Raw genomic sequence first — 108,873 nt, 5'->3', positions numbered from 1 at the left:
CCGATTCGCTGGCCGACCGCCTTGGCATCGCTCTGCCCGAAGATCGCGACTTCGCCACCGTCGCCGGTTTCGTGCTCCACGTCCTGCGCAAGGTCCCGCGCGAAGGTGAGCATTTCACCGAGCAGGGCTGGCGTGTTGAAGTCATCGACATGGATGGCCTCAAGATCGACAAGCTTCTGGTAAGCACCGCTGCCGACGCCATCGAGGATGACGGAGTAAGCGGCGACGGCTGATCCGCCGTCACCTCCATCTGAAACGAAAAAGGCCGGACTTTCGCCCGGCCTTTTTTATGTCATGTCGACCAAAGTTCAGCCGCCAACGGCGGTCTGCGCATCGCGGCCGTCGCCTTCCGGAGCGGCAAGGATCGCGCGGGTAAGCTGGCCCTTGGCGACCGTGTAGGTCTGCGGATCACCAACGGTCGAACGGATCGACGGATCGGCGGTTCCAGCCATGCTCAGCGCCGACTTTTCCACTTCACTGCGGGCCTGCGGGCCACCGAACAGCGCATCCAGCGTCTGCTGCTGCATCGAATCGTCAGCCGGGCGAGGCTGACCCTGCTTCGGCGGGCTCAGCGAAAAATCGGGCGGGACCACCAGCGGGGTCTGCCGCTGAACGGCGAACTCGTCAGGGCGGGCCCGGTTGAACAGACCCGTGCTGCCGCAAGCGGACAGCATGACGGCGCCAGTCGCGACGAGGACAAGGGCACCGGTTTTCTTCATGCGCATCAAATCGAACTCGCGTTTATTCGGCAGTAGGGGCGGGTTGAGCCGCTGCATCGGGCTTTTCGCGCGAAAACAGGGATCGGGCAAGGATAATCAGGACACCGATGGTGATCGCCGCATCGGCAAGGTTGAAGATCAGGAAGGGCCGCCACCCTCCGAAGTGCAGGTCTGCATAGTCGATCACATAGCCGACCGCAAAGCGATCGCGGATGTTGCCAAGCGCACCGCCCAGCACCATGCCCAGCGCCGCGATCTCGGCCAGCTTGCGTTCACGCAGCAGCCAGACGAACACGAAGGCCGCGATCGCGCCGGTCATCGCCACCAGCGCCCAGCGCCCTTCCGGCGACCCGGCCGTGAACAGGCCCAGCGAAACGCCGAAGTTCTGCGTCCACGTCAGGTTGAAGAACGGCAGGACATAGACCTGGCCGATCCGGTTCAGCTCGATGCCATCGACGACCCAACCCTTGATGCCCTGATCGATCGCATAGACGATCACGGCCACAACAAGGCCGATCAGGCGCTTCATCCAGGGATTCATTCAGCCGGCTCCACGACGTCGTCGCAGCGATCGCACAGGGCGCCGTCCTCGGTCACTTCCGGGAGATGGCGCCAGCAACGGCCGCACTTGTTGTCGGTGGATGGGGTGACGGTCACGTCCCCGCCCTGCCCGCGCGTGACTGTCCCGGTGATGAACAGCTCGGCCAGATCGGCATCCGGCGCGGCTGCTGGCACGGTGACCACGGCGGCAAGACTGGAGCCGATGATCTTTTCACGGCGCAGCGGCTCAATCGCTTCGGTCACGGTCGCGCGCAGGGCACGAAGTTCGGCCCACTTGGCCGCATCCGCCTCTGCCGCCGGAACTTCCGGCCATTCCAGAAGGTGGACGCTGCCGCCATCGGGATAGCGCGAGCCCCAGGTTTCTTCCGCCGTGAACACGATCACCGGCGCCGCATAGCGGATCAGCGCGTGGAACAGGATATCCAGCACGGTCCGATAGGCGCGGCGCTTCGGGTCCGTGGGCGCATCGCAGTAGAGGCAGTCCTTGCGGATATCGAAGAAGAACGCCGACAGATCCTCGTTGCAGAAATCGAGCAGCGCACGGACGTAAGTGTTGAAGTCGAAGGCATCGACAGCCTCGCGCAGCGTCTTGTCGAGCTGGCCCAGCAGCGAGAGCACGTAGCGCTCCAGTTCGGGCATCTCGGTGACGTTGTGTACCCGTTCGGTGTCGCTGAAGCCATCCAGCGCGCCCAGCAGGTAGCGTAGGGTATTGCGCAGCTTGCGGTACTGGTCGGCCACGCCCTTGAGGATCTCATCGCCGATGCGGTGGTCTTCGGTGAAGTCCACCGAGAGCGCCCAGAGGCGGATGATATCGGCGCCGTTGGTCTCCATCACCTTCAGCGGGCTGATCGTGTTGCCCAGCGACTTGGACATCTTCATGCCCTTGGCATCCATCGTGAAGCCGTGAGTCAGCACCGCCTTGTACGGCGCATGGCCACGCGTGGCGCAGGCTTCCAGAAGGGATGACTGGAACCAGCCGCGATGCTGGTCCGACCCTTCCAGATAGAGGTCCGCCTTGGGGCCGGTGTAACCTTCGGGGCGCAGCAGGTCCGGCCAGCGGCCCGATTCGAGCACGAAAGCATGGGTCGAACCGGAATCGAACCACACGTCGAGAATGTCGGCGACGCGCTCGTAATCCTCGGCCTTGTAGTCGTTGCCGAGCAGTTCCTGCGCGGCCTCGTCCGACCAGCCATCGACGCCCTTCGCGCGGATCGCGTTGCGGATGCGGTCGTTCACCGCTTCATCGACCAAGTATTCGCCGGTCTTGCGATCGACGAACAGCGTGATCGGCACGCCCCACGCGCGCTGGCGCGAAAGCACCCAGTCGGGACGCCCCTCGACCATCGCGCCGATGCGGTTGCGGCCCTTGTCGGGCACGAAGCGGGTATCGGCAATCGCCTGCAGCGCCGCGGCGCGCAGCGTCGGCGCGTCCATCAGGTTTTCTTCGCTGGGATCAATCGCGCCGCCCTCGTTCTCCCAGCGCTTGTCGGCCGGGGACTTGGGCGAGATATGCGTCATCACCTTGTCCATCGGCACGAACCACTGCGGCGTGCAGCGGTAGATCACCTTGGCCTTGGAGCGCCACGAGTGGGGGTAGCTGTGCTTGTAGTCCGCAGAAGCGGCCAGCAGCGCGCCTGCTTCGCGCAGGTCCGAGCAGATCGGACCGTCGGCCGCATTGAACTTGGGGTTGATGACAGAGCCTTGCCCCGCCAGCCACAGCCAGTCCTCGCGGTACTTGCCGTCGGCTTCGACCACGAACTTCGGGTTGATGCCATGGGCCTTGCACAGCGCGAAGTCGTCCTCGCCATGGTCAGGCGCCATGTGGACGAGGCCGGTGCCGCTCTCGGTGGTGACGAAATCACCGGCGAGCAGCGGACGCGGCTCGGCGAAGAAGCCGCCGAGCGCGTGCATCGGGTGACGCGCGATGGTGCCTTCGAGGTCGGAGCCGGTGAACCAGTTGGCGCGATCAGTTACGGTGATCCCGCTGCGCTTGATGAAGTCTTCAGCAAGCTGCTCTGCGACGATATAAGTCCGATCCGCTACAAGCGCGACGTACTTGACGTCGGGGCCGTATGCGAGCGCTTGGTTGACCGGGATGGTCCAAGGTGTGGTCGTCCAGATTACAACGTAAGCGCCAACCAAGCCCGGCAGCTTCGGCGATTCTGTGATCTCGAACGCCACGTCGATCTGGGTCGAGGTGATGTCCTCGTACTCCACCTCGGCTTCGGCCAGCGCGGTCTTTTCCACCGGCGACCACATCACCGGCTTGGCGCCGCGATAGAGCATGCCGTTCTCGGCAAACTTCAGGAGTTCGCCGACGATGGTGGCTTCTGCTTGAAAGTCCATCGTCAGGTAGGGGTTGTCCCAGTCACCATTGATGCCGAGGCGCTTGAGCTGTTCGCGCTGCACATTCACCCAGTTCTGGGCATAGGCGCGGCATTCGGCGCGGAATTCCTCCGCCGGAACTTCGTCCTTGTTTTTCTTCTTCTTGCGGTACTCTTCCTCGACCTTCCACTCGATCGGCAGGCCATGGCAGTCCCAGCCGGGCACATAGGGCGCGTCCTTGCCCAGCAGGGTCTGGGTGCGCACGACCATGTCCTTGAGGATGTGGTTCAGCGCGTGGCCGATGTGCATGTCGCCGTTCGCATAAGGCGGGCCATCATGCAGCACGAACTTTTCGCGGCCGCGGCGCACGTCGCGCGTCTTCTCGTAAATCTTTTCGGCCTGCCAGCGCGCAAGAATACCCGGCTCCTTCTGCGGGAGCCCGGCCTTCATGGGGAAATCGGTCTTCGGAAGGAAGACGGTGCTACGATAGTCGCGCTGTTCGGTCATAAGGCCTGCGCACTAGAACAATTGCGGCACCGTTGGAAGTGCGAGGATTCGCCCCGGCTGTAAGACGCTAGAGGCCCGCCAGCAGTTCGCGCGCCTTCACGCAATCGCGGTCCATCTGTTCGATCAGGGCATCCAGCGATGCGAACTTCGCTTCGGGCCGCAGGAAGTGGTGGAACGCCACCTCGATCTCCTGCCCATAAAGGTCGCCCGCGAAATCGAAGAAGTGCGGCTCAAGCAGTTCCTTGGGCGGATCGAAGGTCGGGCGGATGCCGATGTTCGCCGCGCCATGAACCACGCGGCCGTCCGGCATGCGCCCCGTCACCGCGTAGATGCCGTAAAGCGGGCGCAGATAGTTCGCCATGTCGAGGTTGGCGGTGGGAAAACCTATGGTGCGGCCCAGCTTGTCGCCATGCTGCACCCGGCCACGGATCGAAAACGGACGCGTCAGCAGCCGCGCGGCAAGCTGGCAATCGCCGGACTTCAGTGCCTCGCGGATACGGCTGGACGATACGGTGCCGCCCGCATCGCTGACCGGGCCGACCGTGCGCCCTTCAAGCCCGTGCGCGGCGCCGATATCGCGCAGCACCTGCGGATTGCCGCCCTTGGCACGGCCAAACGTGAAATCCTCGCCCGTCACCACGCCGACCGCGCCCATGTGGCGCACCAGCATGTCCTCGACCCACTGCGTTGCGGGCATGGCCGCCATCGCGGAATCGAAATGCAGCACCAGCATCGCGTCGGCCCCGGCCGCGGCGAACAATTCCTGCCGCTGGTCCAGCGTGGTCAGGCGGAACGGTTCCGCATCGGGCTTGAAGTGGCGGACGGGATGCGGATCGAACGTGGCAACGATGGCCGGGCGATCCTGCGCCTTCGCCCAGCGGATCGCCTCTCCGACCACGGCCTGATGGCCCTGATGGAACCCGTCGAAGTTGCCCAGCGCCAGCACGGCACCGCGCAAGGATTCGGGAACGGGTTGGCGGTTGTCGAGGCGAATCATGGGCGTTCCGCGCTATAGGCCGCGCACGAGAGTGACGAAAGCATGGGCAGGATATGCGCCCTGCGCCGGATGTTCCTCGCGCATGGTCTCGCGCCATTCGGGGCCGGGCGCGGGCATCACCGTATCGCCTTCATGGTCGCCCGCAACTTGCGTCAGTTCGATCCGGGTGGCCAGCGGGAGGAACAGCGCGTTGATCTCTGCCCCGCCGATCACGGCCACTTCACCCTCTCCGGCAAGCGCCAGCGCCGCTTCCACCGAATGCACGACTTCGGCGCCCTCGGCCTGCCAGCCGCTGTCGCGCGTCAGTACGATGTGGCGGCGGCCCGGAAGCGGCGAAGGGAAGCTTTCGAAGGTCTTGCGGCCCATCACCATCGGCTTGCCCATGGTCAGCGCCTTGAACCGCCTGAGGTCGGCCGGAAGCCGCCAGGGCAGCGCGCCATCGCGGCCGATCACGCCATTGTCCGCGCGGGCATAGATAAGGAAGATATCCTGAGCCATCAGTCCAGAATCAGCCGCGTCACGTGGCCCATCTTGCGACCGGGCCGCGCCGCCGCCTTGCCGTAAAGGTGCAGGTGATTGGCGGGATCGGCCAGGATCGTCGCCCAGTCATGCGCATCGTCACCGATGAGATTGCGCATTTCCACGCCCTTCGCGGCAAGCCCGGTGCCGCCCAACGGCAGCCCGCAGATCGCACGCACGTGATTCTCGAACTGGCTGGTGACCGCGCCCTCTGTGGTCCAGTGGCCCGAATTGTGGACGCGCGGCGCCATTTCGTTGAACACCGGGCCATCCTTCGTCGCGAAGAATTCCAGCGTCAGTACGCCGACATAGTCCAGCGCCTCGGCCACCTTGGCGGCAAGTTCGCGCGCAGCAGGCACTTGCGCCAGCAGATCGGCGGGCGCAGGCACGGTGCTGAGCGCCAGGATGCCGCCTTCGTGGACGTTGTGGGCACTGTCGAAAAAGCGAATATCGCCGTCAGCGCCGCGGCACAGGATCACCGAGAATTCGGCGAAGAAGGTGACGAAGCCTTCATAGATCAGCGGCGTTGCAGGAAGGTCCAGCGCAGCGGCGTCCTCGGCTGTCATGATCCGCCACTGGCCCTTGCCGTCGTAGCCATCGCGGCGTGTCTTGAGGATGCCGGGCGCGCCGATGGTGGCGATGGCATTTGCCAGGTCTTCGGCGCTGTCCACCGGGGCGAAGGGAGCGGGAGTGCCGCCCAGCTGCGTGACGAAGCGCTTCTCGTTCAGGCGATCCTGCGCCGTTTCCAGTGCGCGGGCATGGGCAAGCAGCGGGGTGTCACCCAGAGCGGCGAGCGGACCCACGGGCACGTTCTCGAATTCGTAGGTCACCACCGCGCAGTCGGCTGCAAAGCGGGCCATCGCTTCCGCATCGTCCCAGGGGGCGCAAGTGAAGGCGGCGCAGACGTCGGCGGCGATCGAATCCGCCTCCGGCGCATAGACGTGGCAGCGGTAGCCGAGCTGCGCCGCCGCCATGGCGATCATCCGCCCAAGCTGGCCGCCGCCAAGGATGCCGATGGTTTCGCCGGGAGGAATCATGTCAACCTTGTCGTCTTGAAGTTGTCAGGCAGGCCGTTCGGCCACGCTTGCGGTCTGTGCGGCGCGGAAATCCTTGAGCCGTTCCGCCAGTGCATCATCCGAAGTGGCCAGGATCGCGGCGGCCAGCAGGCCCGCGTTGGCCGCCCCGGCCTCTCCGATCGCCAGCGTGCCCACCGGAATTCCTGCGGGCATCTGCACGATCGAGAGCAGGCTGTCCTGCCCCGACAGCGCCCGGCTCTGCACCGGCACGCCCAGCACCGGCAGGTGAGTCATCGAAGCGACCATGCCGGGCAGGTGAGCAGCGCCCCCTGCCCCGGCAACGATCACCTTGAAGCCCTCGCCTTCCGCACCCTTGGCGAATTCCACCAGCCGCTCGGGCGTGCGGTGGGCAGAGACGATGCGGGCGTCATAGGCGACGCCCAGCTTGTCGAGCATTTCGGCGGCCTTGCTCATGGTCGGCCAGTCGGACTGGCTGCCCATGACGATTGCGACCAAAGGGGCAACAGGTGCGCTCACGCTCTCAACGCTCCGACAGGTAATAGCGGTCAAGCACCTTGAGGTCGGCGTCCAGTTCGTAGACGATCGGCTGACCGGTCGGGATCTCAAGGCCGGTGATCTCTTCGTCGGAAATGCCCGAGAGGTGCTTTTCCAGCGCCCGCAGCGAATTGCCATGGGCGGCGACCAGCACGGTCGAACCGGCATGGAGATGCGGCACGATCGAGCCTTCGTAATACGGCAGGACGCGCGCGATGGTGTCCTTGAGGCTTTCGGTCATCGGCACGTCGATCCCGGCGTAGCGCGGGTCGCCCGACAGGTCGAACTCGGTGCCCTTGTCCATGACGGGGGGCGGAATGTCGAAGCTGCGACGCCAGATCTTGACCTGGTCGTCGCCGTGTTTGGCAGCCGTCTCTGCCTTGTCGAGCCCGGTCAGGCCGCCATAGTGACGCTCGTTCAGGCGCCAGTCCTTGGTTTCGGGAATCCACAGGATGCCGGCCGCTTCAAGCGCGAAGTGCAGCGTCTTGATCGCGCGGGTCTGCAGCGATGTGAAGGCGACGTCGGGCAGCACGCCCTTGTCCTTGAGCAAAGCCCCCGCAGCGCGGGCTTCAGCCTCGCCCTTTTCGGTGACATCCACGTCCCACCAGCCGGTGAAGCGGTTTTCAAGGTTCCACTGGCTCTGGCCGTGGCGAAGCAGGATCAGGCGAGGCAACGTAAGCTCCCTATCTTGTCAGGACCGGCGCGGGTCTTGCCGCCGGTTCGTGATTGAGGCCCCTAGCTTTCCGGGGGCGATTTGGCCAGTGGCGGTTTGCTGCCGGACGATTCGCCATCACGATCGGGAAGCGCTGCGGACGAAACCGCCTGCGATACGGCGCGCGCCTGCGCTTTTCTGCGCCGCAGATTCTCCCGCAGCTTCGCGGCCAGCCGCTCTTCACGCGTCAGCTTTTCCGCGCTTTCGCGCCCGCTTCGTTCATCGCTCATGGCATTGGGCAATGCCGTTCACAAAAAGAAAGCGCAAGCGGCGCTTGACATTCGATCGCGCCGAGGACAATAGCGCGCCCCTGCCCTGGGTCGACACGCTCGATACGCCGGGGCCCTGGAACGGCGCTGCTGTAGCTCAGTGGTAGAGCGCACCCTTGGTAAGGGTGAGGTCGGGAGTTCAATCCTCCCTAGCAGCACCATTCCCCTTTCCCCTTTTTCACATCGAAGATCCGGTGCGCACGCCCGCGTGGTCTGCTGCCTGCGCTGCGCGGCGGCAACTGTCATCAAACTGTCTTCGCTGTATCACGTGAGCGTCATGAAACGCGACTAGGGGCCGCCCTCAAGGACACACAACGTCACTTCAGGGAACCTTTCCAGCTATGAATCGCTCGCTCCAGCTCGTCGCCGGGCTGCTCGCCTCGGCATCGTTCGCAACCATGGCGCATGCAGGTGAAGTTGCCGGCCACGTCAACGACGCCACCGGCACCCGCGCGCTTCAGTCGGCCACCGTGCGCATCGTCGAGCTCAACCGTCAGGTCGAGACGGACCGCGCCGGCGCCTATGTCTTCGGTGACGTTCCGGCCGGCACCTACACCCTCGAAGCGCGCTATGTCGGCGCGGAAGTGACGACGAAGAGCGTCACCGTTCCCGCATCGGGCCGCATCGACGGCAGCTTCGACCTGCCCGCGATCGGCGGCGGTGACATCCTCGTCACCGGCATGACCGCGAACCTGACCAGCGCCCTGTCGCGCCAGAAGGCCGCCGACGGCGTTGAATCGGTGCTGACCCGCGACGCGGTGGGCCAGTTCCCCGACCAGAACGTGGCGGAATCGCTGCGCCGCCTGCCCGGCGTCAACATCCTCAACGACCAGGGCGAAGGCCGCTTCGTGGCCGTGCGCGGCCTTGACCCCAACCTCAACTCCACCTCGCTCAACGGCGTGCGCGTGCCCGCACCCGAATCGGACGTGCGCCAGGTCGCGCTCGACGTGATTTCGGCGGACACGATCGAATCGATCGAGGTCAAGAAGTCGTTCACTCCCGACATGGACGGCGACTTCGTCGGCGCCTCGATCGAGATCAACACCACCAGCGCCTTTGATTCGAAGAAGAACCGCTACAACATCAGCGCCGAAGGCAGCTGGAACGACTATTCGGGCAAGGTAACCCCGAAGGGCTCGCTCGACTTCACCCAGAAGCTGGGCGAAGACTTCGGCGTGGCCGGGTCGGTCAGCTACTACAAGCGCAAGTTCGAGACCGACAACGTCGAGATGGCCGACTGGACCGAGAACGACAACGGCGCGGTCTATGGTGAGAGCCTTGAATATCGCGATTACGACGTGGAGCGCACCCGCATCAACGCGGCGCTCTCGTTCGACTGGCGCGTCTCGGATACGACCAAGGCCTACGTGCGCGGCAACTGGTCGCAGTTTGACGACCATGAATACCGCCGCCGCACGACCTTCGATTTCGGCGACTTCGGCGATGTCGCCACCGCCGACGGTTCGACGGTCACCTTCGACACCGCAGACCTTGCCGACGGCGACAAGCTGACCATCGAGCGCGACCACAAGGACCGCTTCGAACGCCAGCGTATCCGCACCGTGGCGATCGGCAGCGACACCGACACCGGCACCTGGAAGTTCAACTGGCAGGCCAGCTACGCCAAGTCGACCGAGAAGGAGACGTTCTCGCTCGACCCGATGCGCTTCGCCGCCGATTTCGAGAATGATTCAAGCGCTCTCGTTTCGGTCGATTACGCCGGCCGGTACTTCCCGACCTATTCGTCCAGCGGCATCAACGATGCGAGCGACTACAAGTTCGATCGCCTTGAGCTGACCACCCTGTCGGACAGCCAGGACGAGGAATGGGCCGCCAAGGCCGACCTCGCACGCACTTTCGCGGGTGCCACCGGCGACTTCACCGTGCAGGCCGGTGCCAAGGCCCGCTGGCGTACCAAGTCCTACGACTTCAACATGAGCCGTTTCGACGACTACGACGGCGACTTCACCCTTGCCGACGTGCTGGGCAAGCAGACCTACCGACTGCTCGACATGGGGCCGGTCGCCAACAAGACCGGTTCGGCCGACTTCTACCTCGCCAACAGCGCCGGTTTTGAACTGAACCCCGAAGACAGCCTGATCGACAGCTCCACCAGCGACTACAAGGTCAAGGAAGATGTCACCGCCGCCTACCTGCTTGGCCGCTGGGATTCCGCGACGCTGCGCGTAATCGGCGGCGTGCGCATGGAGCGCACTCACAACGAGATGAACGGCAATCTCGTCGCCGTTTCGGAAAACGACGATGGCGATACCGTGATCGACGTTTCGCCGGTCACCTACAAGCGCAACTACACCAACTGGCTGCCCAGCCTGACCGTGCGCTACAGCCCGCAGCAGAACCTCGTCGCGCGTTTCGCCGGGTACAAGACCGTCGTGCGTCCCAACCTTGGCGACATGGCGCCGCGCTACACGATCAACGAGGACGGCGAGGCAGAGTTCGGCAACCCCGCGCTCAAGCCCTACCAGTCGTGGAACTTCGATGCCGGCTTCGAATACTATTTCGCCAACAACGGCGCGCTGACGTTCGGTGCCTTCTACAAGTCGATCAAGGACTACATCTACGATCAGGCATCGACCGCCAGCGGCACCTTCAACGGCGTCGAGTACACCGAACTGCGGCAGGCCGTGAACGGCGACAAGGCCGAGATCGCCGGCATCGAACTGGGCTACAGCCAGGCTTTCACGATGCTGCCCGCACCGTTCGACGGCCTGCTCACGCAGATCAACTATACCTACACGTACGCCCGCGGCTCGGTGTTCTACGAGAACGACGAGGGTGATCAGATCGCCCGCCGCATCAACCTGCCGCAGTCGTCGAAGAACACCTTCAACGTCGTGCTGGGTTACGAGAAGGGTCCGATCTCGCTGCGCGCGGCGGGCACTTTCCGCGACAAGTACCTCGACGAAGTGGGTGATGCGGCCGATCAGGATCGTATCGTCAACCAGCACTTCCAGCTGGACCTTTCGGCGAAGTACAAGCTTACCGACAACATCCGCCTCTTCGCGGACTGGGTGAACGTGAACAACGCCAAGTACTATGCCTACCAGAACTACGCCGGTGCCGAGCGTCTCCTCCAGTACGAGGAATACGGCTCGACCGTGAAGTTCGGCGCAAGGATGTCGTTCTGATGAAGCGTAACCTCACGAACATCGCCGATGCCGTGAAGCTGGGGTCGGGAGCTTTGCTCCCGGCCCTCCTGCTTGGTGCCTGCGCGACCACCGGCACCCCAGCGGCGCCGCGTCCCCACTATCCCGCCATCGACATTCCGGCCGAGGGCGAAACCACGCCCGTGGGCACCGGCAATGCCGATGCGGCAGACGATCCGGCGATCTGGCGCAATCCGGCGAACCCCGCCGCCAGCCTGATCCTGGGCACCGACAAGAAGGCGGGGCTCTACGTCTACGGCCTTGACGGCACGGTGAAGGATTTCTCGCCCGCAGGTGCGCTCAACAACGCGGACCTGCGCGAAGTGCGCATGGCGGACGGATCGAGCCGCATCCTCGTCGGCGCCAGCGACCGCACCGACCGCGCCGAACCGCGCATCGCCCTGTTCGGGCTCGACGGAGCAACCGGCAAGCTGACCGTGCTTGGCACCGAGACGTTCCTGCCCGCCGGCCATGCTCCGGCGGAGGCTTACGGCTTCTGCATGGGCGCCCCGCTCGCCTCGGGCGAGCTGGCGCGTGCCTATGTCGTGCTCAAGGACGGCACCGTCGCCGAAAGCCGCCTTGTGGAGAAGGCCGGCAAGGTTGCGGCCGAACATCTGCGCAACGTCAAGTTCGCGACCCAGTCCGAAGGCTGCGTCGTCGATGACGTGACCAGGACGCTCTACGTCGCCGAAGAAGACGTGGCGATCTGGAAGGTGCCGCTGGCGCCCGCGACGCTGACCGCCAGTTCCTATGCCCGCGTCGGCGAAACGGACGGACTGGTCGACGATATCGAGGGCCTTGCCATCGCTCGCAACGCCGAAGGCCGCGCATGGCTCGTCGCATCCAGCCAAGGCGACAACGCCTACGCCCTGTTCGACCTTGCCACGGACAAGCCCGCAGGCCGCTTCCGCATCAGTGGTGGCGCGCTGGGCGGCACCAGCGACACGGATGGCATCGAAGTCATCCTTGGTGATTTCGGACCGCAGTACCCGGAAGGGCTGTTCATGGCGCAGGACGGCGACAACGCCCCGAAGGCGCAGAACTTCAAGCTGCTGTCCTGGCGCTCCATCCGCACCGCGCTGGGCCTGCGGTAAGGCATCGATAGCCCCTGCCGCATCCGCGTGTGACTCGATCCTGCGGATGCGGTAGGACTCCCGGCGATGGTGAGGGAAACGAATCGATGAAACGGGCAGATGCGCTTGGCGTGCTGGTTGCCGTTTCCTGTGCAGCCATTCCCGGCATGGCCCATGCCGACGTGCTGCAGATCGGTGCAAGCGGCGCTGAATGGGTCGCCGGAGGTCCGGCCTCCCTGCCCCCGCCATCCGACCTTGCCCAGATAGACCCGTCTTCCGGCGTCGGCTTCATCGGCAGCACCGTCGCCAAGGCCCCGGAAGAAGTCGAATCGACACCGCTTGAGGTCGATTCCCAGCTTCATCCCCAATCCATCACCGATGCGCTCGATGCCGCAGGCCCTACCCGCTGGCGCGAACGCGTGGCGCAGCTTGCCGCCAAGTACGATATCAGCCCGACCCTGCTCGAAGCCGTTGTCTGGCAGGAAAGCCGGTGGAACGAACTGGCACTTTCGCCCGTGGGGGCGCGCGGACTGGCGCAGCTCATGCCCGGAACCGCCGCACAGATGGGCGTCGATCCCGGCGACCCGATCGCCAACCTCGAAGGCGGCGCGCGGTATCTGCGTATGCAACTGGATGCATTCGGGGGCGATATCGAAAAGGCGCTGGCCGCCTACAACGCCGGCCCCGCGCGCGTGCTCAAGGCCGGCGGCGTTCCGAACATCCGCGAAACCAGGGCCTACGTCGCCTCGATCATGGCGCGGCTCACCGCTCCCGTGCGGCAGTAAGACATCAAAGTCCGCCGCTGAAACACACAAAAAAGCGCGCCACCTTGCGGTAGCGCGCCTTTTCACCGCCTTGCGGCGCCATGCGTCAGCCCAGAAGCTTCTGCGCGATGGCGCGCACGTCGTCGCGCATGTCGGGACGGTCGAGCGCGATCGCCAGCGTGGCCTCGACGAAGCCGACCTTCGAACCGCAGTCGAAACGGCGGCCATTGAAGGTGACTGCGTGGAACGGCTGCTGACCGATCAGCTTGGCCATGGAATCGGTCAGCTGGATTTCGCCGCCCGCCCCCTTGCCCTGCGTTTCCAGCAGACCCATGACTTCGGGTTGCAGGATGTAGCGGCCCGAAACGATCTTGTTCGAAGGCGCCTCTTCCACCTTGGGTTTTTCCACCAGGCCCTTGACCTCGGTGAGATTCCCGCGGCTTTCGCCCGGCGCGATCACGCCATAGCTCGACACTTCCTCATGCGGCACTTCCAGCACCGAAACGAGGTTGCCGCCCACTTCGTTGTAGGCCTCGATCATCTGCCCCATGCAGCCCGGCGAGCCGTACATCAGTTCATCAGGCAGGAAGATCGCGAAGGGCTCGTCCCCCACGACCGCGCGGGCGCACCACACCGCATGGCCCAGACCCATCGGCACCTGCTGACGCACGGTGACGAGGTTGCCGGGCTGGATGCGCGTGGGCTCAAGCGGGTCGAGCGACTTGCCGCGCCCGGTCATGGTCGCTTCAAGTTCATAGGCGGTATCGAAATGCTCGACGATGGCGGTCTTTCCACGGCCGGTCACGAAGACGAATTCCTCGATTCCCGCTTCACGCGCCTCGTCCACGGCGTACTGGATCAGCGGCCGATCGACGACGGGAAGAAGCTCCTTCGGAATTGCCTTGGTGGCGGGAAGGAAACGGGTGCCGAGACCGGCAACGGGAAAGACGGCTTTTCGGACCGGCTTACGGAAGTTCTTGTCACTCATGGGTCTGGATAATGCCTCGCTCATGTTGCGGTTGCGTTTAAAGCCCGGAAATAGTTTCAGCGCAACAATCGCATTGCTGCATCGCACCCAACTTTTAATCCGCCGCGAATTTGCATGCCCTCCCGTTGAAGCCCGCGCGCAAGACGCTAAAGGACTTGGCATGGACAAGATCATCATCGAGGGCGGCAAGCGCCTTACCGGCACCATTCCCGTCTCCGGCGCGAAGAACGCCGCGCTTACGCTGCTGCCTTGCGCGCTGCTGACCGAAGAACCGCTGACGCTGCGCAACCTGCCGCGCCTTGCGGACATCGACGGTTTCCAGCACCTGATGAACCAGTTCGGCGTCTCCACCGCGATCGCCGGCAGCCGCCCGGAAGACTTCGGCCGCGTCATGACCCTGCAGGGCACGCGCATCACCAGTTCGGTCGCGCCTTACGATCTGGTGCGCAAGATGCGCGCCTCGATCCTGGTTCTCGGCCCGATGCTGGCCCGCATGGGCGAGGCGACCGTGTCGCTGCCCGGCGGCTGCGCCATCGGCAACCGCCCGATCGACCTTCATCTCAAGGCGCTTGAAGCACTGGGCGCGAAAATCGAGATGGCGGCGGGCTACGTAAAGGCGATCGCGCCGGACGGCGGCCTGCCGGGCGGGCGCTATTCGTTCCCGGTCGTCTCCGTCGGCGCCACCGAAAACGCACTGATGGCCGCGGTGCTGTGCAAGGGCAAGTCCACCCTGCACAATGCCGCGCGCGAACCGGAAATCGTCGACTTGTGCAACCTGCTTGTCGCGATGGGCGCTCAGATCGAAGGGATCGGCACCAGCGACCTTACCATCCACGGCGTCGATCGCCTGCACGGCGCGACCTACATGGTCATGCCCGACCGTATCGAGGCCGGTTCCTACGCCTGCGCCGCGGCCATCACCGGCGGTGAAGTGCTGCTCAAGGGTGCGAAGATCGAAGACATGGAAGCCACCGTGCAGGCGCTGCGCGACGCGGGCGTCCACGTCGAGCCCAGGGCAGACGGCCTCCACGTCGCTTCCGACGGCAAGCTGCGCCCGGTGACAATTTCCACCGCCCCCTACCCCGGCTTCGCCACCGACATGCAGGCCCAGCTGATGGCGCTGCTGTGCATGGCCGAAGGGTCCAGCGTGCTGACCGAGACGATCTTCGAGAACCGCTACATGCACGTTCCCGAACTCAACCGCATGGGCGCTCGGATCGAGACCAAGGGCCGCACGGCTATCGTCCACGGTGTTGCCGGGCTGACCGGCGCCGATGTGATGGCTACCGATCTGCGCGCCTCGATGAGCCTGGTCATCGCCGGTCTTGCCGCAAAGGGCCAGACGCAGGTTCACCGCCTCTACCACCTCGATCGCGGTTATGAGCGGCTTGAGGAGAAGCTCGCACTGGTCGGCGCGCAGATCGAACGTGTCGGCGGCGACTGAGGCAACAGTCCGGAAACAAGTCAGGCCCATCGCGCGTTGCCCCGGTTGAATTGCCGAGAGGAGAGACGACATGGGCCTGATCAAGTTGGCGGCCGCCGGTGCGGTCGGCTACGCCCTCTACAAATATGCCACTGAAAAGAAGCAGGAAGCCCAGTTTGCAGGCGGTGTTCGCGATTCCGGTCCGGAACACATGACCACACCGCCGCGCAGCTGGGACAAGACTGACGAGGCCGTCGATGAAAGCTTCCCTGCAAGCGATCCGCCCTCGACTTACTGAATACCGATGTGGTCGCATCAAGGGCGGGAGAAGCACAGCTTCCCTGCCCTTTTTGCTGCCTGTCGCAAACGGCCGCGCTTCGACCGATTCCCCTTAGGGACGGGGGAACGATTTGTTCACCTAAGCCGTTGAAACCCTTGTCGGAGCGCCGGGATGGCCGCCTCCGGAACGGGAAGAAGACGATGGCGATCCACTTTGTCGCGGACCTGAACTTCAACGGCGACAGCGCCCTTCACGCGATTCCCTACGGCTTTCCCGACAATACCGAAATGGCCCGCCGCATCTGCGAGGTCTGGCGCGCTCGTGTTGCTGCTGACGACATCGTGTGGATCCTTGGCAACGTCGGCAATCCCGTCCACCTCGGCGGCCTGCCTGGAGTCAAGCATCTGGTGCGCGCTTCCGGCGATCCCCTGCCGTGGAACTGCCTGGCTACAGGCCGCTATGCCAGCGTTTGCGACGTGCGGCGCCTCGATACGGCTCATGGCACCATCACGCTCATCAACGACCCCACGAAGGCGCCGGAGGGCGATACGCGGGTACTGCACGGCCACACCCGGCACCCTTGGCAGCGCAAGGGCCACACCTGCGTCGCCATACATGAGATCGGCTGGGGTCCGGTCAGCCTTGATATGCTGATGCTCGGCGCGGGTGAAGCAAGGCTCAGCCGGGCCGCGTGATCGCCATCCCGTGATCACCGTCCCGTGATCGCCGGGCCAGCGCCGAAGTTGCCAGCCACACCCTGACCGCCCCCGCCAGCCCCGGCGGTGTTTCGGCTTCCAGTCGTTCCGCGTCAATGCGCGCCACAAGCGCGTTCACCGGCACACCTTCACGCGTGGCGGCCTGCTTGAGCAGTTCCCAGAACACGGGTTCCAGGCTGATCGAGGTCTTGTGACCGGCAATTTCGACCGAGCGCTTGACCGGAGGATGATAGGGCGTGGGCATCTCGGCTCAATTTAGCTGCCCTTCCCCCCGCCGAAAACCCCTGAAATCCGCCGAAGTTCATTAGCCGATACCATTCTATAGCAAGGTATCTTGCCTTGACCTGTATTTTTCCATGCACGGTATCTTGCAACACACAGTAGCTGGCTATACACAATGGACATCCGCAGGAGATGATTCGATGTCCGAAATCGAAATCCAGTTGAAGAAAGGGGTGCTGGGCCTTTGCGTCCTGGCCCTGCTCTCGCGGGGGGATAGCTACGCCTACGAGATCGCAAGCCGCATGGCCGACGCGGTCGATATGGGCGAAGGCACGATCTACCCGCTGATGCGCCGCATGCAGTCCGAAGGTCTGGTGAAGACTTATCTTGAGGAATCGCCCTCCGGCCCGCCGCGCAAGTATTACAGCCTTACCGAAACCGGCCGCTCGCGCCTTGCCGAGCAAGTCGCCGAATGGCGCGGCTTCACCAAGGCCGTCGACACACTGATCGACGACTCCACCACCGAAGTGGCAGCAGTTCAGGAAGGCCCAGTTCAGGAAGGAGAGCCCGGCCATGATGCGTAATGAATTCATCAAGCGCCTGAAGGCGGGCCTCAAGGGCATGCCCCAGGACGCCATCGACGATATCGTCGCCGACTACGAAGAACACTTCGCAGCCGGACTCGCCGAGGGCCGCAGCGAAGAGGAGGTCGCCGCGGCCCTCGGAAACCCAAGCCGTCTGGCCCGCGAACTGCGCTTCGAAACCGGCTTCCGCAACTGGAAGAGCGAACGCACGCCCGGCGCGGCCTGGAGCGCGATCATCGCCTTCATGGGGCTGGCCACGATCGACATCCTGATCCTGCTGCCGATCGTGCTGCCGGTGCTAGGGGTGCTGTTCGGGCTGTTCGTGGCGGTTCTGGCGATCTTCATCGCCGGCGGCTTCGTGCTGATCGTCGGGCCGTTCAGCGGCTTTCCCGGCGGTATCCTCGTCGCCCTGCTCTGCGGCCTTGGCATGATGAGCGCATCGGTCGCCATCGGCGCCCTGCTCACGCTGGTCGGGGTCTGGATCGTCAATGCCCTGATGTGGTTCGGCCGCCTGCACTACCGCGTGCTCGAACCCGCAATCCACTCCGAAGACTGACGCGAAAGATAGGAAGGACCAAGAGATGCTCAGGAAACTGCTCATCGTATTCGCCAGCGGCCTGATCCTGTCGATCGCCGCCTTCGCCCTCGCCTGGACCATCGGCGGCGAGAAAATGAGACAGGAGTTCCAGACCAACGGCTGGTACTTCAACGACGATGACTCCGGCCACCACGATCAGGGGCCCCGCAAGACCCGCGTGTTCGCCATCCAGTCGGGCAGCCAGCTGGCCATGGAAGTCCCGGTCGACCTCGAATTCATCCGTGGCGACAAGGCCGAGATGACCGTGGAAGGCCCTGCCGGCGTCGTCGACCGGCTGGTCTGGGAAAACGGGCGCCTTTCGATCGATGGCTCCGCCCGGATCCATCGCGGCCTCAAGGTGCGGATCACCGCCCCCGAGATCGCCGGGCTTGACCTTGACGCACCGGGCGACGTTAACCTGCACGGGCTCGATCAGGAAGCCCTGCGCATCAACGCCCGCGGCGCCATCGACCTTGAAGCTTCGGGCAAGGTCGCGCGGACCTTCGTCACCTCCGACGGCGCTGGCAGCCTCGATCTGGGCAAGGTCGAAGGCCGCGACGCCACGATCCGCATCAACGGCGTGGGCGACGTGACCATCGGCGCGACCGGCGTGGTCGATGTGGAAATCAACGGCGCGGGCAACGTCACCCTCGTCCGCAAGCCGGCAACGCTGCGCAGCCGGATGAACGGCATCGGCGATATCGACCACGATTACTAAGAAACGTTCCACGTGGAACAACGAAGGCCCGCGCCGTCATTGACGGCGCGGGCTTTTCATATCAGGCCGCCGCGCGCCGCAATCTGTCGTTGATGGCCGCGCCGATATCTCCTTCCGGGATCGGGGCAACGGCGATACGCGGCTGAGGCGCGCTCGCTCCGGCATGAAGCAGCGCATAAAGGCGCGATGCCGCCTCGATCAGATCGCCCGTGGCCGACAGGGACACATCCCCGCGCACACTGCCGAACCCGATATGAAACTCATCTGCCTCAGCCTCGACAGCATCGAGCCGCACCGGCTTGCCCGGCGCATAGTGGCTTGCCAGTTGCCCCGGCGCCTCGATCGCCTGCAAGGTCACAGGCTCGCTTGCGCCGCCAAGCACAGCCGCGATGCGATCCTCGGCGATGGGACCGGGGCGCAGCACTTGCCAGCGTCCCCCTTCCCGCAGCGCGACGATCGTGGATTCAAGCCCGGCCTCGCACGCCCCGCCATCGATCACGGCATCCACGTTCGCACCAAGCGAGGCTACCACATGCGCCGCCTCGGTCGGGCTCACACCACCGCTGCGATTGGCGGACGGCGCCGCGATGGGCAGACCGGTCGCTGCGATCACCGCGCGCATCACCGGATGGGCCGGACAGCGCAGCGCGATCGTCGGCAGCCCGGCAGTGACGGCCGCCGCAACCGGAGCCCCTTCGCGAAGGGGCAACACCATGGTCAAGGCACCGGGCCAGAATGCCTCAGCCAGCGCCAATGCCCGCGCATCGAACTCGGCCAGCTTCCGCGCAGAGCCAAGGTCTTCCACGTGGACGATCAGCGGATTGAAGCTCGGCCGTCCCTTGGCCCGATAGATCGCCGCAACGGACTGGTCCCGGTCGGCCCTTGCGGACAGGCCGTAGACGGTCTCAGTCGGCACCGCGACAAGGCCCCCTTCCCGCAACAGCCGCGCGGCGACGGCAATCCCGGCGGGGCCTGCTTCAAGCATCTCGGGTTGGGTGGCGTGGTCCATACCCCGCCGCTATAGCCCCACGGCGACGAATGCCAAGGACATGCACAAGATGACGATCCAGCCTGCCGAGCATACTCAGGTTCTCACCCGCATCGCGCAAGCGCTGGAACGCCTCGTTCCGCCCGCACCGGCGGTCACCGACTGGCTGGCACACCCCGCCTATGTATGGACCGGAAACGCGGCGCGTCCGGTGGAACGCCTCGATGCCCCGGCACTCACCCTCCTGCGCGGGATCGACGGCCAGAAGGACCGCGTCGTCACCAATGTGGAGCGCCTTGCCGCCGGTCATGCCGCGCACGACATGCTGCTGTGGGGATCGCGCGGCATGGGCAAGTCCGCCCTGCTGCGCGCCGCCGTCAAATCCGCCGACGCCGCACACCCCGGCCGCATCGCGCTGGTTCAGGTGGCGCAGGAAGCACTTTCCGGCGTGACTGACCTGTTCGCCGCCTTGGGCAAGGTGAACCGCAGCTTCCTCGTCTTCATCGACGATCTCGGCTTCGAGGAAGGCGATGGTGCCGGCCCGCGCATCCTGCGCTCATGGCTGGAAGGCGGCGTAGAGGCACGCCCCGCCAACGTGCGCCTTGCCGTTACGTCGAACCGCCGCGCGATCGTCGGCCGCTCGATGGCGGAACAGGACGATCCCATAAACGCGCGCGACGCGGTGGACGAAAAGCTGGCGCTGGCCGACCGCTTCGGCCTGTCGATCGGCTTCCACAACTGCGATCAGGATTCCTACCTTGCCATCATCGGCGGCTATGCCGGTGAATTCGGGCTGGAGTGGGAGCCTGCCGATGCGCTGGAATGGTCGCGGCGGCGTGGGGCGCGCTCGGGGCGCGTGGCCTGGCAGTATGTCAACGAACTGGCAGGACGGGCAGGAAAGACGATTTAACGCAGGGGCTAATACCCACCCCTGCACCCCGAAACTGTCGTCGTCGTGCGCGTAGCCACTGTGATGCAGGCTCGACGACGACAGCTTCGTCTTTCTGCTTACTGCGGCAGCAGCCTGTCATCTTCCTTGCGGAAACCACCCATCAGCTTCGCCGCCTCTTCCGGAGAAGTCGGGTCCTTGATGTCCTCACGCGGTTTCATGTGCTCGGTGACGACCGGCTTGATCTCCGGCGAAGGCTGCGCCCCCGGCGATACCACGCGCCAGATGATCCCGGCGGTATCGTCGCTGACGAGCAACGCACCGCCCTTGTCCCACGTGACCCAGGTGGGACGACCGTGCGTATCGCCATTGTCCTTGAGGAACCCGGTCAGCACCGGCTGCGGCTTGACGTCCTTCGGGTTGCCATTGGCGTCGAAGGGGATGAACACCACGTCGTAGCCCGCCGAGGGGCGGCGATTCCACGAACCGTGACGGGCGATGAAGACACCGTTCTCGAAGCCTTGGCCCATGCGGTTGCCACCATTGGCAAAGGTCAGCCCCAGCGCCGAAACATGTGCGCCCAGCGCATATTCGGGCTTGCGGGTATATTCGATCATGTAGGTCTGCATCGGCCACTGCACGCGTTCATCGAACGTGTCCTTCCAGTAGACCCACGGCCAGCCGTACTGCGCGCCCACGGGCACGTTGGTCAGGTAATCCGGCACGAGATCGGGGCCGAGCATGTCGCGCTCCTGCACCGTGGCCCACATCTCGCCTGTGGAGGGGTTCCAGCCCAGGCCGTTGGGATTGCGCATGCCCACGGCAAACTGGCGGCGACGCGCGGTCTGCACATCGACCTCCCAGATCATCGCGCGGCCGGTTTCGGCCTCCGTGCCTTCATCGGCGATGTTGGTCTTGGAGCCCACCGCGACGTAAAGGTGCTTGCCGTCCGGGCTCAGCAGAAGATTGCGCATCCAGTGCCCGCCGCCCGGCATGTCCATCATCTTGCGCAGCGGCTTGCCGGGCAGCGATGTATCGCCCGGCGTGAAGGCATATTCATAGACCGCGTCGTGATTGGCGATGTACAGCTTGCCGTCGCGATAGGCCATGCCTGAGGGCGATTGCAGACCTTCGCTGCGCAAGGTGTAGCGCCCTTCGGCCTTGCCGTCACCATCGGCGTCGCGCAGCAGGACGATGCGGTTGGGCGAAGGATCGCCCGCGCCGACCCGGCCCATGATCACGTTCTTGACGAAGGCGGTAAAGCCCGGCGCACCTTCACGCGGGGGCGCGTTCGTTTCGGCGACAAGGATATCGCCATTAGGCAGCGTCAGCATCGTGCGCGGGTGATCCAGCCCTTCGGCAAAGCGCGAAACCGTCAACCCGGCCGCAGCCTTGGGCGTTTCACCGGCCGCCCAGCCCACCGGCTTGGCCAGCTTGATGCTGGGGATCCACTGCGGCTTGGGTTCGACCAGCTGCGGGTTCTTGCCCATGGTCGCATCGCTCGGCAGCTCCGAGGTGTTGGAATGGACGCCCCAGTACACGAACCCGGCGGCAGCCAGGACGATCACGGCAGAGGCGATGGCGGTCTTCTTGACGATCGGATTCATGCACCAAGAGATAGAACCGCTCTGGCTGGCCGACAACAGAGAGTTGCGCTAATGCGCCCTCATGTACGACTTTGCCGCAGACGCCGACCTTCCCAAGCCCGAACTCTACAGCGCCCTTGCCCGCGCCGCCGATGCGCTGGTTCAGGGAGAACCCGATGCCATCGCCAATATGGCGAACCTGGCTGCGGTGATCTGGCAGTTCGTGCCCGACCTCAACTGGGCCGGCTTCTACCGCACGGTAGCGGATGAACTGGTGCTCGGCCCGTTCATGGGCAAGCCCGCCTGCATCCGCATCCCGTTCGGCCGCGGCGTGTGCGGCACCGCTGCGGCGCTTGGCACCACGCAGGTCGTGCCGGACGTCCACGCCTTCCCCGGCCATATCGCCTGCGATGCGGACAGCCGCTCCGAACTGGTCGTGCCGGTCCTGCGCGACGGCAAGGTCATCGCCGTGATCGACCTCGACAGCCCCACTCCCGGCCGCTTCGATGATGAAGACGCCGCCGGAATGCAGCTTCTGGCGCAAGTCGTCGCGCTGGCGATCTGAACCGCGTCAAAACGGGACATTACCCCCACCTTCTCGCAAGATGCTTGGTTTTGCGGGGATCACGATGCTAAATTTCGCGTTAACTGACGGGGCTGATTTTTCGCGCCCTGTCGTTTTCGCGAAAGGGTGCCATCGATGCGTCTTCCCCTGCATTCCGTCGTCCTTGCGACGCTGTCGTTCACCGCATCCCCGGCGCTTGCGCATGATTGGCCTGAGCCCCCGGCTTATGGTTACAACCACGACAGCGGCTACGACCCGCGCGAAGCATGGCTCGCCGATTGCCGCCAGCGCCTTTCCTCTCGCGATTCCGGGGTTGGCGGCGCTGTCATCGGCGGTGTCGTCGGAGGGCTTGCCGGCAACCGGATCGCCGGGCGCGGAAATCGCACGGTGGGCACCGTAGCTGGCGCTGCCGTTGGTGCCGTCGCCGGAGCCGCGATCGACAAGGCCGAGGATCGCGGCCGCAACCGTGACGAGTGCGAAGCCTATCTCGACGATTACTACGCCCGCTACCAGACCGGGGGCGGTTATCCGGGCTATGGGCCGGGCTATGGTCAAGGTTACGGGTCGAGCTATGCCTCCGGCTATGGTGCACCGCAGGGCTACTACCCGGCTTATGGCTACCCCCAGCAGGGTTGCTGCATGACGCAGCCCATGATGATAGTCCCGGTCGCCCAGCCCAAGCCGAACTGCACCGAGACCATCGAATACGTCTATGAAGACGTGCCGGTCCGCCCTGCCCGTCGCGCCATCCCGCGCCGGACCAAAGTGGTCCCGGACAAGCGGGTGAAGATCGTTCCCGATAAGCGGGTGCCGATCAGGTAAGCGTCAGATGGCGCCGCCGGTCAGCCGCTGGCAGATCAGATCCAGCTGATCGAGCGTCGCATAGCGGATCGTTACGGTGCCGGTCGAAGGATCGGCATCAGCGCTGATCTTCACCGGCAGGCCGAGGAATTCCTCAAGGTGGTTCTGCACCGCAGCGATATCCGCGTCTTCGGACGCATTGCGCGCTGCGCGGGCAGAGCGACGGGGCGCCGCATCGCCGCGCTGCTTCTTACGGACCAGCTTTTCCACGTCGCGCACCGACATCTGCTTGGAGACGGCGGCCTCTGCAATGTCCTCTGCATCGTCGCAGCCGATCAGCGCGCGGGCATGGCCCATCGACAGATCGCCCTTCTCGACCAACCCGATCACGCCATCCGGCAGCGCCAGCAGGCGCTGGAAGTTGGCGACATGGCTGCGGCTCTTGTCGACCATCCGGGCGATCTCGGCCTGGGTCATGCCTTCCAATTCGGCAAGGCGGTTGTAAGCGCGCGCTTCTTCGATCGGGTTGAGATCTTCGCGTTGAAGGTTCTCGATCAGCGCCAGCGCCATGACCTCACGGTCCGACAGCTCGCGAACGAGAGCCGGAATCTCGTGAAGCTGCGCCTTCTGCGCCGCGCGCCAGCGACGTTCGCCGGCCACCAGCTGATAGCGGCCATTGTCGAGCGGACGCACGATGATGGGCTGGATCACCCCGCGCTGCGCGATCGACGCGGCCAGTTCTTCCAGCGCCGATTCCTCGAAATAGCGGCGCGGCTGATGCGGATCGGGCTTGATGTCCGAGATCGACAGCACCGCCAGACCGCCACGTGAAGGGGCTACCGTGCCACCCTCGCCCGTCGCCGCCACCGGCTCCTCGCGCCGGGTTTCGCCCAGCAGCGCGCCAAGGCCACGGCCAAGACCCTTGGGCTTCTGCCCGGCCGCCTTGGGCTGGGGTACGCTGAAGCGCACGATGGAATCGTCGTTCATGCCGCTTTCCTCTTTTCGGGCAGTCGCGTGATCAGCTCACGGGCAAGCGCCATATAGGCGCGGCTGCCGGCGCAAGCGTGATCGTAGATGAGCGCCGGAACCCCATGGCTCGGCGCTTCGGAGAGCCGCACGTTGCGCGGAATGACGGTTTCGAACACCAGCTTGCCCAGCACCGATCGCACGTCGTCGGAAACCTGTTCCGTCAGGCGATTGCGGCGATCGTACATGGTCAGCGCGATGCCGATGATGCCAAGGTCCGGGTTGAAGCGCTGCTGCACCCGCTCCACCGTCTGCAGCAGCTGGCTGAGCCCTTCGAGCGCAAAGAACTCACACTGCAAAGGCACCAGCAGCGTGTCCGCAGCATTGAGCGCGTTCAGCGTCAGCAAGCCCAGCGAAGGCGGGCAGTCGATCAGGCAGACATCGTAGCCAAGTTCAGGCGTCAGCGTGCGTTGCAGGCGATGCGCGCGATCATCGGCGCTGACCAGTTCGACTTCGGCCCCGGACAAGTCCACCGTTGCGGGAAGCAGATCAAGATTGGGTATCCGCGTCGGCATGACGCACTGCGATACCGGCACCTTGTCGACAAGAACGTCATAGGATGACGCCTCACGTTCGGAAGCCCCTACTCCGATGCCGGTGGAGGCATTGCCCTGCGGGTCAAGATCGATCAGCAGGGTCTTCCAGCCGGTGGCCGCCAGCGCAGTTGCGACGTTGATCGCCGTCGTCGTCTTTCCGACGCCGCCTTTCTGGTTGGCGATGGCAATGCGAATCACCCGTTCTTACCCTTCCCGCCGGCGAGCGTGCCGACAATGATGCCTGCCTGCGGGTCCGTCAGGGACTGTTCCACGTGGAACACATGCCGCCACTTGCGAAGGTCTTCCAATTCTTGACCGGCAGACCGCCCTTTGGGCAACAGGAACACGGTGTCACTTGTGGAAAATCGGGCGGATAACGTCAGCAATTTTTCAAGAGGCGCAAAAGCACGCGCCGAGATGACTGCCGCCTGACGCGTTTCGACAAGTTCAAGCCGTTGCCCGACCACAGATGCACAATCCAGTCCCATCGCGATTCGCGCGCGATCGAGCCACTCGATTCGCCGCGCGCGCGACTCGACCATGATCACCTCGCACTCCGGCCGAAGCGCCGCGATCACGAGGCCGGGGAATCCTGCCCCGGTTCCCAGATCCATCCACGGCGTCGATGTTTCACGTGGAACATACGACAGCAGTTGCGCGCTATCGACGATGTGCCGCAGCCAGACCTGATCGAGACTGGCCGCAGATACAAGGTTCTGGCGCTGGTTCTCTTCGGCCAGCATGGCAACCAGAAGTTCCAGCCGTTCCATCGCCGCAGCATCGCATTCGGGCAGCGCGCGCAACCATTCGCGCGCTTCGTCTTCAGTGGTGATCACGCAGCCTCCCTGCGGGCGTGGACAAGCAGCGCCGCCAGCGCCGCCGGAGTAATTCCCGGAATGCGCCCTGCCGCTGCAAGGGTTGCCGGGCGGGCACGGGTGAGCCGCTCGACCATCTCGCGCGAAAGGCCGGCAATCCGGTCATACGGAAAATCGTCACCAAGCGTCAGCGCCTCACTGGCGCGCAAGTCGCGCAGTTCACGCTCCTGCCGTTCAAGATAGGGCGCGTAAGCTGCGTCCTCGGCCATCTCTTCAAGCAGGTCGGCATCGGCCCGCAAGGCAGGATCGATCCATGGCGAAAGTCCCGCGATATCGACGCCGCCGAAGCGCAGCCATTCGCGCAGCGGCAAACGCCCTGCGTCGGACCGCACCGGCAGTCCTGCCGCCGCCAGCTCGGTCGACGCCAGCGGAGCGTCGAAGGCAGCGCCCAGTGCCGCCCTCGCCTCTTCGCGGCGGCGGAACCATTCGCGGCGTGCGGCGCCAGCTGCGCCGACCGCGATTGCCAGCGGAGTGAGCCGCGTTGTCGTGTTGTTGGCGCGCAGACGCAAACGATACTCCGCGCGCGCGGTCAGCATTCGGTACGGCTCACTGACGCCGTGCAGCGTCAGATCGTCCACCATCACCGCCATGTAGCTGTTCGCCCGATCAAGCGCAGGTCCATCACGGCCCAAAACCGCCGCCGCCGCATGCAGTCCTGCGACCAGACCTTGCGCAGCGGCCTCCTCGTAGCCGGTAGTCCCATTGATCTGCCCCGCACAATAGAGGCCGGGAATTTCGCGCAGTTCAAGGCTGGTGCGCAAGGCGCGCGGATCGATATGATCGTACTCCACGGCATAGCCCGGAACCACCATCTCCACCGTTTCAAGCCCGTCCATGGTGCGCAGCATTTCCAGCTGCACATCGGCGGGCAAGGACGTGCTGATGCCGTTGGGATAGACCAGATGCGTGGTAAGCCCCTCCGGCTCCAGGAAAATCTGGTGCCCATCGCGATCGGCGAAGCGATGAATCTTGTCCTCGATCGAAGGGCAATAGCGTGGCCCCTGTGCCCCGATCGCACCCGAAAACAGGGGCGAACGATGAAGGTTCGCGCGGATCACGTCATGGCTGCGCGCATTGGTGCGGGTGATCGCGCAGAACACCTGCGGCACCGTGCGCCGCTGCTCCATCGCCGACATGGTCCAGCTTTCGCCGTCGGAGGGCTGCTCATCAAGGCGGGACCAGTCGATCGTGCGACCATCGAGCCTGGGCGGCGTGCCGGTCTTGAGGCGGGCCATCGGCAGCGCGGCCTCACGCATCTGGGCGGCAAGCCGCTGCGCCGATGCCTCGCCGATACGGCCGCCAACCAGACGCTCTTCGCCTCGGAACAGCGTGCCGCCAAGGAAGGTGCCGGTACACAGGATCGTTGCGGGCGCGGTCAGCCGGGTGCCGTCCGCCAGTTCGATGCCGACCGCCCGACCACCTTGGAGCACCAGCGCGGCGGCCTCTCCGGCAACCAGCGTCAGATCGCCCTGCTCTTTCAGCAGCCGCTGAATCGCCGCCTTGAACAATACGCGGTCCGCCTGAACCCGTGGCCCCTGAACGGCGCTGCCTTTCGACCGGTTGAGCATGCGGTAGTGGATCGCAGCTGCATCGGCTGCACGGGCGATCAACCCATCGAAGGCATCAACCTCGCGGACAAGGTGCCCCTTCCCCAGCCCGCCGATAGCGGGGTTGCAGCTCATCGCCCCGACCGCATCGAGGTCAAAGCTGACAAGCGCAACGCGCGCGCCCATGCGTGCGGCCACGGCCGCCGCCTCGCAGCCGGCATGGCCGCCGCCGATCACGATCACGTCGAAGGAGTGCATGAAGCGGCCTTTACCGCGTCGCGGATTTCACGTCAAAGCACCTCGGCATGTTCCACGTGGAACATCGCTTATTTTCCGATGCAGAACCGCCCGAAAAGCGCATCGAGCATGTCTTCCGTGGTCGTGCGGCCCACCAGCCCGTCGAACGCCACGCGCGCGCGCCTAAGGCATTCGGCAACAAGCAGCGGATCACGTTCGTGCCGCGCTGACCGCAATGCCACCTCCGCATCAGCCAGGAAGGCATGCTGCCGGGCGTTCAGCGCGGCATCACCGGGACGCGGCATCGTGCTTCGCGCTGTCTCCACCAGATCGCCGCGAAGCGAATCCAGGCCCTCTCCAGTCACCGCCGAAATCGCGTGACGCGCGGCGGGATTGGATGGCGCCGTTGCGGTATCGATCTGCGGGGTAACTTCCCACGCGTCCGCCGGGCCCTCCCCCGGCGCGCCAAGCCAGAGCACAAGATCCGCCCGATCGAGCGCGGCGCGGGCGCGGTCGATGCCGATCGCTTCGATCACGTCGTCCGTCTCGTCACGCAGGCCTGCAGTATCGGCGAATACGAAAGGAACCCCGCCAATCGCCACCGCGCGCGTCAGAACATCGCGTGTCGTTCCGGCAAGCGGCGCGGTGATCGCCGCCTCATCCTCAACCAGCGCATTGAACAGCGTGCTCTTGCCCGCGTTGGGCGGACCCGCCAGCACCACGCGAAACCCTTCGCGCAGAGTCTCTGCACGGGGACGCGAAAGCCAGTCGGCTACCTCGGCCGCGAGATGATCGATGCGTGTAAGGAAGTCTGCGGGGAGGTCTGCAACGTCATCCTCATCCCCGAAATCGAGAACGGCCTCAACCGCAGCCGATGCCGTGAGAACCCGCATGCGCCAGTCGTCAACCTGCCGGGACAAGGCACCACCCGCCATGGCCACCGCGCTGCGCCGCTGCAATTCGGTTTCCGCCGAAAGCAGGTCGGCCAGCCCTTCGGCTTCGGCAAGGTCGATGCGCCCATTGGCAAATGCACGCCGGGTGAATTCGCCTGCGACCGCCCGCCGCAGACCGGGAAGTTCGGTCAGCGCAGACTCTACCGCAGCAACCACGGCCTTTCCGCCATGCAGGTGCAGTTCGGCAAGATCTTCGCCCGTTGCGGTATTGGGGCCGGGAAACCAGAGCACCAGAGCATGATCGAGCACTGTTTCACGTGAAACACTCAAGGCACGATAGCTGGCCCGGCGAGGCTGCGGAATGCTCCCGGAAAGGCGCGTGAGCGCCTCTCCCGCGCAAGGCCCGCTGATGCGGACCACTGCGATGGCGGCAGGCGGCGAGCCGCTGGAAAGTGCGAAGATGGTATCGTCCATTCCGGCGCTGCCTAGCAGGGAGCCGGACGCAGCGCTACTCGCCCTTCTTGGGCTTGGTTCCGGTTCCGCTCATGGCCATGGCCACGCCATTTTCCAGGAATTGCTGGAACAGCTTGAGACCCATCTGGCCCATCGGCGCGACCTGTTTGGTCAGTTCGTTCAACTGGTCGAAATTGGTCGTGCCCTGCATCGCATTCGTCAGCGCATCCACGTAGGCTTCGTTGGCCCGCGTCACGTCCGGCAGCCCCAGAAATCGGCGTGCCTCTTCAGGAGAGCATTCGACCTCGACATTGACCTTCATCGCGCGGCTCCTGCTCAATTATCGCAGTATGACTGACACATGCGCTTGGCAAAGTCCATTGCAAGTGCCTTACTCGCCGCAAAGCGAACAGGAGAACAGACATGGCCACAAACACCGCGATTCCTACTTTGGACGGTGGCGGCACGATCCCCGCATATGTCGCTGAACCCGAAGGAACGCCGCGCGGCGCGATCATCGTGCAGCAGGAGATCTTCGGCGTGGACGAAGGAATCCGCCACAAGGCCGATCAGTGGGCCGCCAAGGGCTACCTCGCCGTTGCGCCCGACACGTTCTGGCGCCAGCAGCCGGGTATAGAGCTAAGCCCTTATATCGAAGCGGAAATGCAGGCCGCTCTGGACCATATGGCAGCCCATGACTTCGACCTTGGCATGCAGGACATCGAAGCCGTGATCCACTGGATTCGCCGCGAAAAGCAGGTCGCCAAGGTCGGCTTCGTCGGCTTCTGCATGGGCGGTAAAATCGCCTACATGGCCGCAGCGCGCACCGATATCGACGCCTCTGTGGGCTACTATGGCGTCATGATCGACCAAATGCTCGGCGAAAAGCACGCCATCGCAAAGCCGCTGATGCTGCACATTCCCACCGCCAACCATTTCGTCGACGCCGCCGCTCGGCAAGCGATGCACGATGGTCTGGACGATCATCCCAAGGTCACACTGCACGACTACGAAGGGCTGGACCACGGCTTTGCCGCAGAGATCGGCGCGCGCCGCGATGAAGCGGGTGCGCAGCTGGCGGATGGCCGCACCGAAGCCTTCTTTGCTCAGCACATAGGATAATCGCGATGACTGACGCATATCGCATGGTCGTGCGCTCGCACGGCGGGCCCGAAGTGATCGAGCGCGAGGATTTCGCCGTCCCCTCCCCCGCTGCGGGCGAAGTGGTGATCGAGACGGAGGCCGTCGGCCTCAACTTCATCGATACGTACTATCGCAAGGGGCTATACCCCGATGCCTTGCCGATCGCGCTGGGATCGGAAAGCGTCGGGCGGATCATCGCGCTGGGCGAAGGGGTGGAGCGCTTCACCATCGGCGAGCGCGTGGGCACCACGCAGAACGGCGGCGCCTATGCCACTCACCGGGCGATCCCGGCAGACAAGGCGATCCGCATCCCCGAAGAAATCGCGCCCGAGGTTGCCGCCGCCGTGATGCTGAAAGGTCTGACCGCCTGTTATCTGGCGGAAGAGACCTTCCCGGCGGAAGAAGGCGATATCGCCCTTGTCCACTCGGCCGCAGGCGGCGTCGGCTCGCTGCTGGTGCCCTGGCTGATCGACAACGGCGTGACCGTGATCGCGCATGTCGGATCGCCGGAGAAAGCCGCCGGAGTACCGGGACCGCACGTGCTCACCTGCTCGTTCGAGGAACTGCCGGACGCCGTGCGCGAAATCACCGGGGGCCAGATGTGCAGCGTCGTCTATGATGGCGTAGGCGCGGCCAGCTGGGATGCCTCGCTTGCCTGTCTTGCCCCGCTGGGCCTTATGGTAAGCTACGGCAATGCCTCGGGCGCGGTGCCGCCGATCTCGATCCTCGACCTCATGCGCGGCGGATCGCTGTTCCTGACGCGCCCGACGCTGGCGCACTACGTCGCTACGCCCGAGGCGCTGGAGGAAAGCGCGGACGAACTCTTCGCGCGGATCGCCGAAGGCGTGCTGGAGGTGAAAATCGGCCAGACTTTCGCACTGTCCGACGCGGCAGAAGCGCACCGCGCGCTGGAAAGCCGGGCGACCACGGGCTCTACGGTGCTGCTGCCCTGATTCCCTGATCGGCAACGGATAAAGAGAAAGGGCCCGGATCGCTCCGGGCCCTTTCGTTTTTCTCAGAACAGCGAGACGATGCCGAGCGCCGGGTCCACCCAGCCTTCGTAGATCATCTTCACCGCCACATAGAGGATGACGGCAAGACCGACCCATCCGATCCACTTGTAACGATCGATATAGCGGGCGATGAAATTGGCCGCGAGGCCCATCATGGCGACCGCGACGATGAGGCCCACGATCAGGATGCCCGGATGCTCACGCGCGGCACCGCCCACGCCCAGCACGTTGTCGATCGACATCGAAACGTCGGCCACCGCCACCGATATCGCGGCCGAGGCAAAGCTCTTGGGCGATTTGAGACCGGAAGTCTCATCCCCTTCGATCTCGGGCGAACCTGTCGAATGCTCTGCCGGGCTGTGTTTCAGTTCGCGGGACATCTTCCAGGCGACCCACAGCAGCAGCAGCCCGCCCGCGAAGATCAGGCCGACGATGCCCAGCAGCCAGGTCACGACGAGCGCGAAGCCGATGCGCAGCACCAGCGCGGCGATGACGCCGATGGCGATCACCTTCCGGCGCTGGTCCGAGGGCAACCCCGCCGCCAGCGCGCCGACGACGATGGCGTTGTCGCCCGCCAGCACGACATCGATCATCAGCACCTGCAGGAACGCCGAAAGCGCCGCCGGAGTGCCGATATTCGAGAAGTCGTTGACGATGTGCTGCCAGATCACCGCAGGGCCCTGAATCTCGGGCACTGCGGCGGCAAGCAGGGAGAGGATGCTCACGATCGCTGCTCCCCGCCCGGCTTACTGGTTCATCGTCGAGAAGAAGTCCTCGTTGGTCTTGGAGTCCTTCATCTTGTCGAGCAGGAACTCCATCGCGTCGACGGTGCCCATCTGCATGAGGATGCGGCGCAGCACCCACATCTTGGTGAGCTGGTCCTTGGGCACCAGCAGTTCTTCCTTGCGGGTGCCGGACTTGCCGACGTCCAGCGCAGGGAAGATGCGCTTGTCCGCAACCTTGCGATCAAGGACGATTTCGGAGTTACCCGTGCCCTTGAATTCTTCGAAGATGACTTCGTCCATACGGCTGCCGGTATCGATCAGCGCGGTTGCGATGATGGAGAGCGAACCGCCCTCCTCGATGTTGCGCGCGGCGCCGAAGAAGCGCTTGGGACGCTGCAGGGCGTTGGCATCGACACCGCCGGTCAGCACCTTGCCCGACGAAGGCACCACGGTGTTGTAGGCACGGCCCAGACGCGTGATCGAGTCCAGCAGGATGACCACGTCGCGCTTATGCTCGACCAGGCGCTTGGCCTTTTCGATCACCATTTCGGCGACCTGGACGTGGCGCTGCGCGGGTTCGTCGAAGGTGGAGGAGATGACCTCGCCCTTCACGCTGCGCTGCATGTCGGTGACTTCCTCGGGACGCTCGTCGACGAGCAGGACGAGGAGGAACACCTCGGGATGGTTGTCGGTGATGGCCTTGGCCATGTTCTGCAGCAGCACGGTCTTACCGGTGCGCGGCGGCGCGACGATCAGGGCGCGCTGGCCCTTGCCCTGCGGGCTTACGAGGTCGATCACGCGGGCCGACTTGTCTTTGACCGTCGGGTCCAGGGTGTCGAGGCGCAGGCGCTCGTTCGGGTAGAGCGGCGTCAGGTTGTCGAAGTTGACGCGGTGGCGCACGGCGTCAGGATCGTCGAAGTTGACGCTCTGCAGCTTGGTGATGGCGAAGTAGCGCTCGCCCTCCTTGGGGGCGCGGATTTCGCCTTCGACGGTGTCGCCGGTGCGCAGGCCCCATTTGCGGACCTGATTGGGCGAGACGTAAATGTCGTCCGGCCCGGCAAGATAGTTCGCCTCGGCATTGCGCAGGAAGCCGAAACCGTCCGGCAGCACTTCGATGGTGCCCTGCCCGATGATTTCTTCGCCGTCTTCAGCCACTTCCTTGAGGATGGCGAAGATCAGATCCTGACGGCGCAGCGTAGAGGCGCTTTCAACGCCCAGTTCCTCTGCCATTTCGACCAGCTCGGCCGATGACTTTTTCTTGAGTTCTTTGAGATGCATTTTTGGTGAATTCCAGATGGATTTGTAGTGTCGGCCAGATGGTTCGTCGCGGCGGGATCAATGGGCTTGGGGAAAGCGGATCCGGGCAGGAGAAAAGGCTCTCGCCCCATTGCCGGAACGCGGTTCAGATAAGCGTTCGCGCTCGCCCGGTCAACGAGTCAATCCGCAGAGCGGCAGGACGATGGGGTGAATCGAAATCCCTGCCGCCGTACAGTGCCACACGGCAGGAATTACGGCGCGGTCGTCAGAACGGCTTCACGACCACCAGAATGACGATCACCACGGCGGCAAGGCCCGGTATCTCGTTCAACATCCGCAGTTTCTTGCCGGTCAGCGGTCGTTCGCCGCGCGCCAGCTTCCTGGCATAGCCGGCCAGCCAGCCGTGATAGCCCGAAAGCGCCACCACGAAGAGCAGCTTGGCATGAAGCCACCCTTCGCTGAACGCACCCAGCGCAAGCGCTGTAAGCACGCCCAGAACCCACGTGAGGATCATCGAGGGAGTCAGGATGATCTTGCGCAGCTTCGCTTCACGATCGACCCAGCGCGCCTCTTCCGCCGAGCCGGGATCGCTTTCCTGATGATAGACGAAATAGCGCGGCAGCATGAACAGCCCCGCCATCCAGAAGATCACGAAGATGACGTGCCCGGCCTTCAGCCAGGGGTAGAGACTTGCGAGAATTGCCATGGTGCCTGCCCTTTAGCGCGTCGCAGCGCTTCCCTCAACGCTCCCAGTTGCGAACGATGGCGAGCAGTTGCTCGACATTCGCGATCGGGGTGTGCTGGCCGATGCCGTGGCCCAGATTGAAGACGTGGGGACGGTCCGCGAAGGCGTCAAGCACCGCGCGGGCCTGCTGGTCCAGCTCATCGCCGCCTGCAAGCAGCAGCAGCGGATCGAGATTGCCCTGCACCGGCAGCCCTTCGGGCAATTCGCGCGCGGCCCAGATCGGGTCGATGGTTTCATCGATTCCGACCGCGTCGACTCCCGTTTCGCGGGCATAGGCCGGAAGCTTTTCGCCCGAACCCTTGGGGAAGCCGATGATCGGAATCTCTGGATGGCGCGCCTTCACGGCAGCCGTGATCGCGGCATTGGGGGCGATCACCCAGCGTTCGAACTGCGCAGGCGAAAGACTGCCCGCCCATGAATCGAACAGCTGCACGGCCTCTGCGCCCGCCTCGATCTGGCCGCACAGGTATTCCACGGTCACCTGAATCACCGCATCGATGATCGCACCGAAGGCCTGAGGGTCACGATAGGCCATCGCGCGGGTGTCATGCTGATCCCGGCTTCCCTCGCCGGCGACCATATATGTCGCGACGGTCCAGGGCGAACCCGCGAAACCCAGCATCGTCTTGTCCACAGCCAGTTCGGCGCGAACCTTCCGCACCGTTTCGTAGATTGGGGACAGTCGTTCGGGCACCTGAGTCAGCCCCGAAAGCGCGTGATCCACAAGGCGCGGAGTCAGCTTCGGGCCTTCGCCGGCAAGGAACTGAAGATCCTGGCCCATTGCGTAAGGCACGATGAGAATGTCGGAAAACAGGATCGCACCGTCGAAACCGAAGCGGCGGATCGGCTGCAAGGTGATTTCAGCGGCGGCGTCGGTATCATAGACCAGCGCCAGAAAACCGCCCTTCTCGGCGCGTAGTTCGCGGTATTCCGGGAGGTATCGGCCCGCCTGCCGCATGAGCCAAAGCGGTCGCCTGCGCGCGTTGTTTCCGCGCAAAGTGTCGAGGAGAATTCCGGGCATCGCGTCACGTCCAAACAAAAAATAGAAATTTTATAAAAGGATGATGGAGTCTGTTGGCCCTGTGGATATCGGGGATTGGCCCGCCTTGCCCGATTTACCCCCGGATGAACAGGTCGAAGAGTCAGATGCGACTCTTGGCCCCGGTTGAGTCAACGAAAGGTTGTTCGCCTTGTCCACAGGGTGTGGGAAGAGTCAGTCGCCCTGTACAGAAACTGACTCGGTGAATCCCCATAGCGGGCAGGAAAAGCCCGACCCGAGTTGTCACCGGGCTCCTCCCATGGTTTATGCCGCCACATATCCACACCCCCTGCCCTTTGGAGGCCCTGAGCCGGCATGGCGCGTTTCCACCTTCATCTGCTGTCAGATTCCACCGGCGAAACGCTGGAGATGATCGCCAAGGCGGCGCTGGCGCAGTTCGACGACGACGGCGAAGTGCTCCGGCATTTCTGGCCGATGGTCCGTTCGCAGCAGCACCTCGACCGCATCATGGGCGAAATCGCGGCCAATCCCGGCCTCGTCTTCTTCACCCTGGTGAACGAGGAAACGCGCGGGCGGCTTGAGGAAAAGTGCCAGCAGCTTGGTCTGCCCGCGATCGCGGTGCTCGATGGCGTGACCGATGCGCTAGAGGCATTGCTGGGCCAGGAAGCCAAGGGTCGGCCCGGCCGCCAGCACCGGCTCGACGATGCCTATTTCGCGCGCGTCGATGCGATCCAGTTCACCATTGCTCATGATGACGGCGTCCTGTGGGAAGAGTGGGAAGAGGCCGACATCGTTCTGGCCGGGGTATCGCGCACCAGCAAGACGCCGACTTCGATCTATCTGGCCAATCGCGGGTACAAGGTTGCGAATATCCCGATCGTTGTGGAAAGCCCGCCGCCGCCGATGCTGTTCGGCCTGCGCCATCCGTTGGTGGTCGGGCTGACGACGGCGCCGGATCGCCTCATCCAGATCCGCCGCAACCGCCTGCTTTCGCTCAGCCAGTCGCCGGATACCGATTATGTCGCGACCGATGCGGTGGAAAGCGAACTTAAATATGCGCGCCGGATGTTCGCCGACAATTCATGGCCGGTGATCGACGTCACCCGCCGCTCGATCGAGGAAACCGCCGCGGCGGTGATCAACCTTTTCAACGAACGCAAGGCTGCGGGTCAAACCGGCCAGGTCGGCCCCAAGCCCATCTGACGAAAGACTATCATGATCGTTCTCGCATCCCAGAGCGGCTCGCGCCGCGCCATGCTCGAAGCGGCGGGCATCGCCTTTCACGCGCAGCCTGCGCATGTCGATGAACGCGGCATCGAAGCGGCGCTGGGTGACGCTCCGGCGGCCGAAGTCGCGCTGGAACTGGCCAGGGCCAAGGCCCACGATGTTTCACGTGAAACATCGGGGGCGGTTGTGCTTGGCAGCGATTCCCTTGTGTTCTGCGGCGGGCGACGCTTCGACAAGCCGACGAGCAGGGAGAACGCGGCCGAACATCTGCGCTTCTTTTCGGGCAAAGTGATGGAGCTGCACAGCGCGGCTGCTCTGGTGCGGGACGGCGAAGTGCTCTGGGCCGAAAACGCGGTGGCGCAGCTTCACGTAGCGGACTTGTCCGATGCCTTCATCGAAAGCTACCTCGATGAGGAATGGCCCGAAGTTGCCGCCTGCGTTGGCGTGTTCCGTATCGAGGGGCGCGGCGTTCAGCTTTTCGAGAAGATCGAAGGCGATTATTTCACGATTCTGGGCATGCCGCTTCTCAAAGTGCAGGCGGCGCTGCGCCGGTTGGGAGTGCTGACGCGATGACACGCTATGCCGAAGTGATCGGCGATCCGATCGCGCAGTCCAAATCGCCCGCGATCCACAACTTCTGGCTCTCCGAACTGGGGATCGAGGGGCGATACGATCACTGCCTCGTCAAGCTGGAAGACCTTGGCGACTATCTGGCCAGGCGTCGCGCCGATCCCGACTGGCGCGGGTGCAATGTGACTATGCCGCACAAGCTGTCCATCCTGAAGCTGATGGACCGGCTGGACCCCCTCGCCGCGCAGATTGGTGCGGTGAATACCGTGGTGCGGGAAGCTGACGGTACGCTGACGGGTTACAACACCGATGCACCGGGCTTTCTGGAGCCGGTGCGCGAAGAACTGGGCAAGACTCACCTGTTCCGCATGGCCCGCATTCTGGGCACTGGCGGTGCTGCGCGGGCGATCATCGCTGCATTGGCCAAGGAACACTTCGTCATCGTCCTTGCGGGGCGCGATCCGGCCAAGGCCCGCTCCATGCTCGATGAACTCGCCCCCGGCGGTGAGCATCATGCCATCGGTCTGGATCACTTCGCCGATGCCACCGATTTCGCCTTCGACGATCGCGAACAGTGCTTCGACCTTGTCATCAACGCCAGTCCGCTGGGCATGACCGGGCAACCGCCGCTGTCCTTCGACTTCAGCCATGCGCCGCCGCGCAGCGTCGTCTACGATATCGTCACCAGCCCGCTCGACACCCGGTTCCTGCAGGATGCGCGCGCCGCGGGGTTTGCGACGGTAGACGGTCTTTCCATGCTGATCGGGCAAGCGGACGCGGCGTTCACGCACTTCTTCGGAGCACGCCCTCCCCGCGATCGCGATGGCGCCTTGCGCCAGCTGATCCTGTCATGATGATGCGTTCATGAAAGTTCGCTCATGAAAGTTCGCTCATGAAAATTCTGGGCCTCACCGGATCGATCGGCATGGGCAAGTCAACGGTTGCGCAGATGCTGCGCGATCTGGACGTGCCGGTATTCGATGCCGATGCGGCGGTCCATGAACTGGAGGGGCCGCGCGGCGCGCTGGTGCCGCTGATCGAAGCCGCCTTTCCCGGCACAACCAATGAGTCAGGTGTCGTCAGACCCCTGCTGGGTGCGGTCGTGTTCCAGGACAAGGACAAGCTGGCGACGCTGGAGCGAATCGTCCACCCGGCCGTGGCAGCGATGCGCGGGGACTTCCTGCGCGACAATGCAGAGACGCCGCTGGTCGTTTTCGACATTCCGCTGCTTTATGAAAAGGGCAGTGAAAAGGGCCTCGATGCGGTGGCGGTAGTCTCTGCCCCGGCGGAGGAACAACGCCGTCGCGTGCTTTCACGGCCCGGCATGACGGTGGAGAAATTCGAACAGATTCTGGCACTTCAGGTGCCCGATGCGGAAAAATGCGCCCGCGCCGACTTCATCATCGACACGGGCCTGACGCTGGATGCGACGCGCGAACAGGTGGCTGGCATCGTGCGGGCGTTGAGACGAGCCGAATAATCCTCTCCAGCCCCTTGCACATGGGGGCGCACAGGCAGATATGGAGAGGGATGAGAGAGATCATCTTCGACACCGAAACGACCGGCTTCGACCCGAAAAACGGGGACCGCATGGTGGAAATCGGCTGCATCGAAATGGTCAACCGGGTGCTGACCGGCCGGACCTATCACGCCTACTTCAATCCCGAACGCTCTATGCCCGCAGAGGCGGAAGCCGTTCATGGCCTGTCCGATGCATTCCTGGCCGACAAGCCGCTGTTTTCGGCCTGTGCGCAGGAATTCCTCGCCTTCATCGAAGACAGCCCGATGGTGGCGCATAACGCCAACTTCGACTTCAACTTCATCAATGCCGAACTGGCGCTTTGCGGCCTGCCGACGGTGGCGATGACGCGCATGGTCGATACCGTGGCGCTGGCCAAGGTGCGCCATCCGGGCGCCAAGCTGTCGCTCGATGCGCTCTGCACCCGCTACGGGATCGATCGCAGCCACCGTACCAAGCACGGCGCGCTGCTGGACTCCGAACTGCTTGCCCAAGTTTACGTGGAACTGCGCGGAGGCCGCCAGATCGGCCTCGAACTTTCCGCAGAATCCGCTGAGATCGTGACGGAAATCAAGGTTCTCAACAAGAAGGACCGTATCTTTCGTCAGCCGCGTCCCCACGCGGCTACCGAGGAGGAACTCGTTGCCCACGCAGCGTTTCTTGAATCGGTCGATACCCCGCTCTGGGGTGCCTGAACTCTAAGTCTAAGGAGAAACGCCCATGGATATTCGCGTCTCTGGTCACCAGGTCGAAACCGGCGAGGCCCTGCAGGTCCACGCCAACGACAAGCTCACGGCGATCATCGAGAAGTATTTCAACCGGGCGCTGTCGTCTCACGTCACTTTCGGCCGAGCGCCGGCCGGGGCGTTCAAGTGCGACATCATCATGCACGTGATGCAGAACCTTGTGCTCAAGGGCAGCGGCATGGCGCAGGATGCGCATGTCGCCTGCGATCAGGCGGCCGAAAAGATCGACAAGCAGCTGCGCCGCTACAAGCGCCGGCTCAAGGACCGCTCCGAGCAGACCGCCCATGCGAATGCGGCGGAAGAAGCGGCCTACACCATCTTCGAAGAGAACGTGGCCGATAACGACACCGATGACGTCGAAACCGATGCTCCGGTGGTCATTGCCGAAACCCGCGTCGATATTCCCGAAGCCACCGTTTCCGACGCAGTCATGATGCTCGACCTGCGTAATACCACGGCGCTTTTCTTCAAAAACGCTGGCACCGGGCGGCATAATATGGTCTACCGCCGCGGTGACGGGTCGATCGGCTGGGTCGAACCGCACTGACGCTTTTCGCGCACAGCTTCTGATCGCAATGAGAGGAAGAAACGAACCCCCGGTTTCACGCCGGGGGTTTCGGAGTATGCAATGTTGGCAACCGGTCTAGTATCAGAAACACAATGAGTGGGCTTTTTTCGCTGTCGCCAGAGGCGGTCATCACGCTCGACGCAGACAGCAAGGACATCATCCTTGACCGCCTCGCGGGTCAGTTCGCCAAAGTCTATGGTCTTGACCATCAGGCCGTGCTGGCGCGCGTGACGGAGCGTGAGCAACTGGGCAGCACCGGTTTCGGCCGACGCATCGCGATACCCCATGCGCGCATGGCCGGACTGACGCGACCCGTCGCCGTCTTCATGCGTCTGGCATCGCCAGTGGAATTCGAATCCGCAGACGGCATGCCGATCGATCTCGTGTTCGGCCTGCTTTCTCCCGAAGGTGCGGGTGCCACTCACCTTCATGCGCTGGCGGCGATCTCGCGCATGATGCGCGACGAACGCATGCACGAAGCGCTGCTGGCCGCTCCTGGCACCGAAGCGCTCTACAGCCTGCTGAGCAACGTCATCGACCGCGATGCCGCCTGAAGACACCGGCGAAGGTTTCCAGGGCGGCGCAGGGCTTCACTGGCGCGCGCTGGAGGGGTTGTACGCCTCGGCCCCGATCAATCAGATGTTCCGCTCCAAGCTGGAAATCGTCGGGGACGGGCATTCGCGCATCACTTTCATGGTCGAACCGGACTGCTTTCATGCAGCCGGCGCGGCGCATGGCACCATCTATTTCAAGATGCTGGACGATGCCGCCTTCTACGCCGCCAATACGCATGTCACGGATCGCTTCCTGCTGACCACCTCGTTCAACCTCCACTTGTCCAAGCCGATCAAGGGCGGGCGCATCGTGGCCGAAGGGCGCTGGGTAAGCGGCCGTCGTCGCGTGATGGTGGCGGAATCCTGGCTCACGGACGAAGATGGTGAAGAGTGCGGGCGCGGCACCGGCACGTTCATGCGTTCGCGCATCGCGCTGTCCAGCCTCCCCGGCTATTCTCTGCCGCAGGGCTGATGGATTCCCGCCTTCCCGCTCACCTTGAAGTTGCCGGGCTGATCCGCCGCGTAAATGCGGATGGGGGATTCGCAACCGTGCTGGCCAAGGGCGAACAAGACGCCGGTACGATTCTTGTCGTACTATCGCACAACGGCAAAGACGTGCGCCTGTATGAGCGAATGCCCGAACTTGACGGCACCCGGCCCTGGCGATGTTCCAGAATGCAGGCTCCTGAAAACCCTTTCGAATTTCAGGAATACCTGGATCGAAGAAAGCGTCAGGATCCCGATGTATGGATCGTCGAACTCGACGGCGCAGAGGCTGAACGCTTCATCCTGCCCTGATCTGGTGCGGGTTGACTTACCCGACACACAGCCTAAAGGCCCCCTTCACTGACGCGAAAGCGGCGTGGGCAGCACTTCGGTTGCCCTGCTAGCACGCAGACGGGGGATCGTCGGCAGGCTCGACGGATACTGAACGCCATAACCTGGCATTCCGTTCCAGCCTGTGTCGGACCGGTTCACCGCCTTTGACCAAGTATGAATGCGAAAGAAAGTTGAGTGGGCAAGCGCGATCGCGCTGGCCGCGACGGTTCTCACCGCTCTTCTAGGCGCCTCGGGTTCGGGCGCAGCCGCATCGGATTTCATTCCGACGCTGGTAGAAACGAAACCCGCCCCGCAGTTCGTTTCCGAACCGGTCGTGCAGGCGCTTCCCGCCACAGAGACCGAGGCCGAGGAAACCGACACCCCCGATGCGGATTCCCTTCAGCAGCTGGTGTCTCAGCAGGAGACGCCGGATGCGATGTCGCGCGATATGCGCTGCCTTGCCGGCGCGATCTACTTCGAGGCGCGCGGTGAATCGCTGGAAGGCCAGCTTGCCGTTGGCCGCGTGATCGTCAACCGCACCAAGTCCGGCCGGTTCCCGACCAGCTACTGCGGCGTGGTGTACCAGCCCTCGCAGTTCTCGTTCGTGCGCGGCCGCTCCATGCCCGCCGTCCGCGAAAGCTCGGCCAGCTGGCAGGAAGCCGTGGCCATCGCCCAGATCGCCGAGGACGGCGTCTGGAAGAGCAAGGCCAAGGGTGCGCTGTTCTTCCACGCCAAGCGCGTCTCGCCGCGCTGGAGCAAGCTGACGAAGCTGGCTCAGGTGGACAACCACATCTTCTATCGGTGAAGGTTTAGGGGAAGTTCCGGGGCAATTGCCCCGGAACCCTATACTGCCGTCGTCACGCCCTGCAGCCGCCTTTGCGCTGCGGGGCGATTTTGTGTGAGATGACAGCGCTGCAGGGATTTGAATTGCGGCCATGAATGCGCGCACAGGCATGCTGCGCGCGCAAGGCCGACAGTAGGGGGTCTGGGGCGATGGCCCCAGGTTCCTTTTTCGCTTAAGCCGCCTTCAGCTCTACCCACACAGGCGCGTGATCGCTGGCCTTTTCCCGCCCGCGATGAACCTTGTCGACGCCGCAGGCCACCAGCCGGTCCGCCAGTTCGGGCGACAGCAGCGAGTGGTCGATGCGGAAACCGTGGTCGCGCTGCCAGGCGCCGGCCTGATAGTCCCAATAGGTCCACACGCCGCCGCGCGGATTGTGGGTGGCCAGCGCGTCGGTCCAGCCGTCTCCGAGCAGGCGGAAGTAGGCGTCGCGCGATTCCGGCTGCATCAGGGCGTCTGCGGCCATTGCCGAGGGCGCCCAGACATCGCGGTCGGTAGGGATGACGTTGTAGTCGCCGGTGACGATCGCAGGGACTTCCTCTGCCTTGATCGCGTCCATGCGGCGGCGCAGGCGTTCCATCCAGCGCAGCTTGTAATCGAACTTGGGGCCGGGCACCGGGTTGCCGTTGGGCAGGTAGATGCACACTACCCGCACCCCGAAGACCTGCGCTTCAAGATAGCGCGAATGTTCGTCCTCGGGCTCTCCATCAAGGCCGCGCTGCACTTCGACGGGCATTTCGCCGTCTGCCAGGATGGCAACGCCGTTGAAGCCCTTCTGGCCGTGCCAGATGCCCTTGTAGCCCAGCTTCTCGAACTCTGCGATCGGGAAGCCTTCGTCCTGCGTCTTGATTTCCTGCAGGCAGGCGACCGCGGGGCGGGTTTCCTCCAGCCATTCGAGCAGACGGGGCAGGCGCGCCTTCACGCCGTTGATGTTGAAGGTGGAGATCTTCATACCGAGAAGCTGGACCCGCAGCCGCAGCCTGCCGCTGCATTCGGGTTTTCCACCCGGAAGGCGGCGCCGCCCAGCGATTCCACGAAGTCCACCACGCAGCCCTGCACCAGATCGAGGCTGACGGAGTCTACGAGGAGCTTCACCCCGTCCGTCTCGGCGACGCTGTCGTCCGCTTCGGGGGCGTCGGCCAGACCGAACTTGTACTGGAAGCCCGAGCAGCCCCCGCCTTCGACGGCAAGCCGCAGGATTGCGGGCTTGCCCTGCTTGCTCGCGATCGCGGCAACGCGCGCGGCGGCCGATGGGCTGAGGGTTACGGTCTGCTGTTCCATGGCCCCGATGTAGGCGCGGCGCGACCCTTCCACAAGCTACAGGGTGAGCGGAGCCGGCGCAGCCCTTCCCCGCTCAGGTCGAGGCAGTCGAAACCCTTACGCCGTCTGTATATAATCGCGCATGGCGGCGGCTTCGTTCTCGATCTTGTCGATCCGGTATTTCACGAGGTCACCGATCGACACGAATCCCACCATCCGGCCGTCCTTCACGACGGGCAGGTGGCGGATGCGGCGGCGGGTCATCAGTGACAGCGCGGCCATGACCGAGGTTTCCGGCTCGGTCGTCACCGGAAGCGCGGTCATGATGTGGCCCAGCGGCATGTCGAGCACCGCGGGGCCGATCTCGCGGAGTTTGTAGATAACGTCGCGCTCGGAAAAGATTCCCGCGATTTCATCGTTTTCCATCACCGGCACCGCGCCGATGCGGCGTTCGGCAAGGATGGCGGCGGCATCGCGCACGGACATGGCGACGTCGCAGGTGATCACGGCGTCGCGGCCTTCGATAATGCGACCAATGGTCATCGTCAGCTCTCCCTGTGGTTGAAAGGAGCCTCTGTTCCCGCAGTTTGCCCCCGTAGCGCAGCGTATCACAGCCGCGCACCGCTCGTCACGTGATGCTTGCGATGCGGCGTCATCAGGGCCAGATAGGGCGCGATGATACCGGCTTCTCCCCTCGACGATCCGCACAAGGCGGCCCATGCCTGGGCTCGCTATCTGCGCATCATGCGCTGGATGATGACGATCACGGTGGGGCTGGTGATCGGATCGGTGATCCTGCTTTATCGGTCGAACGGGATGGTCTCGATCCATTTCTACATCGCGACGGCGCTGGGGATTGGCTTTACGATGCTGCTGGCATCGGCGCTGATGGGGCTTGCCTTCCTGTCGAGCGGGACGGGGCACGACGAGGCGATCGTCGACCCGCTTGAGGACGATAATCCCTACAAATAGGCGCGCTTATCCGCGCGGGGCGTGAAGCCGGAATTCTTCCACCGGTTCGCCGCCGATGAGATGGCGCTGGATGATCTGTTCCAGCACGTCTTCATTGCAGGAATGATACCAGACGCCATCGGGCCAGACGACCGCGACCGGCCCGGCGTGGCAGATGCGCAGGCAATCCGCCTTGGTCCGCGCAACTCCGCCTTTTCCGTCGAGTCCGAGCTGTTTCAGCCGCTTCTTGAGGAATTTCCACGCGGCCTGCCCCTTTTCGGGAGAGCAGCATTCGCCTTTCTGCGGTTCGGCGCAGATGAAGATGTGGCGCTGGATCAGGTCGCTGCCGGTCTTGGCGAAAGCTTCTTCGGCTTTGGCGATGGCGTGGTGGCTCATGGGCGCAGTTTCCATTGTTCTGCCTGTTGGGCAAAAGTTGCGGGCATCGGCGCGGGGCCATCCGGCCCTACCGTCACCATGGTCGAGCGGGCGAAGGCGACGATCCTGTCGTCCTGAGTCATCAGCTGGACAAGACCGTGGCTGGTCCGCCCGACATGCTCGATCGCGGTGTGGATGGTCAGCGCATCGGGATAGTGACCTTCGCCCAGATATTCGATGGCAAGGCTGACGATCATCGACGACAAGCCACCCAGCCCGTCGCGATAGCGGCTGGCGCGGTGAAAGCGCACGCGGCCGTCCTCAAGGAATCCGGCCATCGCCACATTGTTGATGTGCATGTTGACGTCGAGATCGCCGAAGCGCGGCTCGATGCGGCAGGAAAAGGGATAGCGCGCCGGGTCGATCAGCGCGGGATCAGGTTTTGGCATACCCGCTGAAAGTAGGAAGCGCAGGGGGCAAGGTCCAGCCCACGCGGGCGATGGATCAGCCCTTCTTGCCCACGATCCGCGCGATTTCGGCGGCGACGAGGCGTTCCACCATCGGGGGCAGGTTGCGGTCCAGCCATTCCGTCAGCGCGGGGCGCAGCAATTCGCGAGTCAGCGCTTCGAGCGATGTTTCGCCGGAGCGGACGATCTGCGGCTGCGCGCCCGGTTCGGACAGCATGGCCAGCGCCGCCAGCGATTCGCGCATCGAATCGCGGGCGTGATCGTGCATCAGCGGAGCATCCTCCGAGGTTTCCGCCACAGGAATTTGCGCCGCTTCCTGAAGTTCGAGGATGTCGTCCTCATCCTCGTCGGTATAGGTCGGTTCCGGTTCGCGCATCAGGCGTTCCGTCCGGCTGGTGCGGGTTTCGAGGCGGGAATCGCGCGCGATGACCTGCTTGATCGACTGGAGGATCTCCTCCACCGAAGGTTCACCGTTCTGACGCATCTGCCGCGAGTCCCTGTTATCCAGCGCATCCGATATTCAGCGCATTCAGGCCCTTATCCTTAAACGGGATCAGGGCTCCTGCGAAGCGGGAATCTTGCCGTCCTGCACCGGCGTGTCAACGGTGCGCGTGGAACGGGCCACGGGCGCATCGTCATCATCCCAGTCGAAGAACTTGCCGCGCACCCGTTCATAATTGACGTTGGGGTCGTAAAGCGTCCCGCCATCAAGGTTGAGATCGCGCGCTTCGGCCTTGCCCATCGCGGCCAGCAGGGTGAACCCGGCGACGTAGGCATTGCGCCGCGCCGTCACCAGAGTCACCTGCGCGTTCAGCAGTTCGCGTTCCGCATCGAGGATATCCAGCACGGTGCGGCGGCCGACCGTGTTTTCCGCGCGCACGCCTTCAAGGCTGAGCGCGGCGGCGTCCACTGCCACTTGCGAGGAACGGATCAGGTCGTTCGACGCGGTGTAGGACGTGAAGGCGGAACGGACCTGCGCGATCACGTCACGCTCGGTCGCGATTTCCTGTTCCAGCGTGGCCGATGCCGTGGCGGTCGCCTGACGGCGCTGCGCGGCGGGAAGGCCGCCCTGGAAGATCGGGATCGACAGCTGCGCCCCGGCCTGCGCCGAGGAATCGCTTTGCGCGATGTTTGCGTTCACCGCGCCGCGCGCCAGCGTGTTGAAGTAGTTGTTGTAGGTGCCCTGCCCGAACAGCCGCAGCGTGGGCAGACGGCTTGCGCCCGCGACGTCGATATCCTTGTCCGCCGCCTTGCTGCGTTCGCGCGCGGCGATGATGTCCGGGTTAGCATCGAGCGCGATCATCGCCGCTTCGCTGGCATCGGCGGGAAGGTTCGGCAGCGGCGGCGGCGCGTCAAGCGCTTCGGGCGCATGGCCAACGAACCGGATGTAGGTTTCGCGCGCCGCGGCAAGATTGGCTTCGGCCGTCAGCAGATCGCTCTGCGCCGTGGCCAGGCGTGACTGCGATTGCGCAACGTCGGTGCGCGTGAGGTTGCCGATCTGGAACCGGTCGTTGGTGGCATCGAGGTTGGTCTGCAGGACGGCCACGTTCTTGCGGTTTAGCCCGGCGATCGCTTCGGTACGGATCACGTCCATATAGGCCGCGACGACCTGCGAGAACACGGAGGCTTCGGTCGCGCGCAGATCGGCTTGCCCGGCGCCGACGCGGAACTTGGCGGCCTTGATGCGGTTCTTGACCGCGCCGCCCGAATAGATGGGCACGCCCAGCTGTGCATCCGCCGTGAAGATCTTGGACGGCGCCGTAAGCGAGTTTTCGCTCTGCTTCAGGTTCTTGACGTAAGTTTCGGTCGTGGTGAGGCTGGGAAGTCCTGCAGCCTTCGCGATCGGCACGCCTTCGTCCGTCGCGCGCTGCTGGGCGCGCGCGGCCTCAAGCGTAGGGTTGGTCTGATAGGCGGAAACGAGCGCGTCGCGCAGGGTGTCGGCCCGCGCAGGCGCGCCGGCCGACAGTATCAGACATCCCCCCGCGAGCAGCCCGGAACGCCACGCGATCCGGGCCATGCTCAGAAGCTCCAGCGTTTGGGAGCGGCAAATTCGGGAAGCACGGGAATCCCCAGCTCCGCCAGCGGCAGCAGCGAGGTCACGCCACCGGCCTTGGTGCCGGCGGCAAGACGGGTCACGCCGCGCTCGGTCACGCCGGTTACCACGCGGCCGCCTTCGGCAAGGCGCGCGGACAGGGCATCGGGAAGCACTTCGATGGCACCGTCGACGACGATGAGATCATATTCACCAGTAGCGGCTTCGGCAGCAGCGGCAGGCGCCACGGCGTCGAGCGAGCCGACCAGCGGGCGCAGCAGGGTGGCAAGGTAGCCTTCGCCATCACCCACGATCAGCGCCTTGTCGGTCTTGGCCGGGGCAGCTTCCTGCAGCATCTTGCCCTGTACCAGCGGTGCGCCCAGGAACTTGCCATCGCCCAGCGGCACGGCGCGATCGATATAGGCGGCATCGCGCATTTCGGCAGGCACGAAGTTTTCACGTGGAACACCCGCCATCGCTTCCAGCACCCACGGTTCGTTCACGCCGCTGGTGCGCAGCTGGCTGACGATCATGGCGCGACGGGCTTCGGAAAAGTTGGTGGCAGGAGCCGACCGGTCCTCGGTCAAGGTCATTCGTGTATTCCCTCACTCGCTCGCGGGGTTTGCGGCAGATAGCTGCAATCGCGAAGACGACACTATGCGGCCGCTTCTATGCGAACCGGCCTCTCAGGCCAAGCCCCATGAAACAACGCCCGTCGATCCGATCAAGCACTTTGACGATCACCGCCGCTCGTCCTATGGACCGGCGCAAATCCGACGTAATCCGCCAGATCGGGCCAAAAGACCGGAGCAAAAATTCCATGACAGAAATGGTGACCATCCGCGAAGAGGACCTCATCGAGTCCGTCGCAGACGCATTGCAGTACATCAGCTACTACCATCCGATGGATTACATCCGCGCGCTGGGCGATGCCTACGAAGCGGAACAGGGCCCGGCCGCGAAGGACGCGATCGCCCAGATCCTGACCAACAGCCGCATGTGCGCCGAAGGTCACCGCCCGATCTGCCAGGACACCGGCATCGTCAACGTCTTCATCGAATGGGGCCAGAACTGCCGCCTCGAATCCGACCGCAGCTTGCAGGAAGTGGTCGATGACGGCGTGCGCCGCGCCTACAACCACCCCGAGAACAAGCTGCGCGCCTCGGTGCTGGCCGACCCGGCCTTCACCCGCCGCAACACCAAGGACAACACCCCCTGCGTGCTGTCGGTGGAAATGGTGCCGGGCTCGAAGATCTCGGTCGACGTTGCGGCCAAGGGCGGCGGCTCGGAAAACAAGTCCAAGTTCAAGATGATGAATCCCAGCGATTCCATCGTCGACTGGGTGATCGAGATGCTGCCCCAGATGGGCGCCGGCTGGTGCCCGCCGGGCATGCTGGGCATCGGCATCGGCGGCACGGCGGAGCACTGCGTCAAGCTGGCGAAGCAGAGCCTGATGGAACCGATCGACATGGCGCAGCTCAAGCAGCGCGGCCCCCAGAACGACATCGAGGCGCTGCGGATCGAGATATTCGACAAGGTCAACGCGCTGGGCATCGGTGCGCAGGGCCTCGGCGGCCTGGCCACCATCCTTGACGTCAAGATCCTTGACTGGCCGTGCCACGCGGCGGGCAAGCCCGTGGCGATGATCCCCAACTGCGCCGCCACCCGCCACGCGCACTTCACGCTCGACGGCTCCGGCCCCAGCTTCCTTGAAACCCCGAACCTCGACGAATGGCCCGAGGTGGAATGGAAGCCGAGCAAGGAAGCGAAGAAGGTCAACCTCGATACGCTGACCGCCGAAGAGGTGCAGAGCTGGAAGCAGGGCGATCGCCTGCTGCTCAACGGCAAGATGCTGACCGGCCGCGACGCCGCGCACAAGCGCATCGCCGACATGCTGGCCAAGGGCGAGGAACTGCCCGTCGATTTCAAGGGCCGCGTGATCTACTACGTCGGCCCCGTCGATCCGGTGCGCGAGGAAGTCGTCGGCCCGGCCGGCCCGACCACCGCGACGCGCATGGACAAGTTCTCCGACACCATGCTCGACCTTGGCCTGCTTGCCAGCATCGGCAAGTCCGAGCGCGGCCCGGCAGCCACCGAATCCATCGCCAAGCACAAGTCGGCCTACCTGATGGCGGTAGGCGGCGCGGCCTACCTTGTCGCACGCGCGATCAAGGAGGCGAAGGTCGTCGGCTTCGAGGATCTGGGCATGGAGGCGATCTACGAATTCACCGTGCAGGACATGCCGGTGACCGTCGCGGTCGATTCCGAAGGCAAGAATGTCCACACGCTGGCCCCGCCGGTGTGGAAGACCAAGATCGCCGAAGAACACCTTCTGGCATAACCCGATCGCCCCCTTCTCCATGGGAGGAGGGGGCTTCGACAAGTTCAGGCCGACCCTGTGCTTGTCGAAGCCCCTTCGACCAACGACAATCCCCGTCCGATGGATGGCGTGGTGCGATGAACCGTTTTCGCGCTAGACCGGGTGGTAATGTCGCAAGCAGCATCCCCTCCGCGCGTTCCGGCGCGACTCGTCCTCTTGTCGCTGGCGGCTTTGTGGGCCTGCTATTTCATCGTTGCGTCGCTGCGCGGGCTGGTCATGGGGTTCGACCTCGACTGGTCGTTCCTGTCGCGGCGGCTGACGATCTGCATCGTATCGATGCTGGTGATGGCGGCGGTGTGGCCCCTGTTGCAGCTGCTGGATCGCAAGTCCGGCGGTGCCCGCTTTGCCATCGTGCTGCTGGGCGCATTGCCGCTGTCGCTGGTGCTGAGCATCGTCAACGACGTCATCTTCTCCGACATAGAACGCCCGGCCGCCTACGGCAGCGAGGAAGACGCGGCGGCGGTCGCGGCGGGCAACGTGCGGATTTCGCAGGACGAAGCGGGCAATATCCTTGTCGATCTGCCAAAGGTGCTGGCGCCGCCCGTGCCCCCTGCCCCGCCTGTACCGGGATCGAGCGATGCGCCGGATGAGCCGTCCGAAGCGCGGAGCGAGGAACGCCGCAGCGATGAGGAACACCATTCCTCAGCCATCACCATAAAGACCGGATCGATGCTGGGCGGCGGCCTGGGGCGCTGGGCCAGCATCGCCGACACCGCGTTCGGCCGCTATTTCCTGGTGCTGGCCTGGGTGGCGCTCTATTTCGCGCTGGCCAAGGCAGAAGAGGCTCGGGCCGCCGAACGCCGCGAGGGCGAATATCGCCGCGCTGCGGAACAGGCGGAACTGCGTTCGCTGCGCTATCAGGTCAATCCGCACTTCCTGTTCAATACGCTCAACTCGCTGTCGGCACTGGTCATGGTGGGGCGCCAGGACGATGCCGAAGAAATGATCCAGACGCTGTCGACGTTCTATCGTCGCACCTTGTCGGGCGATCCCACCAACGATCTTCCGCTGGTTGACGAGATAGAATTGCAGCGCCTTTACTTCGCGATCGAAGCCGTGCGCTTCCCCAATCGATTGCTGACGCATATCGATATTGACGAAGCCGTTCTCGATGCGAAAGTTCCGGGCATGATATTGCAGCCGCTTGTCGAGAACTCCGTGAAGTATGCCGTCGCCGCAACCCAGCGGCCGGTGACGATCGCCATCGAGGCGCGGCGCGAAGGCGGCCAGCTGGTAATCGCCGTGCACGACGACGGACCCGGCGAAAAGGGCGGTGAGCTTGCCCTGAAGACCGAAGGCTGCGGGATCGGCCTGAACAACGTGCGCGATCGCCTGCGCGCCCGCTATGGCGAGGCTGCGAAGATCACGTATGGCAAGCGTCCCGATGGCGGCTTCGCCACGATCCTGCGCATGCCGCTGGAGGCCGAAAATGGCTGAGCCCGAAGGCATGGCACCCGCCGCTCCGCTGCGTACCCTTATCGTCGACGACGAACCGCTGGCGGTGGAGCGCATGCAGGTCATCTGCGCGCGCATCGACGGGATTTCGGTGATCGGCACGGCCAGCGACGGTCAGGCCGCGCTGCGCCTGATCGATGCGCTCTCGCCCGATCTGGTGCTGCTGGACCTGACGATGCCGGAGACGGACGGGTTGACGGTGGCGCGCACGCTGGGCGGCCGGACGGCTGCCCCGGCGGTAATCTTCGTCACCGCGCACGATGAATTCGCGGTCGAGGCGTTCGATCTCGATGCGGTGGATTATGTGCTCAAGCCCGTGGCACCCGATCGCCTGCAGCGCGCGGTGACCCGCGTGGTATCGCGGAGGGGTGAGCGGGCGCAGGCGCCGGCGGCCAGCCAGTGGCTTGAGGAATTCTGGGTGCCGCACCGCTCCGAACTGGTGCGCGTAGCCGCCGCAGAAGTTCAGCGCATCGATGCGGAGCGCGACTATGTGCGCCTGCACGTGGGCACGCAAAGCTATCTGCTGCTCCAGACCATCACCAGCCTTGAGGACCGTCTGGACCCCGAACGTTTCATCCGCATTCACCGCAGCTGCATCCTGCAGCGCAGCCACGTTTCCGGCCTGCGGCATGAAGGGCTTGGCGTCTGGTCGGCCGAAACCGCAGACGGAGAGGCGCTGCGGATCGGCCGGACCTATCTTCCCGGCGTAAAGAAAATGGCGGGCCGCTAAGCCCGCCATCAGGTTTTTTCCGGGTCTTTTCTCTTTTGGGACCTGGATAAATGGGGTGGGGAGCGGCTCAGCCGCCGAGGCGGGTATCGTCAGCCTTGTCGATCGCTGCAGCCACCTGCTCGCTCACGTTGGTGCGCGCCTGGCGGTAGCAGTCGGCATCGACGTTACCGCGGATGTGGGTGCCGGTCGTGGCTTGATCGACACGGCAGACATCGCGGGCGGCCTTGTCGATGCGCTTCTTCAGGAGGCCCTGCCCTTCGACAGTGCCGAGATCGAGATCCTTGTAGTGGACTTCGACGCTCTTGGCGAAAGCGGCGGGGGTGGAGAACAGGCCGACGGTGCAAAGGGCGGCAGCAGCGAGCATGGTGGTCTTGAACATGGTATTTTCCTCCTCACGGTGTGAGCCGTGGGGAAGAACTGTGTTCCGTCCGGCTCGATGAGTGTGATGTGCCGCACTCCCCCGGCGCGATCACGCGAAGGTCGATTGTGAGCCGAAGGCGGTCGACGAAAGCGCAGTCGGGCGGACCAACGACATTTGTAATCGACAAACGACATGCAAGATCATGATGCTCGGTGCGACTCATGCGTTCGAATCGTGCGCAAGACGGTGGCGCTGCTGCGCTCTGCTCGATAGACTGGCACTACATGGCGCCGCTGATCCTCGTCTTCTGCTTTGGAATCGTCAATTTCGCCGCGCACAAGGCGCTGCTGGAAAGCAACCATCCCATGCTGGCCCAGGTGCCCTGGTTCTTTCAGGCGCTGGGCGGGCGGCTCAGCCTTGTCGTCGAATTCGTGATGCTGCTGGGGGTGATGATCGTGGCGGCGGCGGGATCGACCGGATGGGCGCTGCTCTATGCATTATATACCGCGCTGAACGGCGTTTCCGCTTGGCTGATCTTCAGCGGCCGCGTTTGACGGGGAACCCTCGCGCGGTTCGGGCGCTTGTGCGGGCATGACTGAAAGCGGCACATCTTCGGTAAAAGTATGGCTCGTCTGCAACGCGGCCAGCGGCAGCAACAACGATGCGGCGGTCGATGAACTGCTCGGCGCGTTCAAGGACGCCGGGCTTGCTCCCGATCGCGTCCTGCGCTTTCCCGACGATCCGGCGCCTGCGCCTGCCGATCTCGATGCGGCGGGGGTGGATATGCTGGCGGTGTTCGGCGGCGATGGAACCACGCACTCGGTCGTCATGGCGGCCTATGGCTGGGGCGGGGCGGTGCTGGTCCTGCCGGGCGGTACCATGAACATGCTGGCCAAGCGTATGCACGGCGATGTGCCCGCGCCCGAAATCGTGGCGCGGCTTTCCGGCGGCCCGATCCGCAAGACCCGCCCGCCGGTTATCGTTTCGCGCCATGGCGTGGGTCTGACCGGGGCGCTGGCCGGGCCGGGCACGGTCTGGAACGAGGTGCGCGAAGCGATGCGGGCGATGAACGTCATCGATTTCGTGGCTTCTACCCGCGATGCGATCGTCCATTCCGCAAATGGTCCCAAGGTCGTCTGCGCCGCGGACGACGGTACGGTCGACGGGGGCCGCGAGGAAGGCTATGCGGCGATCACGGTAGTTCCCAAGGACGACGGGCTGCGCGCGAACGGCTATTATGCCGAATCGCTGGCGGACTATGCCGGTCAGGGGATCGCCCTGCTCAACCGCGACTTTCGTGATGGTCCGCACGATGAACTGGGCCGTCATCCGAAGCTGCGGCTGGTCTGCCCCACGGGCGAGCCGATGGGTCTGCTGATAGACGGCGAGCCGTTCGATGGCGCCGCCGAGGAAATTTTCGATTCAGGCACCTGCGAGGTGGACCTGGTGACGACGAAGGAGTTCGACGGATAATGCACGGCAAGACGGCCTCGATGCACAATGGTCCGTTGCGGCTGTTCCACCTGAGCGACATCCATTTCGGTCTTGTGGACGAACAGGCGATCGCCTGGGCCAAGACCTGTATCGAGCGCGAACAGCCGCATGCCGTCGCCATCACCGGCGACCTGACGATGCGCGCGCGCCACCCCGAATTCCAGGCCGCGTGCGAATGGATTCAGGGGCTCGACGTGCCGGTGACGGTGGAAGTCGGCAACCACGACATCCCCTATTTCAACCTCTACCAGCGTTTTTTCGACCCCTATCGCCGGTTCAAGGCGATCGAGCGGATGGTGGAGACGCGGCTGGATCTTCCCAATCTGGCGATCGTGCCGCTGCGCACCACCACACGCGCGCAGTACCAGCGCTTTCCCTGGTCGAACGGCTGGGTGACCGACAAGGCGCTGGCGCAGACACTGGCACAGATCGACGCCCTGCCCGAAGGCACCCGCGTGCTGATCGCCTGCCACCACCCCCTGCCTGAACGGCGCGCGGACGGAAAGCTGCTGACGATCAATGGCACGCGCACCATGGAAGTGCTGGCCGGGCGCAAGGTCATGGCGGTGCTTTCGGGCCATGTCCACGATCCGTTCGACCTTGTCGAAGAGACGCCGGCGGGCCCGCTGCGGATGATCGGTGCCGGCACCTTGTCGAAGCGTATCCGCTCCACCCCACCCAGCTTCAACGAGATCGTGATCGACGGGAACGAGATCCACGTCACCGCCCGCAATCTGGAACGCGTACCGACCCCGGCGATGCAGATCGACGATGTACCTGAGAACGCCCTCCCCCCGCGTGAACCCGGTGAGCCGGTTTCGCCCGTGGCCAAAGTGCCGCCGGTCGATCCGCCGGTTCACTGAGAACCGCGGCCTTCAACGCGATCAGATCGCCTTTTCGCGCAAGTCCTGCATCGCGGCGTAATCGTTGCGCGCGCGATCGCAGGCGGCATCAGAGCCGCGCTGACAGTCGCGCAGGTTCTTTTCATAGCTGCGATTGAGCTTGCCCAGTTCCTCATCCCGCTTGCGCAGGGCGCGGCCGCGTTTTTCGTCGGCTTCGGACTGGCTGGTGGTGGTCCAGTCTACCGCCTTGCCTGCCACCCTTACGGGCGCGGTGACGATGCTGGCGGCCGTACGCACGCATCCTGACAGCATCGGCGCTGCAAGCAAGGCGGCCAGAAGAAGAAGGACGGGGCGCTTCATTTCGTCAGTCTCACACGCACCGGATGACAGCGCAATGAACGAGCGAAAGAACGAGCGTGGCGCGGGCGCAAACGAAAGGGGCCGCTTCCTTGCGGAAGCAGCCCCTGTTGGTTCCACGTGGAACGCCTGGAGGATCAGGCAGTCTCGGCCGTGTCGTAATACTTGGGTGCGTGCTCGTTGAGGATCGCGAGAATCTTCTTGAGCGCGGCGGGTTCGTCGGTCTTTTCCATCGCCGCGAGTTCGCGGGCGAGGCGCGACGAGGCCGCTTCGAAGATCTGACGTTCCGAATAGCTCTGTTCGGGCTGGTCATCAGCGCGGAACAGGTCGCGGGTCACTTCGGCGATCGACACGAGGTCGCCCGAATTGATCTTCGCTTCGTATTCCTGGGCGCGGCGCGACCACATGGTCCGCTTGACCTTGGGCTTGCCCTTGAGGGTATCGAGCGCTTCGCGCAGGGTCTTGTCCGAAGACAGCTTGCGCATGCCGATCGATTCGACCTTGTTTACGGGGACCCGCAGGGTCATGCGCTCTTTTTCGAACCGCAGCACGTAAAGCTCGAGCTGCATTCCGGCGATTTCCTGCTTTTGCAGTTCAATAACCCGACCAACACCGTGCTTCGGGTAAACGACGTAATCTCCAACATCGAATGCATCGATCCTGGTTGCCATGTATCGTCCTTTCACCTGCAGGGTTCCAGTTTGTTCGAATCGGGAGAAAACCGGGGTGCGACAAGGAGGCGATGTGCCTCCACGCCCGGTAAGATCACTCTCCCAACCGTCTGCTTTCGAACCCTGCCTCGCATTGAAAATGCCTGCCAAACGAGCAGAAGGCCCGTGCAGTTGAACGATTATATAGCAGCAATATGCCAAAAAAGCCAGAGGCGCGAAAACGTTTCCGTTTCGCGCCTCATGGGTCTTCCGTGGTTCTGTTGCACAAAGCGCAAACCACGGGAATCTGCGGATTTTGATCGGCGAGCCTCAGGCCCGCCGTGGCAGGATCAGTCGCCTTCGCCGGGTTCGGGCGAGAAATACTTTTCGAACTTGCCTTCTTCCGCCTTCATCGCATCGGCATCGTCCGGCGCGTCCTTGCGGGTGGTGAGGTTGGGCCATTCCGCCGAATACTTGGCGTTGATCTCCATCCACTGTTCCAGCCCGCTTTCGGTATCGGGCAGGATGGCTTCGGCGGGGCATTCAGGTTCGCACACGCCGCAGTCGATGCATTCGCTGGGGTTGATGACCAGCATGTTTTCGCCTTCGTAGAAGCAGTCCACGGGGCAGACTTCCACGCAGTCCGTGTACTTGCACCTGATGCAGGCGTCGGTGACGACATACGTCATGAGTGCGGTATCCTTCCTTCAGGCGTCATTCGATTCGGGCGCAGCTATGGGATCGACGGGCCTGCCGTCAAGCACTCTGTAGCAACTGGACGCTTCGCTATAGGGTCCGCGCCGTTCGGGCAAGGATAGGACTTCTATCACCCGCACACCCCCAGCTATCGAAAGCGTGATCACATCGCCCACGGCGATCTTCTGGTGGGCGCGGTCTATGCGGCGGCCGTTGAGGCGCATGTGCCCCTCTTCGGCCAGCGCCTGCGCCACCGGGCGAGTGCGGGCAAGGCGCAGGAACCACAGCAGCTTGTCGACGCGCATACCTGTGGCCATCCGACCTCCCTAGCGCACCATATCCGCCAGCGCGGCGAAGGCGCCGCCGGCGCGCACGGGGGCCGCACGTTCGGGTTCTGCCTGACGGCGGGGCGGACGCCAGCGCCAGCGCACCGGGGCGGGCGGGCCATGCGCGCCTTCGGCCAATGGGCGCGGCATCAGCGGCTGGAACCCGCCCAGCCGCAGCAGCCGCGCGTAGCTGGAGGTGGTCAGCCCGGTGGATACCGCGCGCGCCGGATCGAGCGCGAAGCTGCCGCGCTTTTCCGCGCCGCGCGCTTCGTGCGCTTCACGCAGAAGCTTTTCGGCCATGTCGAGGCGCAGCAGCTGCTTGCCCAGCACGCGGTATCCGGGGGGTGGGCGGTGGTTTCCGGCGGGCAGCACCGGCGGCATGTCGGGTGCGGGAGCGCCGCCTTGCGGCTTGCCCGATACTTTCGCCAGCTGGCGCCACAGTGCGATCACGGGGCTGCGCAGCATGGCAGGCACGAAGAGGTCAAGCGCCCCCACCCGGACCCCCAGCCGCGCCAGCATCGTGCGGCGCTGCTTGTCGAGCTTGTCGATCCCCGAATCTTCGCGCGCGGTCATGCCGCCGCGTTCGACCAGCGTGATCAGCAGCGCGCGCAAGTCCGGCCCGGCATCCGTCGCGCGGCTTGCATCATCGAGTTTGACCAGCGCAGCCAGCGGCTTGAGCGCGGTGTCCAGCCAGCCTTCCAGCGCCGCAACAAGCGCCTTGCGGGCGCCATCGGGCACGGCATCAAGCGCGCGATCGGGCACCATGACCGGCGCCAGCAGCGATCGGCCGGGGGCAAGGCTAGCCACCTTCTGCCCGTCCCACAGCAACGCGCCGTCAGCCAGCGAGATCGCGGCGGTGCCATCGTGAATGCCGGCCACCAGCGCATCGGCGCGGGTGCCGAGCAGGGTGGAGAGGTGCTTTTCCGCCGCCGCCAGCAGCAGCTTGCGGTCAGACAGGCGCGCGCCGGGATCGACCTGGAAGGTGAAGCCGCGCAAGGATCCGATGTGCTCGCCCTCGACCAGCACTTCCTCGTCTTCCAGCCGGACCGAGAGCAGTCCGGTATCCGGTCCCAGTTTCTTCATCAGAACGGCTGTCCTGCGGTTGATGAATCGTTCCGTCAGCTTTCCGTGAAGTGCGTCCGAAAGTCGAGCCTCAACCGCGCGGGCGCGGGCGGCCATTTCATCGCGGGCGAGCACCCAGTCGGGCCGCTGGGCTATGTAAGCCCATGAACGGATGGCGGCGATGCGCCCCTGCAGCGTGTCGATATCGCCCCCGGTGCGGTCAAGCTGGGCGATCTGCGCGGCGACGAAATCGGCGCCAAGTTCGCCGCTGCGCAAGTCCTGCCACAGCCGCGCGACGAAGCGGGAATGCGTTTCCACGCCCTGCTGGCGAAAGTCGGGAAGGCGGCAGACGTCCCAGAAGCGGCGCACCTGCCCAAAGCCCCGCACAGTGTCCGCCACGGCACCCTCGTCCGCAAGACGCTTGAGCACGGCAAGGTCGATGGCTTCGGGCGCGGGGGCAAGTTCGGGGCGCTGCGGGGGCGTTTCAAGGTCCGCGATCAGCGTGGCGATGCTGTCGAAGCGGGGCTCGGGCTCACGCCAGAACAGCCTGGTCAGGGGCGCGAAGCGGTGTTCCTCGATCGCGTAGATTTCTTCGGGGTCGAATTCGGAATCGTGGCCGCCCCCATTCCCACTGGCGGTCCCGGTGAGCGTGCCGAAGCTGCCGTCCTTCTGGTGGCGCCCTGCCCGGCCCGCGATCTGCGCCATTTCCGGCGGGGTCAGGCGGCGGTGGCGGCGGCCATCGTACTTGGAAAGGCCCGCGAAGGCGACATGTTCGACATCGAGGTTGAGCCCCATGCCGATCGCGTCGGTGGCGACAAGATAGTCCACCTCCCCCGACTGATAGAGCGCGACCTGCGCATTGCGTGTCTGCGGCGAAAGCGCGCCCATCACCACCGCCGCGCCGCCCCGGAAGCGGCGCAGCATTTCGGCGATGGCGTAGACCTGTTCGGTCGAGAAGGCGACGATGGCGCTGCGGGGCGGCACCCGGCTGAGCTTCTTCGCGCCCGCATGCGTCAGTGTGGAAAAGCGCGGGCGGGTGACGATCTCCGCCTCGGGCACCAGCGCCCTTACCAGCGGCTCCACCGTGGAGGAGCCCAGGATCATCGTTTCTTCCCGCCCCCGCGCGTGCAGCAGACGATCGGTGAAGACGTGGCCGCGTTCGCGGTCTGCGGCCAGCTGCGCTTCGTCGATGGCGACGAAGGCCATCGAGCGTTCGGAGACAGGCATCGCCTCGGCCGTGCAGAGCAGATAGCGCGCGTTCTTCGGCTCTATCCGTTCTTCCCCGGTGATCAGGGCGACGCTGCCCTCCCCCTTGATCTTGACCACGCGGTCGTAGACTTCGCGCGCCAGCAGACGCAGCGGGAAGCCGATCATGCCGCTGGAGTGGGCGCACATCCGCTCTATCGCGAGGTGGGTCTTGCCGGTGTTGGTAGGGCCAAGCACCGCCTTCACCGCGCCGGGAGCATCCTTGAGTGTCGGGCCGTTCCGGTGCTGAACCATTATGCCGGTGAATGTGGCACCGCAGCCCGCCGCTCGCAAGACTCGGGGCGTCCCGTAGTACCCCATGAATCCACAGTCTTAGGATGTTCGTAACCTTGTTCGGGCAGGGAAATTGCGCGAGGCCGCATGTTGCGGGCCGAAGGGTTGCAACAAGGGAACCGCGCGAAGGTGTTCAAGCCGCAGCAGCGCGATCGCGATGATCGCGCCGAGACAGACGACAGCCAGCGGGCGGTTTTTGCCGCCGGCGCGCCTGTCGATGCGGCCGACGAACCCGTCATCCTTGCCTTCCCCGCTGCCGGGGAAGCCAGGGTTGGGGAAGCCGGGGGCAGGGATGCAGGGGCCGGGGAAGCCAGGACTGCAGCGCCCCGCCCTTCCCTGCGCGATGCGATCGAGAACTGGTGCCACCGGGTAGAACTGGCGCCCGATCTTGCCGCCGACATCGGCAGCCGCAAGTGGCTGCGCGGGCTTGCAACGATGCTGGGTCTGAGCGGCGCGGCGCTGGCGCTGCTTCCCGGTTTCAGCGCCGTGGAGGCGGCGGCGACGATGCCGCTGGGCGCCGCGCAACAGGACGAATTTCGCAGCCAGTCGATCGCTCCGCTGGCGCTGGGCGCTGACACCGGCCGCCACATGGGCGCAACGCCGCTGGTCAGCCCGCTGACCGGGGTGCCCGAGCGCCCGACCGTGCAGCTGACCTCCACGCTGGGCCGGGGAGACACCCTGCCCCGCCTGCTCGAACGTGCCGGGCTTGGCTCTGCCGACGTGGCGCAAGTGACGCAGTTGGTGGGCGGCATCGTGCCGGCCGGGGACATGGCATCGGGCACCCAGTTCGACATCACGCTGGGCCGCCGCCCTGCAGAGGGCGCGGCGCGCGCGCTCGATTCGCTGACGTTCCGGGCGCGTTTCGATCTGGACGTGTCGGTCGAGCGGGGGCCGGGCGGCCTCATGGCGGTGCGCCATCCGATCCGGGTGGACGAAACCCCCTTGCGCATTCGCGGCACCGTGGGCTCCAGCCTCTACCGTTCGGCGCGCAATGCCGGGGCGCCGGTGGGGGCGATCCAGTCCTACCTGCGCGCGGTGGACAAGTACCTCAGCCTGGATGGCGATCTGCGTTCGGGCGACGAATTCGACATGATCCTGGCCTACAAACGCTCTGCCAAGGGGGAGCGCGAAGTGGGCGACCTGCTTTACGCAGGCGTCGCGCGCGGCGGGAAGCCGAAGCTGCAGCTGATGCGCTGGGGTGATGGGGGGGGTAATGCGGGGGGCAAGGAAGGCGAGATGTTCCCCGCTTCTTCCATCGGCCAGCCCCGCGCCGTGCCGATCGGCCAGCCGGTGGCCAGCACGCGCATCACATCGCCTTACGGCGGGCGGCGCCATCCGATCCTTGGCTATGTGCGTTTCCATGCCGGGATAGATTTCGGATCGCCCTACGGCGCGCCGATCTATGCGGTGGCCGATGGCGTGGTGACCTTTGCCGGGCGGCATGGCGGCCACGGCAACTACGTGCGGCTGCAGCATGGCGGCGGCCTTGGCACGGGCTATGGCCATATGAGCCGCATCGCCGTCAGGAACGGCACCCGCGTGCGCGCCGGGCAAGTGATCGGCTATGTCGGCTCCACCGGGCTTTCCACCGGGCCGCACCTGCATTTCGAGGCGTACCGGGGTGGCCGCACCATCAACCCGGCTGGCATCGCGGTTATCCAGCGCCCGCAGATCGACGGGCGGGAACGCGATGCCTTCAAGGCGCGGCTCAATAGGCTGCTTGGAGTGACGCCGGGCGCCGCGCTGGGATCGATCGAGCCCGCCGCCAGCGACCCTGTCGATGCCGAGCGCGAGATCGACAAGCTGGGGCGGTAGCCCTCTCAGCGCATCCCCGCCCGCGCAAATCGCAACGTGCGCCCGATTGCCCCCGTCCGGCTTTTGCGGCAATCACCCTGCCATGACCGGCACTTATCCCCACACCCGCCTTCGCCGTACCCGCGCCACCGCATGGAGCCGTGCGCTTCATCGCGAAACGGTGCTGACCCCGGCGGACCTCATCTGGCCTCTCTTCATCACCGAGGGTGAAGGGGTGGAGCAGCCCATCGCCGCGCTGCCGGGCGTGTCGCGCTGGTCGGTGGATCTGATCGTCGAACGCGCGAAGGAAGCGGTGGACCTGGGCATCCCGGTCTTGGCCCTGTTCCCGCATACCCAGCCCGAACGCCGCAGCGAGGACGGAGCCGAAGCGCTCAACCCGGACAACCTGATGTGCCGCGCGATCCGCGCGATCAAGGCGGAACTGGGCGACAGGATCGGCCTGCTGACCGACGTGGCGCTTGATCCCTATACCAGCCACGGGCAGGACGGCCTGATCGACGATGCGGGCTACGTCCTCAACGACAAGACGGTGGAGGCGCTGGTCGGGCAGTCGCTCAATCAGGCGAATGCGGGGGCGGATATCATCGCCCCGTCCGACATGATGGACGGCCGCATCGCCGCGATCCGCGATGCGCTGGAGGATGCAGGCCACATCAACGTCCAGATCATGAGCTATGCCGCCAAGTACGCCTCGGCATTCTACGGCCCGTTCCGCGATGCGGTGGGATCGCGCGGGCTGCTGAAGGGGGACAAGAAGACCTACCAGATGGACCCGGCCAATACCGAGGAAGCGCTGCGCGAAGTCGAGATGGATCTGGCCGAAGGCGCTGACACCGTGATGGTAAAGCCCGGCCTGCCCTACCTCGACATCATCCGCCGGGTGAAGGACACCTTCGAAGTGCCCGTCTTCGCCTATCAGGTATCGGGCGAGTACGCGATGATCGAACATGCCGTTGCCGCAGGCGCGGCGGACCGCGATGCCATGGTGCTGGAAACGCTGACCGCGTTCAAGCGCGCGGGCGCATCGGGCGTGCTCACCTATCACGCGCCTCACGCCGCGCGGCTGCTGCGTGGTTAGGATCGAGACTGACCGCCTGATCCTGCGCGACTGGGCACAAGGCGATATCACCCGATTTGCCGCGGGCACCAACACGCCTGCCGTCATGCGCCATCTTGGCGGGGTGATGGATGCCGAAAAGGTCGCGCTGTTCGAGGAACGGGTGCTGGGTTTCCAGCACCGCCTTGGCCACACGTTCTGGATCGTCGAGCGCAAGCTGGACGGCGAAGTGCTGGGCTTCTGCGGGCTCAAGGTGATCGACGCGCCGGGCGCCTCGTTCCCCGGCGAGATGGAGATCGGCTGGCGACTGCGCGAGGATGCCTGGGGGCAGGGCTATGCGAAGGAAGCGGCCGGCGCTTCGCTCGATGCCGGGTTCGGCCGGTTCGGGGCGACGGAGATCTTCGCCATCACCAATATCGGGAATACCGCCAGCTGGGGCTTGATGCTGCGCCTTGGCATGGTGCGGCGCAAGGAGCTGGACTTCGTGGATTCCCGGTTCACGCCGCCGGTGGGCGATACCATCGTCCATTCGATCACCGCCGGGGCATGGCACGGGCCGCCTCCGGCCTGACCGCAAGGACCCCGTTCTCTTCCGCACTATCCTTCATGGCGGCAGCCAAGTAGCTGTAACGGCGCCATGAAGGATATTGCCGCGCCCTCCGCCCAGCCCTCCGCCCAGCCCTCCGCCCAGCCCGGCCTGCCCGCCCGTCGGGGCCTGTTCGTCGCCACGATCCTAGTCGGAAGCTTCCTGCTGTTCCTGGTCCAGCCGATGGTGGCGCGCATGGCGCTGCCCCGGCTTGGCGGCGCGCCCAACGTGTGGAACAGCGCGATGCTGGTCTATCAGGCGCTGCTCCTGGCGGGTTACGCCTATGCGCACTGGCTGGGCCGCTTCGCGCTGCGGCGGCAGGTGGTCATTCACGTGGGGCTGCTGCTGGTCGCCGCGCTGACATTGCCGGTGGGGCTGATCGACCTGCCGCGCATCGCCGGGCTGCCCGAAGCGGCATGGGTGCCGCTTCTGCTGGGGGCAAGCATCGGGCCGGTGTTCTTCGTCGTTTCCGCGCAGGCCCCGCTGATGCAGCGCTGGTTTGCCGCCGCGCCGGGGGCCGGCGCGCCCTGGGCACTCTATGCCGCGTCGAACCTTGGCAGTTTCACCGGCCTGATCGCCTATCCGCTGCTGGCCGAGCCGCTGCTGAGCGTGCGCTGGCAAAGCCTGGCGTGGTCGGGCGGCTTTGCAGCGCTGGTGCTGCTGGTGGCGCTGGCCGGATATAGCCGCCGCCATGCTCCGACCTGCACCACCGTCCGGACTGACGCGCTAGAAGATACCCCCGCGCGCACCCCCGGTCGCACCCCTGCCCGCACTGTCGCCCTGTGGCTGGCGCTGGCGGCCGTGCCTTCGGGCCTGATGCTGTCCACCACCACGCACCTGACCACCGATATCTTCGCGATGCCGCTGCTCTGGGTGATCCCGCTGGGCATCTACCTGCTGAGCTTCGTCATCGCCTTTTCCGACCGTCGCGCAGCGGCCGGCGCGATCACCCGCGCGGCGCCGATCGTGCTGCTGCTGATGGGTGGATACGCCATGCTGTCGAACGGTGCGGGCAGCCTGTGGGCGGTGGCGGGCACGTGCGCGCTGCTGCTGTGCGTGGCAACCGCGCTCCACGCCCGGCTTTACGACCTGCGCCCTGCGGAATCGCAGCTGACGCGCTTCTACCTCGTCATGTCGGCGGGCGGGGCGCTGGGCGGCGTGTTCACCGCGCTGATCGCGCCGCTGGTGTTCGACTGGGCGTGGGAGCATCCGCTGCTGGTCCTTGCCGCCGCGCTGCTGATGCCGCTGCACCCGCTGCTCAACTGGCGCGACAATGCCGACATGGAACCGGGCATGGCCCGCATCGCGCTTGGCGTGCTGCTGGCCTTCGCCGGGTTCCTCGGCTGGGAACTGCTGCAGACCCTGCTTGAGCCTGAGGAGGTGCTGTTCACGATGATGCTGACGGTGTTCCTCGTCTGCATCGGGGTGATGGTCATGGCATGGCGCGGCGCCTTTGCCATGGTGCTGCTGATCGCGATGATCGGGCAGGGCGGCTTCTGGACCATCCGGGCGACCATGGAAGGGCAGCGCACCCGCAGCTACTTCGGCATCTATACCCTGCGCGATGACGACGACGGCAGGTTCCGCACGCTGGCGCACGGCACCACGCTGCACGGCATGCAGTCGCTCGACCCCGCGCAGGCCCACGATGCGCTGACCTATTACGGCCCCGGATCGGGCGTGGCACTGGCGCTGGCCGCGGTGCCCGCGATCGAGGGGCCACGGGCACGCGTGGGCGTTGTCGGGCTGGGCACCGGCTCGCTCGCCTGCCGTTCGCAGCCGGGGCAGGCCTGGACCTTCTTCGAGATCGACCCGCAGGTCCTGCGCTTTTCGACGGAGCGCAAGTTCACCTTCCTGTCGGATTGCACGCCCAGGGCCCGCGTCGTCATCGGCGATGCGCGGCTGGAACTGGCGCAGGTTCCGCCCCACAGTTTCGACGTGCTGGTGATCGATGCGTTCTCCTCCGACGCGATCCCCATGCACCTGCTGACGACAGAGGCGCTGGCCGTCTACCGCCGCGCGCTGACGCCAAGGGGCCTGCTGATCCTCCACATCTCCAACCGCTATATCGATCTTGCCCCCGTGGTCGGCGCGAATGCGCGGGCCGGCGGGCTGCAGGCGCTTTCGCGGCTGGACCTGCCCGAAGACGAAGTGCGCTATACCCCGTCGCGCTGGATCGCGCTTTCGGCAGACCGGGGCGTGCTTGACGGCCTTGCGCGGCAGCGGCCCGATGCCCCATGGAAGCGGCTTGAAGAACGGGCGCCGGAACCCTGGACGGACGATCATGCATCCATCCTGCCGTATGTCCGCTGGAGCAGGCTGACGGGAAATCCATGACCGAACATAGCACGACGAACAGGGCCGACATCACCATCGCCGCTTTCAACGGCAAGGCGCCGCGCATCCATTCCAGCGCCTTCATCGCGCCCGGTTGCCGCATCATCGGCGATGTGGAGATCGGGCCGGACGCCAGCATCTGGTACAACTGCGTGATCCGCGCCGACGTAAACCGCGTGGTCATCGGCGCGCGCACCAATATCCAGGACGGCACCGTCGTCCATTGCGACAGCCCCAAGCCGCAGCGCCCGGAAGGCTTCGCCACGATCATCGGGTAAGATGTGCTGATCGGCCATATGGCGATGCTGCACGGCTGCACGCTGGAAGATCGCGCCTTCGTGGGCCTTGGCGCGATCGTGATGGATGGCAGCTACATCGAATCGGACGGCATGCTGGCGGCGGGCGCGCAGCTGACCGGCAAGCGCATCGGCGCGCGCCAGCTATGGATGGGCCGCCCGGCAAAGTACCTGCGCGATCTGGACGACGCGGCGGTGGCAGCGAACCAGGCGGGCGTGCAGGGTTATGTGATCAATGCCCGGATGCACGCCGAGGCGCTTGGACTGCAAGACTGATGGCGCGGCCCAGACCCGCACTTCCCGATGCCGCCGCACTGCGGGCGCTGGTCGACGGGGAAGGGCGGCTGGCCCTGCGCGTCACACCCGGCGCGAAAGTGGAAGCGCTTGAGATCGCGGCAGGCCGCCTCAGCGTGAAGGTTCGCGCCAAGCCGGAAGACGGCAAGGCCAACGATGCGGTGCGCGATCTTCTGGCGCAGGCGCTGGGCGTGGCCCCTTCGCGGCTGGAACTGCTGCGCGGTGCGACATCGCGCGAAAAGCAGTTCCGGGTGGACTGATCCCATTCCTCCCCAGCTTGCCTCGGCGAAAACCTAACCCCTGCGACCCATGCCGCGCGCCATGCGGCCCAGAACCTCGCGCATCGATGCGGCGATTTCGGCGGGCTGGGGGGCAACGTCGTCGATCGCGCGCTCCATCGCTTCGGCCCACTGGTTCGCCGTCAGCGGCTCTATGGTGAAGGGGGCGTGCAGGCTCATCATGCAGCGGCCGGGGTTCTGTTCGAACCAGTCGCGCGGGCCGCCTGCCCAGGCGATCAGGAACCGGGGCAGCGATGCGCGGATAGGCGTCAGGTCCGGGGCATGCATGGCGCGCAGTTCGGCATAGGCCGGATCGCTGTCCATCAGGTCGTAGAAGCGGTTCGCGATCGCCTCGAACACCGGCGGGCCGCCAAGGCGGTAATACGGCGTATTGGTATCGACAGAGGGCTGTTCCATTCTCCCCCCATAGCGCATTGGCTGCATCCGCGCATTGATCGCGGTCAATCGCGGATGAGGGCGCGCAGCGTCTCGATCCGGTCGGCTTCATGCGCGGGCTTGTCGGCGCGGATGCGGCTGATGCGGGGAAAGCGCATGGCAAGGCCGGACTTGTGCCGCTTGCTGGCGTGGACCGAATCGAACGCCACCTCGAACACCAGCGACTTGTCCACTTCGCGCACGGGGCCGAAGCGGTTCACGGTATGGTTGCGGACATGGCGGTCCAGCCACTTCAGCTCCTCGTCGGTGAAGCCGAAATAGGCCTTGCCCACGGGCAGCAGTTCCGCGCCCTGATCGGGATCGCCGTCCCAGCAGCCGAAGGTATAGTCCGAATAGAAGGAACTGCGCTTGCCCGATCCGCGCTGGGCATACATCAGCACGCAGTCGATCAGCAGCGGATCGCGCTTCCACTTGTACCACAGCCCGGTCTTGCGGCCCGCCACATAGGGACTGTCACGCCGCTTGAGCATCACCCCCTCGATCGCATCGTCGCGCGCGCGTTCGCGGATGGCGGCAAGCTCGGCGAAATCGGCGGCGGGGATCACGGTGGAGATATCGAAATGGTCGGCGGGAAGGCGCGGCACCAGTGATTCCAGCGCGGCGCGGCGTTCGCTCCAGGGCAGGGGGCGCAAGTCCTGCCCCTCCAGGATCAGCACATCGTAAAGACGCACGAAGGCGGGATATTCGCCGCGCATCTTCTTCGACACGGTCTTGCGGCCAAGGCGCTGCTGCAGCGCGTTGAAACTGGCCGCGCCGCCCTGTGTGCGGTCATTGGCTTCGCCGCCCTGATGCGCGCCGCGCACCAGCAGTTCGCCGTCCAGCACCGCGTCGATATGCAAAGCCTCGGCCACCTCGGGGAAAGTGGCGGAAATATCGTCGCCCGATCGGGAATAGACGCGGGTTTCTCCGCCCCCATTCTCCCCTTTGGCTCTCACCACCTGCACGCGGATGCCGTCCCACTTCCATTCGGCGGCATAGTCGGCCAGATCGACCTGCGCTTCCTCCAGCCCGTGCGCCAGCATGAAGGGGCGGAACAGCGGCAGGTCGTCGGAGTTGGGCGGCTCGGCCCCATGCGCGGCCCAGTCGAACAGCGGGGTGTAAGGCGGGGTCTGGCCGTGCCAGTGCTCCTCCACATCCTCAACCGCCACGCCGAAAGCCAGCGCGAAGGCGGTCTTGGCCAGCCGCGCCGAAATGCCGATCCGCATCGCCCCGGTCGCCAGCTTGAGCAGGGCATAGCGGCCGTTGGCGTCCAGCCGGTCGAGCAACCGGGGCAGCTCCACCATGACATTGGCGCGCGTCATGCGGGACAGCGCATCGACCGCCTCGGACACCGTCGGCGGAGAGGGCGCTTCTGCGGGTTCGGGCCAGAGCAGGCTGGCAGTCTCCGCCGAATCGCCCACGTATTCGCGGCTCAGCGTCCAGAGCACCGGGTCGATCCGTTCGGTCAGCAGATTGCGGATGGTGGAGCTCTTTACCGCCGGAAAATCCAGCCCGTCCGTCAGCGCGGCAAGTGCCCAGCCGCGATCGGGGTCGGGCGTTTCGCGCAGGTAATCCGCCAGAAGCTTGAGCTTCGCATTGCGGCTGCGGGTGTAGACCAGCGCATCGAGAAGGGCGGCGAACGCTTCCATTCAGCTAAGCGAAGTCCTGGGGGCCCGGCGCTTATCTTCAATCATCTTCATCCTCATACCCCACCAGCGCCAGCGCCCGCGCCTTCCTCTGGTTCAGCTCGCACCAACGCAGCATGGCTTCTTCGCGGCCGTGAGTGATCCATGTTTCGGCGGGGTTCACGTCCTTCACGGTCTGCGTCAGTTCGTCCCAGTCGGCGTGGTCCGAGATCACCAGCGGCAGTTCGACCATGCGCTGGCGCGCGCGCTGGCGCACCTGCATCCAGCCCGATGCCATCGCCGTGATCGGATCGGGCAGGCGGCGGCTCCAGCGGTCGTTGAGGGCGGACGGCGGGGCAAGCACCACGCTGCCTGCCAGCTGCTCCTTGCCGGTGTCCGACACCAGCTTCAGATCGCCCAGATCGACGCCGAGGTCTTCGTAGAGGCGGCACATGCGCTCCATCGCGCCATGGAGCCAGATCGTGTCATGGTGCCCGGCGCGGCGCAGTTCGGCGATCAGCCGCTGCGCCTTGCCCAGTGCATAGGCGCCCACCAGCACGCAGCGATCGGGGTTGGCGGCCAGGGTAGAGAGCACCTTGGCGATTTCCTGTTCCACCGGGGGATGGCGAAATACGGGCAGGCCGAATGTCGCCTCGGTGATCAGCACGTCGCAGGGGGTGACTTCGAAAGGCGGGCAGGTGGGATCGGCGCGCCGCTTGAAATCGCCGGTCACGACGATCCGCTCGCCCGCGTGTTCGAGGAGGATCTGCGCCGAGCCAAGGACGTGCCCGGCCGGAACCCACGTGGCGTGGACGTCACCGGGCAGGGCCATCCGTTCGCCATAAGGGACGGGCACCGCGCCTTCTTCCGTGGCGTAGCGCAGCTTCATGATGGCAAGGGTTTCGGGCGTGGCGAAGGTGGCGCCGTGACCTCCGCGCGCGTGGTCGGCATGGCCATGCGTCACCAGCGCGCGGTCCACGGGGCGCGAAGGGTCGATCCAGCAATCGGCGGGGACGACGTGGATTCCCCAGGGTTCAGGTCTGATCCAGGAGAAATCGCGGGTCATGTTACGAAAATGGGGCGGGAACCCAAGTGGTTCCCGCCCCATGTTTTCAATCCGGTGAAGGATCAGTCGTCGGCGTTGGTGTCCGCCTGCGGGCCGGGCTTGCGGGCCTTCTTCGCGGGGGCCTTCTTGGCCTTCGACACCTTGGGCGCCGAGGGGGTCAGTTCGAAGTTGAGTGTATTCTCCTTGACCGAGACGTGCACTTCGCCGCCGTGGGCCAGCTTGCCGAACAGCAGTTCTTCCGCCAGCGGCTGCTTGACCTTCTCCTGGATCACGCGGCCCATCGGGCGCGCACCGTAGAGCTTGTCGTAGCCGCGATCGCCCAGCCATGCGCGGGCGTCCGAATCGAACTGGATGTGGACGTTCTGGTCGGCCAGCTGCAGTTCCAGCTGGAGGATGAACTTGTCCACGACCCGGCTGATGGTATCCTTGGCAAGATAGGCGAAGGGCACGATCGCATCGAGGCGGTTGCGGAATTCCGGCGTGAACATCTGCTTCACGGCCTCGTCCCCGGCGTCTGCCTTCGACGTATCACCAAAGCCGATGCCCTGCTTGGCCATGTCAGACGCGCCCGCATTGGTGGTCATGATCAGGACCACGTTGCGGAAATCCACGGTCTTGCCGTGGTGATCGGTCAGGCGGCCGTTGTCCATCACCTGCAGCAGGATGTTGAACAGGTCGGGATGCGCCTTCTCGATCTCGTCGAGCAGGAGGACGCAGTGCGGGTTCTGGTCGATCGCGTCGGTCAGAAGGCCGCCCTGATCGAAGCCGACATAGCCCGGAGGAGCACCGATCAGACGGCTGACCGAGTGACGCTCCATGTATTCGGACATGTCGAAGCGCTTCAGTTCGATGCCCATGATGCTGGCCAGCTGGCGCGCCACTTCGGTCTTGCCGACGCCGGTGGGACCGCTGAACAGGAACGAGCCGATCGGCTTGTCCGGATCGCGAAGCCCTGCGCGGGAGAGCTTCATCGCCGTGGAGAGCACGCCGATCGCCTTGTCCTGCCCGAAGACCACGCGCTTCAGGTCGCGCTCAAGGTTTTCCAGCGCCTTCTTGTCGTCGGAAGAGACGGACTTGGGCGGGATGCGGGCCATCGTTGCGATGACCTGCTCGATCTCGCGCGCGGTGATGGTCTTCTTGCGGCGGCTGGGCGGCAGCAACATCTGCATCGCGCCCACTTCGTCGATCACGTCGATCGCCTTGTCGGGCAGCTTGCGGTCATTGATGTAGCGGGCCGAAAGCTCCACCGCGGTCTTGATCGCATCGGGCGTGTACTTGACCCGGTGGTGATCCTCGAACGCGGTGCGCAGACCTTTCAGGATCTTGATCGTGTCCTCGATCGTCGGTTCGTTCACGTCGATCTTCTGGAACCGGCGCAGCAGGGCGCGGTCCTTTTCGAAGTGGTTGCGGAATTCCTTGTACGTGGTCGAACCGATGCAGCGGATCGTGCCGCCCGACAGCGCGGGCTTGAGCAGGTTGGACGCATCCATCGCGCCGCCGCTGGTGGCACCGGCACCGATAACGGTATGGATTTCATCGATGAACAGGACCGCGTGCGGCATCTTCTCCAGTTCGGAGACGACCTGCTTCAGACGTTCTTCAAAGTCGCCGCGATAGCGGGTGCCCGCCAGCAGGCTGCCCATGTCGAGCGAGTAGATGACCGCTTCGGCCAGCACTTCGGGCACTTCGCCCTCGACGATCTTGCGGGCAAGACCTTCGGCGATGGCGGTCTTGCCCACGCCCGGATCGCCCACGTAGAGCGGGTTGTTCTTGGACCGGCGGCACAGGATCTGGATCGTGCGGTCCACTTCGGGGCCGCGGCCGATCAGCGGGTCGACCTTGCCGTTCAGCGCCTTCTCGTTGAGGTTGACGGTGAACTGGTCGAGCGCGGAATCCTTCTTGCCCGCCGAACCCTTGGCCTCGGCCTTGTCTTCGGGGGTGGGCGGGGTTTCTTCCGATGCGCCCTTGGGGCTGCGGTCTTCCACGCGCTTGCCGCCCTTGCCGATGCCGTGGCTGATGTAGCTGACGGCGTCGAGGCGGCTCATGTCCTGCTGCTGCAGGAAGTAGACGGCGTAAGAATCGCGTTCGGAGAACAGCGCGACCAGCACGTTGGCGCCGGTCACGGTATCCTTGCCGCTGGACTGGACGTGCAGGATCGCGCGCTGGATCACGCGCTGGAAACCGGCGGTCGGGGCGGGATCGCCCTTTTCCTCGGTCTTGAGCGACTGGTATTCCTGATCGAGATACTGGCGCACCACGTCGCCCAGATCGCCAAGGTCCACGCCGCAGGCCTGCATGACCTGCGCGGCGTCCGTATCGTCGATCAGCGCGAGGAGGAGATGCTCCAGCGTCGCATACTCGTGGCTCCGTTCGGACGCGTGAGACAGAGCCGAGTGCAGGGTCTTTTCAAGGCTTTGGGCGAAACTTGGCATTTAAGCGACCTTCATTTCGAGGGACGACTCTCCTGATGGGGGAGCTTGCTTGGTCGGGGTTACCACTTTGATATAGGGACGTTCAGGTGGGTTGCGAGCCCGTTGATTTTTCATGCGCCCGCCAAACGGAACCGGCAGGCATGATGGCGAGGCTGCGCGCCTCAAGATGATCTTGGCCTGAATAATGCCTCCGCCGCGAGACGGTGGGCCGACGATGCATTCCGGTGCGCGCGGATGCGGGCGATCTCGGTTTCGAGAAGGGCAACCCGCGCGTCCAGTTCGTCCAGCGAATAGCGATCCAGGCTTTCACCGGCGAGGCGGCTGGCGGCTCCGAAGTCGCCTTCGGATGACCGCCGCAGAGGTCGGTCTTCTTCGTCCATTGCGATGCAGCATCGGACTGGAAGGCGGGGCTGTCAATGGCACGTTTGCCGCGTGCGGGATGAGCGGGGGATATCGGTCCGGTCGGATGAGGATGGTTTTTGCATTTACCCTTCCGGTTTTCCTGTGGCACAGGGAGCGTCATGTTAGCTGACCTTCCTGTCACGATGACCGCCGTGGGTTACGATGCGCCCGGCGGCCCCGAAGTCCTGGGGCCCGAAACGGTCGCGGTGCCCCGGCCCGGTCCCGGCGAAGTGCTGGTCAAGGTGGCCTTCGCGGGGGTGAACCGGCCCGACGTGGTGCAGCGCATGGGCAACTATCCGCCGCCGCCGGGCGCCTCGCCGATTCCGGGGCTGGAGATTTCCGGCACCGTGGCCGCGCTGGGCGAAGGGGTCAGCCACCTGATACCGGGGCAGCAGGTATGCGCGCTCGTTTCCGGTGGAGGCTATGCGCAATATTGCATCGCGCGCGCCGCGCACTGCCTGCCCGTGCCCGATGGCCTGTCGCTGGAAGAAGCGGCGGCGCTGCCCGAAACGGTCTTCACCGTCTGGCATAACGTGTTCGAGCGCGGCCTTGCCCGCGAAGGCGAATGGCTGCTGGTCCACGGCGGCACCAGCGGCATCGGCACGATGGCGGCGATGCTGGGGCGCCATTTCGGCCTGACCGTGATCGTCACTTGCGGATCGCCCGAAAAGTGCGCCGCGGCGCTGAAGATCGGCGCCCATCACGCGATCGACTACAAGGCGAGCGACTTTGTGGAGGAAGTGGCCCGGATCACCGGCGGGCGCGGCGTGGACGTTGTGCTCGACATGGTGGCCGGCAGCTATGTTGCGCGTAACCTCAAGTGCCTTGCCCCCGATGGCCGCCACGTCACCATCGCGGTGCAGGGCGGCGCCAAGGCGGAAATCAACATGGCCGTGGTGATGACCCGCCGCTACGTGCTGACCGGATCGACGCTGCGCCCGCGCTCGGACGACTTCAAGGCGGCCGTCGCCGGAGAAATCCTCGATTGCGTCTGGCCATTGGTGGCCGAGGGCCTGCTGCGGCCGGTGATGGACACCCGCTTTGCCCTTGCCGATGCCGCCGCCGCCCACGCGCGAATGGAAGCCGGCGACCACGTCGGCAAGATCGTGCTGGAGGTGTGAGGGCAGGGCGGGGGGAGCGTCTCGGCGGCGTTGTGTACCCGTTGAGTGCTGTTAAAACATGCCCGAAACAGCGTTCCACGTGAAACGCATCGTCGGGCCGCCGCAATTTTCGGCCCCTTTTGCTTGCTCCTTCGGCAAAAAACCCCTAAATCGACCCGGTGAGGCCGCTCCGCGAAGGGGCGGCCCTTATTGTTTCCGCCGGAGATAGAGACATGAGCCAGCCCACTCCGCTGATGCCGCACGCGACCGCCTCGTGGCTGGTCGACACGACCGCGCTGACTTTCGAGCAGATCGCAGAATTCTGCGGCCTGCACATGCTGGAAGTCCAGGCGATGGCCGACGATCTGGCGTCCAGCAAGTACACCGGTCGCGATCCCGTTCGCTCGGGCGAGCTGACCATGGAAGAAATCGAGAAGGGGCAGGCCAACCCCGACTACAAGCTGCGCATGCACAAGATTCCGCTTGCGCAGAACCGTACCAAGGGCCCGCGCTACACCCCGGTGTCGAAGCGTCAGGACAAGCCGGACGGCATCGCCTGGATCCTGCGCAACCATCCCGAGGTGTCGGACGCGCAGATCGGCAAGCTGATCGGCACCACGCGCAACACGATCGCGGCGATCCGCGACCGTTCGCACTGGAACATCGCCAACATCACCCCCAAGGATCCGGTCACGCTGGGCCTGTGCTCGCAGCGCGAACTGGACGCCCTTGTCGCCAAGGCCGCGAAGAAGGCGGGCATCCAGGATACCGGTGAAGGTGATGAGCGTCTGGTCGACGATCGTCAGGCCCTGATCGACGAACTGCGCGCAGAGCGTCAGGCGCAGGCCCAGGCCGCGTCGGAAGCCGCGCAGGAAGCCGAAGTCGCCGCATGGCTCGAAGCCAAGCGCGCTGCGGAAGCCGCCGAGGCTCGGGGCGAGTAACTTCGCCGCCGGGTAAAGCAGCCGGTGCATAGAAAAGGGGACATGGGATCGGCTCCCATGTCCCCTTTTTCGTGTGTGCTTTTTAAAGCCCTTACTCCGCCGCTGCCGAAATCTCTTCGTCTTCCTCGGCGATGACCTCGATCGGGGCCGAAGAGGGGGCAGAAGTCGGCGCCGAAGCAGGCAGGCGCGCGATGGCGGGGGGCATCTGGCCGCCATTGGGGGAAAGCCGCCCTTCAAGGCGCGCACCCTGTTCGATGGTCAGCGTGTCGTAGGACACGTCGCCCTCGATCCGCGCGGTCTTGAGGATCACGACCTCACGCGCCGAAACCGATCCGCGCACAAGGCCCGCGATGCGGACCGATTCGGCCCTGACGGCGCCGGTGATCTCGCTGCCTTCGCCCTGAATCAGCGCTTTGCAGGAAATGTCGCCGTTGACGCTGCCGTCGACGTGAAGGTCGGCGCTGGCGGAAATATCTCCGCTGATGACGGTGTCCCCGCCCAGCATCGAGAAGCTGGTGCTATTGATGCTCGTACGCGAGCTGATGAAGGCCTTGGCCATGTCAGTGGTTCTCCTCCTGGCCCCCGTTGCTACGCTTTTCAGCCCCCTGAAGACGTGCCGCTTCGAGGAACGGGCGCGGGTTGACCGGACGGTCGTTCACGCGGACCTCGAAGTGAAGATGCGGGCCGGTGGACCGGCCGGTGCTGCCCATTGCACCGATCAGCGCCCCGGCATCGACTTCCTGACCCACGCGGGTGCGGAAGCCCGAAAGGTGGCCGTAGCGGGTCATCAGCCCGTTGCCGTGCGTCACCTCGATGCAGTTGCCGTAGCCGGACCTGGTGCCCACGAAAGTCACGCGGCCCTTGGCGGCGGCATAGATGGGGGAGCCCATCGGCCCCGGAAAATCGAGCCCTGCGTGGAATGCCGCACCGCCGGTGAACGGGTCGGAGCGGTAGCCGTAGCTGGACGAGACATAGGCGACATGCGCCGGGCTCACCTGCGGGATGGAGGCAAGGCCGTTTTCCAGCGCGTTCATGCGGGCAAGGCTCTTGCCCATCTCCACGAAGCGCGGATCGACGCTGCCGTCGGCGCCGGTCGCCAGCTTCACCAGCGGGCCACCTTCAGCCGTGCGGGCAGCCATGCGGGCGCGGGAAATCATCGTGTTGGGGTTGAGGCCCAGCTTGCGGATCGAAGCCATCGCGGCGTCGGAGCGCGTGTCGGCATAGCGGGTAAGGCGGTCGACGAGGGCCAGCTGCCTGGCCTCGATATCGGCAAGCGCGCCCGCGGCGGGAACGGCGGCGCTGATCTTCTTCGCGGTGGCTGCGGTTTCGGCGTTGGACTGCGCATCACCCGAACCCTCGGGGAGTTCCTCGACATGCGCATCGACCACCTGTTCGATGAACTGCTGGCGACGGGCAAGGTCGGATGCGACCGAATCGACGTCATGGCGGTACTTCGCGACGTTCTTCTCAGCCTTGGCGACAGTGGCCGCGCGCGCGGCAAGGGCTGCGCTTTCGCTGCCTGCGGACGCCTGCGAAAGCGCCAGCGCGCCCACCGAAGCGGCCCAGGTGCCGAGCACGCCGATGGCCGCTCCCGCGGCGATCTTCTGTGCCCGCGACGAAACGCGGATGAAACGGACCTGTCCCTGCGACCGCATGATGAACTCACGGTCGGGGAACGCAGTCCTGAGGCGCTGGATGAACGCCCCGGCTGACTTCGAAAGCAAAACGACCCCGCTTATATTAGTCTTCGATCCCGGAACCCGCCGGTATAGTGGGCCGGTAGCAGGGGCCGGTTACCAAGGCGAATCGACTCGCCCCGGCGCTCTGCGGAATCGAGGCGAATCGAAAACCGCAAGCGGCGAGCCGAGGAACCTGACCTTTTCCCGACAGCGCGATGACATGCGAATCGATTTCATCGCGCCGCGTGATACCTCGCAATCCGGTGACAACTGCACGCTTCGGTGATAGTCCGCGCGCATGACCTTGCAGAGCACCCTGACCGCACAGCCCGCAGCGCTCTCTCCCGAGGCGCTGGTCGAACAGCTTGCCCGCGAAGGCCGCGCCGCGCAGCGCGTGCTGGCGAAGCTGACCGACGCCGACAAGGCCGCAGCCCTTCGCGCCGCCGCCACGGCGCTGCGCGAGGCGCAAGGCGATATCCTTGAAGCCAATGCAAAGGACATTGCGGCGGGCGAGGCCAAGGGGCTTTCGGGGGCGATGCTTGACCGGCTGCGTCTTGATGCGACGCGGCTGGCGGGAATTGCCGATGCGGTCGATCAGGTCGCCGGCCTGCCCGATCCGGTGGGCGAAGTGATCGCCGCCAGCGAGCGTCCCAACGGCCTCAGGCTGTCGCGCGTGCGCATTCCCATCGGGCTGATCGGCATCATCTACGAAAGCCGTCCCAACGTCACTGCCGATGCCGCCGCGCTGTGCCTGCGCTCGGGCAACGCGGTTCTGCTGCGCGGCGGCAGCGAGGCGATCCATTCCAACCACGCGATCCGCGCGGCCTTTGCCAAGGGCCTTGCCACCGTGGGCCTGCCCGAAGCGGCGATCCAGCTGGTGCCGACGCAGGACCGTGCGGTCGTTGGCGCGATGCTGACCGCGGCGGGGTTGATCGACATGATCGTGCCGCGCGGCGGCAAGAGCCTTGTCGCACGGGTGCAGGCCGATGCGCGGGTGCCCGTGCTCGCCCACCTTGACGGCATCTGCCACACGTATGTCCATGCCTCGGCCGATGCGGAGATGGCGCGAAAGCTGACGCTCAACGCCAAGATGCGCCGCACCGGGATCTGCGGTGCGATGGAGACGCTGCTGCTCGACACCCAGTTCCCCGAGAGCGAATCGGTCGTCGCCGGCCTGCTCGATGCGGGCTGCGAACTGCGCGGCGATGCCCGTGCGCAGGCGCTTGATCCGCGCGTGATGCCCGCCAGCGATGAGGACTGGGACACCGAATACCTCGACGCGGTGCTGGCCGTGGCGGTGGTGGACGGCATCGAACCCGCGCTGGAACACATCGCCGCGCATTCCTCGCACCATACCGACGCCATCGTCACCGAGGACGCCGAATCGGCCGAGCGTTTCCTGGCCGAAGTCGACAGCGCGATCGTGATGGTCAACGCCTCCAGCCAGTTCGCGGACGGCGGGGAATTCGGCCTCGGCGCGGAAATCGGCATTGCCACCGGCCGCCTGCATGCACGCGGCCCCGTCGCTCTGGAGGGGCTGACGACCTACAAGTGGCAGGTGCGCGGAACCGGACAGGCGCGGCCCTGACGGTCCGCCGGAACCGCCCCGGTCCGGTTACGGGCCTGCTGGGCGGCAGCTTCAATCCGGCCCACGGCGGGCACCGGCGCGTCACTGTGTTCACCATCGATGCGCTGGCGCTGGACGAGGTGTGGTGGCTGGTTTCTCCCGGCAATCCGCTCAAGCCAAAGGCGGGGATGGCGCCGCTTGCCGCGCGGATGAAATCTGCGATCAGGCAGGCGCGCGGGGCAAGGATCAGGCCCACCGCGATAGAGCGCGATCTCGGCACCCGCTTCACCGTCGATACCCTGCGCGCGCTGCTTCGCCGCTATCCGAAACGGCGCTTCGTATGGCTGATGGGGGCGGACAACCTCGCCCAGTTGCACCGCTGGAAGGACTGGCGGACCCTTGCCCGACTCATGCCGATTGCGGTGATCGCGCGTCCGGGGTATGATGGCGCCGCCCTCGCGAGCCCCGCGATGGCCTGGCTGGGGAAATTCCGGAAACCCCTGACCAGTCTTCGCGGTCCGGAAAAGTGGAGCGCACCCGCGCTGGTGACATTGCGATTCGACCCCGATACGCGGTCGGCAACGGCGATCCGCCAGGCCGATCCGGACTGGGCACGAAGGTTTTCGGATAAGCCTTCGCGTGACGCAGTCACGTTCAAGTCCATACTTGGCCACTTAATCCCCGGAACGGCGGAATGATCGGCTTTCAGGCCATCTTCCCGCATACCCGGCTTACACGGCAGACGATCGAACGCGGCAGGATGGCCTCCATCCTGCCCGGTCGGTTTTGAAAGGAGCAGAACCCAACCAAGATGCCACAGGCAGAACTACAGCCGGAATCAACCGGCGCCACCCCGCTTCCGGTCACGATCGAAAGCGATGATCCGTTGCTGAACCTCGTGCTGAAGTCGCTCGACGACGATCAGGCGCAGGAACTGGTGACGATCGACCTCGACGGCAAATCGAGCATCGCCGACTTCATGGTGATCGCTTCGGGCCGTTCGACCCGCCAGGTTGCGTCGATGGCGCAGAAACTGGGCGAGCGCATGAAGGAAAACGGCTTCGGCCACCCGCGTATCGAAGGCCTTCCGGCCGCCGACTGGGTGCTGGTCGATGCGGGCAGCGTGGTCGTCCACCTGTTCCGTCCCGAAGTGCGCAGCTTCTACAACCTCGAGCGGATGTGGGGCTTCGATGGCCCGTCCGGGGCTGCCTGACCGCAGCCTGAGAGGATGATCCTCCGGTCGCGACGGTGACCGGAAAATCGAAAGGAAATCACGCGGGGGTCCTGCTCCGTCCCCGCGTTTCGTCTTATGCTGCTGCACATCATCGCGCGTGGAAAGATCGCCCGCTCTCCCGAAGGTGAGCTGCTGGACCGCTACGCGAAGCGCATCACCTGGCCGTTCCGGCACAGCGAACTGCCCGATGTGGGCGGCAAGGTGCCTCCCCCCGTCCATACTCCGGTCCGCGAAGTCCTGCTGGACGAGCGGGGCAAGCTGATGAGTTCGGAAGAATTCGCCGCGCTGCTGGGCCGCTGGCGTGATGAGGGCGTGCGCGAATGCCGCTTCCTTATCGGCGCGGCCGACGGCCATGGCGACGAGGCACGGGCGCAGGCCGATCACCTGCTGTGCTTCGGCCGCATGACCTGGCCCCACCTGATGGTCCGCTCGATGCTGGCCGAACAGCTGTGGCGCGCCACCGCGATCCTGGCGGGGCACCCCTACCACCGATCGGGCTGATGAAGCGGCTCAAGGTGTTTTTCGACGGCGGCTGCCGCCCGAACCCCGGCCCCATCGAAGTGGCCGTGGTGGTGCGCGGGCAGGCGCATATCTTCGAAGACTGCGGACACGGCACCAACAGCGACGCCGAATGGCTGGCGCTGATCCACGCGCTGGAACTCTGCCGCGATCAGGGGCTGGAAGGCGTGGAACTGATCGGTGATGCGGTCGAGGTGGTGCGGCAGGCCAACCGCGCTCTTCAGGACGGGCGCGGGGTAGAGCCTTATGCTTCGCGTTTCCTTGCACTGGCAGCGCAGGTTTCTCCCGCGCGGGTGCGGTGGATCAAACGCGAACAGAACCTCGCCGGGATAGCACTGGCAGCACGGCATCCAAGGTGAAGGGGGCTTCCTTTCCCTTCGGCCAGACTTGATAACAATCATCATTCCGCACAAAGCGCTTCACCATCAATACCTTAGGATGTGTGAATGCAGAAGCTGCTGAAAGTCCTGATCGTCTTCGTCGTGGCTGGTACCGTGATGTTCGGCACTCGCTGGTACATGTATGTCGCTCAGGGCGAGAGCCCTTACGATGAGGTCGGCATCGCGCTGAACGGCTACGCACCGGGGCCTCTGCGCAGCTGGGGCTGCCACAAGATGCAGTCGCGGTTCCCAGGCCAATTGCCGCCTTACGGGTGCGCCACGCCCGATGGCCGCGACTGGCTTTAAGACGTTTCGGCCTATTCCACTCTTCCCGCTTGCCTGACCCTGCCCTAACACCGCGCGCGTGAAGCCAGTTCATCGCAACCTCCTGATCCTTGCCGCGCTGGGCGGTGGCGCGTTTGCCACGCAGGCGCTGACGCAGCAGGGCGGGTTTGCGGTGCTCGATCCGGCCGTGGATGCGCGGCAGGCGCAGGCGGACATGCTGGCCGCGCGGCGTGAGGGCGCGGCGGCGGGCAGGCGGGCGCTCAAGCTTGAGGCGCGCGCTCGCGAAGTCACCCAGCAGGCCGAAAGCACCGCGCGTGAGGCTGCCGCGCTGGCGGCGCGCATTCAGGAAACCGATGCGCAGATCGCCGTGCAGCGCGCGCAGATCCGGCTCATCGCCTCGCAGCGTGAAGGGTTGCGGGCGCAGCTGGCGGTCAAGCAGGGGCCTCTGGCGCGGCTGACGGGATCGTTGCAGCGCCTGTCGCGGCGGCCTCCGCTGCTGGCGCTGTTGCGCCCAGGCTCGGTGCGCGATGCGGTCTACATGCGCGCGCTGCTCGACACGATGCTGCCCGAGGTTGAGGCGCGCACGCGTTCGTTGCGCGCCGACATAGAGCGCGGGCGGGCGCTGGAGCAGCAGGCCAAGGCGGCCGCCGCCGGGCTGTCGCAGGCGCAGGCGCAGATGCGGGAACGGCGCGGGCAACTCGCCGCTGTGGAATCGCGCCAGCGGCTGGCCGGGCGCGCGGCCAGCGGCATCGCTGCGCGCGAAAGCGAGCGGGCGCTGGCACTGGCGGAAAAGGCCCGCGATCTGAGCGATCTGGTGGTGCAGGTGGGCAGGCAGGGCGAATTGCGCGCGCAACTGGCGGCGCTGCCCGGCCCGATCATGCGGCCCGCCCGGCCCGAGGATGCACAGGTCATCGGCACCGGCCAGTTCACGCCGCTGCCCGAAGGTCTGTCCAGCTACATGCTGCCGGTGACCGGGCGGCTGGTGACCGGCTTTGGCGAGGATGCGCCGGGTCAGGCGCGTTCGAACGGGCTGGTGATGGCGCCGCGCGCGCATGCGCAGGCTGTGTCTCCGGCGGCGGGGCGGGTGGCTTTTGCCGGGCCCTATCGCGGTTTCCAGAGCATCGTCATCGTCGAGCATGAGGGCGGCTGGACATCGCTGGTCACCGGCCTTGCGCGGCTGGACGTGGCGGTGGGGGACCAGCTGGTTGCCGGATCGCCGATCGGAACGGCCGGGCCGGGCGCGCCGCGCGTGATGGTGGAACTGCGCCGCAACGGCGCGCCGGTCAATCCGCTGCAGTATATCCGCGCGCTGTAAGGCTTTTTCGGGAAATTGCGCCGGTGCTGCCTATATGCACCAAATCCTGCCGTTCCGCTGGCGTTCACGGTCATCGGACGATAGGATGACGGTCATGACCCCCGCCGGTGCCCCTTGCGCCGGATCGAAGCATTGAAGAGGCATCACGCCCGATGAAGATTGTCCCGTTCCTGCGCGCAACTCTGCTGGTTTCCGCGGTGGCCGTGCTGCCCGTCGCAACCTCGGGCCTGTCGGCGGTGGACACGCGCACCAGCCACGAATTCGACAAGCTTTTTACAATCTACCAGATCGTGAAGGACAATTACGTCGATCAGGTGGATGACGACAAGCTGCTCAAGGGCGCGATCGACGGGATGCTGGGCAGCCTTGACCCGCATTCGAACTACCTTGACGGCCAGTCGCTGCAGCGGCTGGAGACGATGATCGACGGCAAGTACACCGGCCTTGGCCTGTCCGTGGTCGAAGATGACGGCGCGGTGAAGATCGTCTCGCCGTTCAAGGGCAGCCCGGCGGAAAAGGCGGGGCTCAAGGCTGGCGACTACATCACCCACCTTGACGGCGTGCTCTATTACGAACGCGATCTGGACGAGGCGGTATCGAAGATGCGCGGCGCGTCCGGCACGTCGATCCGGCTGACGATCTTCCGCCCCGGCCGCGACGAACCTTTCGACGTGACCGTGACGCGCGGCGTGATCGAGCTTGAGCCGGTGACCTGGGAATACAAGGACAACGTCGGCGTGATCTCGGTGAACGAGTTCTCGCGCGATGTCGGCAACGACGTGAACAGCGCCATCGCCGATCTGCGCAAGCAGGCGGCGGTCAAGGGCGGCGGCAAGCTGGCGGGCATCGTGCTGGACTTGCGCTCCAACCCCGGCGGTTCGCTGGACGAGGCGGTGGCGCTGTCCGACCTGTTCCTCGACCATGGCGATATCGTGTCGCAGCGCGGCCGCAACGCCAACGAGAACCAGTTCTACCGGGCCGAAACCGTGTTCAAGGGCGATGTCGTGAAGGGCATGCCGGTGGTGGTGCTGGTGGACGCAGGCTCTGCCTCTGCCTCCGAAATCGTCGCGGGGGCGCTGCAGGACCAGCATCGCGCGGTGATCATGGGCGAACGCACGTTCGGCAAGGGCTCGGTCCAGTCGTTCCTGCCGCTGGACCAGAACAGCGCGATCAAGATCACCACCGCGCGCTATTATACGCCGTCGGGCCATTCGGTGCAGGAAGGCGGCATCACGCCCGATATCAAGGTGCCGCAGCTGTCCGACCCGGATGCCCGCGCCCGCGCCGAACGGGCGGTGCGCGAATCCGACCTGCGCGGCCACCTCATCAACGAGGCGGCGCTCAAGGACAAGGATCTGGAAACCGACAAGCAGGACGATCCGCGCTTCAAGGTGAGCGCGGCCGACCTGGAAAAGCAGGGCATCAAGGACTTCCAGCTGCACTACGCGATTTCCACGCTGCAGCGCACGGCGGGCAAGCCGGCGCTGGCCGCCGCCGCCAAGAACTGACGGCAAGGGGGCAGGCACATCATGGCCGTTTCCGTGGCACCCGGCGTGCGCGCCGCCCGCGTCCTGGCGCTGGGCATCCCCGTAGTGGCGCTTGGCGGTGCGCTGGTGAGCCAGTACGTCTTCGGGCTCAACCCTTGCGAGATGTGCTGGTGGCAACGCTATCCGCACATGCTGGCCATCGTTTTCGCGCTGCTGGCGTTCTTCTGGCGCCCGGTTCGTCCGCTGGTGGCCGTGGCGGCGCTGGCGGTGCTGGTGTCCGGGCTGATCGGCGGATTCCATGCGGGCGTCGAATATCACTGGTGGGAAGGCGTTACCGCCTGCACCGCCAGCCCCTTTGCCGCGGGCGGCGATCCGCTTGATGCGATCATGAAGGCCCCGGTGATCCGCTGCGACGTGGCGCCGTGGAGCCTCTTCGGCATTTCGCTGGCGGGCTTCAATTTCCTGTTCTCGACGCTGGGCGCGCTGGCGGTTTTCGCCCTGATCGCCCGCAGCGACCGAAAGGCCTGATATGAATGCGATGACCAAAAGCGCGATGAGCCGGCGCAGCGAACGCATGTTGCGGGTGGATCAGGCGGGCGAATTCGGCGCCACGCGCATTTATGCCGGACAGCTGGCGGTGATGGGAAATCGTGGCCCCAACTCCACCGAGATCGTCGGCATGGCCGCGCAGGAGGAAGAGCACAAGGCGAAGTTCGACGCCATGATCGCGCAGCGCGGCGTGCGTCCCACGGCGCTGCAGCCGGTGTGGTCGGTGGCGGGCTTCGCGCTGGGCGCGGCGACGGCGCTGATGGGCCCCAAGGCGGCGATGGCCTGCACCGCCGCGATCGAAACCGAGATCGACCGCCACTACACCCAGCAGCTTGACGAACTGGGCGAGGATGACCCCGAACTGGGCGCCGCGATCGAGAAGTTCCGCGACGAGGAACGCGAACACCGCGATGCCGCGCTGGCGGCCGGGGCAGAGGAGACGCCGGGATATCCGCTGCTGTTCCACGCCATCCGCATGGGCTGCCGCGTGGCCATCAAGCTTTCGGAACGCATCTGACGTCTTGCGGGTTGTGTGCTTAAGCTGTCATTCAACCCATCATATCCTTATATCGGGTGTCACCCCGATCATGACGCCTTCGGGCCATATCGACTGCTGGAGCCACCGATGAACCGCCTGCTCGTTTCCGCTGCCGTTGCCGTCCTTTCGCTGGCTGCCGCACCCGCTTTCGCGCAGGATTCGGACCTTTCCGATCCCGGCGGTGAGAAGGTGAACCAGTTGATCGTCTACGGCGACGATCCCTGTCCGGAGGCGTCGTCGGGAGAGATCACGGTCTGCGCCCGCAAGCCCGAGGAAGAACGCTATCGCATCCCGACGCCGTTGCGCGGTATCGATCAGCCGCAGTCCGAAGCCTGGGCCAACAAGGTGCAGGCTTACGAGACGGTGGGCCGCTTCGGCACGCTCAGCTGTTCACCGGCGGGCGCGGGCGGTTCGCTGGGCTGCACGCAGCAGCTGATCAATCAGGCTTATGCGGAAAAGGAAAACGGTTCGGAAGTGCGCTTCAGCGAACTGATCCAGGCAGAGCGTGAAAAGCGCCTCTCCACCATCGATGCCGATGCCGCCGCAGAACAGGCGCGGGTCGAGGAAGCGGAAAAGGCATATTTCGAACAGCGCAAGCGTCAGGCTGCGGAGCAGGATGCGGCGGAAGACGCTGCGGCGGCGGCAGCAGCGCAGAAGAAGTAACGTTCTTTCCCCGCGCGCCGTCGGAATAACGGCGCACAAGCCTCTCTTGCCCCCCTGAAACCCTAAATCCGCTTGTCTTGCGCGGGCAAACCGGCTGGAACGGCGCCCGACAAGATAAAGCCAGGCAAGGATACGGGTACGCGATGGGCGTGACGGGCACGATTGATTTCTTCCATGCGATTGCCGGGCTGCTGGTAGGTCTGCTGGTGGGGCTGACCGGCGTGGGCGGCGGTTCGCTGATGACACCGCTGCTGGTGCTGCTGTTCGGCGTCAGCGCCAAGACTGCCGTGGGCACCGACCTGCTCTTCGCCGCCGTCACCAAGATCGCCGGTTCCGCCGTTCACGGATCGCGCGAAAGCGTGGAATGGAAGATCGTGTGGCGCATGGCGCTGGGCAGCGTTCCCGCGGCGGTGCTGACCCTGCTGGTCATGGCCCGGCTGGGCTCGGTCGGAAAGTCCACGGAACACGTCATCCTTGCATCGCTCGCCTGCCTGCTGGCGCTGACGTCGCTGGCGGTGATCGGGCGCAAGTGGCTGTTCCGCCATGCCCATGACGGCGCGGCGGCACGTTCGCCCAGAGTCGAAGTGGGCGGCACGATCGCGCTGGGCGCGCTGATCGGGGTGGCCGTATCGGTGTCCTCGGTCGGGGCCGGGGCGATCGGCGTGACGGTGCTGTTCCTGCTTTACCCGCGCCTGCCGGTGGCACGCATCGTGGGCTCGGACATCGCCCATGCCGTGCCGCTGACGCTGATCGCGGGGACCGGGCACTGGATCATGGGCGATGTCAACGGGACGCTGCTGACCAACCTGCTGATCGGCTCCATCCCCGGCGTCGTGGTGGGCAGCTACTTGTCCTCGCGCGCGCCGGACAAGGTATTGCAGCCGCTGCTGGCGGCAGTGCTGGCGGTGTCTTCCTGGCAGCTTTTCGTGAAGGCCAGCACGCCGGAAAAGGTGAAGATCGAAGCGATTCCGGCAGCCAAGGCGGCGCAGGTCCGCTGAGCGGCATAACGAAAAGGCCGGAGGGATAACCTCCGGCCTTTCGTGTTTCAGCCCTCAGGCTGCGCGTATCAGGCGAGCGCGATATCCGGCGCGTCTTCCTGCTTCATGCCGACCAGGTGATAGCCCGAATCGACGTGATGCGTTTCGCCGGTCACGCCCGAAGACAGGTCCGACAGGAAGTAGAGGCCCGAACCGCCCACATCCTCGATCGTGGTGTTGCGGCGCAGCGGCGAGTTCAGCTCGTTCCACTTGAGGATGTAGCGGAAGTCGCCGATGCCGCTGGCGGCCAGCGTCTTGATCGGGCCGGCAGAGATCGCGTTGACGCGGATGTTCTGCGGGCCAAGGTCGTTGGCCAGATACTTCACCGAGGCTTCAAGCGCCGCCTTGGCAACGCCCATGACGTTGTAGTGCGGCACGACCTTTTCGGCGCCGTAGTAGGTCAGCGTCAGGATCGAGCCGCCGTTCGGCATCATCGCCATCGCGCGCTTGGTGACGGCGACGAGCGAATAGGCCGAGATGTTCATCGTCATCAGGAAGTTGTCGAGGCTGGTGTCGACATACTTGCCGCGCAGTTCGTTCTTGTCCGAGAAGCCGATGGCGTGAACGACGAAGTCGATCGTGTCCCAGCGTTCGCGGATCGTGTCGAACGCCGCGTCGATCGCGTCCATGTTCGACACGTCGCAGTCTATGAGGAAATCGGAGCCAAGGCTTTCCGCCAGCGGCCTGACCCGCTTGGCCAGCGCTTCGCCCTGATAGGCGAAGGCAAGTTCTGCGCCCTGTTCGTGCAGCTTCTTCGCGATACCCCAGGCCAGCGACTTGTCGTTGGCGAGGCCCATGATAAGCCCCCTCTTGCCGTGCATCAGACCGGTCATTCGTTTCTTCCTGTAACCACTTTAATCGTTGGGCCCGCTCATCGGGCCGGATTCTGCGCTGAATTCCACAGGGACACCTGTACCCTCGTTCGCCTGCGCAAGCGCCGCGTTCAGTTCCGCGCCTATGACCATCCCTAAGCCTACAAGCCAGAAAAAGAAAAGCGCGATCATCACTCCGGCAAGGCTTCCGTAGGTAAGATCGTACATGAGGAAAGTCTGCAACACTTTCGGCAAGGCCCAGGCGACCAGCAGCCACCATAGCGTGACGAACGCCGCGCCGGGCCACTTTGCATAGCGTCGGGTCTGGTACGCGTGGGGCGTAAGCAGGTAGAACAGCAGGTAGATCGAGACGAAAATCCCGCCGCCGCTCATCGCCGTGCTGAGCGCCATTTGTTCGGACAGGCCGTCCAGCCGCGGAAACAGCGTCGAGATCACCGTCTCCGCCGTGGACAGCAGCACCTGCGAGGACAGCGAGACCAGCAGCAGCAGCACCGAACCGAAGATCACCGCGCTCGACACCAGCCGCGATCGCCAGAAGCGGTGGCGCTTCTTGGAATCGTAGGCGCGGTGCAGGATGTCGCGGATCGTCTCTATCAGAGAGCCGGAAGTCCACAGGCCCAGCAGCCCGCCCGCCCACAGCAGCCAGCCATGGCGCGCGGCGGCGACATCGTGCGCGACGGGGCGCAGCACGTCGCCCACGCGCGGGGGCAGGGCGCGCAGGATCGTGTCGATCGAGGCGCCCATCTGGTCCTGTTCGCCCAGCATCGAAAGGATCGCGGCCAGCGCGATGAAGAAGGGGAACAGCGACAGCAGGCTCATGTAGGCAAGGTTGCCCGCGTGGATGAAGCCATCGTCCCAGGTGCCCGAAACGACCCGCATCGCCACGCGGAAGACGCGCGTACCCGGTCCCGCCTTTCGGCGCAGCTTCGCCCTCAGCGCCTCATGTTCGGCGTCAGACGCCAAGCTTCCCGCGCACGTCGCGGCCGTCGGCCCACCCTTCGAGGCGGGCGGCAAGGTCTGCCGCAGCTTCGGAATCGGCTTCGGGCAGGGCGATCTGCAGCGTGATCAGCTGATCGCCGCGGGTGCCGTCCTTGCGGGTCATGCCGCGCCCCTTGAGGCGCAGCGACTTGCCCGAACTTGCGCCCGCCGGGACCGAAAGCATCACCGCGCCCGAAGGCGTGGGCGCCTTGACCTTGGCGCCCAGCAGCGCTTCGTCCAGCGTGATCGGCAGGTCGATGCGCAAGTCGTCGCCATCGCGCCGGAAGAAGGCGTGCGGCTGGATCTGGATGGTGACGGTGGCATCGCCGTTGCCGCCGGGGCCGGGCTCGCCCTTGCCGGCAAGGCGCATCTGGGTGCCGTCTTCGACCCCTGCGGGCAGCTTGAGGTCGATCGTCTTGCCATCCGACAAGGTGATGCGCTGGGGCTTGAGTTCGGCCGCATCGATCAGCGGCACGGAAAGCCGGTAGTTCACGTTCGCCCCCTTGGGAGCGGCACGCCGCCCTCCGCCCATGCCGCCACCCATGCCGCCCATTCCGCCGCGACCGCCGCCGAAGATGCCGCCGAAGATATCTTCAAGGTCGATGCCGTCCTCTGCGCCCATTCCGCCGCCGAAACCGCGCTGGCCACCGGGGCCGCCGCCATAGCCGCCACCGCCGAAGCCGCCGCCGAACGGGTTGGCGGGGTTGCCTTCCGCGTCGATCTCTCCCCGATCGAACTGGGCGCGCCTGGTCTTGTCCGAAAGCAGGTCATAGGCGCGCGTCACGTCGCTGAAACGTTCCGCCGCTCTGGGGTTGTCCTTGTTGGTGTCGGGGTGGAGTTCCTTCGCCAGCTTGCGATAGGCGGACTTGATGTCCTTTTCGCTCGCGCCGCGCGACACGCCGAGGGTGGTATAGGGATCTGCTGCCATGATGCCCCTAGCTAGGTTGCGCGACGGGTTTGGACAAGCGCTGCTTCAGGTTGCGCAACACCATCGTGTTGCCTAATCCCGGAGGAAGACTTGTTCGCGATCAAGGCCATGCCTTGCGCAACCGGGCATCCGCGCAAGGGTTCCCGCATCTGCAACTCAGGACGATCATATCGTGACCACCGCGCTCCCCACCGAAACCGACGCCCGCGAAGTTATCCCGCACGGCGACCCCTTTGCGCTTTTCGCGCAGTGGTATGACGAAGCACGGGGGACGGAACCCAACGATTCCAACGCGATGGCACTGGCCACGGCGACGCCTGACGGGCAGCCTTCGGTGCGCATGGTGCTGCTCAAGGGGTATGACGCCAGCGGCTTCGTGTTCTACACCAATGGCCACAGCCGCAAGGGGCAGGAGATCGCCGCCAACCCGCAGGTCGCGCTGCTGTTCCACTGGAAGAGCCTGCGCCGCCAGATCCGCATCGAAGGCGTGCTCTCCCCCGTCAGCGAGGCCGAGGCCGAAGCCTACTTCCATTCGCGCGCCCGCGATTCGCAGCTGGGTGCCGTGGCGTCCGACCAGTCCGCCCCGCTCGATTCGCGCGAGACGTTCCTGGCCCGCTACGAAGAGGTGCGCAGCCGCTTCGAAGGCGGCGAGGTTGAACGGCCTGCGCACTGGGGCGGCTGGCGCGTGCGTCCGCAAGCGATGGAATTCTGGCACGATCGCCCCTACCGCCTGCACGAACGCCGCCGGTTCACGCATGGCCCGGACGGCTGGGCCAGCACGCTGCTTTATCCGTGAGCGATCCCGCGATCAGTTCCGGCGCGCTCAACCGCAGTGCCGCCATCGCCAGCATCGGCGCGGCGAGCCTGCTGATCGCGATCAAGGGCTATGCGGCCTGGTCCACCGGCTCCACCGCGATGCTGGGCAGCCTGGCCGACACCGTGCTGGACCTTGTCGCCAGCGTGGCGACGCTGGTGGGGGTCTGGGTTGCCGCGCATCCGCCCGATGACAAGCACCGCTTCGGCCACGGCAAGGCGGAAGCGATCGCGGCGCTGTTCCAGATCGTGCTGATCTCCATCTCGGCGCTGGCCATCGGCGCCCATGCGGTGGAACAGTTCTTCGCAGGGCATCGGGTGGCGGCGGCCGAAGCGGGCATCGGCGTTTCAGTGGCCGCGATTGTGGTGACGCTGGCGCTGATCGGCTGGCAGCGGCATGTGATCCGGCGTACCGGCAGCCTCGCGATCCAGACCGACAGCGTACATTACCAGTCGGACCTGCTGCTCAACGTGGCGGTGATCGCGGCGCTGGTGATCGACCGGTATCTAGGCGTTTCGGGCGCGGACCCGCTGTTCGGCCTTGGCATCGCGCTGTGGCTGGCCTGGGGGGCGTGGACCGCATCGCAGGACGTGCTGGACCAGTTGATGGACCATGAATGGCCGCCCGAAAAGAAGCAGCGCTTCCTGGAACTGCTGGCGCGCAACCCGGACATCACCGGGGTCCACGATTTGCGCACCCGCACTTCCGGCAACCGCGACTTCGTGCAGTTCCACGTCTGGGTCGATGCGGAGATGACCGTGCGGGAAGCGCATAAGGTGATGGACGCGCTGGAACTTCGGCTCAGGACCGAATTTCCGGATACCGAGATCCTGATTCACCCCGACCCCGAAGGTCTGGTGGACGAAGCCGGCGCCGCCGGGCTCGACGTGCTGCCGCCGATCCGGGTGGGCTGAGCGGCTGCGTTCAGACAGTCACAGACCGATGCTGGCGCATAGCGCGATGAGCTGCGCGTGCTTTGCCTTCTGCGCCGGGGTCGGCGTCATGCGATGGGCGTTGGCGCAGGTGATGCGTGTCTTCTCCGGGCTGCCCTGCGGCGCCTGACGTTGCTGCGGTGCCTGATTGTTCGCGCAGCGCCCGCCGGTACACTGGTTCATGATCACCGGTGCAATTATCCCGGTCGTGTAGTTGGGCGGCAGCATGGGCATGTCCGCCCTTGCCGGAGTACCCGCCATCGCGCCCAGGGCGCAGCAACCGAAAACGATCTTGCGGAACATGGCAGTGCTTCTCCCCACATCGCCAGATCACGATAAGACTTCGTCGAATGCGGGGAAGCTACCGCATATCGATATGCCGTAAACCGGATGGGCGCTGAACTGAGCCTTCGCGGGGACAGGGCGAAGGGGGACAGATCCGCCTTCGCATTCGGGAATTGAGGGCGCCTACTTCCCCTTCAGCGCAGCCACGCAGGCCGCGCGGTCCACGTTCTGGCCATCCGAGCTGCGGCGCGTTTCCACGTAAGTCGCGTGCGGTTCCTTCGATCCGGTGCTGGGATAGAGGAACACGTCAAGCACGCAGGCGGTGCCGGTGAACTGCAGCTTGCGCGCGTCACCTTCCCATACGTCGAGACGGGGCTGGCCGAACATGCGGGTAAGCTGGCCCTGATTGGCGCCGATCACGCCTTCCAGCCCCGGCACCATCTGCACGGTGGCATCGCGCGGGGCCGTGCGGGTGGGCTGGCGCGTTGCGGGGATGCCCTTGATCCGCTTGCCCTGCGTGGGCGCGGGCGTGCTCGCCACGCTGCCCCCGGTGGCCGAACAGGCCGAAAGCGCCAGCGCAAGCGAGGCCGCGGCAAGCGGCACAAGGCGGCGGCTGACGGGGCGGCTGACGGGGCGGCAGGATGGGCGGTTCAGGGGAAGTGTCCCGAAAGGCGTGGTGCTCATGATCGCCTGCGGCATTGCCCGGCGCGGCGGCCAAGTCAATCGGCCGTCAGGGCATGTGCTGCGGAATCGGGCGGATCTGCGCCAGAACCGCGCAGGGGTACGGGGAACGGCGGGTTTCCTACAGCACGGCCCTTGCAGTACCCTTGCGGGATGATCTTCACTGCCATAACCCGCTACCTGTCACGTTGCATGGCGCGCAAGGTGACACTTTCGGTCCGCAAGGTGACACTTTGGGCGCATAAGGTGACACCTGCGCGGGCCAAGGTGACACATCTCGCGCTCCAAGGTGACACATCGCCCTCGAAAACGGCCCAAGGTGACACCATTTCCCTCTGGACCGTGCAAACCGTGTAAACCTGTCACCTTGCGGCGGGCCGGGGGGCAGGCTAGGCGCGCTCCATACATTTTTCCCGGACCCTGATTGCCGGGCACCTCAGAAGGATTTCCCCAACCCATGACGCAACCCCGTCTGGACGTCATCGCCGTCGGTAACGCCATCATCGATGTGATCGGCAACTGCTCGGACGCCAAGATCGACGAACTCGGCCTTGCCCACGGCGGCATGCAGCTGATCGACGCCGATCAGGCCCGCACCCTCTACGATGCGATGGGCCCCGCGCGTGAAATCTCGGGCGGTTCGGCCGCCAACACGCTGGCCGGCCTTGCCGCGCTGGGCGCCAAGTGCGGCTTCATCGGCCAGGTCGCCGAAGACCAGCTGGGCGAAGTCTTCACCCACGACATCCGCGCCGGCGGCATCGAATTCGACGTGCCCGCCCGCGCCGGCGAAACGCCGACCGCGCGCTGCCTGATCTTCGTGACGCCCGATGGCCAGCGCACGATGAACACCTTCCTTGGCGCATCGCACCTGCTGTCCGCCGACATGGTGGCCGATGAGACGATCGCCGACGCCGCCGTGCTCTACCTCGAAGGGTATCTGTGGGACCCGGTCGAACCGCGCGCGGCGATGCGCAAGGCGATCGCGGCGGCGCGGGCTGCGGGCCGCAAGATCGCCTTCACGCCGTCGGAATCGTTCATCATCGACATGCACCGCGGCGATTTCCTGTCGCTGATCGAAGAGGGCCTGATCGACCTGCTCTTCTGCAACGAGACAGAGCTGGCCACGCTCACCGGCCTTGCCGGGTTCGAGGACGGCATCGCGATGCTGGCGCCCAAGGTTTCGGTGCTGGTGGTGACCAAGGGTGCCGATGGCGCCGTGGCGCTTTCCGGCGGTGAGCGGGCGCAAGTCGCCGCGCAGCCGATCGACCGCGTTGTCGACACCACCGGCGCCGGAGACCTGTTCGCGGCGGGCTTCCTGTTCGGCCACGTGCGCGGCAAGGGGCTTGAGGAAAGCCTCAAGATGGGCGCAATCTGCGCAAGCGAGATCATCTCGCACTACGGCGCGCGCCCCGAATGCGATCTCGCGGATTTCGTCGCCGCGCGTATGTGATCGAAGAAATGCGCTGATAGGCGCCGTAACCACAAAAGGACTTTCGGTTTGAGCTGTCCCGCGCTGATCGACTTCGAAGCGAGCTGCCTGCCCGAATACGGGCAGTCCTATCCCATCGAAGTCGCGGTGGCGCGGATCGACGGCTCGAACCGGGCCTGGCTGATCCGGCCCGCCGAAGCCTGGCGCTACTGGGACTGGTCGGACGAGGCTGAGAAACTTCACGGCATCACCCAGCAGATGCTGGATGACGAGGGCCTGCCGCCCGAGCAGGTGCTGGCCGAAATGGCCGAATTCGTGGCCGGTTGCCCGGTCTATGCGGATGCCGATCTCGACCAGTACTGGCTTGAAGTGCTGTGTCAGGCAACGGGAACGAGGCTGCCGTTCCCGGTGCATTACCTTGGCGAATACCTGAAGGAAGGCGGCTATACCCGCCCGCAGGTCGTCGCGGCTCTTGAAGAGGCCAAGCGGCGGCTGCCCAAGGAACACCTCGCTCGCGAAGACGCCAAGCGGCTGGCGATGGTCGTCAGGCTGCTGGTGGACGGGGAGGTCGGGTAGTCCCCTGAGCCCTTAGCGCCCGCCACGCTGGGATGTCTGCAATTGCGCCGCGCACTGCGCCTTGCGCTGATCGCGGGCCTCGGCGATCGACTGGGCTGTCTGCGAGGGCAGCGCGCAATCCTGCGCCGGGCGGATCGGATGCTTGGCAAGGCAGCCGCTGCGAGTGCTGAACAGATCGTCGGCGCAGTCGTCGAAAGCGGACTGGTCGGCATCGTGCATGGCCTGGCAGGCCTGCGTCCAGCGGTGGCGATAGGTGCTTTCGGCAAGGTCCACGCACTGTCCGTAGACGGCCTGAACTTCCGCCTCGTGGCGGGCGCGTTCGGCCAGCGCCCGCGATTGCTCGGCCGCCTTGGACTGCCTTTCGGCCATCGCCAGCGTCTGCTGGTGGATGTCCTGCGCGGGCAGATAGATGCCGTAATAGTACCCGATCCCGGCGCCCGTCATCAGGGCGCCAAGCGCAAGGCACAGCTTCAGGATCGGGTCGATGTGCTTAAGCACTTTCGCGTGCCACCTCGCGCCAGCCGATGTCGCGGCGGGTGAAGCCGGTGGGGAAGTCCACGGTATCGACGGCTGCATAAGCCTTTGCCTGCGCCTCCGTCACGCTGCCGGCACGGGCGGTCACGGCCAGCACCCGCCCGCCGCTGGCCACCAACTGGCCGTCCTTTTCGGCGGTTCCGGCGTGGAAGACCTTGGCGCCGTTCGCCTCGGCCTCGGCCAGATTGCCGATCGCGCCGCCCTTGGCAGGCGTGCCGGGATAGCCGTCTGCGGCCATTACCACGGTCAGCGCCACGTCGTCGGAGAAGCGCGGCGGTTCGATCGCGGCAAGCCGGTTCTCTGCGCAGGCGTGGAGGAGTTCGACAAGGTCCGATTCAAGCCGCATCATCATGACCTGGCATTCCGGGTCACCGAAGCGGCAGTTGTATTCGATCAACTGCGGCCCCTTGGCGGTCAGCATCAGGCCCAGGAACAGCACGCCGGAATAAGGCATGCCTTCGTCGGCCAGTGTCTTGACGGTAGGGGCAATGATCCGGGTCATCGCTTCGGCCTGCAGCTTGGGGGTCAGCACCTTGGCAGGGCTGTAGGCGCCCATGCCGCCGGTGTTGGGGCCGGTATCGCCATCGCCGACGCGCTTGTGGTCCTGCGCCGATGCGAAGGGGACGATGGTGGAGCCGTCGGTCAGCGCGAAGAAGCTGGCTTCCTCGCCTTCCAGGAATTCCTCGATCACGGCTTCGGCGCCCGCTTCACCGAAGCGCCCGGCGAAGATGTCGCGGACTGCGGCTTCGGCTTCGTCCATGGTCATTGCCACGGTCACGCCCTTGCCTGCGGCCAGACCATCGGCCTTGATCACCACGGGGGCGCCGAACTTCGCCAGCGCGGCCATGGCGGCCTCTTCGCTGGCAACGCGTTCGTAGCCGCCGGTCGGGATATTGGCGCGGGCGCACAAGTCCTTGGTGAAGCCCTTCGAGCCTTCAAGCTGTGCTGCGGCCTTGCTGGGGCCAAATACCGGCACGCCTTCGCCGCGCAGCGAGTCGGCAAGGCCGTCCACCAGCGGTGCTTCGGGGCCGATGACGACAAGGCCGATACAGTTCGCCTCGCAGAAGGCCAGCACGGCGGCGTGGTCGGTCGCGTCGAGATCGATGCATGTCGCGAGGCTCGAAATACCGGGGTTTCCGGGCGCCGCCCACAGGGCATCGCAGCGCGGGGATTGCGCCAGCTTCCAGGCCAGCGCATGTTCGCGGCCGCCAGAGCCCAGTAGCAGGATATTCATTTCCCGTGCCTTCCGATCAGTTCTTCTACGACGATGACTACAACGACGGTCGTTCTGGCGGGCTGGTAGCGAAGGACACGGCCGGGGACAACGCTGCGCCGCTATCGATCAGCGAGATTTCGAATCTCCTGAAGCGCACGGTGGAGGATCGCTTCGGCTTCGTGCGCCTGCGCGGCGAGCTGTCAGGCGTGAAGCGGGCGGCTTCGGGCCACCTCTACTGCGCGCTCAAGGACGACAAGGCGGTGATCGACGGGGTGATGTGGAAGGGCGGCGCGCAGCGTCTGGCCTTCCGCCCCGAAGACGGTGTGGAGGTGATCGCTACCGGCAAGCTGACGACCTATCCGGGCCGCTCCAAGTACCAGATCGTCATCGAAACGATGGAGATCGCGGGCGAAGGCGCGCTGCTGGCGCTGCTCGAAAAGCTGCGCGCGCGCCTTGCGGCCGAAGGGCTCTTCGCGCCCGAGCGCAAGCGGCCATTGCCCTATCTGCCGCAAGTGATCGGCGTCGTCACTTCCCCCACGGGTGCCGTGATCCGGGATATCCTGCATCGCCTTGCCGACCGTTTCCCCAGCCGGGTGCTGGTCTGGCCGGTGCTGGTGCAGGGCGAAGGCGCGGCGGCGCAAGTGGCGAATGCGGTGCGCGGTTTCTCCGCCATCCAGCCTGGTGGCCCGGTGCCGCGCCCCGATCTTGTGATCGTAGCGCGCGGCGGCGGTTCGATCGAGGACTTGTGGAGCTTCAACGAAGAGATTGTCGTGCGGGCGGTTGCCGAATCGTCGATCCCGGTGATCTCGGCCGTTGGGCATGAAACCGACACCACGCTCTGCGACCATGCGGCAGACCGCCGCGCGCCGACGCCGACCGCCGCTGCAGAGATGGCGGTGCCGGTGCGCGCCGAACTTTCGGCTCAGCTGGCCGATCTTGCCATGCGCAAGCGTCGCTGCGCGCTGCGTCCGGTGGTGCTTGGCCGGGAACGGCTTGAAGCGCGGGTACGGCGCCTGCCGAAGCCGGAGGCGATCCTTGCGGCCAAGGCGCAGAAGCTGGACGAACTGTCCGACCGTCTGCGCCGGGGGCTGCAGGACCGGGCGCATGCGGCCGAGCGGCGACTCAATGCGATAGGACGCCCGCTGCCGGTGCTGCAGCATCGGTTGCAGGCCAGTAGATTCCAGCTTGAGCGCGCCGGGCTTGTTCCGCGCCTGCTCGAACGGCGCTGGACGCTGGCGCGCGATGCGCTGGCGCCGGTCAATCGCGTGCTGCCGCAACTGGACCCGCGCCTGCCGCTCCAGCGTGGCTATGCGCTGGTCAAGTCCCCGTCGGGTGCCGCGTTGACCACACGCGAAGCCGCGTTGCGCGAAGGCAGTCTGGTGATCGAGTTCCGCGACGGCGAGCTGTCTGTCATGGCGGGCGAAGGCGCCGAACCGCAGGTCCGCTCCCCTGCACCCGCCGCCAGGCCGGCCCGCCCAGAACCCTCTTCGCGACGATCATCGGCGTCGCCGCGACAGGGCGATTTGTTCTGACGCGGCGGCTCTGCTAGGATCATGGCCATGTTGATGTCCTCTGCAGACCGCCCCGCCAAGCTCGCTTACGGCCCGAACGGCTTTCGCGTGCTCAGCGCGGGCCATTATGTCACTTGCGCCGTGACCGGCGAACAGATCTCGCTCGAAACCCTCCGTTACTGGAGCGTTGAGCGCCAGGAAGCCTACGCCACCGCCGAAATCGCCACGCGCCGACTGCTCGGCCAGGCCTGAACGCGGCGGCATGCGTCGTCGGGGATGGGCCTGTTCGCTGCTGATCGCGGTTGCCGGGGCCGCAGTGCCGGTCGTGGCGCTGCGGGCCGCGCAGCCTGTGGCCCCCGTAGCTCCCGCTGCGCCGGCGCGTCCGGTGACCTTGCCATTTACGGGTGAACTGACGCAGGGCGGCTGGCTGAAGGGCAAGCTGCCCGCAGGCGTGCGCTCTCTCTCCTTGGACGGTACGCCGGTCCGGGTCGCGCCGGATGGCGGCTGGTTCGTGGCTTTCGACCGTGACGCGGGATCGCAGGCGATACTGCGGGTTTCCTATTCGAACGGGACACTGGGAGAGCAGCGCCTTACGGTGGCGCCGCGCGCCTGGCAGATCGAGCATGTGAACATTGCCCGCAAGCCGGGCGGCCCGTCCGAAGCGTTCATGGCGCTACGCCGCCCCGAACTGGAACGCATCGCTGCGGCCCGTGCGATGGTCACCGATGCGCAGGGTTGGCGGCAGCGCTTCACCTGGCCGATCCGGGCACGGATTTCGGGTCGTTTCGGCTCGCAGCGCATCTATCGCGGCGAACCGGGCGCCTATCATTCCGGGCTGGACCTTGCGCCGGGCGGCAGCGGCGCGACGTTCGTGGCGCCGGCGGATGGCGTGGTCATTCTGGCGGCGGAAAAGCCCTTCACGCTGGAAGGCAACCTGCTGATGCTCGATCACGGCATGGGGCTTAACAGCGCCTTTCTGCACTGCTCGGAAATACTGGTGAAGCAGGGGCAGCACGTGCGTCAGGGGCAGGTGATCGGGCGGATCGGCATGACCGGGCGTGCCACCGGGCCGCATCTGCACTGGTCGATCAAGTGGAACGATGCGCGGCTTGACCCGCTCCTGTTCACAGGTCCGATGAATTAGCCCCATGCCGCTTGCCAACTGCGGCGCAGTCCCTATTCAGACCTTGTGCGCCGCAGCATCGCTTTCCTTACTTTCGCAGCCTTGATGTGGGCGACATGGGGCCGCTCTCCCGTAGACAAGCGGCCCAGTGGCAATTTTCCCGATCTTGCGATCGTGCCCGAGGCCCTTCCGCCCGGACCGGTGCTGGCGCGATACCTTGGGCCTTTCCGGATGGAGGGCGCATGGCAGATCAAGTCGAGCAACGCTTGGGTGTTCGGCTATTCCGCCATGGTCGCTCATACTGACGGTCGCCTGTTGGCGTTCAACGATTCCGGCCACACGCTGATGTTCTCTCCGCCGGGCGCAAAGCCGTCGAAGGCACGAGAAAAGCGAATCCGCTTCAAAGATCCGATTCACACGAAGGCCGGGCGCGATGTCGAATCCGTCGCCTATGACCCTGCCAACCGCCGCTACTGGCTGGGCATGGAAGGGCTCAACGTGGTCACGCGACTGTCCGCGAACCTGAAGGAGACTGGACGGGTAGCCCCTGCAGGCATGGCTCACTGGGGGCTCAATACCGGCGCCGAAGCGATGACCCGCCTGCCGGACGGGCGCTTTATCGCGATCCGCGAAGTCCCTCCGTCGCTTGGCGAGGCACGCCTTCATGATGCGCTGCTGTTTTCAGGCGATCCCGTCCAGCATCCCGATGCGGCCAGATTTCAGTTCGACGGGCCCGACAATTTCTCGGCGGTCGACATGGCGCTGTTGCCGGATGGCCGCGCGCTGATCCTCATGCGGCGGTTGTTGTGGCCGATGCCCCTGCGATTCGCCGGACGCATCGTGATCGCGGATACGGCCCGGATCAGACCGGGCAAAGTCTGGCCATCCGCAACGCTGGCCTCGCTCGCCTCAGTATTGCCGGTCGACAATTTCGAGGCGATCGCAGCCGTCCCGCAGCCTGATGGGCGCATTACCGTGTGGCTGATGTCGGACGACAACGCGATGCGGGTACTGCAGCGCACCTTGCTGTGGAAGCTTTCGGTCGATCCCGCGAAGCTGCCCTGGCCCAGGTAGAGGCTACCAGGATAAACGCGAAAAAAGCGCGCGAAGCATAGCCTCGCACGCTTTTTTAAAGCCCGTATTCCCGATGCGCTCCCCCCGCAGGAGGAGCAGGCAATCAGGCGGCCTGAGCCTTCTTGAGGTCGCGCTTCACCTTGACGGCGCGCGGCGACAGCTTGGCGTCCGAGGTCTTCAGCAGCCAGTTGTCGAGGCCGCCGTTGTGCTCAACCGAACGCAGGCCGTGCGTCGAAACGCGGAACTTGAAGCTGCGGTCCAGACCTTCCGACATCAGCGTAACGTTCTGGAGGTTGGGCAGGAAGACGCGCTTGGTCTTGTTGTTCGCGTGGCTGACGTTGCAGCCAACCTGGCGGCCCTTGCCGGTCAGTTCGCAGATGCGGGACATAGTCTTTCTCGCTCGAAAAATTGTTTGCCGTTAGTACGGGAAGGCGCGCCCTTACCGATTCCCCCACCGAAGGTCAAGTTGCACACAGGTTTTTGACGGGCTAGCGCGGTCGAATGACTCGCTGGCCTCTTCCAGAACCCATGGCGCTTGCTCTCAAGGAGGCGCAGGCCGCCGCCGATTCCGGCGAAGTGCCCATTGGCGCGGTGATCGTCAAGGACGGTCGTGTCATCGCCACCGGACGCAATGCCCCGCGAGAGCGCCACGACCCGACCAGCCATGCCGAAATCGAGGCGATTCGCGCCGCGGCGCAGGTTCTCGGCAACGAACGGCTCGAAGGGTGCGAACTGTGGGTGACGCTGGAACCGTGCGCGATGTGCGCCGGGGCCATCGCCCATGCGCGGATCGCACGGGTCTATTACGGGGCCTCCGACCCTAAGGGCGGCGCGGTGGAGCATGGTGCGCGAATTTTCGAGCATCCGCAGTGCCTGCACCGGCCCGAGGTTTATGCCGGGATCGGAGAAGCGCAGGCGGCGGAAATGCTACGCGGTTTTTTCCGCGCCAGACGGTGACTCGCTCGTTCGATGGGGCTTCGACAGTGGCTGCCCGCGTTCAAAGCCCGCGCCAGATCTTCAGGGCTGCCGAATCGGCCGGGCCATATTGCCGGGCAGGGCAGTGGGCGGGGCGAAAGTCCTTGCCGTAGCAAAGCTGCACTTCGCGCAGCCAGCCGGTGCGGCTGATCTCAACCCCCACCGCCTCATGCGGCCAGCCCGGATTCGCGGCCACGAATTCCTCGCGCAGATGGCCGACCGTCAGACCCTTCTTGCGCGAGAGGCGGTCGGCGTCGGGCCAGTGGATCGAACGCCACAGGATCGCGCTTACGCGGAAGTATTTCTGCGGGGTGGCGACCATGCAACTACCGTGCTTCGCCCATTCGTGCGCCAGCAGACCGGGAGATGGCGTCATGCACAAGTTCTCACGCAGGATCTGGGGCGTCGGGACCGGTTGCGTTGCGCACCATTGCGGAGCGGGGCCGCGTGCCGCTTCCGGCCAGAGACCGTGCAGGATGAAGCCGAACCGGCCATGGGCGGGGTTGCATTGCATCGACCGGGCATCGCCGCTGGTCTTGCAGTAATCGGGAGACCAGCTTGCAGCGAGTGTATAGCCCGCGATCGTCGTGCGGCGCACCGGCCCGTCGGGCGTCAGCGGCCGAACTGGCGCAATCGTGCGCGGGACGGAGCATTGATAGGCCTGCGCCCAAGCCTGAGCGGGGAGCAGTGCCAGGGCCGCGATCAGGGCGGCTGCGGATTTCACAGCGGGCTGAAATCCAGACCGATGTCGGCAGCGGGCGCACTCTGCGTCAGGCGGCCGACTGAAACGTAGGTGACACCGCTGGCGGCGATCGCGCCGATGGTCTTGAGGTTGACCCCGCCCGAAGCCTCGGTCGGCACTCGGCCTGCCACCATGGCGACCGCATCGCGCAGCATGTCCGGCCCCATGTTGTCCAGCAGCAGGTGGTGCGCGCCTGCGGCGATGGCGGGTTCGATCTGGTCGAGGTGATCGACCTCGCAGATGATCTGGGTCACGGCCGCGGCCCTGGCGCGCGCCACTGCGGGGCCGACGCCGCCTGCGACGAGGACGTGGTTGTCCTTGATCATCGCTGCGTCCCACAGGCCCATGCGGTGGTTCTTCGCTCCGCCCATGCGGGTCGCGTACTTTTCCAGATGCCGCAGGCCGGGGATGGTCTTGCGGGTATCGAGCAGGGTCGCGTGACCGCCCATGGCGTCCACATATTCGCGGGTCATCGTGGCGATGCCGGAAAGGTGCTGGACGGTGTTGAGCGCGCTGCGCTCTGCGGTCAGCATCGCACGGGCATTGCCGGTCAGGCGCATGAGGTTGGTGCCGGGGGCGACCTGAGCGCCTTCATCGACCAGAAGCTCGACCTCCATCGCCGGATCAAGCTGGCGGAAGAACGCCGCCGCGATCGGAAGGCCGGCAACGGTGATGGCATCGCGCGAATCCATGACGCCGGAGAACCGCGCGTCCGCGTCGATCACGCTTTCGGAAGTGACGTCACGCCCGCCGCCCGCAAGCCCCTCTCCGAGATCCTCGGCGAGAGTGGCGGTGACGAATGCGGGAAGGTCGAAAGCCGGAAGCGCGAACTGGGTCATGGCCGGGTTCTTTGCGCGTTCGAGGCAAGTTGTCGAGGGGAAGAAGAAGGTGGGCGCACGATCGGTCGCGTGCCCACCGATTCCGGTAATGGGGCGCAGGAGGGCAGACCCGCCTGCGCGACCTTCAGGCCTTAGTGAACGAAGCGGGCGATCACATCGCGGTACGAGCGCGAAACCTTCACCTGCGCGCCGGAATCGAGCACGAGGAAGCATTCGCCATTGGTGTGCGGCTTGACCTGACGCACCTGATTGAGATTGACGATAGTAGAGCGATGCACCCGCTGGAACACGCGCGGATCAAGGCGGCGTTCCAGATCCTTCATCGTTTCGCGCAGGATCAGCGAGTTATCGGCGGTGCGGATGCACATGTAATCGCCGGCAGCCTCGATATGCTCGATCGAGTCCACGTCGATCCGGAAGATCTGGCCGCGATCCTTGATATTGATAAGCTTTTCGTAACGGTCTGCGTTCGGGTCTGCCTCTTCGGGAATGTGGTCGACCGCATCGGGCGCCACTTCAGCAAGAACGGTCTTGAGCTTTTCCGCTTCTTCGGACGAGCGCTTTTCGGCAAGGCGCTGGCGCACGCGGGCAAGGGTATCGTCCAGCTTGCTCTCGTCCACCGGCTTCATCAGGTAGTTCACCGCATTCGCCTCGAAGGCGCGGACGGCGTGTTCCTGATAGGCGGTGACGAAGACGAACAGCGGCGGTTCGATTTCCATCACACCTTTAACGACGGAAAAGCCGTCGAAACCGGGCATCTGGATGTCGAGGAAGACAAGGTCAGGCTTTTCGGTCTTGATCTTGCGGATCGCCTCGCGCCCGTTCGCGCAAGTGTCGATGATCTCGACATCGGGGTACTTTTCGAGCCGCAACTGCAGGCCCTGAATTGCGAGTTTCTCGTCGTCGACAAGAATCGTGCGGATGGTCATAGGTGCTTTTCTCCGGTGCGGCTAACGCGCACGGGGCAGGATTGTTTCATCGCGCCATCTGAACGGGCTGACGCGCGGGCTCGGCATGATCTTCGGTGGTTTCGCGGCGCTCGAAAGGAAGCTCGATAACGACCGCGAAACCGCCTTCCAGCGGCTCGATCGTTTCGAAACGGTGGTTTTCGCCATAGGCCTGCGACAGTCGGTCGCGGATGTTGGACAATCCCACGCCGGTGGATACCGGCTCCCCTCCATCGTAGGTCATGCCCGATAGCCTGTTGTCGGTCGTGGGACTTTGCAAGCCCGGCCCGGTGTCCGAGACGGTGATGCGAAGCATCGGCCCGACGAGTTGCGTGGCAACGGTGATCTCCGCCCCGGCTTCCTGCTGGCTCACGGCGTACTTGATCGCGTTTTCGACCAGTGGCTGGAGCAGCAGCGACGGCAGCAGGCCCGCGCTGGTGGCGGGGTCGATGGTAAAGGTGGTGCGCAGCCGCTCTTCAAAGCGCATTCGTTCGATATCGAGATAGAGCTGGAGGGTATCGACCTCCTGCTCCACCGTCACGCGCGCGGAAGGCTTGTTGATAAGGGTGTAACGCAGGAATGAGGACAGGCGGCTGAGCATCGCGTTCGCAGGCTCCGTCTGCTTGAGCAGCACCAGCGTCGAGATCGAGTTCAGCGTGTTGAACAGGAAATGCGGGTTCAGCTGATAGCGCAGCATCGCCAACTGCGCGCTCGTGGCCTGGTTCTCCAACCGGATCAGCTGGTCGTTCTGTTCCTCAACCTGAAGGTAGAAGTTCACCATGTAGTATAGCGCGGTCCAGGCGCCGAGCAGCGTGGCGTCGAGGTAGAAGACGCCGATGAAAAGCTGCGCAAAGCCGACATCGCCATCAATACGCCATAGCGAGATCACCCAGGCATCGATGAAGGCGTGCAATGCCACCGCCATCGGCAGCGCCAGAACCGTCATGCCCCAGGTGAACAATGCCCGCTTTCTGATGAGCACGCGGTAAATGACCGAGAGCACCAGAGACAATGAAAAGCCGGTGATCGTGGCGATGATCACCTGCACCAGTGCGGTCAGCGGCAGATTGTTCGCCAGCAGCGACATCGATCGCAGGATCAGTGCGCCGCTCCAGCCGATCAGCTGCAGGCGCCAGAAGGCACGGTCCTTGTTGGCGAAGAACGGAATGGGCTGGATCGGCAGGACGCTCATGCGGACAAGCCTAGACGATGTTGCGGGCGATGCAAAACGGGCGCGAGTGGCGATCAACCGCCGCGTGCGGCAGCGACCGCCTGCGAGAGCTGGTCGAAGCCCACTGCGCCGGGAATCAGCTTATCACCCGCGATCCAGCTGGGGGTGCCGGTGAAGCCAAGCCGCTGTGCCATCTCCATGCTGCGGCCGAGTTCGGCCTCGACCGTCGGGCTGGCGGCGATGCGGCGGGCGCGGTCCATGTCGAGGCCGATGGACTTGGCGACGGCCTCGATCGTGGGTGCATCGACCTGCCCGGCCTTGTACATGGCGTCGTGGAACTGGACGTACTTGCCCTGTTCGGCAGCGGCGAGGGCCATCTTGGCGGCATCGGGGCTGTGCGGGCTGATGATCGGCAGTTCGCGCACGACGATGCGCAAGTCCGGGTTCTTCGCAATCAGCTGGGCGACGTCGGGCAGGCTCTGACGGCAGTAGCCGCAGGCGTAGTCCGAGAATTCGACCAGCGTGACCTTGCCGTTGGGGTTGCCCAGCACGGCGCCGGGGAAAGGCGTCTCAACGGTTTCGCGGATACCCCCAAGCGCCTTGGCGGCTTCGCGGCGACGCAGTTCGTCCATGGCCTGAGGCAGGATCTCGGGGTTTTCGAGGATATAATCGTGGACCACGTGCTCCACGGCGATGCGCCCGCCGTACCATCCCGCGCCGCCGATGATTGCGAGCCCCACGGCGACCATTGCGAACTTGCCGGCTGTACTCATGACTTTGATAGATACCTGTCTTGATTGAGGTCTTGCGGGCGCACTAGCGCCGCTTCTTGTCGCGTTCCAGTTCGGCGCGCGCCTGCATCTCGATGTCCTGCGCGCGGATCCAGTCCGGCGAGCCTTGCGGCAGGCCTGCCTCAGCTGCCTGTGCGCTGCGCAGTGCTTCTTCCATGCGCCCCGAAAGGACCTGCTGCTCGGCGCTGGCAAGGTAGGCGCGCGGCATGTCGCCATTGGCGGCGTAGATCATGCCCAGCTGATACCAGGTGAAAGGATTTTCCCGATCGCGCGCAGCGGCGGTCTTCAGGACTTCCTGTGCTTCCTTGTAATGGGCCGGGTCTTCCGTTGCCATCAGGGCGTGGCCGAACAGAGTGGCGATCAGCGGGGTGTTGCCTGACAGGTCGTTGGCCTTGCGCAGCATCGGCAGCGCTTCGGCCGGCTTGCCCGCTTCCAGCAGGATCTGGCCGTCGAGTTCGAGGAAATAGGGATCGTCGGGGTCGGCCGCGATCAGCGCCTCGGTTTCCTCGCGGGCTTCGGCGAACTTCGATTCGCGGTGGAACGCGTAAGCACGGGCGTAATGGGCGGGGACCGAGTTGTCGGTCATCGGATATTTGCGCATGACCTGCACGGGTTCGGCAAGGAAGCCGAACAGCTTAGCCTTGGCGCGCATGAAACGCTTCTGGATCGCGGCATCGTCGGGCTTGTCCCAGGCTGCGTCCTTTTCGTAAGTGTCCTTGAGCGTCGTGATGCGGTCCCCGGTAAGCGGGTGGCTGGAATAGAATTCGTCCCCGTCCTTGGGGCGGTAGCCGTAGCGGAATTCCATGTTCTGGAGCTTCTCGAAGAACGCGATCGAACCGCGCCCGCTGATCCCGGCCTTGGACAGATACTGCGCGCCCGCCGCGTCGGCAGAGGCTTCCTGCGAGCGGTTGTAGGCCAGATATTTGCCCATTGCGGCCTGCTGTCCCGCCATGATGACGCCCATCGCCGCCTCGCCGCCGCCAGCAGCCGCAGCCGCTGCGCCCAGCAGGAGCGATAGCAGCGAGATGTTCGTCGCGCTTTTTCCGCCAAGGTTGAGCACGGCATGGCCGCCGGTGACGTGGCCAAGTTCGTGGGCGATGACGCCCTGCACTTCGGCGGCGGTGTCGGCCTCATCGATGAGGCCCGAGTTGACGTAAACCGCCTGCCCGCCCGCAACGAAGGCATTTACGGAAGAATCGTTGACGAGGACGATGTCGACGTCGCCCGGTCTCAGGCCCGAAGCCTTGACCAGCGGCGCTGCCATGTCGCGCAGCAGTGCCTCCGTTTCTGCGTCGCGCAGGATCGATTGAGCGGAGGCTGGAACGGCACAGGCCCCGAGCAGCGCAGGAATCGCGAAGAACAGGGCAGATAGTCGCAGCTTGGGCATCGTCTCTCTTGGGGACCCCGGGGGCTTAACCGGCGATGAAGCCGCATGCATGCACGGTCGGGCCAAACGTGTCGAGAGCGATGCCGTCCGTGCGCAGGGTGCCGGGGCGGATGCTTCAGCCCAGCAGTCGGCGTGCCGCGCGCTGGAGCAGGGCTTCGTCATCACCCACTTCACCCACCAGCACGATCTCGCCGCCGGGCAGGCGCCGGGCGACGAGGAGGGTGAATTCCTCGCCGGTGCTGTCGAGTTCCGTCATCGGGCGTGCCTCGATGGCGCGAAGTTCGCCGGCAAGGCGCTCGCGGGCATTGGCGGGCAGCGTCCCTGCTTCTTCGCGGCGCAGGCGGCGCTCTTCGCGGACCAATGCCTTCACCCCGCCGGGCGTTGCCGCAAGGTGGGTGCAAAGAGTGCCTGCCGGCAGACCGATACGCACGGCATGGGCGATGACGGTTGCGAATTCGGTCAGCCGGGTCTTGTCGTAGTCGGCGCCGAAGACAAGCTTGACCAGCGCCAGCAGCGGCGCGCGGTCCTGCAGCCTGATCTCGGCATCTTCCAGCAATTCGGCAAGATCCTCGGGCGCATCCTGTGCCGCCAGCGCGAAGTCGTGGGCGCGCCCGATGGCCTCGTAAAGCGCCCGGTGCGATCGCTCTTCGCTGCGTCTGGCGATCAGCACCAGATCGCGCGCGGATGCCAGCCAGTCGGCAAGGCCCATCTCGTGCGTGCTGAAAGAGGTCGGCTCGGCGTCGAAGGCGAAGCCGGGGCTGGGCAGCTCTATCGGCGAATAGCCATCGATGGCGGGCAGCGTGAAATCTGCGCCTCTGAAATCCGCAGGCCCATCTGCCCAGTCGGTCAGTGGTTCGGGCGCACGCAGCATCGCGGGCTGGTGGGCTTCGTCATCGATCTGGGCAAGCGGACGGCGTGCGGGCAGCGGTTCGGCGCCCTCCTTCCAATTGATCACGCCGTAGATATAGTCGATCCGCCGGCCATCCCGCGAAAACGGCATGAGGATGCCGCGGTAGAGGACCGTCATGCCCTGCGGGTTCAGGTACTCCGCCTCGAAACCGATCGGCGCCTCGTTGGCGAGAATCTGCATGTAGTGGTCGGTAATGCGTGAAAGCAGCGATCCGCCCGGCACGTCGGTGATGCGCCGAATCGGCGCGCCAGCCCCGCATTCTTCGGCCAGCATCGCGCCGACGTAGGGGATGACCGGATCTTCCAAGCCGCCCGTGAAATCGAGCAGGACACTGCGCGGGCCGAAGTCCGGCAGGTTCGCAGGATCGAGGTCTGCGATATCGGGGAAGGTCTTTTCGCCCAGCAGGCTTGCCCAGAAGTTGTAGGCGCGCACCTGCATGCGGCGTTCGTCGTTGGCCGGTTTGCGAACCGGCGCGGCGGGCGCGACGTCTTCCTTTTCGGAATCGCCTTCACCGGAAAACTCACCGCGCAAACTGTCCATGTCGAATCCCGACTCGCCCCTGTAGTGGGCCGTTTCTGGCGCAACATGGTGTAATAAGGATTAAGCTGCGGACGTGGCGCCCGCCCTAGGGCTTATACTTGCCGGACCACACCCTCGCCAGGCTTCGGCAGTGGAGCAATCACACGAAGGGCCACGAAGGAGACGATGAGGAAGATCGATCCTGCGTGCAGCGCGAAGGGCAGATCCTTCCAGTCGGCAAGCGTGCCCCAGGTCCACGATCCCAGCGCCATGCCGCCGAAGGTGACCGCCTGATAGATCGACAGACATCGGCCAAGGATCGCATCGGGCGAACGCAGCTGTACCGCGGTGTTGAGCGTGGTCAGGATCATCACCCAGGCCATGCCCGATACGAAGGCGGCGGGCAGGGCATAGGCGATCCGGTCCACCTCGGCGATCAGTGAAAGGGAGAAGACGAACATCGCCGCGCCCATTGTGAGAATGCCCTCCAGCCCGATCCTGCGACGGATCGGGCCAGTCAGCGGGGCGGCGATGATCGAACCGATGCCGAACAGGCCCAGCATCAGCCCGAAGTCCAGCTCGGTGCCATGAATCGGGCCGTTCACCACGGTCGGCAGCAAGGACTGGTAAGCGGAAAGGCTGAAGCCCAGCGCCAGACAGCGCAGCAGGATACGGCGAACTTGCGGGTTGGTGGCGCAGTAGCGGATGCCGACGCCCACGGCGGGCAGGATCGGCCGGCGTTCGATGCGGCGCGGCGGCGGCCTCCACCACAGCAACACGCCGATCAGGCCGATGTAGCTAACGGCGTTGAACGCGAAGGCGAAGGACACGTCCCACAAAGATATCAGCAAGCCGCCAAGCGCCGGGCCAACCGATCGGGCGATATTGAACGATATGGAGTTGAGCGCGATTGCCTGTGGCAGTTCGTGCGGTTCCACCTGCTGGCGCACCGAAGCTTGCCAGGCCGGGGAATTGAGCGCGGTGCCGATGCCCACGCTGAGCGTGAAGGCCAGCAGCAGGGGCGGCGTCAGCACATGTGCATAGGCCATGACCGCGAGCAGGGCGGATACCACCAGCATGCCCACTTGCGCGGTCAGCATCACCAGCCGGCGATCGTAGTTGTCGGCGATGGCGCCGGCGAAGACGCCGAACAGCATGATCGGCACCGTCGCTGACGCCTGGACCAACGCGACCAGTCTGTGCGACGTGGTCAGCTCGGTCATCAGCCATGCCGCCGCTACGCCCTGCAGAGTACCGCCAAGGTTGGAGAACAGGTTGGCGGTCCAGATCGCCCGGAACACCGGATAGCGGAACGGCGAAAACGCCCCTGTCGGCGGTGGCGGCACAAGGTCCGCCGTTGCGATTTCGACAGCCTTCTCGACTGCCTCTTCGATGCTGTCCTCGTCCCGTCTCACACCTCAGGGGTACGGTGCGCAAATGGCGGGGGCAAGTCGGTCAGAGCAGATATCGCATCCGTATCGCCAGGTGGACAGGTTCGGGGCCCACATCGAAAGCGGCCTGTGCGAATTTCGGCGGTCCCATGCGCACCGGCGCATCGCGTGAAAAGCCGTAGCCTTCGCGCGGGATGATCAGCCGGGTGTCGAGTTTGCCGTTGCCGTTCTCGTCATGGATCAGCGACACCGCATAGCGGCCCTGCGGCACTGCACCGAAGTGCAGGTTCAGGCCGCTGGCCGCCGGGACTGTTAGCTTGCGTGCGGCCGGGTCTTTCTCGCAATTGGGAAAGGCATCGGGGCGCATCGTCAGGCAGGCAAGCACCTGCCCTTTCGTCGATCGCATGTCCGTTACAGTTACCGAAACGTCCGTCCCCTGAGGGGCGGTCGCTCCGCCCAGGGTTACGGCCAGGGTCACGCCCAGGGTCACGTTCAGCGTTACGGCCGCGAAAATGCCTGCGACAGACCGGCGTCGGTGCCGCACAGATGGTCCCAGTGACGGAAATAGAGGCCGTAATTGCATCGATAGCTTTCATGGTGCCGCTGATGATGGCTGGCAGTGATCAGCCAGCGGCCCAGCGGCGAATGGACAATGCGCCGGGGAAACATTTCCCAGCCCATGTGATTGGTAATCCCCATCACCGTCATGATCGTCAGCACTACGCCCAGCGCGCCGACATGGATGGGCACAAGGAAGACCAGCGCCGGGATGACCACCGCCCCGGTCAATGCCTCCACCGGATGGAAACTCATCGCCGCCCAGGCGGTCGGCGGGCGGCTGGCATGATGGACGGCATGGGCCACGCGGAATACGCGGGGCACGTGCATCCAGCGATGGGTCCAGTAGAACCACGTATCGTGAAGCAGCAGGTAGACGAGGACCGAAACCGGCAGCCACCACAGCGGCCTGTGGTGAACATCGGCGTAGATGCGCGTCCAGCCATGTTCGCGCCAGCCCCATGCGACCACGCCGGCCGGGATGCCATAGATCGCGGCAGAAGCTAGCGACCATGCGATCTCGCTGCGTATCTGGCGGTCCAGGCCCTTGTAGTGGCCGGGGCGAACGCGCGCGGTGATCCAAGCAAACAGGCCGGAAGTGATGAGGTAACGCAGGCCCACGATCGCCGTCATGGCAAAGGCGGAGACAAGCACCGCAAAAAGGGGAGCGTCGAGCGCCATGGGCGCGGGGAGTATGCCTTCGGGAAGCGAAGGGGAAGACAAAAAGAGAAAACCGGGGCCTCGACTGTATCGCGTGGCCCCGGTTCCCCTTGTTTCAGCTGTTTAGCGTTTTCGGCGTTTTAGCCAGCGCGCTTCACCGCACCCTTGTGCGCGCCCATGCCCTTGGGCCCGCGCGGGCGGAAACGGCGCTTGCGCTCACCCTCGCCTTCGCCACCCTCGCGACGATCGCCGCGCGGTGCGTCGGAGCGGTTGCGTTCGCCCTGCGGACGATCGCCACGGCCGCCGTCCCGCTGGCCATCGCGACGCGGCTGGCCGCCACGGCCGCCGCCGTTACCGCCG

122 protein-coding genes, 1 tRNA gene and 2 pseudogenes (1 of these 125 only partly in view) are annotated in these 108,873 nt (G+C 65.1%); 62 read left to right on the top strand and 63 right to left on the bottom strand.

Annotated features, from left to right (window positions below; genetic code table 11):
- On the top strand, positions 1-233 hold the 3' end of the coding sequence (locus A8V01_RS27590) for a hemolysin family protein (protein WP_103099430.1). It extends 1,105 nt beyond the left edge of the window; 233 of the gene's 1,338 nt are visible here — the last part of the coding sequence; its start codon lies off the left edge, out of view; it ends in the stop codon at positions 231-233.
- A gap of 75 nt (positions 234-308) precedes the next feature.
- Here the strand turns inward: A8V01_RS27590 and A8V01_RS27585 are convergent, their stop codons facing one another.
- From A8V01_RS27585 to A8V01_RS27545, 9 genes are all read right to left on the bottom strand, one after another.
- Positions 309-725, bottom strand: a complete 417-nt coding sequence (locus A8V01_RS27585; RefSeq protein ID WP_103099429.1) for a DUF3035 domain-containing protein — start codon at positions 723-725, stop codon at positions 309-311.
- Between the two features lie 16 nt (positions 726-741).
- The gene (lspA, locus tag A8V01_RS27580; RefSeq protein WP_170066085.1) at positions 742-1,248 is read right to left on the bottom strand and encodes a signal peptidase II; all 507 of its coding nucleotides are present in this window, start codon (positions 1,246-1,248) and stop codon (positions 742-744) included.
- 8 nt (positions 1,249-1,256) lie between these two features.
- Positions 1,257-4,112, bottom strand: a complete 2,856-nt coding sequence (gene ileS / locus A8V01_RS27575; RefSeq protein ID WP_103099427.1) for an isoleucine--tRNA ligase — start codon at positions 4,110-4,112, stop codon at positions 1,257-1,259.
- Positions 4,113-4,179: 67 nt separating this feature from the next.
- Complete coding sequence (locus tag A8V01_RS27570) at positions 4,180-5,109, bottom strand: bifunctional riboflavin kinase/FAD synthetase (RefSeq protein WP_211295225.1); 930 nt, start codon at positions 5,107-5,109, stop codon at positions 4,180-4,182.
- A gap of 12 nt (positions 5,110-5,121) precedes the next feature.
- Positions 5,122-5,607 carry a dihydrofolate reductase gene (locus A8V01_RS27565; protein WP_103099426.1) on the bottom strand — a complete coding sequence of 162 codons (486 nt, stop codon included), beginning with the start codon at positions 5,605-5,607 and terminating at the stop codon, positions 5,122-5,124.
- Positions 5,607-6,665, bottom strand: a complete 1,059-nt coding sequence (locus A8V01_RS27560) for a 5-(carboxyamino)imidazole ribonucleotide synthase (protein ID WP_103099425.1) — start codon at positions 6,663-6,665, stop codon at positions 5,607-5,609. The genes A8V01_RS27565 and A8V01_RS27560 overlap by 1 nt, the downstream gene beginning before the upstream one ends.
- 24 nt (positions 6,666-6,689) lie before the next feature.
- Positions 6,690-7,145 (bottom strand): 5-(carboxyamino)imidazole ribonucleotide mutase, encoded by a 456-nt coding sequence (purE, locus tag A8V01_RS27555; protein ID WP_103099424.1) that lies wholly within the window; start codon positions 7,143-7,145, stop codon positions 6,690-6,692.
- Between the two features lie 40 nt (positions 7,146-7,185).
- Positions 7,186-7,872 (bottom strand): 2,3-diphosphoglycerate-dependent phosphoglycerate mutase, encoded by a 687-nt coding sequence (gpmA, locus tag A8V01_RS27550; RefSeq protein ID WP_103099423.1) that lies wholly within the window; start codon positions 7,870-7,872, stop codon positions 7,186-7,188.
- 62 nt (positions 7,873-7,934) lie between these two features.
- Entirely contained in the window at positions 7,935-8,141 is a 207-nt protein-coding gene (locus A8V01_RS27545; protein ID WP_103099422.1) for a hypothetical protein, read from the bottom strand.
- Between the two features lie 125 nt (positions 8,142-8,266).
- On the opposite strand from A8V01_RS27545, the gene A8V01_RS27540 reads away from it, so the two are divergent.
- The 4 genes from A8V01_RS27540 (at position 8,267) to A8V01_RS27525 (ending at position 13,205) form a co-directional block, all read left to right on the top strand.
- Positions 8,267-8,341: transfer RNA gene (locus A8V01_RS27540), tRNA-Thr, on the top strand.
- 180 nt (positions 8,342-8,521) lie between these two features.
- Positions 8,522-11,329 carry a TonB-dependent receptor gene (locus A8V01_RS27535; protein WP_103099421.1) on the top strand — a complete coding sequence of 936 codons (2,808 nt, stop codon included), beginning with the start codon at positions 8,522-8,524 and terminating at the stop codon, positions 11,327-11,329.
- Positions 11,329-12,441: a phytase gene (locus A8V01_RS27530; protein ID WP_103099420.1), complete on the top strand. Its 1,113-nt coding sequence runs from the start codon at positions 11,329-11,331 to the stop codon at positions 12,439-12,441. Before A8V01_RS27535 ends, A8V01_RS27530 begins: the two co-directional genes overlap by 1 nt.
- Before the next feature lie 86 nt (positions 12,442-12,527).
- Entirely contained in the window at positions 12,528-13,205 is a 678-nt protein-coding gene (locus A8V01_RS27525; protein ID WP_103099419.1) for a lytic transglycosylase domain-containing protein, read from the top strand.
- 85 nt (positions 13,206-13,290) lie between these two features.
- Here the strand turns inward: A8V01_RS27525 and A8V01_RS27520 are convergent, their stop codons facing one another.
- Positions 13,291-14,172 carry a UTP--glucose-1-phosphate uridylyltransferase gene (locus A8V01_RS27520; RefSeq protein WP_103099418.1) on the bottom strand — a complete coding sequence of 294 codons (882 nt, stop codon included), beginning with the start codon at positions 14,170-14,172 and terminating at the stop codon, positions 13,291-13,293.
- A 160-nt stretch (positions 14,173-14,332) separates the two neighbouring features.
- Here A8V01_RS27520 and murA point away from each other — a divergent pair, with 160 nt between their 5' ends.
- The 3 genes from murA to A8V01_RS27505 all read left to right on the top strand — a co-directional run bounded on the left by murA (position 14,333) and on the right by A8V01_RS27505 (position 16,570).
- The gene (gene murA, locus A8V01_RS27515; protein ID WP_103099417.1) at positions 14,333-15,616 is read left to right on the top strand and encodes a UDP-N-acetylglucosamine 1-carboxyvinyltransferase; all 1,284 of its coding nucleotides are present in this window, start codon (positions 14,333-14,335) and stop codon (positions 15,614-15,616) included.
- Between the two features lie 70 nt (positions 15,617-15,686).
- The gene (locus A8V01_RS27510) at positions 15,687-15,893 is read left to right on the top strand and encodes a hypothetical protein (RefSeq protein ID WP_103099416.1); all 207 of its coding nucleotides are present in this window, start codon (positions 15,687-15,689) and stop codon (positions 15,891-15,893) included.
- Between the two features lie 182 nt (positions 15,894-16,075).
- Positions 16,076-16,570: a metallophosphoesterase family protein gene (locus tag A8V01_RS27505; RefSeq protein ID WP_103099415.1), complete on the top strand. Its 495-nt coding sequence runs from the start codon at positions 16,076-16,078 to the stop codon at positions 16,568-16,570.
- Here the strand turns inward: A8V01_RS27505 and A8V01_RS27500 are convergent.
- A complete protein-coding gene (locus tag A8V01_RS27500; protein WP_103099414.1) occupies positions 16,554-16,835 on the bottom strand; it encodes a ribbon-helix-helix domain-containing protein in 282 nt (93 codons plus the stop codon). The genes A8V01_RS27505 and A8V01_RS27500 overlap by 17 nt on opposite strands.
- Positions 16,836-17,013: 178 nt before the next feature.
- Between A8V01_RS27500 and A8V01_RS27495 the strand changes: the two genes are divergently transcribed.
- From A8V01_RS27495 to A8V01_RS27485, 3 genes are read left to right on the top strand one after another with little or no spacing between them, the layout of a single operon-like run.
- Positions 17,014-17,397, top strand: a complete 384-nt coding sequence (locus A8V01_RS27495; protein WP_103099413.1) for a PadR family transcriptional regulator — start codon at positions 17,014-17,016, stop codon at positions 17,395-17,397.
- Positions 17,387-17,953: a DUF1700 domain-containing protein gene (locus A8V01_RS27490; protein ID WP_103099412.1), complete on the top strand. Its 567-nt coding sequence runs from the start codon at positions 17,387-17,389 to the stop codon at positions 17,951-17,953. The genes A8V01_RS27495 and A8V01_RS27490 overlap by 11 nt, the downstream gene beginning before the upstream one ends.
- 25 nt (positions 17,954-17,978) lie before the next feature.
- Positions 17,979-18,692 (top strand): GIN domain-containing protein, encoded by a 714-nt coding sequence (locus A8V01_RS27485; RefSeq protein ID WP_103099411.1) that lies wholly within the window; start codon positions 17,979-17,981, stop codon positions 18,690-18,692.
- Positions 18,693-18,753: 61 nt separating this feature from the next.
- Here A8V01_RS27485 and A8V01_RS27480 read toward each other — a convergent pair whose 3' ends face one another.
- Positions 18,754-19,701, bottom strand: coding sequence for an L-threonylcarbamoyladenylate synthase (locus tag A8V01_RS27480; protein WP_103099410.1), 948 nt, complete (start codon positions 19,699-19,701; stop codon positions 18,754-18,756).
- Between the two features lie 49 nt (positions 19,702-19,750).
- On the opposite strand from A8V01_RS27480, the gene A8V01_RS27475 reads away from it, so the two are divergent.
- A complete protein-coding gene (locus tag A8V01_RS27475) occupies positions 19,751-20,590 on the top strand; it encodes a DUF815 domain-containing protein (protein WP_103099497.1) in 840 nt (279 codons plus the stop codon).
- A 98-nt stretch (positions 20,591-20,688) separates the two neighbouring features.
- On the opposite strand, the gene A8V01_RS27470 is transcribed toward A8V01_RS27475, so the two are convergent.
- Positions 20,689-22,176: a PQQ-dependent sugar dehydrogenase gene (locus A8V01_RS27470; protein WP_103099409.1), complete on the bottom strand. Its 1,488-nt coding sequence runs from the start codon at positions 22,174-22,176 to the stop codon at positions 20,689-20,691.
- A 61-nt stretch (positions 22,177-22,237) separates the two neighbouring features.
- Between A8V01_RS27470 and A8V01_RS27465 the strand changes: the two genes are divergently transcribed.
- Together A8V01_RS27465 and A8V01_RS27460 are read left to right on the top strand one after the other, a co-directional pair.
- A complete protein-coding gene (locus tag A8V01_RS27465) occupies positions 22,238-22,720 on the top strand; it encodes a GAF domain-containing protein (RefSeq protein ID WP_103099408.1) in 483 nt (160 codons plus the stop codon).
- 135 nt (positions 22,721-22,855) lie between these two features.
- Entirely contained in the window at positions 22,856-23,542 is a 687-nt protein-coding gene (locus A8V01_RS27460; RefSeq protein WP_103099407.1) for a glycine zipper 2TM domain-containing protein, read from the top strand.
- A 3-nt stretch (positions 23,543-23,545) separates the two neighbouring features.
- On the opposite strand, the gene A8V01_RS27455 is transcribed toward A8V01_RS27460, so the two are convergent.
- The 6 genes from A8V01_RS27455 to A8V01_RS27430 all read right to left on the bottom strand — a co-directional run bounded on the left by A8V01_RS27455 (position 23,546) and on the right by A8V01_RS27430 (position 29,410).
- Positions 23,546-24,508: a ParB/RepB/Spo0J family partition protein gene (locus A8V01_RS27455; RefSeq protein WP_103099406.1), complete on the bottom strand. Its 963-nt coding sequence runs from the start codon at positions 24,506-24,508 to the stop codon at positions 23,546-23,548.
- Entirely contained in the window at positions 24,505-25,281 is a 777-nt protein-coding gene (locus tag A8V01_RS27450) for a ParA family protein (RefSeq protein ID WP_103099405.1), read from the bottom strand. Before A8V01_RS27450 ends, A8V01_RS27455 begins: the two co-directional genes overlap by 4 nt.
- The gene (gene rsmG / locus A8V01_RS27445) at positions 25,278-25,919 is read right to left on the bottom strand and encodes a 16S rRNA (guanine(527)-N(7))-methyltransferase RsmG (protein ID WP_103099404.1); all 642 of its coding nucleotides are present in this window, start codon (positions 25,917-25,919) and stop codon (positions 25,278-25,280) included. The genes A8V01_RS27450 and rsmG overlap by 4 nt, the downstream gene beginning before the upstream one ends.
- The gene (gene mnmG, locus A8V01_RS27440) at positions 25,916-27,763 is read right to left on the bottom strand and encodes a tRNA uridine-5-carboxymethylaminomethyl(34) synthesis enzyme MnmG (protein WP_103099403.1); all 1,848 of its coding nucleotides are present in this window, start codon (positions 27,761-27,763) and stop codon (positions 25,916-25,918) included. Before mnmG ends, rsmG begins: the two co-directional genes overlap by 4 nt.
- Before the next feature lie 68 nt (positions 27,764-27,831).
- A complete protein-coding gene (mnmE, locus tag A8V01_RS27435; protein WP_103099402.1) occupies positions 27,832-29,109 on the bottom strand; it encodes a tRNA uridine-5-carboxymethylaminomethyl(34) synthesis GTPase MnmE in 1,278 nt (425 codons plus the stop codon).
- A 34-nt stretch (positions 29,110-29,143) separates the two neighbouring features.
- Positions 29,144-29,410 carry a DUF6489 family protein gene (locus A8V01_RS27430; protein ID WP_103099401.1) on the bottom strand — a complete coding sequence of 89 codons (267 nt, stop codon included), beginning with the start codon at positions 29,408-29,410 and terminating at the stop codon, positions 29,144-29,146.
- Positions 29,411-29,511: 101 nt separating this feature from the next.
- Here A8V01_RS27430 and A8V01_RS27425 point away from each other — a divergent pair, with 101 nt between their 5' ends.
- Together A8V01_RS27425 and A8V01_RS27420 are read left to right on the top strand one after the other, a co-directional pair.
- Positions 29,512-30,210: a dienelactone hydrolase family protein gene (locus A8V01_RS27425; protein ID WP_103099400.1), complete on the top strand. Its 699-nt coding sequence runs from the start codon at positions 29,512-29,514 to the stop codon at positions 30,208-30,210.
- A 5-nt stretch (positions 30,211-30,215) separates the two neighbouring features.
- The gene (locus tag A8V01_RS27420) at positions 30,216-31,184 is read left to right on the top strand and encodes a quinone oxidoreductase family protein (protein ID WP_103099399.1); all 969 of its coding nucleotides are present in this window, start codon (positions 30,216-30,218) and stop codon (positions 31,182-31,184) included.
- A gap of 62 nt (positions 31,185-31,246) precedes the next feature.
- Here A8V01_RS27420 and A8V01_RS27415 read toward each other — a convergent pair whose 3' ends face one another.
- The 4 genes from A8V01_RS27415 to hemE all read right to left on the bottom strand — a co-directional run bounded on the left by A8V01_RS27415 (position 31,247) and on the right by hemE (position 34,992).
- On the bottom strand, positions 31,247-31,969 hold the full coding sequence (locus A8V01_RS27415) for a TerC family protein (RefSeq protein ID WP_103099398.1): 723 nt from the start codon (positions 31,967-31,969) through the stop codon (positions 31,247-31,249).
- Positions 31,970-31,990: 21 nt separating this feature from the next.
- Positions 31,991-33,247 carry a transcription termination factor Rho gene (gene rho, locus A8V01_RS27410; RefSeq protein ID WP_103099397.1) on the bottom strand — a complete coding sequence of 419 codons (1,257 nt, stop codon included), beginning with the start codon at positions 33,245-33,247 and terminating at the stop codon, positions 31,991-31,993.
- 244 nt (positions 33,248-33,491) lie between these two features.
- Positions 33,492-33,932 carry a CopD family protein gene (locus tag A8V01_RS27405; RefSeq protein WP_103099396.1) on the bottom strand — a complete coding sequence of 147 codons (441 nt, stop codon included), beginning with the start codon at positions 33,930-33,932 and terminating at the stop codon, positions 33,492-33,494.
- 34 nt (positions 33,933-33,966) lie between these two features.
- On the bottom strand, positions 33,967-34,992 hold the full coding sequence (hemE, locus tag A8V01_RS27400; RefSeq protein ID WP_103099395.1) for a uroporphyrinogen decarboxylase: 1,026 nt from the start codon (positions 34,990-34,992) through the stop codon (positions 33,967-33,969).
- Between the two features lie 333 nt (positions 34,993-35,325).
- On the opposite strand from hemE, the gene A8V01_RS27395 reads away from it, so the two are divergent.
- The 10 genes from A8V01_RS27395 (at position 35,326) to A8V01_RS27350 (ending at position 41,779) form a co-directional block, all read left to right on the top strand.
- Entirely contained in the window at positions 35,326-36,174 is an 849-nt protein-coding gene (locus A8V01_RS27395) for a pyruvate, water dikinase regulatory protein (protein WP_103099394.1), read from the top strand.
- 12 nt (positions 36,175-36,186) lie between these two features.
- Complete coding sequence (locus A8V01_RS27390; RefSeq protein WP_103099393.1) at positions 36,187-36,771, top strand: Maf family protein; 585 nt, start codon at positions 36,187-36,189, stop codon at positions 36,769-36,771.
- Entirely contained in the window at positions 36,768-37,622 is an 855-nt protein-coding gene (aroE, locus tag A8V01_RS27385; RefSeq protein ID WP_103099392.1) for a shikimate dehydrogenase, read from the top strand. Before A8V01_RS27390 ends, aroE begins: the two co-directional genes overlap by 4 nt.
- A gap of 38 nt (positions 37,623-37,660) precedes the next feature.
- Complete coding sequence (gene coaE, locus A8V01_RS27380) at positions 37,661-38,248, top strand: dephospho-CoA kinase (RefSeq protein ID WP_103099391.1); 588 nt, start codon at positions 37,661-37,663, stop codon at positions 38,246-38,248.
- 50 nt (positions 38,249-38,298) lie between these two features.
- A complete protein-coding gene (dnaQ, locus tag A8V01_RS27375; protein WP_103099390.1) occupies positions 38,299-38,982 on the top strand; it encodes a DNA polymerase III subunit epsilon in 684 nt (227 codons plus the stop codon).
- 25 nt (positions 38,983-39,007) lie between these two features.
- Positions 39,008-39,580, top strand: coding sequence for a ribosome hibernation-promoting factor, HPF/YfiA family (gene hpf, locus A8V01_RS27370; RefSeq protein WP_103099389.1), 573 nt, complete (start codon positions 39,008-39,010; stop codon positions 39,578-39,580).
- Between the two features lie 113 nt (positions 39,581-39,693).
- Complete coding sequence (locus tag A8V01_RS27365) at positions 39,694-40,155, top strand: PTS sugar transporter subunit IIA (protein ID WP_103099388.1); 462 nt, start codon at positions 39,694-39,696, stop codon at positions 40,153-40,155.
- On the top strand, positions 40,145-40,627 hold the full coding sequence (locus A8V01_RS27360; protein ID WP_103099387.1) for a PaaI family thioesterase: 483 nt from the start codon (positions 40,145-40,147) through the stop codon (positions 40,625-40,627). Before A8V01_RS27365 ends, A8V01_RS27360 begins: the two co-directional genes overlap by 11 nt.
- Complete coding sequence (locus A8V01_RS27355; RefSeq protein WP_103099386.1) at positions 40,627-40,953, top strand: DUF1491 family protein; 327 nt, start codon at positions 40,627-40,629, stop codon at positions 40,951-40,953. The genes A8V01_RS27360 and A8V01_RS27355 overlap by 1 nt, the downstream gene beginning before the upstream one ends.
- A gap of 199 nt (positions 40,954-41,152) precedes the next feature.
- Positions 41,153-41,779 (top strand): cell wall hydrolase, encoded by a 627-nt coding sequence (locus tag A8V01_RS27350; RefSeq protein WP_103099385.1) that lies wholly within the window; start codon positions 41,153-41,155, stop codon positions 41,777-41,779.
- 211 nt (positions 41,780-41,990) lie between these two features.
- Here A8V01_RS27350 and xth read toward each other — a convergent pair whose 3' ends face one another.
- From xth to A8V01_RS27335, 3 genes are all read right to left on the bottom strand, one after another.
- Entirely contained in the window at positions 41,991-42,767 is a 777-nt protein-coding gene (gene xth, locus A8V01_RS27345; RefSeq protein WP_103099384.1) for an exodeoxyribonuclease III, read from the bottom strand.
- Positions 42,764-43,096, bottom strand: a complete 333-nt coding sequence (locus A8V01_RS27340; protein WP_103099383.1) for a HesB/IscA family protein — start codon at positions 43,094-43,096, stop codon at positions 42,764-42,766. The genes xth and A8V01_RS27340 overlap by 4 nt, the downstream gene beginning before the upstream one ends.
- Positions 43,097-43,192: 96 nt before the next feature.
- On the bottom strand, positions 43,193-43,618 hold the full coding sequence (locus A8V01_RS27335; protein ID WP_103099382.1) for a CBS domain-containing protein: 426 nt from the start codon (positions 43,616-43,618) through the stop codon (positions 43,193-43,195).
- 132 nt (positions 43,619-43,750) lie between these two features.
- On the opposite strand from A8V01_RS27335, the gene A8V01_RS27330 reads away from it, so the two are divergent.
- Entirely contained in the window at positions 43,751-44,047 is a 297-nt protein-coding gene (locus A8V01_RS27330; RefSeq protein WP_103099381.1) for a hypothetical protein, read from the top strand.
- A gap of 6 nt (positions 44,048-44,053) precedes the next feature.
- Here the strand turns inward: A8V01_RS27330 and A8V01_RS27325 are convergent, their stop codons facing one another.
- The 5 genes from A8V01_RS27325 to A8V01_RS27305 all read right to left on the bottom strand — a co-directional run bounded on the left by A8V01_RS27325 (position 44,054) and on the right by A8V01_RS27305 (position 47,493).
- Positions 44,054-44,422 carry a (2Fe-2S) ferredoxin domain-containing protein gene (locus A8V01_RS27325; protein ID WP_103099380.1) on the bottom strand — a complete coding sequence of 123 codons (369 nt, stop codon included), beginning with the start codon at positions 44,420-44,422 and terminating at the stop codon, positions 44,054-44,056.
- Positions 44,419-44,850, bottom strand: a complete 432-nt coding sequence (locus A8V01_RS27320; protein ID WP_103099379.1) for an acyl-CoA thioesterase — start codon at positions 44,848-44,850, stop codon at positions 44,419-44,421. Before A8V01_RS27320 ends, A8V01_RS27325 begins: the two co-directional genes overlap by 4 nt.
- Positions 44,851-44,905: 55 nt before the next feature.
- Positions 44,906-45,352 carry a DUF2497 domain-containing protein gene (locus A8V01_RS27315; RefSeq protein WP_103099378.1) on the bottom strand — a complete coding sequence of 149 codons (447 nt, stop codon included), beginning with the start codon at positions 45,350-45,352 and terminating at the stop codon, positions 44,906-44,908.
- 69 nt (positions 45,353-45,421) lie between these two features.
- Positions 45,422-46,885: a TolC family outer membrane protein gene (locus tag A8V01_RS27310; protein WP_103099377.1), complete on the bottom strand. Its 1,464-nt coding sequence runs from the start codon at positions 46,883-46,885 to the stop codon at positions 45,422-45,424.
- A 2-nt stretch (positions 46,886-46,887) separates the two neighbouring features.
- Positions 46,888-47,493 (bottom strand): protein-L-isoaspartate O-methyltransferase family protein, encoded by a 606-nt coding sequence (locus A8V01_RS27305; protein ID WP_103099376.1) that lies wholly within the window; start codon positions 47,491-47,493, stop codon positions 46,888-46,890.
- A gap of 227 nt (positions 47,494-47,720) precedes the next feature.
- On the opposite strand from A8V01_RS27305, the gene A8V01_RS27300 reads away from it, so the two are divergent.
- The 3 genes from A8V01_RS27300 (at position 47,721) to A8V01_RS27290 (ending at position 51,465) form a co-directional block, all read left to right on the top strand.
- On the top strand, positions 47,721-49,241 hold the full coding sequence (locus tag A8V01_RS27300) for a fumarate hydratase (RefSeq protein ID WP_103099496.1): 1,521 nt from the start codon (positions 47,721-47,723) through the stop codon (positions 49,239-49,241).
- Positions 49,242-49,388: 147 nt separating this feature from the next.
- Positions 49,389-50,717 carry a sensor histidine kinase gene (locus A8V01_RS27295; RefSeq protein ID WP_103099375.1) on the top strand — a complete coding sequence of 443 codons (1,329 nt, stop codon included), beginning with the start codon at positions 49,389-49,391 and terminating at the stop codon, positions 50,715-50,717.
- Positions 50,710-51,465, top strand: a complete 756-nt coding sequence (locus A8V01_RS27290) for a LytR/AlgR family response regulator transcription factor (RefSeq protein WP_103099374.1) — start codon at positions 50,710-50,712, stop codon at positions 51,463-51,465. Before A8V01_RS27295 ends, A8V01_RS27290 begins: the two co-directional genes overlap by 8 nt.
- A gap of 67 nt (positions 51,466-51,532) precedes the next feature.
- Here the strand turns inward: A8V01_RS27290 and A8V01_RS27285 are convergent, their stop codons facing one another.
- A complete protein-coding gene (locus A8V01_RS27285) occupies positions 51,533-51,844 on the bottom strand; it encodes a UrcA family protein (protein ID WP_103099373.1) in 312 nt (103 codons plus the stop codon).
- 203 nt (positions 51,845-52,047) lie between these two features.
- Here A8V01_RS27285 and A8V01_RS27280 point away from each other — a divergent pair, with 203 nt between their 5' ends.
- Genes A8V01_RS27280 through A8V01_RS27270 form a run of 3 tightly spaced genes read left to right on the top strand, consistent with a single transcriptional unit; the run spans position 52,048 to position 54,183 of the window.
- A complete protein-coding gene (locus tag A8V01_RS27280; RefSeq protein WP_342747420.1) occupies positions 52,048-52,380 on the top strand; it encodes a hypothetical protein in 333 nt (110 codons plus the stop codon).
- Between the two features lie 37 nt (positions 52,381-52,417).
- Positions 52,418-53,299 (top strand): diacylglycerol kinase family protein, encoded by an 882-nt coding sequence (locus tag A8V01_RS27275; RefSeq protein ID WP_103099372.1) that lies wholly within the window; start codon positions 52,418-52,420, stop codon positions 53,297-53,299.
- Positions 53,299-54,183 carry a metallophosphoesterase family protein gene (locus tag A8V01_RS27270; RefSeq protein ID WP_211295222.1) on the top strand — a complete coding sequence of 295 codons (885 nt, stop codon included), beginning with the start codon at positions 53,299-53,301 and terminating at the stop codon, positions 54,181-54,183. Before A8V01_RS27275 ends, A8V01_RS27270 begins: the two co-directional genes overlap by 1 nt.
- Before the next feature lie 21 nt (positions 54,184-54,204).
- On the opposite strand, the gene A8V01_RS27265 is transcribed toward A8V01_RS27270, so the two are convergent.
- The 5 genes from A8V01_RS27265 to A8V01_RS27245 all read right to left on the bottom strand — a co-directional run bounded on the left by A8V01_RS27265 (position 54,205) and on the right by A8V01_RS27245 (position 58,753).
- Positions 54,205-54,522 (bottom strand): hypothetical protein, encoded by a 318-nt coding sequence (locus A8V01_RS27265; RefSeq protein WP_103099371.1) that lies wholly within the window; start codon positions 54,520-54,522, stop codon positions 54,205-54,207.
- A 134-nt stretch (positions 54,523-54,656) separates the two neighbouring features.
- Complete coding sequence (locus tag A8V01_RS27260) at positions 54,657-55,190, bottom strand: CarD family transcriptional regulator (RefSeq protein WP_103099370.1); 534 nt, start codon at positions 55,188-55,190, stop codon at positions 54,657-54,659.
- Positions 55,191-55,519: 329 nt separating this feature from the next.
- On the bottom strand, positions 55,520-55,858 hold the full coding sequence (gene fdxA / locus A8V01_RS27255; protein WP_103099369.1) for a ferredoxin FdxA: 339 nt from the start codon (positions 55,856-55,858) through the stop codon (positions 55,520-55,522).
- 18 nt (positions 55,859-55,876) lie between these two features.
- The gene (locus tag A8V01_RS27250; RefSeq protein ID WP_245892864.1) at positions 55,877-56,182 is read right to left on the bottom strand and encodes an RNA-binding S4 domain-containing protein; all 306 of its coding nucleotides are present in this window, start codon (positions 56,180-56,182) and stop codon (positions 55,877-55,879) included.
- A 9-nt stretch (positions 56,183-56,191) separates the two neighbouring features.
- Entirely contained in the window at positions 56,192-58,753 is a 2,562-nt protein-coding gene (locus tag A8V01_RS27245) for a helicase-related protein (RefSeq protein WP_103099367.1), read from the bottom strand.
- A gap of 168 nt (positions 58,754-58,921) precedes the next feature.
- On the opposite strand from A8V01_RS27245, the gene A8V01_RS27240 reads away from it, so the two are divergent.
- The 6 genes and pseudogenes from A8V01_RS27240 (at position 58,922) to A8V01_RS27215 (ending at position 65,437) form a co-directional block, all read left to right on the top strand.
- Positions 58,922-60,607: a M23 family metallopeptidase gene (locus A8V01_RS27240; protein WP_245892863.1), complete on the top strand. Its 1,686-nt coding sequence runs from the start codon at positions 58,922-58,924 to the stop codon at positions 60,605-60,607.
- Between the two features lie 82 nt (positions 60,608-60,689).
- Positions 60,690-61,685 (top strand): porphobilinogen synthase, encoded by a 996-nt coding sequence (gene hemB / locus A8V01_RS27235; RefSeq protein WP_103099365.1) that lies wholly within the window; start codon positions 60,690-60,692, stop codon positions 61,683-61,685.
- Positions 61,678-62,235, top strand: a complete 558-nt coding sequence (locus A8V01_RS27230; protein WP_103099364.1) for a GNAT family N-acetyltransferase — start codon at positions 61,678-61,680, stop codon at positions 62,233-62,235. Before hemB ends, A8V01_RS27230 begins: the two co-directional genes overlap by 8 nt.
- A 66-nt stretch (positions 62,236-62,301) precedes the next feature.
- The gene (locus tag A8V01_RS27225; RefSeq protein WP_170066084.1) at positions 62,302-64,587 is read left to right on the top strand and encodes a spermidine synthase; all 2,286 of its coding nucleotides are present in this window, start codon (positions 62,302-62,304) and stop codon (positions 64,585-64,587) included.
- Positions 64,584-65,159, top strand: a pseudogene (locus A8V01_RS27220) (gamma carbonic anhydrase family protein). The gene A8V01_RS27225 and the pseudogene A8V01_RS27220 overlap by 4 nt, the downstream one beginning before the upstream one ends.
- Positions 65,159-65,437 carry a DUF167 domain-containing protein gene (locus tag A8V01_RS27215; RefSeq protein WP_103099363.1) on the top strand — a complete coding sequence of 93 codons (279 nt, stop codon included), beginning with the start codon at positions 65,159-65,161 and terminating at the stop codon, positions 65,435-65,437. Before A8V01_RS27220 ends, A8V01_RS27215 begins: the two are co-directional and overlap by 1 nt.
- A 33-nt stretch (positions 65,438-65,470) precedes the next feature.
- On the opposite strand, the gene A8V01_RS27210 is transcribed toward A8V01_RS27215, so the two are convergent.
- From A8V01_RS27210 to A8V01_RS27190, 5 genes are all read right to left on the bottom strand, one after another.
- Entirely contained in the window at positions 65,471-65,872 is a 402-nt protein-coding gene (locus A8V01_RS27210) for a group II truncated hemoglobin (protein ID WP_103099362.1), read from the bottom strand.
- Between the two features lie 44 nt (positions 65,873-65,916).
- On the bottom strand, positions 65,917-67,539 hold the full coding sequence (locus tag A8V01_RS27205; RefSeq protein ID WP_103099361.1) for a cisplatin damage response ATP-dependent DNA ligase: 1,623 nt from the start codon (positions 67,537-67,539) through the stop codon (positions 65,917-65,919).
- A gap of 37 nt (positions 67,540-67,576) precedes the next feature.
- Positions 67,577-68,581: a ligase-associated DNA damage response exonuclease gene (locus tag A8V01_RS27200; protein WP_103099360.1), complete on the bottom strand. Its 1,005-nt coding sequence runs from the start codon at positions 68,579-68,581 to the stop codon at positions 67,577-67,579.
- 62 nt (positions 68,582-68,643) lie between these two features.
- Positions 68,644-71,013: an ATP-dependent Clp protease ATP-binding subunit ClpA gene (gene clpA / locus A8V01_RS27195; RefSeq protein WP_103099359.1), complete on the bottom strand. Its 2,370-nt coding sequence runs from the start codon at positions 71,011-71,013 to the stop codon at positions 68,644-68,646.
- Between the two features lie 161 nt (positions 71,014-71,174).
- On the bottom strand, positions 71,175-71,393 hold the full coding sequence (locus A8V01_RS27190; protein WP_103099358.1) for a DUF1192 domain-containing protein: 219 nt from the start codon (positions 71,391-71,393) through the stop codon (positions 71,175-71,177).
- 141 nt (positions 71,394-71,534) lie between these two features.
- Here A8V01_RS27190 and A8V01_RS27185 point away from each other — a divergent pair, with 141 nt between their 5' ends.
- Together A8V01_RS27185 and A8V01_RS27180 are read left to right on the top strand one after the other, a co-directional pair.
- On the top strand, positions 71,535-72,536 hold the full coding sequence (locus A8V01_RS27185; RefSeq protein ID WP_103099357.1) for an NAD(P)H-quinone oxidoreductase: 1,002 nt from the start codon (positions 71,535-71,537) through the stop codon (positions 72,534-72,536).
- A 212-nt stretch (positions 72,537-72,748) separates the two neighbouring features.
- Positions 72,749-73,456, top strand: a complete 708-nt coding sequence (locus tag A8V01_RS27180; RefSeq protein ID WP_103099356.1) for a DUF1013 domain-containing protein — start codon at positions 72,749-72,751, stop codon at positions 73,454-73,456.
- A gap of 91 nt (positions 73,457-73,547) precedes the next feature.
- Here A8V01_RS27180 and A8V01_RS27175 read toward each other — a convergent pair whose 3' ends face one another.
- Positions 73,548-74,015 carry a bactofilin family protein gene (locus A8V01_RS27175; RefSeq protein ID WP_103099355.1) on the bottom strand — a complete coding sequence of 156 codons (468 nt, stop codon included), beginning with the start codon at positions 74,013-74,015 and terminating at the stop codon, positions 73,548-73,550.
- Position 74,016: 1 nt separating this feature from the next.
- Positions 74,017-75,111 (bottom strand): M23 family metallopeptidase, encoded by a 1,095-nt coding sequence (locus A8V01_RS27170; RefSeq protein WP_425437366.1) that lies wholly within the window; start codon positions 75,109-75,111, stop codon positions 74,017-74,019.
- Between the two features lie 322 nt (positions 75,112-75,433).
- Here A8V01_RS27170 and A8V01_RS27165 point away from each other — a divergent pair, with 322 nt between their 5' ends.
- The 12 genes from A8V01_RS27165 (at position 75,434) to A8V01_RS27110 (ending at position 84,670) form a co-directional block, all read left to right on the top strand.
- Positions 75,434-76,723, top strand: a complete 1,290-nt coding sequence (locus A8V01_RS27165; RefSeq protein ID WP_103099353.1) for a glutamate-5-semialdehyde dehydrogenase — start codon at positions 75,434-75,436, stop codon at positions 76,721-76,723.
- Positions 76,687-77,400, top strand: coding sequence for a nicotinate-nucleotide adenylyltransferase (locus A8V01_RS27160; protein WP_103099352.1), 714 nt, complete (start codon positions 76,687-76,689; stop codon positions 77,398-77,400). The genes A8V01_RS27165 and A8V01_RS27160 overlap by 37 nt, the downstream gene beginning before the upstream one ends.
- A 113-nt stretch (positions 77,401-77,513) precedes the next feature.
- A complete protein-coding gene (gene rsfS / locus A8V01_RS27155) occupies positions 77,514-77,915 on the top strand; it encodes a ribosome silencing factor (RefSeq protein WP_103099351.1) in 402 nt (133 codons plus the stop codon).
- A 96-nt stretch (positions 77,916-78,011) separates the two neighbouring features.
- Positions 78,012-78,437 (top strand): 23S rRNA (pseudouridine(1915)-N(3))-methyltransferase RlmH, encoded by a 426-nt coding sequence (locus A8V01_RS27150; protein ID WP_103099350.1) that lies wholly within the window; start codon positions 78,012-78,014, stop codon positions 78,435-78,437.
- Positions 78,437-78,814 carry a ribonuclease HI gene (locus tag A8V01_RS27145; RefSeq protein ID WP_103099349.1) on the top strand — a complete coding sequence of 126 codons (378 nt, stop codon included), beginning with the start codon at positions 78,437-78,439 and terminating at the stop codon, positions 78,812-78,814. Before A8V01_RS27150 ends, A8V01_RS27145 begins: the two co-directional genes overlap by 1 nt.
- An 87-nt stretch (positions 78,815-78,901) precedes the next feature.
- On the top strand, positions 78,902-79,141 hold the full coding sequence (locus A8V01_RS27140; protein ID WP_103099348.1) for a hypothetical protein: 240 nt from the start codon (positions 78,902-78,904) through the stop codon (positions 79,139-79,141).
- Between the two features lie 58 nt (positions 79,142-79,199).
- The gene (locus tag A8V01_RS27135; protein ID WP_103099347.1) at positions 79,200-80,435 is read left to right on the top strand and encodes a murein hydrolase activator EnvC family protein; all 1,236 of its coding nucleotides are present in this window, start codon (positions 79,200-79,202) and stop codon (positions 80,433-80,435) included.
- Positions 80,436-80,587: 152 nt separating this feature from the next.
- Positions 80,588-81,943, top strand: a complete 1,356-nt coding sequence (locus A8V01_RS27130) for a S41 family peptidase (RefSeq protein ID WP_170066083.1) — start codon at positions 80,588-80,590, stop codon at positions 81,941-81,943.
- 21 nt (positions 81,944-81,964) lie between these two features.
- Positions 81,965-82,450 (top strand): disulfide bond formation protein B, encoded by a 486-nt coding sequence (locus A8V01_RS27125; RefSeq protein ID WP_103099345.1) that lies wholly within the window; start codon positions 81,965-81,967, stop codon positions 82,448-82,450.
- Positions 82,451-82,460: 10 nt separating this feature from the next.
- Positions 82,461-82,988 (top strand): demethoxyubiquinone hydroxylase family protein, encoded by a 528-nt coding sequence (locus tag A8V01_RS27120; RefSeq protein WP_103099492.1) that lies wholly within the window; start codon positions 82,461-82,463, stop codon positions 82,986-82,988.
- Positions 82,989-83,096: 108 nt separating this feature from the next.
- On the top strand, positions 83,097-83,672 hold the full coding sequence (locus A8V01_RS27115; protein ID WP_103099344.1) for a hypothetical protein: 576 nt from the start codon (positions 83,097-83,099) through the stop codon (positions 83,670-83,672).
- Between the two features lie 143 nt (positions 83,673-83,815).
- Positions 83,816-84,670, top strand: a complete 855-nt coding sequence (locus A8V01_RS27110) for a sulfite exporter TauE/SafE family protein (RefSeq protein ID WP_103099343.1) — start codon at positions 83,816-83,818, stop codon at positions 84,668-84,670.
- A 68-nt stretch (positions 84,671-84,738) separates the two neighbouring features.
- Here the strand turns inward: A8V01_RS27110 and fabI are convergent, their stop codons facing one another.
- Genes fabI through A8V01_RS27095 form a run of 3 tightly spaced genes read right to left on the bottom strand, consistent with a single transcriptional unit; the run spans position 84,739 to position 87,448 of the window.
- Positions 84,739-85,542, bottom strand: coding sequence for an enoyl-ACP reductase FabI (gene fabI, locus A8V01_RS27105; RefSeq protein WP_103099342.1), 804 nt, complete (start codon positions 85,540-85,542; stop codon positions 84,739-84,741).
- 21 nt (positions 85,543-85,563) lie between these two features.
- Positions 85,564-86,505, bottom strand: coding sequence for a YihY/virulence factor BrkB family protein (locus A8V01_RS27100; protein WP_103099491.1), 942 nt, complete (start codon positions 86,503-86,505; stop codon positions 85,564-85,566).
- The gene (locus A8V01_RS27095) at positions 86,495-87,448 is read right to left on the bottom strand and encodes a DnaJ C-terminal domain-containing protein (RefSeq protein ID WP_103099341.1); all 954 of its coding nucleotides are present in this window, start codon (positions 87,446-87,448) and stop codon (positions 86,495-86,497) included. Before A8V01_RS27095 ends, A8V01_RS27100 begins: the two co-directional genes overlap by 11 nt.
- A gap of 172 nt (positions 87,449-87,620) precedes the next feature.
- On the opposite strand from A8V01_RS27095, the gene pdxH reads away from it, so the two are divergent.
- Positions 87,621-88,244, top strand: a complete 624-nt coding sequence (gene pdxH / locus A8V01_RS27090; protein WP_103099340.1) for a pyridoxamine 5'-phosphate oxidase — start codon at positions 87,621-87,623, stop codon at positions 88,242-88,244.
- Entirely contained in the window at positions 88,241-89,176 is a 936-nt protein-coding gene (locus tag A8V01_RS27085; protein ID WP_245892862.1) for a cation diffusion facilitator family transporter, read from the top strand. Before pdxH ends, A8V01_RS27085 begins: the two co-directional genes overlap by 4 nt.
- Before the next feature lie 18 nt (positions 89,177-89,194).
- Here the strand turns inward: A8V01_RS27085 and A8V01_RS27080 are convergent, their stop codons facing one another.
- Complete coding sequence (locus A8V01_RS27080; RefSeq protein WP_103099339.1) at positions 89,195-89,497, bottom strand: hypothetical protein; 303 nt, start codon at positions 89,495-89,497, stop codon at positions 89,195-89,197.
- Positions 89,498-89,662: 165 nt separating this feature from the next.
- Entirely contained in the window at positions 89,663-90,163 is a 501-nt protein-coding gene (locus tag A8V01_RS27075; protein ID WP_103099489.1) for a hypothetical protein, read from the bottom strand.
- Between the two features lie 454 nt (positions 90,164-90,617).
- Between A8V01_RS27075 and A8V01_RS27065 the strand changes: the two genes are divergently transcribed.
- Both A8V01_RS27065 and A8V01_RS27060 read left to right on the top strand, forming a co-directional pair.
- Positions 90,618-91,610 carry an adenosine kinase gene (locus tag A8V01_RS27065; protein ID WP_103099337.1) on the top strand — a complete coding sequence of 331 codons (993 nt, stop codon included), beginning with the start codon at positions 90,618-90,620 and terminating at the stop codon, positions 91,608-91,610.
- A gap of 48 nt (positions 91,611-91,658) precedes the next feature.
- Entirely contained in the window at positions 91,659-92,165 is a 507-nt protein-coding gene (locus A8V01_RS27060; protein ID WP_103099336.1) for a 3'-5' exonuclease, read from the top strand.
- Positions 92,166-92,177: 12 nt separating this feature from the next.
- Here A8V01_RS27060 and A8V01_RS27055 read toward each other — a convergent pair whose 3' ends face one another.
- Together A8V01_RS27055 and purD are read right to left on the bottom strand one after the other, a co-directional pair.
- Positions 92,178-92,663, bottom strand: coding sequence for a hypothetical protein (locus A8V01_RS27055; protein ID WP_103099335.1), 486 nt, complete (start codon positions 92,661-92,663; stop codon positions 92,178-92,180).
- Positions 92,656-93,933: a phosphoribosylamine--glycine ligase gene (gene purD, locus A8V01_RS27050; RefSeq protein ID WP_103099334.1), complete on the bottom strand. Its 1,278-nt coding sequence runs from the start codon at positions 93,931-93,933 to the stop codon at positions 92,656-92,658. The genes A8V01_RS27055 and purD overlap by 8 nt, the downstream gene beginning before the upstream one ends.
- 5 nt (positions 93,934-93,938) lie before the next feature.
- On the opposite strand from purD, the gene xseA reads away from it, so the two are divergent.
- From xseA to A8V01_RS27030, 4 genes are read left to right on the top strand one after another with little or no spacing between them, the layout of a single operon-like run.
- On the top strand, positions 93,939-95,447 hold the full coding sequence (gene xseA, locus A8V01_RS27045; RefSeq protein ID WP_146037399.1) for an exodeoxyribonuclease VII large subunit: 1,509 nt from the start codon (positions 93,939-93,941) through the stop codon (positions 95,445-95,447).
- A 27-nt stretch (positions 95,448-95,474) separates the two neighbouring features.
- Positions 95,475-95,678 carry a DUF2093 domain-containing protein gene (locus tag A8V01_RS27040; RefSeq protein WP_103099488.1) on the top strand — a complete coding sequence of 68 codons (204 nt, stop codon included), beginning with the start codon at positions 95,475-95,477 and terminating at the stop codon, positions 95,676-95,678.
- 10 nt (positions 95,679-95,688) lie between these two features.
- Positions 95,689-96,570, top strand: coding sequence for a M23 family metallopeptidase (locus A8V01_RS27035; protein ID WP_103099332.1), 882 nt, complete (start codon positions 95,689-95,691; stop codon positions 96,568-96,570).
- Positions 96,571-96,615: 45 nt separating this feature from the next.
- Positions 96,616-97,623 (top strand): esterase-like activity of phytase family protein, encoded by a 1,008-nt coding sequence (locus A8V01_RS27030; RefSeq protein ID WP_103099331.1) that lies wholly within the window; start codon positions 96,616-96,618, stop codon positions 97,621-97,623.
- 103 nt (positions 97,624-97,726) lie between these two features.
- Here the strand turns inward: A8V01_RS27030 and rpmB are convergent, their stop codons facing one another.
- Positions 97,727-98,011 carry a 50S ribosomal protein L28 gene (rpmB, locus tag A8V01_RS27025; RefSeq protein ID WP_103099330.1) on the bottom strand — a complete coding sequence of 95 codons (285 nt, stop codon included), beginning with the start codon at positions 98,009-98,011 and terminating at the stop codon, positions 97,727-97,729.
- Between the two features lie 113 nt (positions 98,012-98,124).
- Between rpmB and A8V01_RS27020 the strand changes: the two genes are divergently transcribed.
- Positions 98,125-98,580 carry a nucleoside deaminase gene (locus tag A8V01_RS27020; RefSeq protein ID WP_103099329.1) on the top strand — a complete coding sequence of 152 codons (456 nt, stop codon included), beginning with the start codon at positions 98,125-98,127 and terminating at the stop codon, positions 98,578-98,580.
- Positions 98,581-98,620: 40 nt separating this feature from the next.
- On the opposite strand, the gene A8V01_RS27015 is transcribed toward A8V01_RS27020, so the two are convergent.
- The 11 genes and pseudogenes from A8V01_RS27015 to A8V01_RS26965 all read right to left on the bottom strand — a co-directional run.
- The gene (locus A8V01_RS27015; RefSeq protein WP_170066082.1) at positions 98,621-99,322 is read right to left on the bottom strand and encodes a ribonuclease T2 family protein; all 702 of its coding nucleotides are present in this window, start codon (positions 99,320-99,322) and stop codon (positions 98,621-98,623) included.
- Positions 99,319-100,179, bottom strand: a complete 861-nt coding sequence (gene nadC, locus A8V01_RS27010) for a carboxylating nicotinate-nucleotide diphosphorylase (RefSeq protein ID WP_103099328.1) — start codon at positions 100,177-100,179, stop codon at positions 99,319-99,321. Before nadC ends, A8V01_RS27015 begins: the two co-directional genes overlap by 4 nt.
- Before the next feature lie 131 nt (positions 100,180-100,310).
- A complete protein-coding gene (locus A8V01_RS27005; RefSeq protein ID WP_103099327.1) occupies positions 100,311-101,108 on the bottom strand; it encodes a LytR/AlgR family response regulator transcription factor in 798 nt (265 codons plus the stop codon).
- A 46-nt stretch (positions 101,109-101,154) separates the two neighbouring features.
- Positions 101,155-102,318, bottom strand: a complete 1,164-nt coding sequence (locus tag A8V01_RS27000) for a sensor histidine kinase (protein ID WP_103099326.1) — start codon at positions 102,316-102,318, stop codon at positions 101,155-101,157.
- A gap of 53 nt (positions 102,319-102,371) precedes the next feature.
- Positions 102,372-103,070, bottom strand: coding sequence for a DsbA family protein (locus A8V01_RS26995; RefSeq protein WP_103099325.1), 699 nt, complete (start codon positions 103,068-103,070; stop codon positions 102,372-102,374).
- A gap of 43 nt (positions 103,071-103,113) precedes the next feature.
- On the bottom strand, positions 103,114-104,475 hold the full coding sequence (locus A8V01_RS26990; RefSeq protein ID WP_103099324.1) for a M48 family metalloprotease: 1,362 nt from the start codon (positions 104,473-104,475) through the stop codon (positions 103,114-103,116).
- A gap of 115 nt (positions 104,476-104,590) precedes the next feature.
- Positions 104,591-105,925 (bottom strand): PAS domain-containing protein, encoded by a 1,335-nt coding sequence (locus A8V01_RS26985; RefSeq protein ID WP_103099323.1) that lies wholly within the window; start codon positions 105,923-105,925, stop codon positions 104,591-104,593.
- A gap of 92 nt (positions 105,926-106,017) precedes the next feature.
- On the bottom strand, positions 106,018-107,319 hold the full coding sequence (locus A8V01_RS26980) for an MFS transporter (RefSeq protein ID WP_103099322.1): 1,302 nt from the start codon (positions 107,317-107,319) through the stop codon (positions 106,018-106,020).
- Between the two features lie 40 nt (positions 107,320-107,359).
- Positions 107,360-107,767 (bottom strand): DUF2141 domain-containing protein, encoded by a 408-nt coding sequence (locus A8V01_RS26975; RefSeq protein WP_425437369.1) that lies wholly within the window; start codon positions 107,765-107,767, stop codon positions 107,360-107,362.
- Positions 107,768-107,793: 26 nt separating this feature from the next.
- Positions 107,794-108,534, bottom strand: a complete 741-nt coding sequence (locus A8V01_RS26970; protein ID WP_103099320.1) for a sterol desaturase family protein — start codon at positions 108,532-108,534, stop codon at positions 107,794-107,796.
- 119 nt (positions 108,535-108,653) lie between these two features.
- Positions 108,654-108,873, bottom strand: a pseudogene (locus A8V01_RS26965) (DEAD/DEAH box helicase); the annotation flags it as partial.

Origin of the sequence: Novosphingobium guangzhouense (assembly GCF_002896965.1) — a bacterium.
Classification (GTDB): domain Bacteria; phylum Pseudomonadota; class Alphaproteobacteria; order Sphingomonadales; family Sphingomonadaceae; genus Novosphingobium; species Novosphingobium guangzhouense.
This window is presented reverse-complemented; position numbering and strand designations above follow the sequence as displayed.

Bases quoted from the DNA above. Each gene is read 5' to 3' on its own strand.
- A8V01_RS27585 (WP_103099429.1), bottom strand. From the start codon at position 725: ATGCGCATGAAGAAAACCGGTGCCCTTGTCCTCGTCGCGACTGGCGCC.
- lspA (WP_170066085.1), bottom strand. From the start codon at position 1,248: ATGAAGCGCCTGATCGGCCTTGTTGTGGCCGTGATCGTCTATGCGATC.
- ileS (WP_103099427.1), bottom strand. From the start codon at position 4,112: ATGACCGAACAGCGCGACTATCGTAGCACCGTCTTCCTTCCGAAGACC.
- A8V01_RS27570 (WP_211295225.1), bottom strand. From the start codon at position 5,109: ATGATTCGCCTCGACAACCGCCAACCCGTTCCCGAATCCTTGCGCGGT.
- A8V01_RS27565 (WP_103099426.1), bottom strand. From the start codon at position 5,607: ATGGCTCAGGATATCTTCCTTATCTATGCCCGCGCGGACAATGGCGTG.
- A8V01_RS27560 (WP_103099425.1), bottom strand. From the start codon at position 6,665: ATGATTCCTCCCGGCGAAACCATCGGCATCCTTGGCGGCGGCCAGCTT.
- purE (WP_103099424.1), bottom strand. From the start codon at position 7,145: ATGGGCAGCCAGTCCGACTGGCCGACCATGAGCAAGGCCGCCGAAATG.
- A8V01_RS27545 (WP_103099422.1), bottom strand. From the start codon at position 8,141: ATGAGCGATGAACGAAGCGGGCGCGAAAGCGCGGAAAAGCTGACGCGT.
- A8V01_RS27535 (WP_103099421.1), top strand. From the start codon at position 8,522: ATGAATCGCTCGCTCCAGCTCGTCGCCGGGCTGCTCGCCTCGGCATCG.
- A8V01_RS27530 (WP_103099420.1), top strand. From the start codon at position 11,329: ATGAAGCGTAACCTCACGAACATCGCCGATGCCGTGAAGCTGGGGTCG.
- A8V01_RS27525 (WP_103099419.1), top strand. From the start codon at position 12,528: ATGAAACGGGCAGATGCGCTTGGCGTGCTGGTTGCCGTTTCCTGTGCA.
- A8V01_RS27520 (WP_103099418.1), bottom strand. From the start codon at position 14,172: ATGAGTGACAAGAACTTCCGTAAGCCGGTCCGAAAAGCCGTCTTTCCC.
- murA (WP_103099417.1), top strand. From the start codon at position 14,333: ATGGACAAGATCATCATCGAGGGCGGCAAGCGCCTTACCGGCACCATT.
- A8V01_RS27510 (WP_103099416.1), top strand. From the start codon at position 15,687: ATGGGCCTGATCAAGTTGGCGGCCGCCGGTGCGGTCGGCTACGCCCTC.
- A8V01_RS27505 (WP_103099415.1), top strand. From the start codon at position 16,076: ATGGCGATCCACTTTGTCGCGGACCTGAACTTCAACGGCGACAGCGCC.
- A8V01_RS27500 (WP_103099414.1), bottom strand. From the start codon at position 16,835: ATGCCCACGCCCTATCATCCTCCGGTCAAGCGCTCGGTCGAAATTGCC.
- A8V01_RS27495 (WP_103099413.1), top strand. From the start codon at position 17,014: ATGTCCGAAATCGAAATCCAGTTGAAGAAAGGGGTGCTGGGCCTTTGC.
- A8V01_RS27490 (WP_103099412.1), top strand. From the start codon at position 17,387: ATGATGCGTAATGAATTCATCAAGCGCCTGAAGGCGGGCCTCAAGGGC.
- A8V01_RS27485 (WP_103099411.1), top strand. From the start codon at position 17,979: ATGCTCAGGAAACTGCTCATCGTATTCGCCAGCGGCCTGATCCTGTCG.
- A8V01_RS27480 (WP_103099410.1), bottom strand. From the start codon at position 19,701: ATGGACCACGCCACCCAACCCGAGATGCTTGAAGCAGGCCCCGCCGGG.
- A8V01_RS27475 (WP_103099497.1), top strand. From the start codon at position 19,751: ATGACGATCCAGCCTGCCGAGCATACTCAGGTTCTCACCCGCATCGCG.
- A8V01_RS27470 (WP_103099409.1), bottom strand. From the start codon at position 22,176: ATGAATCCGATCGTCAAGAAGACCGCCATCGCCTCTGCCGTGATCGTC.
- A8V01_RS27465 (WP_103099408.1), top strand. From the start codon at position 22,238: ATGTACGACTTTGCCGCAGACGCCGACCTTCCCAAGCCCGAACTCTAC.
- A8V01_RS27460 (WP_103099407.1), top strand. From the start codon at position 22,856: ATGCGTCTTCCCCTGCATTCCGTCGTCCTTGCGACGCTGTCGTTCACC.
- A8V01_RS27455 (WP_103099406.1), bottom strand. From the start codon at position 24,508: ATGAACGACGATTCCATCGTGCGCTTCAGCGTACCCCAGCCCAAGGCG.
- mnmG (WP_103099403.1), bottom strand. From the start codon at position 27,763: ATGCACTCCTTCGACGTGATCGTGATCGGCGGCGGCCATGCCGGCTGC.
- mnmE (WP_103099402.1), bottom strand. From the start codon at position 29,109: ATGGACGATACCATCTTCGCACTTTCCAGCGGCTCGCCGCCTGCCGCC.
- A8V01_RS27430 (WP_103099401.1), bottom strand. From the start codon at position 29,410: ATGAAGGTCAATGTCGAGGTCGAATGCTCTCCTGAAGAGGCACGCCGA.
- A8V01_RS27425 (WP_103099400.1), top strand. From the start codon at position 29,512: ATGGCCACAAACACCGCGATTCCTACTTTGGACGGTGGCGGCACGATC.
- A8V01_RS27420 (WP_103099399.1), top strand. From the start codon at position 30,216: ATGACTGACGCATATCGCATGGTCGTGCGCTCGCACGGCGGGCCCGAA.
- rho (WP_103099397.1), bottom strand. From the start codon at position 33,247: ATGCATCTCAAAGAACTCAAGAAAAAGTCATCGGCCGAGCTGGTCGAA.
- A8V01_RS27405 (WP_103099396.1), bottom strand. From the start codon at position 33,932: ATGGCAATTCTCGCAAGTCTCTACCCCTGGCTGAAGGCCGGGCACGTC.
- hemE (WP_103099395.1), bottom strand. From the start codon at position 34,992: ATGCCCGGAATTCTCCTCGACACTTTGCGCGGAAACAACGCGCGCAGG.
- A8V01_RS27395 (WP_103099394.1), top strand. From the start codon at position 35,326: ATGGCGCGTTTCCACCTTCATCTGCTGTCAGATTCCACCGGCGAAACG.
- A8V01_RS27390 (WP_103099393.1), top strand. From the start codon at position 36,187: ATGATCGTTCTCGCATCCCAGAGCGGCTCGCGCCGCGCCATGCTCGAA.
- aroE (WP_103099392.1), top strand. From the start codon at position 36,768: ATGACACGCTATGCCGAAGTGATCGGCGATCCGATCGCGCAGTCCAAA.
- coaE (WP_103099391.1), top strand. From the start codon at position 37,661: ATGAAAATTCTGGGCCTCACCGGATCGATCGGCATGGGCAAGTCAACG.
- dnaQ (WP_103099390.1), top strand. From the start codon at position 38,299: ATGAGAGAGATCATCTTCGACACCGAAACGACCGGCTTCGACCCGAAA.
- hpf (WP_103099389.1), top strand. From the start codon at position 39,008: ATGGATATTCGCGTCTCTGGTCACCAGGTCGAAACCGGCGAGGCCCTG.
- A8V01_RS27365 (WP_103099388.1), top strand. From the start codon at position 39,694: ATGAGTGGGCTTTTTTCGCTGTCGCCAGAGGCGGTCATCACGCTCGAC.
- A8V01_RS27360 (WP_103099387.1), top strand. From the start codon at position 40,145: ATGCCGCCTGAAGACACCGGCGAAGGTTTCCAGGGCGGCGCAGGGCTT.
- A8V01_RS27355 (WP_103099386.1), top strand. From the start codon at position 40,627: ATGGATTCCCGCCTTCCCGCTCACCTTGAAGTTGCCGGGCTGATCCGC.
- A8V01_RS27350 (WP_103099385.1), top strand. From the start codon at position 41,153: ATGCGAAAGAAAGTTGAGTGGGCAAGCGCGATCGCGCTGGCCGCGACG.
- xth (WP_103099384.1), bottom strand. From the start codon at position 42,767: ATGAAGATCTCCACCTTCAACATCAACGGCGTGAAGGCGCGCCTGCCC.
- A8V01_RS27340 (WP_103099383.1), bottom strand. From the start codon at position 43,096: ATGGAACAGCAGACCGTAACCCTCAGCCCATCGGCCGCCGCGCGCGTT.
- A8V01_RS27335 (WP_103099382.1), bottom strand. From the start codon at position 43,618: ATGACCATTGGTCGCATTATCGAAGGCCGCGACGCCGTGATCACCTGC.
- A8V01_RS27330 (WP_103099381.1), top strand. From the start codon at position 43,751: ATGATACCGGCTTCTCCCCTCGACGATCCGCACAAGGCGGCCCATGCC.
- A8V01_RS27325 (WP_103099380.1), bottom strand. From the start codon at position 44,422: ATGAGCCACCACGCCATCGCCAAAGCCGAAGAAGCTTTCGCCAAGACC.
- A8V01_RS27320 (WP_103099379.1), bottom strand. From the start codon at position 44,850: ATGCCAAAACCTGATCCCGCGCTGATCGACCCGGCGCGCTATCCCTTT.
- A8V01_RS27315 (WP_103099378.1), bottom strand. From the start codon at position 45,352: ATGCGTCAGAACGGTGAACCTTCGGTGGAGGAGATCCTCCAGTCGATC.
- A8V01_RS27310 (WP_103099377.1), bottom strand. From the start codon at position 46,885: ATGGCCCGGATCGCGTGGCGTTCCGGGCTGCTCGCGGGGGGATGTCTG.
- A8V01_RS27305 (WP_103099376.1), bottom strand. From the start codon at position 47,493: ATGACCTTGACCGAGGACCGGTCGGCTCCTGCCACCAACTTTTCCGAA.
- A8V01_RS27300 (WP_103099496.1), top strand. From the start codon at position 47,721: ATGACAGAAATGGTGACCATCCGCGAAGAGGACCTCATCGAGTCCGTC.
- A8V01_RS27295 (WP_103099375.1), top strand. From the start codon at position 49,389: ATGTCGCAAGCAGCATCCCCTCCGCGCGTTCCGGCGCGACTCGTCCTC.
- A8V01_RS27290 (WP_103099374.1), top strand. From the start codon at position 50,710: ATGGCTGAGCCCGAAGGCATGGCACCCGCCGCTCCGCTGCGTACCCTT.
- A8V01_RS27285 (WP_103099373.1), bottom strand. From the start codon at position 51,844: ATGTTCAAGACCACCATGCTCGCTGCTGCCGCCCTTTGCACCGTCGGC.
- A8V01_RS27280 (WP_342747420.1), top strand. From the start codon at position 52,048: ATGCGTTCGAATCGTGCGCAAGACGGTGGCGCTGCTGCGCTCTGCTCG.
- A8V01_RS27275 (WP_103099372.1), top strand. From the start codon at position 52,418: ATGACTGAAAGCGGCACATCTTCGGTAAAAGTATGGCTCGTCTGCAAC.
- A8V01_RS27270 (WP_211295222.1), top strand. From the start codon at position 53,299: ATGCACGGCAAGACGGCCTCGATGCACAATGGTCCGTTGCGGCTGTTC.
- A8V01_RS27265 (WP_103099371.1), bottom strand. From the start codon at position 54,522: ATGAAGCGCCCCGTCCTTCTTCTTCTGGCCGCCTTGCTTGCAGCGCCG.
- A8V01_RS27260 (WP_103099370.1), bottom strand. From the start codon at position 55,190: ATGGCAACCAGGATCGATGCATTCGATGTTGGAGATTACGTCGTTTAC.
- fdxA (WP_103099369.1), bottom strand. From the start codon at position 55,858: ATGACGTATGTCGTCACCGACGCCTGCATCAGGTGCAAGTACACGGAC.
- A8V01_RS27250 (WP_245892864.1), bottom strand. From the start codon at position 56,182: ATGGCCACAGGTATGCGCGTCGACAAGCTGCTGTGGTTCCTGCGCCTT.
- A8V01_RS27245 (WP_103099367.1), bottom strand. From the start codon at position 58,753: ATGGTTCAGCACCGGAACGGCCCGACACTCAAGGATGCTCCCGGCGCG.
- hemB (WP_103099365.1), top strand. From the start codon at position 60,690: ATGACCGGCACTTATCCCCACACCCGCCTTCGCCGTACCCGCGCCACC.
- A8V01_RS27225 (WP_170066084.1), top strand. From the start codon at position 62,302: ATGAAGGATATTGCCGCGCCCTCCGCCCAGCCCTCCGCCCAGCCCTCC.
- A8V01_RS27215 (WP_103099363.1), top strand. From the start codon at position 65,159: ATGGCGCGGCCCAGACCCGCACTTCCCGATGCCGCCGCACTGCGGGCG.
- A8V01_RS27210 (WP_103099362.1), bottom strand. From the start codon at position 65,872: ATGGAACAGCCCTCTGTCGATACCAATACGCCGTATTACCGCCTTGGC.
- A8V01_RS27205 (WP_103099361.1), bottom strand. From the start codon at position 67,539: ATGGAAGCGTTCGCCGCCCTTCTCGATGCGCTGGTCTACACCCGCAGC.
- A8V01_RS27200 (WP_103099360.1), bottom strand. From the start codon at position 68,581: ATGACCCGCGATTTCTCCTGGATCAGACCTGAACCCTGGGGAATCCAC.
- clpA (WP_103099359.1), bottom strand. From the start codon at position 71,013: ATGCCAAGTTTCGCCCAAAGCCTTGAAAAGACCCTGCACTCGGCTCTG.
- A8V01_RS27190 (WP_103099358.1), bottom strand. From the start codon at position 71,393: ATGGACGAAGAAGACCGACCTCTGCGGCGGTCATCCGAAGGCGACTTC.
- A8V01_RS27185 (WP_103099357.1), top strand. From the start codon at position 71,535: ATGTTAGCTGACCTTCCTGTCACGATGACCGCCGTGGGTTACGATGCG.
- A8V01_RS27180 (WP_103099356.1), top strand. From the start codon at position 72,749: ATGAGCCAGCCCACTCCGCTGATGCCGCACGCGACCGCCTCGTGGCTG.
- A8V01_RS27175 (WP_103099355.1), bottom strand. From the start codon at position 74,015: ATGGCCAAGGCCTTCATCAGCTCGCGTACGAGCATCAATAGCACCAGC.
- A8V01_RS27170 (WP_425437366.1), bottom strand. From the start codon at position 75,111: ATGCGGTCGCAGGGACAGGTCCGTTTCATCCGCGTTTCGTCGCGGGCA.
- A8V01_RS27165 (WP_103099353.1), top strand. From the start codon at position 75,434: ATGACCTTGCAGAGCACCCTGACCGCACAGCCCGCAGCGCTCTCTCCC.
- rsfS (WP_103099351.1), top strand. From the start codon at position 77,514: ATGCCACAGGCAGAACTACAGCCGGAATCAACCGGCGCCACCCCGCTT.
- A8V01_RS27150 (WP_103099350.1), top strand. From the start codon at position 78,012: ATGCTGCTGCACATCATCGCGCGTGGAAAGATCGCCCGCTCTCCCGAA.
- A8V01_RS27145 (WP_103099349.1), top strand. From the start codon at position 78,437: ATGAAGCGGCTCAAGGTGTTTTTCGACGGCGGCTGCCGCCCGAACCCC.
- A8V01_RS27140 (WP_103099348.1), top strand. From the start codon at position 78,902: ATGCAGAAGCTGCTGAAAGTCCTGATCGTCTTCGTCGTGGCTGGTACC.
- A8V01_RS27130 (WP_170066083.1), top strand. From the start codon at position 80,588: ATGAAGATTGTCCCGTTCCTGCGCGCAACTCTGCTGGTTTCCGCGGTG.
- A8V01_RS27125 (WP_103099345.1), top strand. From the start codon at position 81,965: ATGGCCGTTTCCGTGGCACCCGGCGTGCGCGCCGCCCGCGTCCTGGCG.
- A8V01_RS27120 (WP_103099492.1), top strand. From the start codon at position 82,461: ATGACCAAAAGCGCGATGAGCCGGCGCAGCGAACGCATGTTGCGGGTG.
- A8V01_RS27115 (WP_103099344.1), top strand. From the start codon at position 83,097: ATGAACCGCCTGCTCGTTTCCGCTGCCGTTGCCGTCCTTTCGCTGGCT.
- A8V01_RS27110 (WP_103099343.1), top strand. From the start codon at position 83,816: ATGGGCGTGACGGGCACGATTGATTTCTTCCATGCGATTGCCGGGCTG.
- fabI (WP_103099342.1), bottom strand. From the start codon at position 85,542: ATGACCGGTCTGATGCACGGCAAGAGGGGGCTTATCATGGGCCTCGCC.
- A8V01_RS27095 (WP_103099341.1), bottom strand. From the start codon at position 87,448: ATGGCAGCAGATCCCTATACCACCCTCGGCGTGTCGCGCGGCGCGAGC.
- A8V01_RS27080 (WP_103099339.1), bottom strand. From the start codon at position 89,497: ATGTTCCGCAAGATCGTTTTCGGTTGCTGCGCCCTGGGCGCGATGGCG.
- A8V01_RS27075 (WP_103099489.1), bottom strand. From the start codon at position 90,163: ATGAGCACCACGCCTTTCGGGACACTTCCCCTGAACCGCCCATCCTGC.
- A8V01_RS27065 (WP_103099337.1), top strand. From the start codon at position 90,618: ATGACGCAACCCCGTCTGGACGTCATCGCCGTCGGTAACGCCATCATC.
- purD (WP_103099334.1), bottom strand. From the start codon at position 93,933: ATGAATATCCTGCTACTGGGCTCTGGCGGCCGCGAACATGCGCTGGCC.
- A8V01_RS27040 (WP_103099488.1), top strand. From the start codon at position 95,475: ATGTTGATGTCCTCTGCAGACCGCCCCGCCAAGCTCGCTTACGGCCCG.
- A8V01_RS27035 (WP_103099332.1), top strand. From the start codon at position 95,689: ATGCGTCGTCGGGGATGGGCCTGTTCGCTGCTGATCGCGGTTGCCGGG.
- rpmB (WP_103099330.1), bottom strand. From the start codon at position 98,011: ATGTCCCGCATCTGCGAACTGACCGGCAAGGGCCGCCAGGTTGGCTGC.
- A8V01_RS27020 (WP_103099329.1), top strand. From the start codon at position 98,125: ATGACTCGCTGGCCTCTTCCAGAACCCATGGCGCTTGCTCTCAAGGAG.
- nadC (WP_103099328.1), bottom strand. From the start codon at position 100,179: ATGACCCAGTTCGCGCTTCCGGCTTTCGACCTTCCCGCATTCGTCACC.
- A8V01_RS27005 (WP_103099327.1), bottom strand. From the start codon at position 101,108: ATGACCATCCGCACGATTCTTGTCGACGACGAGAAACTCGCAATTCAG.
- A8V01_RS27000 (WP_103099326.1), bottom strand. From the start codon at position 102,318: ATGAGCGTCCTGCCGATCCAGCCCATTCCGTTCTTCGCCAACAAGGAC.
- A8V01_RS26995 (WP_103099325.1), bottom strand. From the start codon at position 103,070: ATGAGTACAGCCGGCAAGTTCGCAATGGTCGCCGTGGGGCTCGCAATC.
- A8V01_RS26990 (WP_103099324.1), bottom strand. From the start codon at position 104,475: ATGCCCAAGCTGCGACTATCTGCCCTGTTCTTCGCGATTCCTGCGCTG.
- A8V01_RS26985 (WP_103099323.1), bottom strand. From the start codon at position 105,925: ATGGACAGTTTGCGCGGTGAGTTTTCCGGTGAAGGCGATTCCGAAAAG.
- A8V01_RS26970 (WP_103099320.1), bottom strand. From the start codon at position 108,534: ATGGCGCTCGACGCTCCCCTTTTTGCGGTGCTTGTCTCCGCCTTTGCC.